Raw genomic sequence first — 115,343 nt, forward strand, 5'->3', positions numbered from 1 at the left:
AAATGGAACCTCCGATGAGATCAGCTTTTGTTCGAACGCAGCCATTCCCTGTGCCCGAAATGCAAAATGTTCCAGTGAGGACGGATCGCGCGACAAAGGTTGGGTGTCCACGACCAGGTGAATGACCGGCGTGTCATTCAAATACAGCCACACGCCGGGCACCGGAAAATCGGGACGATAGCCCTGTTTTAGACCCAGGACGCTTTCATACCAACCGATCATTTTCTCTGGATCAGGCGTGCAGAGGTTCACGTGGTCAAGCGCTGTCAGCATCAAAGCCTCCTGTTTATTGCGTTAAAAGTGACCGTTAATTTATTTATTGTACGTATGTATAAAAAATGCAAGTGTTTTAAAGAGAGCGAGTCGAAATCCAAATTGGGAGGCTTCGGATACATGTCACAAACATTTTCAATCGAATGCCTGATCCCTTGTGAAAACCATCTGGGAGAAGGTCCTTTATGGGACGGCGAGACGGGTGTGCTTTATTGGGTGGACAGCACGGGTCCGCGCGTTGGCAAGGACGCGATTTGGCGGTTCGATCCCAAATCCGGCGAGGTGACATCTTGGCCGCTGCCCAAAGATGTCGGTGCCATGGCATTGCGTGAAAACGATGGGGCGGTTCTGGCCTTGTCGGACGGGTTCTACGCTTTTGATTTTGTGACGGGAGCGATCGACCTGATCGCCAGTGTCGATGACGATCCAACACGCGCCCGTCTGAATGATGGCAAATGCGACCGGATGGGCCGTTTCCTGGCGGGTGGCATGGACGACAAGGAAGAACTGGGCATTTGCGGGCTGTGGCGTCTGGACCCAGACCTTAGCCTGCACAAAGTCGAAGACGGCATCATTTGCTCAAACGGCCCCTGCTGGAGTCCGGATGATACGACATTCTATTTCGCAGATACGTTCAAGAACGAAATCTGGGCCTATGACTACGATATAGAGACAGGAACCCCCAGCAACAAACGCATCTTTGCCTCAACCGATGACGACGCAGGTTTCGCAGATGGGTCCACCGTTGATGCCGAAGGCTACCTGTGGAATGCGCAAGTCATCTCGGGGGATCTGATCCGCTATGCGCCGGATGGCAGCGTGGATCGCAAAATTTCCATGCCGGTGCGCAACATCACTTCTGTGATGTTTGGCGGACCAGACCTGATGGATATTTACATCACATCGATGGCGCGGGTCAGCCACCCTGCGACGCACGATGGTTTTGCAAAACAAACCAAGCCGCAGTTTGGCGCAGGAAGCCTTTTCCGCATTCGCGGGCTCGGGATCAAGGGTGTGCCGGAGCCGCGATTTGCCGGTTAACCAAGAAGGGGAGAAAGAGTGAAACCATCCGCATTTGAATATGAGTGTCCCACCGATCTAAAGGCCGTTCTGGCGTTCCTGGGGGACGGAACGGATACACGCATTCTGGCAGGTGGGCAGAGTCTGGTTCCGATGATGAATTACAGACTGGCCACACCAGAGCGTCTGATTGATATCAATCGTTTGCCCGACCTCGACTATATCCGTGAGGAAGACGGCGAAGTCGTGATCGGCGCGCTGGCACGTCACGGGGATATCAAAGCGTCACGCCTGATACTCAAGCATCTGCCCATCATGACCGAAGCCTATGCGTGGATCGCACACGCGGCTGTTCGCAATCGTGGGACGCTTTGCGGTAACCTGTGTCATGCGGATCCGGCCTCGGAAATGCCCGCGCTGATGCAAGTGTTGGGGGCGACCATGGTTGTGTCCAAAGCCTCTGGCGCGCGACACGTCAACGCGCGGGATTTCTTTCTGGGGACATATGAGACGGTGTTGGACGCGGATGAAATGCTGACAGAAATACGCATTCCCATACCCCAACCGGGCACAGGCTGGGGGTTTGAAGAGGTCGCTATGCGCAAGGGTGATTACGCTTGGGCCTCGGTTGCAGCAACCTTGCGCATTGTCGACGGGCGCATCACTGCGCCATGTATTGCCGTCGCCGGGTTGGGCGATCACGCCTACCGGCTTGAAGCGCAGGAAACCGCTTTGGAAGGTGAGATGCCCGACGCGGACGTCTTTGAGGCCGCCGCCAAAGCCGCCGCAGAGGCTGCCGATCCACCTGATGCAGAACATATCAGCGCCGAATACCGTCGTGATCTTTTGCGGGCCTTGCTGCCACGCGTTTTGAGCGCCGCAACACAGCGGGCAGGCCTATAGATGGAGGGGAAGATGACCAAAAAAACGATCAACCTCACAGTGAACGGACGCATGCGCGCGGCTTTCGTCGCTCCGCGCATGCTGCTGTCTGATTTCATCCGCCATGAACTGGAACTGCCCGGCACGCATGTGGGCTGCGAACATGGTGTCTGCGGGTCGTGCAACGTCATCGTCGATGGCAAGGCCGTGCGTTCCTGCCTCATGTTTGCTGTGCAAGCCGATGGATCAGAGATTACCACCGTCGAGGGTTACAGCACTGAGGGCGGATTGCACCCCATTCAGCAGGCCTTTTGGGAAGAGCACGGGTTGCAATGTGGGTTCTGTACGCCGGGCATGCTGGCCGCGGCCAAGGAACTGTTGGAGGCCAATCCCGATCCAAGCGACGAAGATATTCGCGAGGCGATTTCGGGCAATCTGTGCCGCTGCACGGGCTATGAATTCATCATCAACGCCATCCGTTCTGCCGCCAAGGCGATGCGGGATGCAGATATCAAAAACACGCTTCAGCCCGTCTGAAGCACCAACGGAGAGATCTTCATGGCATCGCATCTTGATACAAACGTAATTCCACCCAGCCGCCAACGCGAAGCACCGCGCGCGGGCCTGACATGGATCGGTCAAAGCATCAAACGGGTTGAAGACCCACGCATCTTGACGGGCAACGGCGGCTATATCGACGATTTCAAAATGCCCGGCATGGCCCATGCCGCGATGGTGTCCAGCCCGCATGCCCATGCACGCATCATCAGTATCGACACCTCCAAGGCCAAAGCGCTGCCCGGTGTGATCGGGGTTTACACCGGTGCGGACTTGGCCAGCGTGGTTGACCCTTGCCCCAGCTTTGCCTCGCCGCCGGTTCCGCAACACGCAATGGCGATAGGCAAGGTGCGCCATGTGGGCGAAGTGGTTGCCGCCGTCGTCGCGGATGATCGATACATCGCCGAAGATGCAGCGGAGTTGATTGAAGTCGAGTGGGAGATCCTGCCAGCAAATGTCGATCTGGAAGCCTCGGCGGCGGCAACCGGTGATGCTCATTTGCATCCTGACGACCGCGAAACCAATGTCGCTTTGGATGAAAGCTTTAGCTTTGGCCCGGTGGAAGAAGATTTTGCCGCCGCAGATCATATCATCAAGCGCCGTCTACGCTGGCATCGCTCGTCCGCTCAGGCGATTGAAACCAGTGGTGTCGTCGCGCATTACGACGAATTCAAAGGTGGCTATACGATCCACTGCAACTCGAACTTCTATAACTTCATCCCCTTTGTGATTGGTGGCTCGCTGCGCGTTTCGCCGGGTGAGTTGCGCATCGTGCCTGCCCTCACAGGGGGCAGCTTTGGGTCCAAGGTATTCTCGCACAAGATCATCATCCTGACGGGTGGTCTGTCGCGCCTTGCAGGTGTGCCGGTGAAATACATCGAGGACCGGCTGGAGCATTTTACGAACTCGGACAGCCACGGGTCGGACCGACTGTATGATGCCGAACTTGCGGTAGACAAGGACGGCACGTTCAAATCGCTGCGCTTTACCGTGCTTGATGACTATGGCGCTTACCTGCAATTCGGCGTCGGCACCCATGGCAATGCTATGGCACAGGTGACCGGGCCCTACACAATCGGCAGCTTTGGCATGCGCGTCGTGGCGGTGCTGACCAACAAATGTCAGCAGGGCCCTTATCGTGGGTTTGGCTCCGAGGTGACCAACTGGGTGATGGAACGCATGGTAGATGCCACCGCAGACGAGTTGGGTCGCGACCCGGTTGAGCTGCGCGAACAGAACATGATCCAGCCCGATGCGTTTCCCTACATGATCCCAACGGGCAACATCTATGACAGCGGCAACTTCCAGAAAGTACTGTCTGAGGCCAAGGAGATGTTTGATTTCGACGGCTGGCGCGCAAAGGCCAAGGCGATGCGTGCAGAGGGTCGATGTGTGGGCGTTGGTCTTGCCACCTGTATGGAGCGCAGCGTCTACGGTCCGACCGAGTGGTGGTCCCTGAACAACAAAGCCACGCCCGGCTTTACCCTGACCTCCACGCCCGAAGGCATCACAGCGCGGTTTGATCCATCGGGCAAGCTGTTCATTACGCTGAATTCTCCGATGGTCGGCAATTCGCCGGAAACCGTTGTGACGCAGATTCTTGCAGAGCGTCTGACTGTCGCCCCTGAGGACATCGTGTTCAACTACTCTGACAGCCAATCGGGCTTTAACGGAGTAGGACCGCAAGGCAGTCGCTTTACCGCCATGATCGCGGGCGCATGTGTCAGTGCGTCGATCAAGCTCGAAGAACGGCTCAAACGGTTTGGGGCGCATATGCTGCAACGCCGACCCGAAGACCTAGAGCTGCGGGATGGCATGGTGGCAGTGAAAGGCTTGAAAGATCAGGAGAAGAGTTTTGCCGAAATTGCCCTGACCTCCAGCTTTTTCCGCCTTAGCTTTCCCGATGGTGAGGAATTTGACAGTGGTCTGGAAACCACCGCTGTCTATGACCACCCGCTGTCCACCGATCCGGATGAAGACCGAAAGCACCTTGGCATTTTCTATCCCATCGTTGGGCATATCTGTCACATCGTGGCCGTCGAAGTGGACCCCGGCACTGGCAAGGTTGAGCTGCTGGACTATGCGGCGGTCCATGACAATGGCACCATCGTCAACCCGCGCACGCTGGCAGGGCAGGTCTGGGGCGGCACGGCGAATGGCATCGGCACGACGCTTAGCGAGCAATTCCACTACAATTCGGATGGTCAGTTTACCAACCCGAACTTTGCAGAATTTGCCATGCCAACCGCCAATGAAATGCCGCGCAACTTCAAGCTGGGGCACGTGGAAACCCCTTCCCCTTATACCGAATACGGCATCAAGGGAGGCGGCGAAGGCGGACGCTTGGGCGCGCCATCTGCCCTGACCAGTGCGATCGAGGATGCACTTCAGAATTACGGCGTTAGAATTGCGGCGTTGCCTGTCACACCGCCCGTTCTGCGTGGGTTGATCCGAGATGCAGAACAGGTTGCGGCCGAGTAGGAGAACGCCCATGGCAAAGCGTCGGCCCGTCATAATAACCTGCGCGATCACAGGAGCAATCCACACTCCGTCGATGTCGCCGCACCTGCCGGTGACATCTGAGGCGATTGTCAGTTCGGCAGTTGAGGCATCGCAGGCGGGGGCCGCGATACTGCACCTGCACGCGCGTGACGATGAGACGGGCAAACCTGATCAGAGCGTAGAAGGGTTTGAACGCATCGTTCCCGCTATTGCCCGGCAGACAAACGCGGTGCTCAACCTGACAACGGGCGGCAGCCCCTATATGGATGTTGAGGAACGTGTCAGACCTGCGGCGCATTTTGCGCCACAGCTTGCCTCGCTCAATATGGGATCGATGAACATGGGGCTGTTCCCGATGCTCAAACGCCACGAGGACATCACCGGATGGGAAAGGGACCATCTGGAAGGATCGCGCGATCTGGTTTTTCGAAACAGCTATAAAAATATAACCTACGTGCTTGAGACATGCCGCGAAAATGGCACGCGGTTCGAGTTTGAGTGCTATGACACGGCCCACCTCTACAACCTTGCGCATTTTGCTGATCAAGGCGCGATTGAACCGCCGTTCTTTGTCCAGACAGTGTTCGGTTTGTTGGGTGGCATTGGGGCGCATCCTGATGACATCTCTCACATGCGCCGCACGGCAGTGCGCTTGTTTGGCGATGATCTGGTCTGGTCGGCACTTGGTGCAGGTGCGCACCAGATGCGCGTGGCGGCAATGGTGGCGGCGTCTGGCGGGCATGTGCGCGTGGGATTGGAAGATTCACTTTGGTCCGCACCCGGCACTCTGGCCTGTTCAAACGCGGATCAAGTGCGCGTCGCCATATCGATTATCGAGGGTGCGGGCGCGCGCGCAGCCACACCTGATGAAGCCAGAGAGATATTAGTGCTACGCCCGCTTAAGGAGCAGACATGAACAACGACATTTCCCATGCCAGCCTGATGCTAGAGACGGCCATCGGGCAGAGCGTCGATGACGGACCGCGCAAACCGGGGCGCCCCAAAGGAGGGCGGTCGGAACAGACACGCGAACGTATCCTTGATGCCGCTGAACACCTATTTGCCGATCGCGGCTACGATGGCACGTCGATCCGCGATGTTGCGGCAAAAGCCGGATTGCAATTGCACTCTATCGGGTACCACTTTGGTCCCAAGGAATCGCTGTTTGATACGGTTGTCGGGCGTCGGGCCGAGATCATGACCCGATTGCGCAGCGATGCACTGAATGCGTCGCGCCAAAAGGCTGGCGCGCAAACTATTCCGGTGTGCGACCTCATCCGCAGCTATGTTGGCCCGTTTATCAAATCGGCCAGTCACGGTAACGAGGGATGGCGCAACTATGCAGCTCTGATGGGACGATTGGCCAATTCATCATTGGGCACCGAAATCATTGCAAAACACTACGACGAAACGGCGCGCGACTATATTGCCGAACTCAAACGGTCCTTGTCCGGCGCAGATCCCGAAGACGTCGTTGAAGGATTTTCGGCGATGGTCGCGGCGATGCTGGGAATATGTGCAGCTACGGGCCGTCCAGAACGGCTTTCAGGACGTGCCGCTCCGCGCACGCCAGAAAGCAGTTTCGAAACCCTCGTTCGTTTTCACACAGCCGGCTTTTTGGCGCTGGCGATGCCTTGATGTCAGGATATCCAATGAAACAAGACCTTCAGATTGGTCAGAGCCATACTCTGACATCGACCGTGGACGCCGCGCGCACGGCCAAAGCGCTGGCGGCACAGGGAGAGGCTTTGCCCGAGGTCTTTGCAACACCCTTCATGATTGCTGATCTCGAACGCGCATGTGCAGCTCTCTTGGGCCCCCTCTTGTCAGATGGCGAGGTGTCTGTCGGTGCACGCATCGAGGTCTCGCACACAGCACCTACACCCATTGGCGGGCAGATATCGGCCACAGCAACATTTACGGAGCAGGTTGGCGCGCTTTACTGGTTCGATGTCGTTGCCGCGGATGCAGCAGGACAGATTGGAAAGGGCCGGATCGCCCGGGCCATCGTTGATCGCGCAAGGTTGATGACAACAGCCGCGCGCCGCGCATGACGGACAAAGAGATGCTGCGCGCCCTGTAAAAAAAGGCGCTTTGGCTGGCTTGTTGGATTGTCCATCATGCGACCCACTTGCGCGAACCGGATGAGGTTACGGTCGACGGATATCAGGCGTTGTCTGCCTCGATGGTGTCAATAATGACAGCGCTATAATTTTCAGTACTGCGGTCTGACGGCCGGATCGCGGTCAAGCACCATGGGGGCGCACGAGGTGCGGGACGTGCTGAACCCTCGGGTCAGTCCCGACAAAGAGCAGCAGGTCCACCGGATGATCATGACTGGCGCGCTCGCCTAAATCGGGTTGCTGGCTCTTCCTTTCGGTCCGGCCATCGCTCCGATAATCTATTTCTGCACCGTGGCATCCATGATTGTTGCCTAAATCGCGGGGCGGTTTCTGCCCATAGACTTCTTGCAACGCGCTCTTTCGACATTGTGAATGTACCGCGCCGCTGATCTCGTCGCCCATGCCGCTTCCTTGTCGGGCGACGACCCTCTGGCGATGTTGCTGGATGGAAAATAGTGTCAAAACCCAAAAGCCCATCGGTCTTGTTTAGCAGAAGGTCTTGGGGATATGTCCGTCAATCCCGAACCGATAGAACAGGTTTCCCTGCGCTTCCAGCCGGACAGCCATCGCCTGATCCCCCCCCCCATAATTTTTGGCGACTGGATCACTGTTTTCGGCCCCGATCAAGGGTAGCGTTCTTCACCTCAATCGAGGGTTTCAGGTCGCGACCGATGGGGCTTAGCAGTGGGAGAATTACGTTGCCTTCTTTGTAGAATTGCGTTCTGAATGGTTAACGTAGGTTGCACTGCTTGGCATACTTTGGTGCTGGTTCCTTCGAACACAGACGATCACGTGCAAATAATCTAAAAATAAGTCAACGATTTGAGAGGTTGCGCCCAATGCCCAGTAAATCTGACGATGTCATTGCGTATCTTGCGGGTGGAGCTGGGCCATGGCCTGCCAACGGGTCACCAGCTAGCCTGTATAGGGCTTTGGAGCAGGCCTCAGCGGCTGGCGAGACAGCCGATACGGACGGTGATGGGTTTGCGCTTCAGATCAATCTTGTCGATACGGCCACAGGCGATGTTCTGGGACAGCTATCGGATTTTGGAACGATAGGTCGCGGTGCATTTGAGGAGCACGGCTTTGAACTGCAAGTCCAGGCAGTGGGTCCGCGCGCGGCTTTTGCGGAGAACATTCAGGTTCGTGTCGCGCAGTTAGTGGCGAATGGGGAACCGGCCGAAACACGCCAATTTGAAATTGGGGATACGATCCCGTTTTCGACTTTTCAGGACGGAAGTGCTCTCGATGAAAGCGTCTACCGGATTAGCGCTGAAGGGGCGGCGCGCGGTGGGAGAGAGGCGTGGTCAGAAGAGGTTCACTTTAGTGTCGTTGCGGATCTTGCACCTTATCTCGAAGGGGATGCCGAACCTGCCGCGCGCGACGTCGTCAATCAGTTGGCAACTTTGCGCAATGACGAAATCGCGGATTACGGTCCCGCAGACGCCCGACCAGAGACGCTGGACCTTGATGGTGATGGCGTCGCGATGGAAATCCGTGTGCGCGACGCACGCACCGGTGAGCAGGTCACGGCCGTCAGCGATTTTTCCGTCATAGACGTCAGCATGTTTCAAAGTGGGCGATTTATACTTGAAGTGGCAGAAGCCGGGCGCGCGGGAAGCGAGGTCGAGTTTGACCGCTTTGTCTTTGAACGGATCAACAAGAACGAGGTTATTACAGAGACCGAATTTAAAATTTTTCGACACCGCAACGAAGTGAATATGACTTACTTCGAAGATGATGGAGCCCTTGACGAGGGGCTTTACCGGATCCGGTTTGAAGGGTTGGCGGACAACGAAATCATCGGCCGTGAAGTCGTTACCTTTGCGGTGGTCGGAGATCTGGCAGAGCACGTTCCCGAAGACGGTCCACAAAGTGAGCTGATCGCGAATTTGCAGGTGCTGCGCGATGAGGCCGTGCGTGGGGCTGACGACGATGGCGGAAAGGGTGGCCACCCCCATGACAGCACTGATTTTGTCATTGAGAATAACAACGCGTTTCTGATGGCGATGGGCGAAGGAAGCCGTATCGAAATCCACGCGGCCGATGCGGCAAAAGACAGCTGGAGCAACCTTGCGCGCACCGCCGAGGCCGGATCGAAACGCCTGACGGTGGAAGAGCAGACCGGTTGGGAAATCGGCGATCAGATCGCGATCACATCATCCGATTATGAATATGAGCAAGACGAGACGTTTACCATTACGGATGTCTCGCTCGATGGTCTGACCTTCACACTCGATAACCCCTTGGCGTATATGCACTACGGCGAGACGGAGACCGAAGACAACGGCCTCAACGGCGCGGATTTCCGGGAATGGGTGATCGACGAACGCGCGCAGGTCGCACTGCTCAGCCGCAACGTCAAAATCCAAGGCGACGAGGATGCGCACATAGACGGCTATGGGGGTCACAGCATGGTCATGCGCGGCGCTGAGATGCATATCTCCGGCGCTGAATTCGCCAACATGGGGCAGGAAGGGATACTCGGGAAGTACCCCCTTCACTGGCATCTGCTGGGGGAAACGGGCGCCGGACAATACATCGCGAACAGCTCGATCCATCATTCCTTCAACAAGGGCCTCACGGTGCACGGCACCAGCCACACTGTGGTATCTGACAACGTCGTCTTCGACACGATTGGTCACGGGTATTTTCTGGAGGACGGTTCGGAAACCGGCAACCTTTTCCAAGGCAACATCGCGTTTGGCCAGCATATGGCCTCCGAGGACGACGCGATAATCCAGTCGGATATTCTGAACGTGTCCAGCTTTTGGATCACGAACCCGAACAATGATTTCGTCGGGAACGTTGCGGGTGGCAGTGCAGACGGCGGTTTTTGGTATGCTGTGGGCAGTGAGTTCACGGGCGCCTCGACGGGCAATGCGTTGTTCGACGACCTCACCAAACCGAATGTTTCTGAAGCCGGGTTGTTTGTAGATAACAACGCCCACTCAAGTTTCTCTGCCCTGTTTCGAACGAAGAACCCGGATCAGGAATTCTATGGCTGGCACAACAGCACTTATGAACTTGAGATTGATGGCTTCAACGCTTTTCGCAATTTCAATTGGACCGCGGATTTGGGCAAGGACGAGGGCTATACCCAGTTTTTCAACTCGACGTTCGGTGCAGCGATCGAGGGGCTGAACTTTCAGGAAAACACGTCGATCCATGGGTCGCTGTCCTATGCAACCAGTGGCAACATTGGGAACCCAAACAGCGCTGCTGAAATCGCAGCAGGCCGGTCCTTTGCCGATGATGATGCGAAACCGAGCGATGGGCTTCTGGGGCTTGCGTTTTATTCGGGCACTTTCCACCTGACCGATAGCCATTTTGCGAATTTCGATGGCGACGCGCACATCGCACTCAGTTCCAGCCGAGGGACCGGCATTACAAACTATGTCAATGGGATCACGACAGACGAGGGCTTTGTTGCGGCCGAGGACATCGACTTTCCGGTCACCAGAGGGTTTCGGTTTTCGCGCGGGATCTACGATGAAGACGGGAGCCTTTCCGGGATTGAGGGCGCTTGGCTCACCGATGGCGCCTTAGCCTCAAATGCAAGTGCCAAGTCCTATATCCATCCCGACTTTGACGCGCACGTTATTACGGATGCCCGGCTGGCCATCTTGGCCGAGGCAGGGTCGGTGGGCAATGACGGTCCCGCCAGTATCATACGCTTTGAGGCGGTTGATGGTCCTCGCACAGACGGTGATGCGGGGAATGGCACCCGCAACCAGATTGCGGTGATGGGTGATGGCAACGACTACGTCTATGTCTATGATTTCGGTGACCGCGCACTTGAGGACAATCAGAACAAAATTTCTTTCGATGCGGGAATTGCGGGCGAATACGTTTTTATCGAAAGTCCGAACGCAAGCGAAAACCATGCTGTGCAAGGCGCGATCCGCGTTGGTTCTATGGATCAGCTGAAGGTGTCGCCGGTCAAAGCGTACTATTACGAAGACGGGCGTATCTTCACCAAACTTCACATCGGAGATGGTACACGGTCAGACGATGCCCCGAACCGACTTAACTATGTCGTGCGTGACGTGCCCGACGATATCACGCGCGTGCCCGATGTCCCTTATACGCCTTTGAAATACAGCGCCGCAGAGTTGCTAAGTTTCTTGCCCGACACGACACGGCCTGAGTTGAGTGATGTGCAGGATCGCACAGCCCATGATCTTGAGGGGATGGACCTTGCGACCTCGGATACCGTCGACATCCGCGCCAGCGATGCACGCTGGTCAGATGAAAATACGTGGAGCGATGGCGTTCCGGATACGGATAGCATCATAATTATTGGAGAAGGTGAACGATTGATCCTTGATCAGGATGTTATCGTCAAGGCGATCCTCATTCAGGGTGGTGAACTGATTGTCGAAGACCTGCAGGATCTGTCGCTGTCGGCCGATTGGATACTTGTCAATGATGGCGGGCTGTTTCAGGTCGGAACAGAGGAGCATCCGCACGTCCACGCCTTTGATCTCACGCTTGAGGGGGATGACCCGACCAATGATATTGATGTCGGCGCGCTGCTGCGCGGGGAGGTCGCGGAAGTTGTATTTTTGGCTGACGAAGTTCTTGCGGGCACCGATGCGTCCGAGACCATCAACGGTGGTCCGAATGATGATGTGATCAATGCGCTTGGCGGCGATGATCGAGGCAACGGTGGCGACGGTGACGACACGATCCTGGCGGGTTGGGGCGATGATCGTTTTTGGGGGGGCGTGGGCGATGACCGCCTTTTTGGCAATACTGGCAATGATTTTCTGTCGGGCCAAGACGGTGCGGACTGGATTTCAGGCGGTAGGGGCAATGACGAGGTGCTCGGCGGTGTCGGAGACGACCGCCTTTTTGGCAACTCTGGCAATGATTTTCTGTCGGGCCAAGCTGGCGGGGACTGGATTTCCGGTGGTCAGGGCAATGACCAGATGCGCGGTGGTGCCGGGAACGACCAGCTTATTGGCGGCGAGGGCGACGATAAGATTGAGGCCGGGAACGGGCACGACATACTGCGGGGCGGTATCGGTAATGACCGACTTTACGGAGGCCTCGGCGATGACAGGCTTTATGGCAGTGACGGAGATGACGTTCTGCAGGGCGGCCTTGGATTGGACTATCTGAACGGTGGCGCTGGAGAGGACACCTTTGTTTTCGCGTCCGCGACGTCTTCTATCGTGGGTGCTGTAGATGTGATCGACGGAATAGACGGTGTTGGCGTGGACGGGGGCGATCTGATCGACCTGCGGGAGATCGATGCGGATGGAAGGGCGTCAGGCGACCAATTCTTCGCGTTTCTTGGCGTGCAAACTTACGAGTATGGCATGGCTTTTGGCACCAGCGGGCTCTGGGTGATGGATTTTGGCGATCAAACCCGCCTGTTCGGAAATATCGAAGGTCCTGGCTCGGAGGGTAATGACAATCTGGTGTTTTCCCTTCGCATAAATGATGGCGCGTCGGTGGATGCGGCTGATTACACTGTCGATGACTTCATTTTGTAAGACTTACGCGGGGATTGCGGTGCTGTACCGCTATGCGCCATCTCGGGATGCCGCCGAATGGAAATGGGCATCTGTGGGTGCTGTTGTGGGATGCCTGATGTGGATCGTGGCCTCCGCCGGATTTGCGTTTTATGTAAGCAACTTCGGGTCATACAACGAGAGTTTTGGCACTCTGGCAGGCGTGATTGTTTTGCTCATGTGGTTCTGGATTTCGGCGTTCATCATTTTACTGGGCGCGGAACTGAACGCAGAACTTGAGGCCCAGACGCGGGTCGATACGACGCAGGGACACGACGAACCGATGGGCGAGCGGGACGCAGAGAAGGCGGATAAGTTGGGCGAGGCTGTGGGTACATGAACACTGGAAATTGCGCATGCTGAACGCCCTCTTTTGGATTGTAGCCCTTGTCGTGCTTCTCACAACCGCGCTGCCCTTTACCAATAGTGTGACGTGGTGGGTGCGCATGTGGGAATTTCCGCGTGTGCACATAGCATGTGTAGCGCTTGCTGTGATGATTGGCTGCTTGCCCTTCGCGGTGTCCTATAAGGTACCCATGCTCGCCATAATGGGCGTCGTCTTGGTCTATCAAGCGGCGCAGATTTTCCCCTACACCGCCCTTGCCAAAACCGAGGTTGATCTGGTCACCGCACCCGCCTCAGTACGCCCGGTTTCGATGCTGTCGGTAAATGTGCTGATGGAGAATGAGCGGTACGATGACCTTAGGGTCATCTTGGATCGTGAGGATCCGGATGTGCTGCTGTTGATGGAAACAGATCAGGCTTGGGCTGACGCGCTCAACGGTCGTCTGGATCGCTACACGACAGTCAAATCCCACATTGCGGATGATCACTATGGTATGATTTTCGCGACACGACTTGATCCGGTCAGTGTCGAGTTCCTTTGGCCCGATGCCGACGACACACCGGCCCTCAAAGCGGTGCTGCGTGCGCCGGATGGCACGGCGTTCAACTTTATCGGCTTGCATCCGCGCCCACCCGTACCGGGGAATACCACTGCGGTCAGGGACAAGCAGATCAAGAACGCGGCGCTGATGACCTCCTCATCTGACCGGCCCACTGTTTGTATGGGCGATTTCAACGATGTGGCATGGTCATGGACGACCAAGCGGTTCAAACGCTACGGCGGTTTTGTCGAGCCGCGCGTGGGGCGCGGGATGTACGCGAGCTTTCATGCTGAACACCCATTGATCCGCCTGCCCATTGATCAAGTCTTTTTGACTGAGGACGTCAATCTGGTGTCCTTTAATCGGCTGGAAGGCTTTGGTTCTGACCATTTCCCAATGGCGGTCACCGTCTATTTTGACGAGATCGAAGGGTCCGGGAATGACGGATGAAAGCGACACTTCAAGAAACGGTGATGCCGTGCCTGCTGCAGCATCGAAACGGTTGGAACTCGCGGCGATTGGCATATTCTGCATATTGCTTTTGCAGACTTTGGTGTGGGCCAGTGACTTTCTGATACCCGTTACGGCCGCGTTCCTGGGCTATTTCGTACTGAACAGGCCCCGTCGCTGGCTCGCGAAAGCTGGCGTTGCGCCCGCGGTTTCAGCAGGATTGTTTACGGCGATTCTGGCGGCATTTATCGTGGTGCTGCTTGTACAGCTCAGTGCGCCTGCCGCGCAGTTTATCGAAGACCTTCCGTCGCTGATGGAGCAGATCAAGGAGAAGCTATCGGCTTCGGGCGGAACGCTGGAAGCGATAAATGATGCAACCGTCGCAGCAGAGGAAATCATCGCGGATCAGGGGGCGGAAACAGTCGCGGTCGAGGTGGTTTCGAATACGGGCGTTGCTGCAACGATTTTCAGCATGGCGCCGGGCTTTCTCAGCCGCATCCTTTTCGCGCTGATCCTGCTCTTCTTTCTTGTGGCGTCCGGCGACATGTTCCTGAGCAAAGCCGTGCAGAGTTTTGAGCGTTTCAGCGACAAACGGCGGGCTGTCGAGGTACTTCATGCGATTGAAGACAGGCTGGGTTACTATCTGGGCGGTATAACGATCATCAATGCAGGTCTTGGTATTGCAGTTGCGATCGCGATGAGCCTTTGGAACCTACCAGGTGCGGTGTTGCTTGGGTTCATGGCGTTCGGGCTCAACTTTGTACCCTTTCTGGGCGGTCTTGCCGGTGCGACCATTGCTGCAGCTATTGCATTTGTCAGCCTTGAGGGGACATGGGCGGCCGCGGGCGTGTTCGGAACGTATATTCTGCTGACCTCCATCGAAGGTCAGTTCATCACGCCCGTCGTGATTTCGCGCCGGATGCGCCTGAACACAACTGTCGTGTTTCTGTCGGTGGCATTCTTTGCGTGGATCTGGTCCGTCATGGGGATGGTCGTGGCGCTGCCGATCCTGATTGTCCTAAAGATAGCCTGCGACGAAACCCAATCCTTGCAGACCTTGGCGCGGTTTTTGGGAGATGTAGATAATGGCAACATTCGCAAAAAGGCCGATACTACTGAAGAGTAGGCAGGCAAAAGGGCGTTTCACCTGCCTTTCTCAAACTTAGACGAGACCGCGCACCAAGCGGACAACATATATCAGCACACACGCGCCCGCTGCGGCGACAATCAATTGTCCAATCCAGCCGCCGAGTGTCGTGCCGATGATGGCAAACAGCAGCGTCTCATCCGGTGTCGTGAAGATCACAGCTATTCCCTGGACGTTTTCCTTTCCGTAATCGCAAGCGGGTCTGGTGGGACCAATGCGAGGGTATTTACGGCTAGCGTCAGAGATTTCTTCGATTTGGTGATGCACAATAGCTTGCTTAAGTCGCGCGAGCAGCACCTTGCCGTGATCGAGGTTCAGTCCCAAATCCCTTTGATACTGGCCGGGCGGACTAAGCCGTTGAAGTTCTTGCGTTCGCTTCTCTCCCGTCTTAGCCGTCGCTCCCACGATAATCCGAACGTCCATGTCAGCCCCTAGCGATCAAAAAAATCCTCTAGTTTAGACGAACACCCTCAGGTTTTGCCCACTCCGCTCCTAATCCGCAGACTCTGACTAATGGAGGTACAGTGACATGTACCGATGCACTCAGTCGGACAGTTCACGCACTGATGCATAGAAATGTACATAGGGATCATCACGGGACAGGATTTGCAGATCCGTAATGAAAGGGCGCAAAATGGCCAGATCCTCACTCCGGCATAGGCCTTCCAGTGCAGAGGATGTCGTGCCGCTGCGGAACACGGACGGAAGATCGTGTACATCTCTGATCTGCACGAAGACTTGACCGCTGGACCCGTAGTAAGAGATGTTTCCGGGCGAAAACCGTTCTTTCTTGTGCCAGTTGCAGACGAACATACGGCGTTCTGTGTCCAGTGTTTTGGCCACTGACGAAAGAACCTCGATCTGTTTCGCAACATAGCTCTCGCGCATCAGTTCCAGCTCCGAGGGCGGTTTGGTTGGACCGCCACTGAACAGGGACACCAGCAGGATGGTCAGTATCCTCGCCTGCATCGACCAGGAAAAGGCGAGGATCGCGCCGGCCAGCATGACGGCGGTCATCGTCGTGAAAAGCAGCGTGTAGCGATGGGAGATGAACCCATCCGAAAAAGAGATGCCAACCGCATAGAAGAGCATAACCAATGGGATCGGCAGCAGGTCGTACCTGCGCAGGCGATACGGCAGCCAGAAGGCGGCAATGAGGCCGAACAGGCGCACAGCCCCCTCTGCGCCAAACATGTGGCTCAGCACTTCGCGAAGGTCGCGGACCTGTCCACTGGCACTGGAGGGGGCAAGCCGCCCCACGATCTCGCGGCCGACAGCCTGTTGCAGGGCCGTGCTGCCGTGCTGGATGAATTGCAAAAGATTCCATGAAGATACAAGAACAAGCGCCAGCGCGAGGCTCGCCAGAAAGTGCCTGTTACTGATGAATGTCCGAAACCGGTGCCCGTGCCAACGACCAGTCAGGCCCAGTGACACGAGGTAGATCGTAGCAAACCCGAAAGCGATGGGCGCTTTTTGTAACGCCCCGAGCCCGATGGAGAGGGCAACCGCGTACCACCAAAGCGGCGCGCGCAATGCAAGGTGGATCGTCGCAAATGTCATCGTGAGAAAGAACAACGATCCCACGTCCAGAAGCGCCATCGTCGCGGCCCCCCAGAACCGGTCGGAGCTCGCAACGAAAAGCACCGTCACCGGGACTGTCCATGGCACCTTTGGAAAGAGGGCAAAGGCAAACAGACCGGCGCCGATCAGCGTGAGCCCGCCGAACATGAAGGAAGGCGCCCGCAGGGCAATCGTCAGATCGACACCCTGCTCGATCAGCCAACCGCTCATCCAGTATTGCAACGGCGGCTTGTTGAAGTTGACCTCATGCGCTGTGTAAGTGTTCCACCAGTCATTCTGGGCTGCAAAGGACGTCGACCGGTCCAGCGTCAGGAATTCATCGTAGTGGCTGATGGCCCCAAGTCCCAGCATGGAGACATGAAAGCCCATGACCCAGATGATCAGAAAGAACGTGGCGATCAGGGGCAGGCGATACGGGTTGGAAGGCATTGCGACATCACTCACGGCTGGCACTCCCGATCAGAAAATCCGCAGGCGCCGGTGTTCAAGAGCCGTCACCGGTGCTGGCAGACAGCGCCGCGGCTTTGCGATGACTGCGGATCAGGAACAGGTTCCTTATATAGATAAACATGCCCAGCGACTGGCCCATGATAAACACAGGATCACCCCGGTAGATCGCGTAGCTGAGCAGGATCATCGCGCCGCCCATCGAAAAATACCAGAAAGCAACCGGAATGACCGATTGCTTGGCGCGTTCAGACACGATCCATTGCACGAGAAACCGCATCATGAACAGAAACTGCCCACCAAAACCGATCATGATCCAGATGGCTTCCGCGCGGGAGTCCACCCCCAGAAAGGTGCTGATCGTTTGCAGTATCATGACGTTTCATCCTCCGGTCGGACGGTTTTGGCGCGTTTGATCAGCCAGGCGACACCAAGCAGATCCCATACGCCCACAGCGGCGCGCCCGATATTGGTGTATTTCGACTGACCGGACTGTCTTGGGGCGTGGCTGACATCCACATGAACGATCCTCCATCCCTGCGCCTTGAACAGCGCGGGAAGGTAGCGGTGCATGTGATTGAAATAGGGCAGCGCCAGAAAGGTCTCCCGCCTGAACCCCTTCATGCCACATCCGGCGTCGCGCGTTCCGTCCTTGAGCATCCAACCGCGCAGTGTATTCGCAAACCGTGACGCGAGTTTTTTTGCCTGTGTATCCTGACGCCCGACGCGCTGACCTGCAACAAGGCCGATTTTCTGACCGGGATCGTCCAGCAGGGGCCTCCAAAGCAAAGGCAGATCAGAGGGTGGGTTTTGACCGTCCCCGTCAAGCGTGACACAAACGGCGGCCCGGGCGGCGGTGACGCCCGAATGAACGGCCGCGCTTTGTCCGCCGGCAACCGTGTGACGCAGGATGCGCAATTGTGTCGCTGTCTGTCGGGCATGGACAAGGCGGGCGAGGGTCTGGTCCGTTGACCCATCGTCCACCACCACGATTTCAAAGGCATCAAGTGACTGCGCGGCAGAACAAATTTCGTGGATAAGCTTGGCCGCGGCACCCTCTTCGTTGTGCATGGGAACGACAATCGACACCTGCGGCATCAGGTCGGAAACGCCCTGTAATTTTTCACTGACCATGGCTTTTTGAGGACCTTTTTTCTGGAGCTTCTGACACTGATAACCTTATAAAGTCAATCAAGGGCGTTACGTAAAAACCGGTATTGGTCGGTCTTGGCGATCAAAGTGCCCCTTCGGTTCAAAAGGCGGCATGCGGGTTCTGTCGCAAACCTTTTGAGGATTGAGCAAGGCCATTCAGTTGACACACTTTTCCTGCGAGCGCCTTGAATGGTTGAAAAGCGGAGTCTCCTCAACCGGCAAGTTCGCTTTTTCGGATCATTAGGGTGGTTTCAATCCCGGCCTCCGGCTGGTCCGGCAAAGTGGCTGTAGCGGGTTCCTAAAGAGCCAGCGCAACAAAGGAAACACCGTCGAGGTTTGGCAGGACCAACTTGCCCTCCGCGCCAAGCGGCGCCATTCAGACAAATGATTGGGTCGCATCCCATACCAACCCGGCAGCAGCTCATGCTGCCTGATTGCTTCAGTCTTCAATCAGATCAAAGTCATCGTCGTCGGCCGTCGGTTTTTTTCGCGCCCTCGCTTTTCCGGGCGCTTTCGCAACAGTGCTGTCTTTCAACGCTCGCTCAACGAGCCACTCCATGGGGTGGTCGGGAAACCCATCGCCAAAGTGGCGGATGAGCTTTCTATAACGCAGTCCAAGAGCGGATAGTTTGCACAACTGCTCGCCCGTGGCCATGTTCGTAACGATCAAGCCACCGCCCTTGGGCGACAAAGTGATCAAGTGTTTTTCTAACTCGCCGATAAGCTGCTCCCACGTTGTGGTGCTGGAAACGGCGTCTTTCAGGATTGCTTGAAGGTCATCGAGGCTCGGGCTTTTGGCGGCTTCATGTCCGGTAACTTTGACCTTGCGAACCTTTTCTGCGCGATCTCCTGCGCTTACTGGCCCTGAAGTTTCCACCGGCTGAGTGCCTTGTTCGGTGGTAAGTTCACGAGATGTGATATCTGGTGTTCTTTGTCCTCCCTGGGGCTGAAATATCAACTCCGGCAACACCGTTTCCCATGTATCGCGCCTGATGTGTTGACGGTAACTCTCTTGATTGTCTGTCTTGCGCCAAGTGATAATCGCTCCGACATGACCGGAAACGAAGGCATGATGCTCGGGGGGCTGCCATGCTTTCGCCATGTGACCAAGGAGCCGGTTGTTTTTATCCACGAGCATCCAGTAGGGGGCACGATATTCGAGGGATAGCGGATCACCAACTTTGGCTTGGTTTATGGCGCTGAAGATTGCATGACCATCGTGTTTTCGCCCGGCAAATGACAGGTCAACGACGTCCAGTTTCGGCATCTGGTAGACTTTGGATATTGGCGTACTGCGGGGCAAATCAGGAACCAAGCGTCTGTGCAGCACGGAGTTAAGACCCCGCTTGAGAAGCGCGTGTTCTCCGCTTGTCAGGACTGTCAGGCTTTGCTGTGCACGGGTCATCGCAACGTAAAAAAGGCGGCGCGGCGCTTCGCGATCTTCATTGCGTGATGCGCGATCCCAGCCCCCGTTGAGAATTGAAACATGATCGAATTCGAGGCCCTTTGCGCGGTGGGCGGTCAGCAATAGTAAGCCGCGCTGTTCTCCCAAAGTGTCTTTTGACCAGTCGGCGACCCATTCGATAATGTCCGGAGCAGGCATGGCCTTGGTTCCCAAATCCCGTGCCAGTTCAGCGATGCCCTCCGCCAATAGGTCGACCCATTTATTGCGATCCTGTTCGTTGAGAATACCTAGGATGTCCTGAACGCCAAGAAGCGCGCCGCGCTTGTTTCGCAATCCGGCGATCAGGGTCTGGGTTTCCCTGAGCCGCCAGATATTCGGCAGATCCTCATTGGCCATTTCCACGTTGAGGCCCTTCGTTTCTGCATAGGTTCGCACCGGCCCCAGACGTTTCCAGTCGCGAGAGATAATCGCCGTGCGGGCCCAGTTCCAATTCGGATCAAGATGAGAGAGCCGGATCATTTCGTCCACTGCGGCGATTGCCTGATGCGTGTCACCGCCCGGAACATCCAACAATTGCACCCTGCCTTGGGCCACCGGATCCGCGTCTGCGAGCCTGCCGCCAGGTACACCCAGGCTGCGCGCTTCGTTGATCCGGATCTCGTGGTCGACCTTCATGCGGTCCGGTGCTTTGGATATGACCGCGTTTGCCGCCTCAATGATATTGGCAGTCGAGCGGTAGTTTTCGATCAGGAAGGCCGGTCTGGCTTTGTAATCCTCCTCAAACCTGCGGATGAAGTCGATGGAGGCCCCGTTGAAGGCATAGATGTTCTGGTCATCATCGCCGACCGCAAAAAGGCTCAGCTTTAAATCTGCGTCTTCAAGCGAGCGCCCCGCTACGGCTGAGATCAGCGCATATTCTTCCGGCCCGATGTCCTGATATTCGTCGACCAGAATCCATCGATACCCCTCGATCAGGCTGTCGCGCTGCGCCTCCGCCTCGGATCTGGACAGCCCGTCGCCGTTCAATTGGCCGACGGCTTCTGTGATGATGTTGTCAAAGTCGGTCGTATCTGCGTCGATTCCACTGAAACTTGCGCCGACCAGACGCATGGCAAGGGAATGGCACGTGGAAATTGTAACACCTGCCGCGTCGTCTCCAACCAGCGCGCGCAGTCTGACACGTATCTCGGCTGCAGCGTGCCGGTTATAGGCCAGCACCAGTATGCCGCGCGAGTCCTCACGCTTCATCCGCAGCAGATAGGCGATGCGGTGCACCAGCACCCTTGTCTTGCCAGAGCCCGGTCCCGCCAGCACCAACACGTTCGTGCGGTCCCGGTCATCGGTTACGATATCCTGCTGAACCTTGTTTTTCAGGTCCTCAACAATTGTTTTCCACGATCTGCTCGTCGTCTGCCTTTTTATTTCGCGCCCCATACCGGGCATCCAGCGTTTCATGAACTGCTCTTTGTTCAATAGGAAATAATCCTCTGACAAACGTGTGGCATCCACCATGCTTTTCAGGCCGGTTTCCGCATAGGTCGCCATCACATGGGTTTGCAGCGTCTGCTCGTCATAATGCTCTTCCAGGGGTAGAAAATCGGCCTGCGTGAATTGCCCGCCCTTTGGGTTGAGGAACACGGTCATGGCGGGGCGAAACACGGTGAGGCCCTTGCCAAGGGTCACCACACCCTGTTCGTGTAACCACAAAAGCGATCGCTCCATCAGCTTGGTCATGTCACGGACGCCGCTGGTTTTCAGAAATGCATCCTGCGTGAGTTCGGCCAACAGATTTCCGATTGTCGTTTCGACCTGAAGGTCCTTGCCGCGCGCGCCTTTGTCCAACCGCCCGGTCAGGTGATTGAGGAGGAGACTGGCAGCGGCCCATCGAAGTTCTGCTGTTTGGGTGATGATTTTCCAGGAACGTTCCACCGTAAGCCGAAGCGTATTACGGCTGACCTTGCGCAGCCGGATATTCCCTTTCCCACCGTCCTGTCCTTTTCCATCACGTGAAATGCCGCGCAACAATTTATCCACGACGTTCGGACGCACTGTCGAATGGCCGTTGTCGCGCAGATTCTGGCAGGTCTCAGCCAAGTTCAGGGGGTAGGGTGTTTTATCGTCCGCCTCCGGTGCCATTTCTTGCATCAGGGTAATCAGGTCGCGTTCAAGCGTGCTGGCTTCGGACAATCGTGCGGAGGACGGATTGGAAACGCCCACATGTACGAAGGCCGTCATCGCAACATCGTTGCTGGCTATCCCAAGCGTTTCGAGGTCGGCCATGGCTTTGGGCAAGGCGCCTGAAGACAAGCCGCTGAGACCGCACAGCACGTCGGTCGAGACGCCCTCATCCCGCGGGGCTGCCATGAGATGTTTTATAATCCCCAAAAGCTGATTGCGACGGGCCATGGTGATGTCGGCATCCGCAAGCCGTTTCTTGGCTTCTTCGAAAGTCCGGACCCTCAAGGACGAGGGCAAGATCCGCACGCGGTTCTCTTCACGCGAAACCAGCGTGGCTTCTTCGAGCCATGACACGGCCGTTTTGACGCGGGTGTCATCTGTTGTGCTGTCGCGCTCGAACTCCCGATCCTTTTCGGATCGTACGATCTCGCCTGCTGTGGCGACGATCTTGCCGGTCTTGTTGGTTTTCTCGTCGATGCGCCGGAGCGCTTTGAGAATGGCGCCTATTTCGTGCCGGGCGAGACGTGAGCTTGCGGTCAACCTGAACTGTCGTTCCACATCATCTGCGGCAAACAGCAAAACACAGCTGGCATCGGCCCTGTCACGACCGGCGCGTCCGGCCTCCTGCAGGTAGTTTTCCAAGGATCCGGGAATGTCGGCATGCACCACAAGCCTGATGTCGGGTTTGTCGATCCCCATGCCAAAGGCATTGGTCGCGGCGATGACCCTGAGATCACCAACCCGGAACCTCTCCTGAACGGCCTGTTTGTCATCCGGACTCAGACCGGCATGAAAATGTGCGGCATCCATGCCCTGCGATTTCAGGAAATCAGCAACCCGTTCGGTTTCCTTGCGCGATGCGCAATAGACCACGGCACCGGAGCGGCCTTCCGAGGGGATGCCCTCCTCGATGACGGTCAGGACATCGGATAGTTTGCTGCTCTTCGTCGTTGGCCTGACTTCAAATGTCAGGTTCGTGCGGGAAACGCCGCCGTCCAGCGGCAATAATTCGACCCCGGCGCGAGATTGAAAATGCGCCATGATATCCGCAACCACTTCGGGCTTTGCGGTCGCGGTCAGGCAGATGATGGGCGCTGGCGGTTGATCGCCGGAATGCTCTTTGATGAACCGCCCGAGATAGCGGTAATCAGGCCTGAAGTCGTGCCCCCATTTTGAGACGCAATGCGCTTCGTCAATGGCCCACAGACCGACTTCACGTTGGTTCAGTGCTGATCGGATCGACGTACTTCTCAGTTGCTCGGGCGAAATGATGAGGATGCCCGCATCGCCCATGCGCACCTTGTCGACAGCGTCCTGCCTTTCCGGCATCGACATCATGCCATTCACGGTCACGGAACAAGATATCCCGGCCCTTTCCATGCCCTGCACCTGATCCGCCATCAGCGCGACCAAGGGTGATATCACAACGGTAAGGGCTCCGATCTTGTCAAAGCGCGACAAGGCGGGAACCTGATAACACACCGATTTCCCTGTACCGGTCGGAAGGATGCCCAAAACGCTGGTGCCCGACATCGCTTCGTCAACAATGCGCTTCTGCAGGGGGCGTCCGTCAGGATCGACAGGTTGCGGGCGAAAGCTGTCAAACCCAAACCACTTGTTCAACGCGCGAAGGGGGTCGTTCTGTTCGGCGCACCAATCGCAGCCCGGATCCTTGCAAGAGGTATCCCGCAGGTGCCTCACGATCAGGGACGCTTCCCGGAACTGCGCGCGCACCCAGGGCGGCATCACAGAATCTCCGCCCGCCACGGTAATCCACGACAGGGCATAGGCCATCGGCCACCCAATTTGCGGGCTGGAAAGGCGTCCGATTGTTTGTTCTGTGCGGCTTTGGCACGCGCGTCCGTTCAGCATCCGGCGAATGGCGGTCAGTGCCTCACTTTCGGATGGGCAAGCTGCGTTTCTTAAGTATCGAAACACGGCGTCAAAGCCGCTTGCGCGTTCCATCCTCGTGGTCAGATAGTGATAGGCTGTGAGCGCATCCTTATCGGTGCTATTAAGCGTTAGAAACGCGTCGAGCTGATTTTCCAGAACCTTGAAAACAAGCTGGGCATCCAGTTCCGGATCGTTGACATGACCAACGGCAAGGCGGCCGTCATGATAATGCTTGACCAGACGATGGTAGGGATTGCGTGGAAAGGCGAGCGGGTTTAGCCACAGTGTATCAATGGGACTCTGCATGAGTTTTGACACGCGCGGCTTGACAGCGATCAGGTACTCCATGTCGTGATGGAGGATGTTATGACCGATCGGATGCGCGATGTCAGCGATCGCTTCTTCCAACTGATTGATGTGGTGATCCTGTACGCCTTTTCTGGCGACAAGAGCGGGGCGGTCATCATGCCAGACTGCTGCCATGGCAAAGATCTTGGCAGTTGAAGGATCAACCTCAAGGTCGATGGACAAGCATCGCGCCAGAAATTTGCTGTGTCCGTCGATCATGATGACATCTACGCCCAACCATTTGTTCCGGTTAGAGAATACTGTTCGGCGGCTCAAGACAACCTGAACCGGCGGATTTTGATGGAAATGTCACACCGCGATTGGGCACCTGCCGGTGGCTATTGTGGTTGCTTCATATCATCGCCTGCACTAACGCTGGCTGAGGTTTCTGCTTAACATCCAGACAAGGCTCGATATGTCCAAACGTGTCAATTCCACACCATTGGGAACCATTTTAAGCAAAATAACGCATAAAAAGGCCGTCGTTGGCATCATTGGGATGGGCTATGTGGGTATTCCATTGGCCGTGGCGGTTGGGCATGCCGGATATCCGGTCATCGGTTTTGACGTGCTTGATGACCGCATCAAACAGTTAAACACATGCCAAAGCCCCATCGGACATATCCCCAATTCAGCGTTGGAAGAGATCACGAAGACCGGCTTTGAGGCCACGAGCGATTTCTCTCTTACGCGCGAATGTGACGCGCTTATCATCTGCGTGCCGACGCCGCTGGACAAGAAGCGCGAGCCCGACCTGAGTTTCATCACCTCCACGATGGACACGATTGGGCCGCACCTGCGCGCAGGTCAGATACTGGCGTTGGAAAGCACCACGTGGCCCGGCACCACGGACGAAATTCTAAAGCCCTACGTCGAGCGCGCCGGCCTGACTGTGGGCACTGATTTCTTCCTTGTCTACTCGCCGGAACGCGAAGATCCGGGCAACGTCGATTTCTCTACGCATACAATTCCAAAAGTACTTGGTGGCGATACGCAGGCATGCCGTGACGTCGGTGTCGCCCTCTACAGCGCGTTTATTGCCAAGGTTGTTCCCGTCAGTTCCACGAAAGCGGCAGAGATGACCAAACTGCTGGAGAACATTCAGCGCGCTGTGAACATCGGGCTGATGAATGAGATGAAAGTTGTCGCGGATGCGATGGACCTTGATATCCACGAAGTCATTGATGCCGCTGCGACCAAACCATTCGGGTTTGTCCCGTACTATCCCGGTCCCGGCATTGGCGGGCATTGCATCCCGATTGACCCGTTTTATCTGACGTGGAAAGCGCGGGAATTTGGCCTGCATACGCGGTTTATCGAGCTTGCGGGTGAGATCAATGCATCGATGCCGTCCTATGTTGTGAACAAACTCATCCGTGCCTTATCCGAGCGTGGCAAGGCGCTGAAGGGCGCAAAGGTCATGGTTCTGGGGATCGCGTATAAACGCGATATCGAAGATGTGCGCGAAAGCCCGTCCGTGCTGATCATGGAGTTGTTGCGCGACTGGCGTGTCGACCTTTCCTATTCTGACACGCATGTACCGGTATTCCCCGTGATGCGTGAACATCAATTCGATCTGTCATCGACACTTTTGACACCCGAAACCCTTGCAGAGCAGGATGCCGTTCTGCTGCTGACGGATCACACGGGTTTCGATTATGATATGATCGCCGAACATGCGCCCTTGTTGATTGACACACGGGGCGTTTACCGCCGTCGGGGCCGGAGTTTCCCCACGGCGTAATGGCGCGCAGCAGCTATCGTCCTTAACCCAAGGCAGATTTCGGGAAGTAGAAGCTTACCACCCAATTGGGCATGTCCACGATTTCCGATATCCGCAAATCGCCCGCGACGCTGCAAAGCATGTAAGCCTCAACAGGTGCAATGCCGGAGGTCGCGCAGATCCAATCGATCATCTGTCGGACCGCATCACGCGATGACTGCATAAGGTCAGGACCGATGCCCGTCGTGATCCGGTATCCTTGCTGGTCAATGTGATTGGTGACTGGGCCGCTGGTTTCGAGCCGTGGGAAGGGGGATTGCGAGCCTTTTATCAGATCGACCTTGATCTCAACGTCCATCGGGCTTTCGATGGCGGTGCCGCAAATCTCGCCGTCGCCCTGTGCGGCGTGGGTGTCACCGAGTGACAGCAAACCACCCGCCACTTCGACCGGCAGGTAGAGCGTCGTGCCCAGACAATTGTCGCGGATGTCCAGATTGCCGCCCACGCGGCGCGGCGGCACGACGCTGTGCTGCCCTGTTTCGGCCAGCGCAAGCCCGATCGTCCCGACGAAGGGTTTCAGCGCAACCTGACCGAAGGGCGCGAATACGGCGGGTTTGGCAAGCCCCGTGTCATAGGTCCAGACATGCAGGGCAGGATCGGGAAAGTCATCGGCCAGCAGCCCAAAGCCCGGAATATTCGCCGTCCAGCCCCAGCCCGAGGCATGAAAAGCCTGAAAGGTGATCGCCACGGTATCGCCCGGTTCGGCCCCCTCCACGTAGATCGGGCCTGTCACCGGATTGACCTTGTCAAAATCCAGCGCCTTGAGATCATCCAAGGTCGATTGCGCGTGCAATTGCCCGCCGGAGGCATCTATCGTCTCAACCGCGATGGTCTCACCGGGGGCCACGCTGAGCACGGGGTCGATCGCATTGTCCCAGCCAAGGTGATGGTGGTGCTTGTGGATCGTGTGATTGCAGCTCATTTTTGGCCTCCGCTTCAGTGACGTGCTGATCGTTGTTTGTGCGTTATGGGTTGTGACCAGATTACCGCGTCCATGGCAAAAGGACAGTGTTCCGGAATGCGGGTCATGCGCTCAACCTCACCGGCCCGTGTTTTTCATAGGCCTCGAGTGGCGAAGGGTTGGCAGGCGAGGGGGTGCCGCCGAAATGGGCGATGATCCCGGCCACGGCATTGAGCGAGGTTTGCACAGCCCCCTCGACCCATGCAGGCGTCCAGCTTACGCCATCCCCAGCGAGGAAAATGCCGCGTTCGCTCGCGGGCATATTGCTCTGCACGAAATGCCCGAACATGCGGTGATTATAGCGGTAGTGACCGGGCAAGGCCCCTTTGAAAGCACCAAGGAAATTCTGATCCGCCTCCCAGCTGACAGTGATCGGATCGCCCAGAATATGGCTGCGGATATCCACATCGGGATAGATTTTCGCCAAGGCCGCGAGCGCCAGTTCCACGCGCTGCTCAACCGGCAGGGGCAGCACCTTGAGCGCGTCGGTCATCCACGCATAGCTGAGGCAGATCACCGAGGGTTTGTCCGGCCCGTTGTCAAACAGATAGGTGCCCCGCGTCATTCGGTCCGTCAGGGTCATCGACATAGTATCACGGCCCGTGACGGGGTCCTTGTCCTTCCAGAAGGGGCGATCCACCATCACGAAGGTCTTGGCCGATTGCATGTAGCGGGTCCGGTCCAGCGCCATCCACAGGCCTTGCGAAAACAGGGATTCTTCGGTGTCGATCTGCGTGCTCAGCAGATGCGACTGACAGGTGACGAGCACGGCGTCAAACCCTTCCGCACGCCCCCAGGCATCCGTGACCTCGATCTGACCAGTGTCCAGCCGCCGGATGCGTTTGGCGCCCGAGCGCGTCGCCCCGTCATTGAGCGATCGCAGCGATGTGCCGGCGGGCCAGTGGACAAGGCGGTCGGGTTTATGTTGCCAGAGCTTGCGCGGCACCTGTTCCACCCCGCCAACCATATAGCGTTGGTGATCGTCACATTCGGTGACATTGACGCGCAGGATTTCCAGCATGGAATTGGGAAAATCACTGTCCCAGCCGCCCGTGCCGAAACCGACCTGCCCGAACACCTCACGGTGGTGAAACGAAAGCTTCTTGAATGCCTCGGAGGAGGCCACGAAGTCATAAAAGGTGCGCTCGTCCCATGCGGTGACAATCGGGTTCCAGATTTCCTTGATACGCGGGATGTCGCGGTCACGTATCGCCTGCTTCAGCGCGCTGAAATTGGCCTCTTGCTCCAGTGCTGCCTCATAGGCTTGCGCGACCTCATGGAAGAGCGGTGGCAGGTCCTGCAAAGTCTGTGCGTAATAGGTCTTGCCCAGTAGGTCGATCACCGTTGATCCCGCAGCGGCGGTCAGCGGGTTGGGGAAGGGTTTGCTTTGAATGCCAAGCAGATCGACATAATGGTAAAACCCGGTGCTGGAGACGGGAAACCGCATGCCGCCCAATTCTGCGATGACGCCTTCGGCCCCTTCGAAAGGTTGCGAGCGCAGGCGCCCGCCGAACTGACCGGCTTCAAAAAGGATCGGGCGCAGGCCAAGCTTCATCAACTCATAGCCCGCGATCACCCCCGCAGCACCCGCGCCGATGATGGCGACGCGCGCGCCGTGCGCCGCGGCAGGCAAAGTGGCCAGCCCATCAGGGTGCGCGATCCAGTCGTCATAGGCAAAGGGAAAATCGGGCCCAAAGACGGTTACGGGCTTCATGTGATGTCTCCATAAAGGTCCGGGCGACGATCCTGCAGATGGGTTTGCGATTGCCGCGCACGCGTCAGGTCTGCCCGGTCGAGGGTCGCAAAGAGCATCGCTTCTGTCTTTTCTGCTCTCACATGATCCTGCCCGTCCGGCCCGGATAGACAGGACAGGCCATTATAGGTGAATTGCGCTTCGGCCCCGATGTAGTTGCAATAGGCTACATAAACGCCGTTTTCCTCGGCGCGGGCCGGGACCAGACGTGTGTTGATGGTGTCAAAGGGTTCCATATTGGCGGTAGGTGTCAGGATAACCTCGGCCCCGCGCAGCGCCAGCGATCTTATCAGTTCGGGGAATTCAACGTCATAGCAAATCGCGAGGGCGACCTTCCAGCCCGCTAAGTCAAAGACCTCTGACAGTGCCGCACCCGCGCTGAACTGTGCGCGATCCACATCCCCGAAAAGATGGGTTTTGTGATAGCGGGCGACCTCTGTGCCTGTGTTGTCGATGACCACGCAGGCGTTATGGGGCAGGGGGTGCGCGGGCAGGGTCAGGCCCACGACCAATGCGATGTCCTGCGTTGTGGCAATCGACTTGAGGCTGTCCAGCACCTGTGCGGCATGATCTGCATGTGTGGCGATGCGGTCCGGCCCGATGTTATACCCGCCCACGAACATTTCAGGCGTGATCAACACATCCGCCCCCTGTGCCGCAGCAGATGTCGCAGCCTCGCGCAGCGCCGTCAGCGCCGAGGCGATGCCTGATCTTGGATGGGTCTGCCACAGCGCGAGTTTCATCAGGTATCCTCAGTACGTGTTGGCATAGGCGGCACATTTCGCATCGGTGTCCATGTCCGCCAGATGTGCGATCTCTGCCTGTTTATGCGCGAGGTAAACCTCGGCAAATTGCGCCGGGAACCAGCCTCTCACCGTATCACTGGTGGCAAAGGCATCAAGAGCGGCCTCCAGCGTTTCGGGCAATCGCGTGAAACCGCGCGCGCCCAATTCAGCAGGCGACAGCAGCGACAGGTCTTCTTGCGTCGCGGCAGGCGCGGTCAGGCCGTCCTCGATCCCCTGACAGCCCGCATGGACCACCGCCGCCAGTGCCAGATGGGGGCAGGCGGCCGCATCCGCTGCGCGGTATTCGATGTTGAACTGCCGTGCGACAGAGGCGGGGTCCCGCGTTGTGACGGGACACACCCGCAACGACGCCTCGCGGTCGCGAAAGCCAAGATTGTTATAGGCAGCTGACCAGCGGTGCGGCGTCAGACGTTCATATGACACCACAGACGGGGCCGTGAGTGCGAGGATATTGCCCATGTATTTCAAAACACCAGCGGCGAAAGCGTCCGTCAGTTTGGACATGCCGCACGGGCCGTGTTCGTCGTGGGTCAGTGGCGCGCCCTCATCATCGCGGAAACTCATGTGTATGTGCAAACCGTTCCCTACCGAGGTGACGTCAAGGATTGGGGCAAAGGTTGCGGCCTCTCCCAGATGGGTGGCCGCAGAGCGGGTCAATTCACGCAGGATGACCGCGTGATCGGCGGATTTGATGCCGATTTCCGGGGCGATGACGACCTCAAACTGGTTGGGACCATATTCTTTCATGACACTGTCCGGCGACAGCCCCGCATGTTTCAGCGCACCCATCAGGGTTTCGAGCAACGCGCGCTGGCGCTCAAAGGCGTTGCGCCCGAAGCCTTCGTTGGGCATTCCAGCGCCCTTCAATTGAAACTCATGTTCAAAGGCGGAAAACAGGTGTGCGCCCGACAGGCGGTGCAGCCTGTTGAGGGCGTCGCGCAAGATGTGCCGGGTGCAGAAATCCCAAGGTGCGCCGTCCAGTGTAACGATATCGCCAAGCATGAAATGCTCCGCCGCGCGCTCACCAAAGGCGACCTTCACGTCGCAAGCGGGATCAGGCACCAGCAGCAGATCCCCCAAAGAGCCGAAAGGGCTGTCGGCGATACTGTCAAAACATGTAATCTGCACGTTCGTCGGCACCCAGCCCACACCACGCTTGAGCCGTTTTTCAAGCTGATCAGCGGGAAAGGCCTTGCCGCGTACCTTGCCCGCGATGTCGCAGGTGGCGGCAAAAATCAAGGGCATCGGGGTCATTCAATACTGTCCTTTGTGGTGACGCGCAGCTTGTCCCAGCTTTCGATCCGGTCCTTTGTATGCGCCCAATTGTCTTCGGCAATGCGGGTGACGATCGCCTCTGTGACGGCGAGAGCGGAGGAATAGGTGTCCCACAGGGTGCCGGATTCGATTGGCACGGGTAAAACGTCGGAGGCATGCCGCGCTACGGGCGAAATCCACTTGTCGGTCATGACCACAACACGGGCGCCCCGCTCGTTGCGCGCCAACCCGGCAAGGGATGCCAGCGCCTTTTGATAGCGGCGAAAGTCTACCACGAAAAAGATATCCCCCGCTTTCATCCGCAGCAGGTATTCCGGCCATGTTTCCGGGTCAGAGGGCAGATGATAAACACCCCGCCGCGCCTGACGCAGGTGAAAGGACAGATGGGCCGCAATTGTGTCGCTGATCCGCCCGCCAATCACATAAATACTGTGTTTGGGGTTGGCCAGCAGCGCGCAGACCCGGTTGAACTGCTCTTCGGTAATCGCGTCACCGGCGATGGCCATTTGCGCGCTGGCCTTTGTCAGAAAATCAGACAGGTAGTCGCCTTCAATATGGCGATCCCCGGCGTGCACCTCTACCGGGCTGCGGTCGCCGTCCTTCAGTTCGGCAATCAGCGCACGGTGGAATTCCTGATACCCGGTTAGGCCGATCTTGGTCATGAAACGCGAAATCGACGGGGCGGACACCTCTGAGCGTTTGGCAAGATCCTGAATGGAGGATAGTCCCGCATAAGGGTAATCCGACAGGATCGCCGCTGCGAGTTTGCGCTCACCTTTGGTGAAGGTATCGGACGCCTGTTCTATTTTATATCTGATCTGCACATAAGACATGCGATTGCTCCGGTTAGGCGTAGCGTGAGTGAAAAAATAATTTCAGTCAATGCATATCTCTTGACTTTGGAAGTTTTCATTCGTCTACTTTCCAAAGCTTGTGGGGAACGCCTTGACTCAACCAAACGCCATCGACGTGTCTGCAGCGCGAAACGCCGAGCCGGGGACAGGCCCGTTGCTGAGTGCGGACGATCCTGCGCCAATTGAATCCTGCCATGCAGATTCTGCTGTACCGCTGCTGCTGTTGTGTGAACATGCCGGTCAGGCTGTGCCGCAAGCCTTGGGTGGTTTGGGGCTGCCTGACGGGGCAATAGACGGGCACATTGGCTGGGACATCGGTGCGGAAAAGCTGGCCCGTGCGCTCGCGGACCGGCTGCGTTGCCCGCTGATCCTGCAGCGCTACAGCCGCCTTGTCATAGATTGCAATCGGCCGCCCGGGTCCGAGGGGTCCATTCCGGCGCTCAGCGATGATGTGCCTGTGCCGGGAAACATGGGACTGACGGCCCATGACCGTTATCTGCGGCAGCGAGAGATATTTGATCCGATGAACGGCGCGATCACCGCCGCTTTTGAGGCGCACCCCCGGCATACGGTGTTTTCCATCCATTCCTATACGCGCCACTTTCAGGGCGAAGACAGGCAGTGGGATGCGGGGTTTCTGACCCGGCAGGATATCAAGACCGCGCAGCGTCTGATGTCGTCGATCTCCAACGCCGCGCCCGAACTGACACTGGCCCTGAACCAACCCTATCAGATTGATGACGCCAGCGATTGGTTCATCCCCCAGCATGCCGAGGCACGCGGGGTGCAACACGCGCTGATCGAGGTGCGCAACGATCACCTGCGCGATGCCGACGGGGTGGCGCGCTGGGCCGATCTGTTGGTCCCTGCGATCCGGTCTATTCTGGAGGATACCCCATGACGCTGACCCGAAATGTGCCCTTGGTACCAGAACAATCCGCGCTGTTGTTCATAGACGTGCAGAACTTTGCGGCTCACCGCGAAGGCGGCGAATTCAAGGATCTGGATGCGGCGGAGTTCACGGCGAAATACCGGTGGTTTTTTGATGAGCTGGACGCGCGCGTGATCCCCAACATGCAAGCGATCCAGACCGCCAGTCGCGCCGCCGGGATCGAGGTGATGTATACCACGATCGAAAGCCTGACGCTGGATGGGCGCGATCGGTCGCTGGATTACAAGATCACCGGGTTCAACGTGCCCAAAGGGTCATGGGACGGCAAGGTGATCGACCAGATCGCGCCGCAAAGCGATGAAATCGTGCTGCCGAAATCCTCTTCCTCGGTCTTTGTGTCGACCCATATCGACTATGTGCTGCGCAATCTGGGCGTCAAGCAATTGGTGCTGTCCGGCCTGATCACGGATCAATGCGTGGAAAGTGCGATCCGTGACGCCTGCGATCTGGGCTATCTGGTCACACAGGTTGTGGATGCATGCCTGACCTACACGCCGGAGCGGCACGAAAATTCGCTCAGCACCATCAAAGGCTATTGTCGTCAGGTGACCACGGCGGATTTGCTGGCAGAACTGGGCGTGCTGTGATGCGCACATTCACTCAGGAGCGACAAACCCGCAGGAGGGTCGTATGCTCGAGTTGAACGGCATCGATAAATCCTTTGGTGGCGTGCATGCGGTGCGCAATGTCTCTCTGACACTCGCCGCCGGAGAGGTGCGGGGACTGATCGGGCCGAATGGCGCGGGCAAATCCACGCTCGTTAATCTGATCTCCGGTCTGCTGGTGCCAACGGCGGGTACGATCACGCTTGAGGGTCAGCCTATTACCCGTCAAAGCGCCCATGAGCGTGCGCGCAAGGGCATTGCACGCACGTTTCAGAACCTGCGCGTTTTTCCAAGCCTGAGTGTCGAGCAGAACATTGATGTGGCGCGCTATGCGGGTCGGGGTGCGCCCTTGCCCGAGGCGGCGATTGATGAATTCGGACTGCGGCGCAAGCTGACACAGCGGGCCAATGCCCTGTCCTACGGCGATCAACGACGGCTGGAAATCGTACGGGGGCTCGCGTTGCGGCCCAAGGTTCTGATGCTGGATGAACCTGCGGCGGGCATGAACGAAGAAGAGACCGAAGCCCTCGGGCGGGCGCTCACATGGGTGCAGCGTGAGGCGGAATGTGCGCTGTTCGTAATCGACCACGACCTGAAGTTCATCATGAACCTGTGCGAACGGATTACCGTGCTCGACATGGGCGCGATCATTGCCGAGGGCACCCCCGAAGAGGTCACCAAGAACCCAAAGGTTGTCACCGCCTACCTCGGAGAAGACGCAGGCACTGACGCCTGATTCCAAGAAACCAACATCAAGGAGAACGTAATGAAAAAGTCCATAATCGCCGCGCTGGCATGCACCGCATTGGTGACACCCGCCTTTGCCCAAGACACCATCAAGATTGGCCTCGGCGTGCCGATGACCGGTGACTATGCGCCCTATTCCGAATGGCAGGGGGCCCGCTGCATGGCTGAAATGATCAACGCAGATGGTGGCGTTGACGGAAAGATGATCGAGATTCTGGTGCAGGATTCCGGTGCTGACACGCAGACCGCGATCTCTCTGGCGCAGAAGTTTCTGGACGAAGGGGCGGTCATGCTGGGTACGATCCCGTTTTCCGACACGATGATCCCTGTGGCCCAGATCGCGCAGGGCTATGGCGTGTCGATCTTTCAGCCACAATCGACACAGGTCGAGATGCATGCAGGCATCGTCGATAATTTCTTTACCGGTGTCTCGCCTGATCCTTTCACCGCGACGGCGGCTGCCAACTATGCGCTGGAAAATGGCGTAAAGAACGTTGTCCTGCTGGCATCTGACGAAGGGGGCAGCTGGTCTGCCAAAACGCCGCTTTGGTTCGGCGAGGTCATCGAAGCAGGCGGCGGCAAGGTCCTGAGCACGCTGAATTTCAGCTTTGGCACATCTGACTGGTCCCCACAGATTGCGGAAATGCGCGCGCTGGGGGAAGAGGTGGATGCGGTCTATATCTCTTCGATCATGCCGGATGTCGGCGTGTTGGTGCGCCAGTTGCGCAGTGCCGGCATAGACGCTTGGGTCGTGGGCTCAGATGGGTTTGATGACCCGTCCCTTGACGCCATCGGAACCGATGATCCGTCGATCCTTGACAAGGTGTTCTTTGCCACACTCGCGCCAAGCCATGCGGACAGCGCCGTGGTGCAATTCATGTCTGATTGCAAAGAGATGGGCATCGATGTGCCGGGTCTTTTCCCGGCGACGGGCGCGGACACGGTCAAGGCGCTGGCATGGGCGGTTGAGCAATCGGGCAGCGTGGATCCTGAGACCATCGCGCAAACGATCCGCGACGCGGACAGTATTCCGGTGCTGACCGTGGACAGCATTTCGTTCAAGGAGACCAAGACATACGCGCAGCGCACCATTCCCGTTATCGGGTTTGAAGGCGGTAAAAGGGTGCTGATTTCGAACGAAATCCCTGAAAACGTACCAACCGACTGGTAAGATGGAGCGGGCGCACGGTGCCATTGCCGTGCGCCCCATGATCTCATGTTAGACATTCAAAACCTCTGCGTTTCGCATGGTCCCATCGAAGCGGTCCACGGCATTTCCCTGCAGGTTGGTGCGGGGAAGTGTGTGGTACTGCTTGGGCCCAATGGCGCGGGGAAGACTTCGACAATCTCGGCCATATGCGGCGTGGCTCAGGCCAGTGGGCGCATCATGCTGGAGGGTGCGGACCTCAGCGGTGTCAGCGTTGAAGACCGCATCCAGCGTGGCATCGCGGTATCGCCCGAAGGCCGCCGGATTTTCAGTAACCTGAGCGTGGAGGCGAACCTGCGCCTTGGTGGCGGTATCCGGACGGACAGGGCGGAGGTGCAGCGGGATATCGAGCGCTGGTTTGACACCTTTCCCATCTTGGGCGAACGCCGCAATCAACCGGGTGGCACGCTGTCGGGGGGCGAGCAACAGATGCTCGCCATCGCGCGGGCCCTGATGTCCAAGCCCAAGATCCTGCTGCTGGATGAACCCAGCCTTGGGCTCGCGCCCCGCATTGTCGCACAGGTGTTTGAACTCATCGCGCAACTGCGGGCCGACGGTATGACCATCCTGCTGGTCGAACAAAACGCGCGACAAGCGCTGAAGATTTCCGATTATGCCTATCTGTTGAACAATGGCCGCATTCAGGCCGAAGGCACCGCCGAGGTGCTGGGTGGAAGCAAAGACATGATGGCGAAACTGACGGGGCTGGTCTGAGATGGAATATGCAGCACAACAGATCATCAACGCGCTGTCTTTCGGGGCTGAATACGCGCTTTTGGCACTGGGTCTGGCGATTGTCTTTTCCGTTATGGGTCTGGTGAATTTCGCCCACGGAGAGGTCATTGCCGTGGGCGGCTACACGATGGTGGCCTTTGCAGCGCTGGTGACGGCCAATCCGCTGATCATTATCGTGGGGGCTGTGGGCGCTGCAGCGCTGACCTCGGTCGCGCTGGAACGGGTTGCGTTCCGGCCGGTCAGATACGCGGACCCCACCACGGGGCTCTTGACGGCCTTTGGCGTGTCGATCGTTCTGCAAAACCTGTTTTTGCTGTTTATCTCTCCCCGACCTATTGCAGTCACGTCGCTCTATTTTCTGGATGTGCCCGTGACCCTCTTTGGGGTGCAGATTTCCTCGCTGCAGATTTTTGAATCCATCACAACGGTCGTGGTCATCGTCGGCCTTGTCCTGTTCCTGCAACGCACCACGCTTGGTCTGGCCATGCGGGCGGCTTCGCTTGATTTCGAGATGGTGCGGCTGACCGGTATCCGCGCGAACCGCGTTTTTGCGCTGGCGTTCCTGATTTCGGGGTTGCTGGCGGGGCTGGCTTGTATCTTCATCATGGCGCGGCGCGGGTCTGTTGATCCGCATTTCGGTTTCAACCCGGTGCTGAAGGCTTTTGTGGCCTGCGTCGTTGGCGGCTTTGGCAGCTTGCCGGGTGCGGTGCTTGGCGGGTTTTTGTTGGGGGCCATCGAGGTCGGCATGCTGGTGTTGCTGCCGCAGGAATATGGGGGCCTCAAGGATGCCTTTGTCTTCGGGATCATCGCGCTGGTTCTTGTGTGGCGCCCCGATGGTATCCTCAGCCCGGCCAAGGAAAAAGGGGACAAGCTATGACCTTGACCCGAGGCCAGAAACGCGGGGTACTCGGAGCATGTATGCTGGCCGCCATCCTTATTGTGATCGGGGTGCTGGCCACGTTCTTTGCCTCCAAATACCAGCTGCGGCTGATTTATAGCGCCTATGTGAACCTGATTGTCGTCCTTGGCCTGCAGGTTTTTATGGGCAATTCGCGGCTCACAAACCTGAGCCACAGTGCGTTTATGGGCATCGGGGCCTATGCGGCAGCCATCTGCGTTACCCCCGTGGCGATGAAACAGATATCGCTGCCCGATGCCCCGTGGGGCCTGAATACTTTTGCGCTGGATCCGGTGACATCCGCGATTGTCGCGCTGCTGATCACCGGGGCCATTGCGTTTCTGGTGGGTATCTTCATCGTGCGGATGACCGGCACCGGGGCCACCATCGCGACGCTTGCCGTGCTGGTGATCGTGCATTCAATATTCCTGTACCGAACGGATATTTTCAAAGGCAATCAGGCGTTCTTTGGCATACCGCAGGTCTTTTCGCTTACGTCGATCGTGGTCCTTGCGGTGGTGGTCGTCTTTATCGTGCGCGGGTTTCGAGAAAGCCCATGGGGCGCGATGCTACGCGCCTCGGCAGATGACGAGACGGGATCAGCCGCGATGGGCGTCAATGTGGTGCGCCTGCGCCTGATCGCTTGGGTACTGTCGGGTCTGATCCTTGCGGGGGCCGGGATCGCCTATGCCTATTTCCTTGGTACGATCTCGGCGCGCCCTTTCTATTTCAATCATGTTTTTCTGACGCTCGCGATGCTGATCTTTGGGGGTATGCGGACGGTGACGGGCGCGGTTTTGGGCACATTCGCGATCTCATTCGGGTTGGAGGTCGTCCGCTGGCTGGAAACCGGCCCGGTGATCGTGGGGATCGATTTTCCCGAAGTGCTTGGCCTGTCCGGTGTGATGCTCGGCCTTGTGATCGTTCTGACTATGGCGCTGCGGCCGGTTGGCGTCATGGGCGACCGGGAAATCGAAGAGCTGGTTCTGAGGGACAAATGATACCTGATCCCGGTGTTGTTTGCGCATGCGTCAGTTCAGATGGACCATGATTGTGATCCGACGACGACGTGGCGTCCTTGGGTTTGCCGTGCCATGCGCGGTGTTTTTGGGGTGACCCCATACCCTGAGCGACTGGCTCTGTGCTCGCTCAAGCGGCGGAGTGAACCACTTTATACGCGGGGCATTGAACAATGCCTGTATCGAACAGGGAGGCAATTTCAACGTCCGGCAACCCGACCACATCCGCTAAAATTTCTTCGGTGTGCAAGCCCAGAGAGGGTGCGGGCGCGGGATCCGTCCGTGGGTGTGCAGAAAAAGCCACTGGAGAACCCGGCACCAGAAAACGACCCAGACCAGGGTTGTCGATTTCCGAAAACATCGGGTTGTCCGTCGACAGATCACTGTCATCCGCCAAGGCCGCTTCAAAGTCGCGAAACAGAGACCACGTGACGCCCTGTTCATCAAACATGATGCCGATATCATCGGACGTACGGGCTGAAAACCATGGTTTCAGAATGTCGGTAATCGCGGAACGGTGCGTGTAACGGACACCTTCATCATCCAGATCTACTCCCACACGCGCCGCAAATTTATCCATCTGTGGCTTTGTCTGCGTGACGTGCATGAGGCCATGCCATTGTCGCCGCGTCAAACCGATCACCATGATGCGCTGCCCATCAGCGCAGATGAAATCCTGACCGTAAGCACCATAGAGCGCATTGCCTGATTTTTGGCGTTTGGGTCCCCCCATCGCTGTATCGCCAATGATGCCGAGGTTGCCGAGCATCGCTGCTGCAACGTCTTTCAGTGAGAACTCCGCGTCCTGCCCTTTGCCGGTGCGCAGCCTGTGCCGCTCTGCTGCCAGCAACGTCGACACCATCAACTGTCCAGCGATGCAATCCCACGCGGGCAACGCATGGGCGACCGGCTCGGTTGTTCCTTCGGGACCCGTTATTGCCGGAAACCCGAGGGCGGGGTTCACGGTATAATCCACCGCTGGCCGCCCGTGACGGTCCCCCTTGAGCGAAACCATGATCAGATCTTCGCGGTGTTTGGACAGCGTTTCGTGATCCATCCAGCCACGCACCTTGAGGTTGGTCAGGAACATCCCCGCATCTTCACCGGGTGCCGTGATGATCTGCGTGACAAGTTCACGCCCCCGGTCTGATCGCATGTCCACCGCGATGGAGCGTTTGCCTTTGTTCATGCCCGCCCAAAAATGGCTGTTGCCGTTTGGCGCAACGGGCCAGCGTTTGGCATCCAAACCGCCCCCGATCCTGTCGAACCGGATGACATCCGCCCCCATCTGGGCCAGCGTCATACCTGCGAGAGGTACTGCGACAAATGCCGAGCCTTCAACGATACGCATGCCTTGCAAAATATTGCTCATGAAGTGTCCTCCCAAGTGATTTCCGCCTGCATGCCCTGATGGCCGTCCACAAGTCCGGTGCAGAGCGTCATGCCATCTGCCGTTTCAGTGCCGAACAAATGAATGTCGTCAAAATGGAACATCGGATGGACACTGCGAAAGCTGAATTTTCGCGGTGCGCGCTTTGCAAACTTTGTCGCCGCCTGCATCAACAGCATGGCCTGCAAGGGCCCGTGCACCACCAGACCGGGGTATTTTTCGACGTTTTGTGCATATGGCAAATCATAGTGAATGCGATGCGCGTTAAAGGTCAGGGCGGAAAATCGAAACAACAACGCTTCGTTCACCTCCACCGCTTTAATGAGGGCCGGGGTCGTCGGGGTCGGTTTTGTTCGGGGGGGCGAGAATTCAGCGGGAATATCAAGGTACACGATGTCTTGGGTTTCGCGGATGGCAAGCGTGTCCCCCTCTCGCAACTCATGTGTCACCGTCACGAAAACCATCGGCCCGGCAGCCCCGTCCTTCTGTGCAACCGCGGCAATCGTCGAGTGGCGCGAAATCTCTGCCCCGACATGGAGCGGGGCAGAGAACTCCAAGGCGCCTCCTGCCCACATCCGGCGCGGCAGTTGAATGGGGGGAAGGAAACCACCCAAGCTGGGATGCCCGTCTTTTGCCAAACCTGCCATCGGGGTATCCGGGGTGAACGCGCACCAATGGGCAAGATAGGGAATGGGCGCGCCAGTTTTGGCCGCTGTGCCACCCACTGTCGCTGATAGCTTTCTGGCAGCTTCCGAACTGAATGCGCCATGGCATTGCTCAGTGCGTCCAATCCAATTCCCAAACTCTGTATCGAGCATGCGCAACAATCTTTCAAAATGGAGTAATAGCCAGTAATTATATGTTGAAAGCTGCAAAAATCAAATGATTTTAAGGGGTTGCTGGAATACAACGGTATACAACGCCGCGACCCGCGCCGAGGGCAACGTTGTAAGTCCGTGCATGCAAACAAGTTTTGGAAAGATGCTGCAACCGCAGCCTTCGCGCGCAGAATTTGATATTCGGAGCACTCAAAGGCATCAATCACATGGGGAAAGCCCATCAATTTCCCCGCAGCTGTCTGGTCCGACCGAGGCTGTCGATTAACGTTGCGAAGAACTGCGAGCGTGCTCGAAAAACCGCAGGCCGTGATCCTCAAAAAGCTTGAATCCCAGCATATGCAAGTCCGCTATATGGACGGGCTGAACCCGAGGATGAGCTGGCGCAGGCCAATGGCGGCGCCGATCATGATGCAGGCAAAGGTAAGCGGCGCGCCGTAGGAAAGCACGGAAAACGCCGAAAGGCCCTGACCGACACTGCAACCGACGGCTATGATGGCGCCCGCCCCCATGAGCGCACCGCCGAGGATCTGACGGCGCAATTCTCTGGCATCGTCGCAGGCTTCCCATCTGAACTGGCCCTTGATCAGACTGCCGATCAACGCGCCAAGGACGACGCCGATCACCGACCCTGTGCCAAAGCTGATCGAATTGCCGGAGGATGTCATTGCATAGATCAATGTTTCACCGATGGGGGCGGAAAACGTATGGCTGATGACCCGCGTTGCGTCGTACCCATTGTTCGCAACCCACTGCGTTCCGGCCCATGCGGAGACAATGGTGAGGCCAACGACAACGCCCCAGATGATATGGCTTGCTGAGGCGCGCAACTCGCGGCTCAGCAGTGTGAGCCCCAGCATCGCGCATCCTATCGCCATCCCGACGCCATTGACGGGAAGGGCCGTCGCCCCGGCAATGATATGGGCGAATGACGGGACAGCGGTGGCGGGCTCTGTCGCCCCGAAAAGCCAGATGCGCAGGCCCGAAAACGGCCCACCGAGGGTCATGTATGCCGAGATGCCCATGACCAGCACAATGAGCAGCGAGCGCAAATCACCGCCCCCGACCCGCGCCAAAGCGCCGTAGCCGCAGTTTCCCGCCAATGCCATGCCATATCCAAACAGCAAGCCGCCAACGATACTCGCCACAGGGTTCCATGCGATAGAGAGATAAAGCGTCTGTTGCAGATCCAGCAGCCCCATCGCCGACAGGCCAAAGGTGCCGAGGACGGCCACGCCGATGGCGATGCCCCACATGCGTAGCCTCAGCGCGTTTTCGCCGTAGTGGAGGTCTTCGATTGCGCCCAACGTGCAAAACCGGCCTATGCGCGCGGCAAGTCCCAGAAAAATACCACCCACAAGCCCGATGAGAGCGACGAGGGTGGATTCTGACATCAGATCAAGCATGGTACCTATGGGGCAGGCGTTCGGACGGGCGTCTCACTTGTCCTGACAGAACAGCTCATAAACCACTTCCATGATTTGTTTGGGGCGGTCATCCGCCAGGCTGTAGTAGATTGTCTTGCCGTCACGCCGCGGGGTCACGAGGCCCTCAAGCCGCAAACGGGACAATTGCTGCGAAACGGCGGCCTGCCGCGCGGACAGCAGCGTTTCAAGCTCGGTCACCGATTTCTCACCAGACGCAAGGTGGCACAGGATCATCAAACGACCCTCATGGCTGATCGCCTTGAGAAAGTTGGATGCTTCAACGGCATTGGCTGCCATCTTGTCCAAATCTTCCGCACACATGTTCACGTCAAAAACTGGAAGGCCCATGTTCTGCCCGATGCTAGGTTTTGTATCGGCTTCAACAGCCAAGGTTTGCTTGTTCATAAGGGGGCCTGACCTTTCGTACAACGGCCCATTGCGCCGCAGCCCGGTATTTTATTCAAGTATGGCAATATTTGCGTCAACGAGCATTTGCCGCAGGAGGCCCCAGAAGAAATCTTCCCCCGGATACCCTTCGATGCGCGACACTTCTGAGCCGTCCACAATCAGCACGAACGTCGGCGTGTAATGAAGCGAGCGCGCAAAGCTGAGCCCCTCGGGTCGCGGCGCATGGATGTCCATACGCTGCAAAGGGGCGGTCTTTCCTTCGTCGGTTTTCGGATAGATGTCCGCAATTTCCTTGTTCCAGCGGGCGCACCAGATGCAGCCTTTTTCCTCGATCATCACCAACCGTGTCTGCGCCAGAACAGAATATGTACCGGCCAAAACCAGCAGGCTGGAAAAAACGAGGGCGCGCAGGAACATGTCAAATTGACCTTTGATCTACAAATAACGTAATATGAATATGTGAATAACACAAGGCTCGACCGTTGCTATGATGGATATCACCTTTCTGGGCGCTGCCCTTGCCGGTCTGCTGTCGTTTCTGTCACCCTGTATCCTGCCTATGGTGCCTTTCTATCTCAGCTATCTGGCCGGTGTGGGCATGAACCAGATTTCGGCGGACGCACAGATTGACAGTCGCACACGCAGGCGCGCCGTGCTTGCCGCCTGTTGCTTTGCCGCAGGTGTGATCACGATTTTTATGGGCCTAGGCGCGGCAGCGACACTGTTTGGGCAGGTCGTGCGCGAATATTTCGACATCCTGCGCTGGATCGCGGCGGCGATCATTATCGCGATGGGCCTGCATTTTCTGGGCGTGATCCGGATCGGCGTTCTGTACCGACAACTGCGTGCGGATACGGGCGGGGCGTCCAGTGTCAGCTATGCAGGTGCTTATGTGATCGGCCTTGCCTTTGCCTTTGGCTGGACGCCTTGTGTCGGGCCGGTCCTTGCGGCCATCCTGTTCACGGCAGCCGGTGCTGATACGGCATCGACGGGAGCTTGGCTGCTGTTCGTCTATGGTGTGGGCATGACTGCACCCTTTGTGCTGGCGGCCTTGTTTATCGGGCCCTTCATGCGCTGGATGCACCGGTTTCGCCGTCACCTTGGGCGGATTGAAAAGGCGATGGGGGTGATGCTGATCGTCTTTGGCCTGCTGATCGCGACAAACTCAATGAATTACATTGCACTGCTGATGCTGGAGGTATTTCCAAACTTTGGCGTGCTTGGATAAACGGGAGGAAACCTCATGAGAAAACTGTTCACCGCATGTGTTGCACTGGTCATGATGGCCACGGGGGTTGTGGCTGCAAATCTGGGGGATGACGGGCTGCACAAGGCGCCGTGGATGCGCGAGACGTTCAAGGACCTTTCAGAGGACCTTGCCGAAGCGAATGCCGAGGGCAAGCGCCTGATGGTCATCATCGAACAGCGTGGCTGCATTTATTGCAAAAAGATGCATGAAGAGGTCTTTCCGATTGATGAAATCGCCGGGTACATCGAGGAAAACTTCTTTGTCGTGCAGATCAACATGTTCGGTGACGTTGAGGTGACAGACTTTGATGGCGAGGCCTTGCCAGAAAAGGAAATGGTCAAAAAATGGGGTGCATTATTCACGCCCATGATTCTGTTTTTCCCGACACAGGTCGAGGACGGGGTTTCTGCGGGTAAGGCCGCCGTTGCAACAATGCCCGGTGCCTTTGGGCGCTATACGACCTTTAATATGCTGAACTGGGTCGTCGAGGAAGGCTATGACGGAGACGAAGGTTTCCAACGATATCATGCGCGCAAATTCGCAGAGCAGTCGAAATAAAGCGCAAAAACAAGCGGTTCTGACCTATCACATAATAAAATTCAATTAGTTGAATTTGTTGTTGCGTCAACGTGATCCTGTGCGCTACGGTATACAAAATGCAGCGTTTGGGAGGACGTATGAGGATTTCCGTAATTTTGGCTTCCGTCGTGGGGCTCACTGGTTCAGGTGCGCTGGCCGAGGAGGTTGCACCCACAGCTGTCAGTTTCAACGAAGGTGCGGTGGAGCAGTCATTGACCGGTGTACCCGGCGATCCTGCCAATGGCCGTCTGATTGTCGGCGACAAGGGGCAGGGCAATTGCGTGGCCTGCCATCAGGTCAGCGATCTGGCGGATGTACCGTGGCACGGTGAAATCGGGCCCATGCTGGATGGCACTGCAGATCGCTGGTCCGAAGCGGAGTTGCGCGGCATTGTCGTGAACGCCAAGATTCTGTTCGAGGACAGCATGATGCCATCGTTTTACAAGACTGAAGGGTTCATACGCCCGGGCAATGCCTACACGGGCAAGGCTGCGGATGAAACGTTTGGGCCGCTTTTGAGCGCCCAGCAGGTTGAAGATGTTGTCGCCTACCTCGCGACGCTCACAGAATAATCCAAACCCTTTCGGATGTTTTCCGAAAGAGAATGAAGGAGATCAAGTTATGGAACTGACACGACGTAATGCAATCTTGATGGGGACGGGGGCGCTCTTGATTGCCGGTGTTCCACTGCGCGTATCCTCCGCGGCCGAAGACGCAATCGCTGCGTTCACGGGCGGTGCCGAAGTGGGCGCGGGCGATATCAATCTGATCGCCCCTGAAATTGCCGAGAACGGGAATACGGTGCCAATCGAAGTCGCCTCGGAAACGGCTGCGGAAATCCTCGTGCTGGCTACGGGCAATCCGACGCCCGGCGTGGCCATCTTCAAGTTTGGACCGCTTTCGGCCTCGCGCGCTGCGTCCACCCGTATCCGTCTCGCTGGTACGCAGGATGTCGTGGCAATCGCCAAGCTTGAAGACGGGTCGTTCGTGCAAGCCTCCAGCACGGTCAAGGTAACAATCGGCGGCTGCGGCGGCTAAAGCGATCAAGGAGATTTAACATGGCGTCAGGTGTAAAACCCCGCGTGAAAGTACCAAAAACAGCGTCTGCTGGTGACAGCATCACCATCAAGACGCTGATCAGCCACAAAATGGAATCCGGCCAGCGTAAAGACAAAGAGGGCAACGTAATCCCGCGCTCAATCATCAACCGCTTCACCTGCGATTTTAACGGTGAAAACGTGGTGGACGTGAAGATGGAACCCGCGATTTCCACCAACCCCTATTTTGAGTTCGAAGCAAAGGTCCCCGAGGCCGGTGAGTTCAAATTTACATGGTACGATGATGACGGCTCTGTCTACGAAGAGACCAAATCAATCGCGATCGGCGGATAAGCGCATCATTCTTGGGAGGGATACCATGCGGAAAATAACAAGCGCTTTGCTGGCGACGTTCATGATAACACCGGGCGCATTCGCTGAACCGGTGGATGATCAGCTGGTGGTGAACGAAGATATTTCCATCGTGACGCGGACTGCGGCACCGGCGCATGTGTCGGACGCGCTGGATGAGGTCATGTCAGGGTGGCTGTTTCGCGGTACGGAAACGCGTGCCATGCAGGCGGATGACTTTGACAACCCCGGCATGATCTTTGTCGAACAGGCACTGGAGGTCTGGGCGACGGCAGATGGCACCGAAGGTAAATCCTGTGCGGCTTGTCACAATGACATCGACAGCATGGCAGGTGTCAAAGCGACATATCCAAAATGGAATGAAGCCGCGGGCGAAGTGCGCACCTTGCAGATGCAGGTGAACGATTGCCGCACCAATCGCATGGGTGCCGAGGCGTGGAAATACGACAGCGGTGATGCGATCAACATGGAAGCGGCCCTTGCGTCGGTGTCGCGTGGCATGCCTGTGAACGTTGCGATTGACGGTCCTGCGCAATCCACCTGGGAGCTTGGCAAAGAGCTCTATTACACGCGCACGGGCCAGTTGGAGCTGTCCTGCTCGAATTGCCATGAGGACAACTATGGCATGATGATCCGGGCGGATCACCTGAGCCAGGGGCAAATCAACGGCTTTCCGGTCTATCGTTTGAAAAACACCAAGCTGAACGGCTCACACTCGCGCTTCAAAGGGTGTATTCGCGATACGCGCGCTGAAACATACAGCCCCGGTAGCGCTGAGTTCGTGGCGCTGGAACTTTACGTCGCCTCACGCGGCAATGGTCTGAGCGTCGAAGGCCCCTCCGTCCGTAACTGAACGAAAAAAGCCCCGCCCGAGAGATCGGCGCGGGGTTTTCTCTCTAAACACTAATTCAATAAACCGCATATGTTCGTGCGACTGGGAGTTCCGGAATGATATCTCGCCGTGATTTTTTGCAAACCAGCATGGCAGCAACGGCGCTTTTGGGTGCCTCTGGTTTCGGGAACTGGTCCCGTCTGGCGGCGCAACAGGCGCTGACGCAAGACAAGCTGCTTGAGTTTGATACCTTCGGCAATGTGTCGTTGATCCATATCACGGACATCCATGCGCAGCTCAAACCCATCTATTTTCGCGAGCCCTCAATCAATATCGGGGTGGGTGACAACAAGGGTGCCGTGCCGCACATCACGGGTGCTGAGTTTCGCAAGCTCTATGGGATTGAGGACGGCAGCGCGTCGGCCTACGCGCTGACCTATGATGATTTCACAGCTTTGGCGCAAAGTTATGGGCGTGTGGGCGGGTTGGACCGTGTTTCAACCGTGATCAATGCGATCCGTGCGGACCGCCCTGATGCCCTGTTGCTGGACGGCGGGGACACATGGCACGGCAGCTATACCTGTTTCCAGACGCAAGGGCAGGACATGGTGAATGTGATAAATGCGTTGAAGCCGGATGCGATGACATTCCATTGGGAATTCACGCTGGGCTCTGATCGCGTGAATGAGATTGTCGAGGGGCTGCCTTTTGCGGCCCTTGGGCAGAACATCTTTGACGCGGAATGGGACGAGCCTGCGGAATTGTTCCCGCCTTTCAAGTTCTTTGAGCGCGGCGGCGTTAAGATCGCCGTGATCGGTCAGGCCTTTCCCTATATGCCGATTGCGAATCCGGGCTGGATGTTCCCTGAATATTCATTCGGCATCCGCGATGAGAACATGCAGGAGATGGTCGATCAGGTCCGCGCGCAGGGTGCTGAACTGGTGGTGTGCCTGTCGCACAATGGCTTTGACGTGGACAAGCAGATGGCGGGCAAAGTGACCGGCATCGACGTCATCCTGTCGGGCCACACCCATGATGCGCTGCCTGAACCGGTGCTTGTGGGTGACACGATCATCGTGGCCTCCGGATCGAACGGGAAATTCGTCAGCCGTGTGGATCTGGACGTTCGCGACGGGCGCATGATGGGCTTCCGCCACAAGCTGATCCCGATTTTTTCCGATGTGATCGCGCCTGATCCGGAGGTTGCGAAAGTCATTGATGCCCAGCGGGCGCCTTACATGGACAAGCTGAGCGAAGTCATTGGCCGCACGGGCGAAGATCAACTGCTCTACCGGCGCGGTAATTTCAACGGGACGTGGGATGATCTGATCTGCGATGCGCTGATTTCCGAGCGGGAGGCAGACATCGCGCTCAGCCCCGGCGTGCGCTGGGGGCCGTCGATCCTCCCGGGTCAGGACATCACGCGCGAAGACATCTGGAATGTCACTTCGATGAGCTATGGTGCTGCGTATCGTACCGAAATGACAGGAGAATTCCTGCATGTGGTTTTTGAGGATGTGGCCGACAACCTGTTCAACCCGGACCCCTATTACCAGCAGGGTGGGGATATGGTGCGGGTTGGCGGCCTTGGCTACCGCATTGATGTGACAAAGCCGCAGGGCAGCCGGATCACGGAAATGACCCTGCTCAAAACGGGTGAGGCGATTGATCCTGCCAGAACCTATCAGGTTGCGGGCTGGGCTTCGGTCAATGAAGGCACCGAGGGGCCTGCGATCTGGGATGTGGTTGAGGCGCATATCGCCAAACAGGGGGTCATCTCCCTTGATCCCAACAACAGTGTGCAAGTGGTCGGCGCATGAGCGGACCCAAACGACAGGAGACATCAGGCATGGCAGAGCATGACAATAAACCAGACGGCACCTCGCGGCGTGCGTTCTTGCGCGGTGCCGCTGCCGCCGGTGCAGGAGCGCTGGGTGCAACGGCGGCGCGCAGCCAAACACCCGACCCTCTGATCACCGATGTGCAGGAATGGGCGCAGGGCTTTGGCGATGGCGTCGATGAAACCCCCTATGGTCTGCCCATCGCGCATGAAGGCGACGTGATCCGCCGCAATGTCGAATGGCTGACGGCGGATACGGTCAGTTCGATCAACTTCACGCCCATTCACGCATTGGATGGCACGATTACGCCGCAAGGCTGCGCGTTCGAGCGTCACCATTCTGGCGCGATTGATCTGAAGAAAGAAGATTACCGCCTGATGATCAACGGCCTGGTCGATACCCCGCTGGTGTTCACCTACGGCGATCTTGAACGGTTCCCGCGTGAAAACCACGTCTATTTCTGTGAATGTGCGGCGAATACCGGCATGGAATGGGCCGGTGCGCAGTTGAACGGCGCGCAATTCACCCATGGTATGATCCACAATATGGAATACACCGGCGTACCCCTGCGTACCTTGCTGGAGGAAGCCGGGCTCGATACGGCGGGTGATCTCAAGGACAAATGGGTCTTTGTGGAAGGGGCGGATGCCTCGTCCAATGGCCGCTCGATCCCCATGGAAAAGGCGCTGGATGATTGTCTGATCGCGTTCAAGGCCAATGGCGAAGCGCTGCGCAAGGAACATGGATACCCTGTGCGCCTCGTCGTTCCCGGATGGGAAGGCAATATGTGGGTGAAATGGATCCGCCGCATCGAAGTGATGGACGGCCCCGTCGAAAGCCGCGAAGAGACGTCGAAATATACCGACACCCTTGCGGATGGCACCAGCCGCAAGTGGACATGGGCGATGGATGCGAAGTCTGTCGTGACCAGCCCAAGCCCGCAATCCCCCATCACTCATGGCAAGGGACCGCTGGTGATCAGTGGCCTCGCGTGGTCGGGCAAAGGTGCGATCACCCGTGTGGATGTGTCCAAGGATGGCGGCATGAGTTGGCAAACCGCGCGGCTTGCCAAACCGGGCGAGAAAATGGCCCTGACGCGGTTTTACCTCGATACGGATTGGGACGGGTCAGAACTGCTGCTGCAGAGCCGGGCCATGGACGAAACAGGATATGTTCAGCCCACCAAGGCGCAGCTGCGCGAAGTGCGCGGATTGAATTCGATTTACCACAACAACTGCATCCAGACATGGCTGGTACGCGCGAACGGAGAGACTGAAAATGTCGAAGTTTCTTAAATCAACCTTGGCCCTGACCGCGCTGTCCCTGATGGCCGCGCCTGCGATGGCGGACAAGCTTGGCCTTGGCCGGGCGGCGCTGCCCGAGGAAATCGCCGCGTGGGATGGGGATGTGCGCCCTGATGGCACAGGGCTGCCAGTGGGTTCAGGGGACGCGATCATCGGTGAGGAAATATTTGCCACCCAATGTGCGGCCTGTCATGGCGATTTTGCCGAAGGGATTGGCAACTGGCCGAAACTGGCCGGGGGTATGGACACGCTTTACCATGACGACCCGCTCAAGACGGTCGGGTCCTATTGGCCGTATCTGTCGACGGCTTTTGATTACATCAAACGCTCGATGCCCTATGGCAACGCAGGGACACTGAGTGATGATGAGACATATGCGATCCTTGCCTATATTCTTTATTCCAATGATCTGATTGACGATGACTTTGTACTGTCCAATGAGACATTTCTGGACGTGGAAATGCCGAATGCGGATGGGTTCATCGTCGATGATCGGGCCGAAACGGAATATGCGCAGTGGCGCGGTGAACCCTGTATGGAGAACTGCAAACCCGAACCCGTGAGCGTCACGATGCGCGCCATGGTTCTTGATGTCACACCGCAGGAAGAGGCGCAGGCCCCTGCCGAGGAAACGAACGTCGCTGAGACTGCGGCGCAGGCTGAACCCGAGGTCGTCGCGGCGTCATTTGACGCAGCCCTTGCCGAAGAGGGCGAGAAGGTGTTTCGCAAGTGCAAATCCTGTCATCAGGTGGGGGAGGATGCGAAAAATCGTGTCGGTCCGATCCTGAACGGAATTGTCGGCAAACCTGCCGGCGCGGTCGAGGGCTTCAGGTATTCCAAACCCATGACCGCCGCCGCTGAGGAAGGATTGGTCTGGAGCGAAGCCGAACTGATTGCCTTTCTCGCCAAGCCAAAAGACTACATGAAGGGCACCAAGATGGCCTTCGCCGGGCTGAGGAAAGAAGACGATCTCTTGGCGGTTGTCGAATACCTCAAATCCTTCAAGGAATAAGGCGATGCACGTGTTCCTTTCGTCTTTGGCCGGTCTTGCCCTTGCTTTGGCAGCGGGGGGCGCGGTGGCCAGTGGTTTGGGCGACGCGGACAAGGGCCGGGAGGTGTTCCGTCAATGCGCATCCTGCCACAAGGTGGGGGAGGGCGCCGAAAATGGCATCGGCCCCCAGTTGAACGGGGTGTTTGGCCGCACGGCAGGGCGTGTGGAGGGGGTGAAATACTCCAAAAACATGATCCGCATGGGCAATGACGGCCTGATCTGGACGGCGCAAACCCTTGATGCCTATATCGAGAACCCGCGCGCCTTGGTCTCCAAAACACGGATGAGTTTCAGGGGCATCAAAAACGAACAAGAGCGTTCCGACCTGATGGCGTATCTGCGCCGTTACTCCGATGATCCGGGCAACATTCCCGAAGCCGAGCCGACCGCGACGGGCACCGATCATGATCTGGATCCGGTGATCCTCGCCATTCAGGGGGATCCTGAATACGGCGAATACCTCGCGAGTGAGTGCAAGACCTGCCACCAGACAAGTGGCGCAAACGATGGTATTCCTGGAATTACGCAATGGCCGACGGAGGATTTCGTTGTGGCCATGCACGCCTACAAACGCAAGCTCAGACCCCATCCCGTCATGCAGATGATGGCGGGGCGGTTGTCAAATGATGAGATAGCGGCGCTGGCCGCATATTTTCAGGACCTCGAATAACGGGGCCAAACTCTGGGAGGAGAGAACGATGACACTAAAAAGACGCGCCTTTCTGGGCACGGGTGCCGCTGCAATGGGAACCCTAGCAGCGCCCACCGTTTTTGCGGCTGGCCACGGTAAACCACAGGTGGTTGTTGTCGGTGGGGGCGCAGGCGGTGCGACCGCTGCGCGCTATATCGCCAAGGACAGCAAGAGTGAGGTCGGGGTCACCTTGATCGAGCCGACACGCCAGTATTACACCTGCTTCTTCTCGAACCTCTATATCGGCGGATTCAAAGAGATGGGGCAACTCGGACATTCCTATGGTGGCCTTGCTGCCAGTGGTGTGAATGTTGTGCATGATTGGGCCACGGGCGTTGATCGCGATTCCAAGACGGTTGCGCTGGCGGGGGGCGGATCGGTTCCCTACGACAAGCTGATCCTGTCGCCCGGCATTGATTTTGTCGACGGCGCGGTTGAGGGATGGGACCTCTCTGCGCAAAATGCGATGCCGCATGCGTTCAAGGGGGGATCACAGACGGAATTGCTCAAGGCGCAACTGATGGCGATGCCGCAGGGCGGGACCTTTGCGATGGTCGCGCCGCCAAACCCCTATCGCTGCCCCCCCGGTCCTTATGAGCGGGTGTCGATGGTGGCGCATTACCTCAAGGCGAACAATCCAACGGCCAAGATCATTATTGCTGACCCGAAAGCCAAGTTCTCAAAACAGGCGCTGTTTGAGGAAGGCTGGGCGGATCACTATGATGGCATGATCGACTGGATCGGTGACGATTTTGGCGGTGGCAACGTGGCGGTTGACGCGGACGCCATGACCTTGTCGATCGACGGTGAAGTGACAAATGTGGACGTCTGCAATGTCATCCCCGCCATGAAGGCAGGTCATATTGCCGAGCTTGCCGGTGTGACAGACGGAAACTGGGCGCCCGTGAATGCGGCCGACATGTCGTCAAAGGCGGATGCGGATATCCATGTTCTGGGCGATGCCGCGCAGCAGGGGGATATGCCAAAGTCGGGCTATTCGGCCAACTCGCAGGCAAAGGTATGCGCTAATGCGGTGCGCGGTGCGCTGACGGGATCAAAAGTCTTCCCGGCCAAGTTCTCCAACACCTGCTGGTCTCTGATCGACACCAACAACGGCGTCAAAGTCGGCGCGACCTATGAGGCAACCGAGGAAAAGATCGCCAAGGTTGACGGGTTTATCTCGGCGACGGGTGAGACCGCAGAATTGCGCAAGACGACCTATGAGGAATCCGAAGGGTGGTATACCGGCATCACCGCCGACATGTTCGGAGCCTAGACTGAAACAGAGAGGGCTTTGATCACGCGCAAAGCTCTCTTTGACCATATCGATCAATTTTCACCACGGAAGGGGACGGATATGCGAACATTCTTTTGGGCGGGGCTGGCCTGCTTGGCCACTTTTGGGGCAGCACAGGCGCAGGATACCTCTGTGGTTTACCCGTTTGACGGCAGTTTTGACGATGCTGCATTCAGCGTGGAAAACGCGATCATCGGCGAAGGGCTGGTGATTGATTATGTCAGCCACACGGGCGAGATGCTCAACCGGACGGCAGGCGATGTCGGCAGTGACGTAAAGCTGTTTGAAGCGGCGGATATCTATGTGTTCTGTTCCGCCGTGGTGTCGCGCAAGATGATGGAAGCGGACCCGATGAACATCGCGCAGTGTCCCTATGGCATCTTTGTCGCCGAACGCGCAGGCGAGGTGATGGTGGGATACCGAACCTATCCCGACGGTCCCATGCAGGACGTGCAATCCCTGCTGGATGATATCGCGCGTGAGGCGGTCGGATTGGACTGAGCGTCTGGGCGCAAATCCGCGCTAGATCGCTGTGGTGTTTACGTCAGGGGAAGCGCGGAATCTTTCCGGTTGCCCCATGGTTACTTATCGGGTGCAAACGAACGGGCAGATTTGCATAACGGGCAAGGCAGTCCAAATCCTGGGCGGCGCAAGCGTCGTTGATCTGCATCAGGGCGCTTGAGACGTTGGCGGTGTTAACGGTGGCCAATGTGAGGATGCTGCGATGATTGAAGCACTGCTGGATCAATTCGGCGAGGGTGCCGTTCTTGCCGGGGCGGGCGCGTTAACGGGCCTGCTGTTTGGCGCTACGGCGCAGCATTCCCGTTTCTGCCTGCGGGCGGCGACGGTCGAGGTCTCGAACGCGTCCTTTGGGCCACGTCTGGCAATATGGCTCATCGCGTTTTGCGCGGCGGTCCTTTTCGTACAGGGCGCGATTGCACTGGACATTTTGGATGTCTCTGCCAGCCGACAGATATCTGCCACGGGCAGCATGTCGGGGGCGATCATCGGCGGGCTGTTGTTCGGGGCAGGTATGATCCTTGCGCGCGGCTGCGCGAGCCGTCTGCTGGTGCTGTCGGCCACGGGAAACCTCAGGGCGCTGATCACCGGCCTTGTCCTGACCTTAGTGGCTCAGGCGTCCTTGCGCGGTGTGCTCTCTCCATTGCGCGAAGACCTCTCCGGTCTCTGGCTGATTGAAGGGGGGCAGGGGCGCAATATCATGTCCTATTTCGGTTTGACGCCCGTGTTGTTAAGCGTGCTGGCAGGCATCGGGCTTTGTCTGGCTGTCGTGCTGGCACAGCAGCGCGCGGTCAAAGGGACCCACGCTTTCGCTGCCGCTGGCGTGGGGGCGGCTGTGGGGCTTGGCTGGATGCTGACCTATGCCGTGGCAGAGGTTTCTTTCGAGATCGTGCCGATTTCCTCCGTGACCTTTACCGGGCCTTCGGCGGATACGCTGATGGGGCTGGTGAACAGTTCGGATTTGCCGCTTGGGTTCGGGGTCGGCTTGGTGCCGGGGGTATTCATTGGCGCGGGGGCCATGGCCTTGCTGACCCGCGAGGCCGCATTGGTACGCTTCGGTGCGGACACCCCGATGGAACGTTACCTTGTGGGCGCTGTTTTCATGGGGTTCGGCAGCATGCTGGCGGGCGGTTGTGCGGTGGGGGCGGGCATGTCCGGCGGGTCGATCTTTGCATTGACCGCATGGGTTGCGCTGTTTTGCATGTGGCTGGGCGCGATGGTGACCCATGTCATCCTGACTCGGGTTCACGACCGCAGGGCAACACTGGCTTAAAGCGTCATGCGAAAAACCTGAAGCACTCCCCGCTGCCTAAAACCAAAGGTTTCAACGCGGCGGGTGATATGCGATTTTCTGGTATTTCGTCAGACGCTGTAAACCCCTATTCGAACTCCATCTGCTCAAAGACGCGACCTGCGTTCTTGGTTGCCAATTCCTCGAATGTGTCCAGATGCGCATAGGGAGACTGATCGACATAATAGGCTTCGGCAAGCCCGCCGCCTTCCTCCAGAAGCGCACCGACCTGCCCGCGTAGATACACGAGGTAATCGAGGGTATAGCGGCGCACCTGATCCATATTCGTCGGATGGCCGTGACCGGGAATGACATAAGTCGCCGCGAGGGGTTCGAATTCAGTTTCCCATGTCTCAATCCACTCTGCGGTCATTGTATCTTCAAAGATCGGCAGCATGCGTTCGTGAAAGGCCATGTCGCCAGAAATGACCATGCTTTGCTGCGGCAGCCATACGATGATATCGCCGGGGCTGTGCGCGGGACCAAGGTAGCGTGCCTCGATCTGCATGCCGCCCTTCTCAACGGTGTAATTGTCCTCAAAAGTGATCGACGGGGCGGCAAGCCGGGTTTTGTCCGCCCGTTCCTTGACCCGCGCAATGGCGGCTTGCAAAGAGGCATCGCCATTCTCCTCAAAGGCTGCGGCCGCGTCCACATGGGCCACGATATCGACGCCAAGGTCGGCCCAATACGAATTGCCCAGCATCGCGTGGCCCTGACCGTTTTCGTTGAACACCAGTTTGACGGGTTGATCCGTCACGGCTTTGATCTCGGCATGAAGGGCCTCGGCCAGCAGATATGAGGCGCCTGCGTTGATCACCACCACGCCGTCCCCGGTGACAATAAAGCTGAGGTTGTTGTTATGGCCTGCGTTTTCGTACGTGGGCGGGGCGGTCGCACCGATCGCCGAAAACACATGCGGAATGACCTCGACCGGTTTGGCATAGAGCATCGAGGCGGGGTATTGATCGGGGATGTCTTCGCTGGCCATCACCGGGCCACACAGCAAAGCGAGTGCGAGGATTGCGTGTTTCATGCTCATCCCTCGTTCACAAACGTATACCCGTCCGTGCCTTTCTCTACATGGCCCACGCCGTTGCCAGTCAGGTGAAAACCGATCACGCGGGTCTTTTCCAGTGTTAGTTGATCCATCAGCGAAACACGCGTTGCGGCTGCAGTTTCGGGGTCCTGATCAGACCCGGAATGCCACTGCGGTCGTGCAAAGGCGATATGATCGTTCCCGATGGAATCGCCGAGGATCATCACCGCCTCACTGCCGTCCCGCACCTCAAAGGCCATGTGACCCGGTGTGTGCCCAAAGGTTGCCCGCGCGGCGACACCGCCGATGATTTCATCGCCGTCGTTGAAAAAGCTGATCTGGTCTTCGATCATCTCAAGACGCCGCCTTGCACCGACGGCAAAAGAGGCGCGCGCCTCGCCGATGTCATTCACGGTATTGGGGTTCATCCAATACTCCCATTCCGCTTTGCCGATCATGTAGCTGGCATTGGCAAAAAGCGGATCGTCGAAATCATCCAACAACCCCCACAAGTGGTCGGGATGGGCATGAGTGAAAACGACATCGGTTATGTCCTCCGGGGCCACGCCGAGGGCGTCAATGGAGTTCAGAATAACGCCCGTGTTCGGGGAGAACCCGGGACCAGACCCCACGTCGAACAGGATCGTCCGGTCGCCCTGTCGCATCAATGTGACGTTGCAGGGCGGCGTCAGCGTGTCGGGCGATTGACCGTAGCGCGCGAGTATAGGCAGGAGTTCGTTTTTCGGCATCGGATCGAAAATAAAGCTGCCCGGCAATGTCAACGAGCCGTCGCTGACGACATCAAGTCTGGTGCTGCCGACCATCACTTGCGCATGGGCTCTTGTTGCTTGCAGGCCAAGCATCCCGGTCGCCGTCATTCCCGCGCTCTGTTTCAAAAACCTTCGTCTGCCAAGCATATTCTGCCCCCACCAATTCTATTATATGAATGTGATTGATTGTAGGGTTTGAAGCAAGTCTTATTGTCTATTGCAGCCCGGGCCGTACCTATTTGCGAACCGCCCCCGTTTTATCCCTAAGAAGGTTGGTCTGGTGGCAGTTGGTAAAGCAGGGCATTGAAATCGCCTGCGTGGCTCTGGTTTTTCAGATGTGGCGATGTGCCAGTTGCTCCAGTTTTGCGGGCTCCAGCAGGTTGACGCGGCCCCGCGCTTGCGCGACCCAGCCGCGCCGCTGGAACTCCTGCAACTGTCTCGAGACGACTTCGCGGGCTGTGCCCAGTTCGACCGAGAGTTTCTGGTGCGTGGTCGTGACCACGCCTTCAGTATTGGCGAGTTTGACCAGCCTGTCGGCCAGACGCACATCCATCTTTTGGAACGCGACCTCCTCAATCATCAGAAACAGATCGGTGATGCGTTTTGAAAACGCCGCGAAAACAAAATCGCGAAACGACTTGGACTGAGAGACCAGATCGTCGAACAAATCCCGCGGTATGGCCGCGGCGCGCACCGGCGTCTCCGCAATACCTGCGGCGGCATAATCATCATAGGCCAGCAGGCAAGCCGTGGTCAGCACACAGCTTTGCCCGGCTTCAATCCGGTAGAGCACAATTTCGTGGCCGGACTCCGAAACCTGCTGCACGCGCACGGTGCCATCCAGCAAAAACAGCATGTTTTCAGGTGACTTATCCGGACCGAATAGTGTCGCGCCCTTTGGCGCTTGCACGATCTTGCTGCGCGTCATGATGAGTTTCTTGATTGCAGGCTCAAGCCGCGACAAGCCGGGAAACCGTTCGATCCAATCCTGTAATTCGGTCATGGTGCAGCCTTTTCAACGTCAGGAAATTCCAGTGGTGCAATCCGATCCATCAACTGGCTCCGTTTTGCGAAAACATCGGCAATCGTCAGATCATCCAGCACTACCACCCCCCACCGCTTTCAGATAGTCCGCCTTGCCCGGTTCTCGCACGACTTTCATAATCTACGGGCGCGATACAAAGTGGATTTTACCACATTCTCAACGGGCACCAAGCCCGAAGGTTTGATCGCAGCCAACTGAGGCGCGCGCGGCACATGCTTGGAGTAACGGGTCAATTTCATTGTGCGTCCTGATGTTGCGGCCAAAAGGTATATCGAGACTAAGTATCTGGTAAGCGCAAGATTTACGTCACCTGCATCATACCCCTGATCTGGGCGTAGAATGTGCGATGAGCCGGAAAAAAGGGAGTACTGACCCATATTTTTGTGCAGACCTAATCGCTTGCGCTACGTTCTTTAGTTAGGGGTCGTGTATTGCCGGGACAACCAGCTGCACAAACCATCGAGGCCCGGAAACAAAACCCGTTCGGACACATTGGATTGATCCAGCTTGTCTCTGATCTCCCACTTGAGTTCAGCGGGGATGATGATCTTGGCAGTGAGTTCGGGGTGACGCAAAAGCCAATCGGTCATCGGCTGGCAGCGCCCGATCTGGACCGAGAAGCAGGCAAACTGGTTCACAATACGCGCGCTCAGCGAGGGCGGTTCGAAAAACAATATCTCCGCCTTTGAGTCGATGGAACTTGCCCGGAGTTGATCAAGGCCCGGCAATTTTGACGAAAGCATTTCATCCGTAAAAACATGTGCGCCCTGTTCCGCCAGAATGTCGCGCAGCGGTTGGGGAAGCAGTTCATGAGTGCGGTCAAAATCAACTTTCCAGATGGCACCATCCACATCCATGTTGGACTGCTCGCAACAGGCGAAATGCATCGCGACCAAGGGGGAATACGTCCAGTCCAAAAGGCGGGTCGGCAAGCCGTGATGCTGCGCAAGGGCCATCCAGTGCCAGAAGTTACTGGGCGCGAAACTATCGGGAATGCTGTCGACCTGCCGTGTGCTCGAATCTGCATATTTGCGAAAATTCCGCAGCAGGTGTTTTTCCAGCTCATTGGACCGCTCGCCCAGACGCGCCAAACCGGAGGCCAGTTCGAAATCCGCGCGCCCATGCCCACGGAACACATGTTTGGACCGGTGCCTTTTGATCTTTTCGTTCCAGGAATCTTCGAACAGCATATCCTGAAGTTCGCTCCAAGAACGTATTGTTGTCACCGGTCTGGTTTCAGACATTTTTTCCTGCTCGCTCCCGCTTTTTTCGCCGTTCTGAGATCCGAAGTCTCGTCGGCAAAGGGCATCTTGCCAAGAGGGATCGCCGATTTTTGGTGTTTTGGCGTCCCTAAAATGTCCTTGACTCAATCCAGCACCTGATGTCTCGTTTGTATACCAACAAAAAAGCGATAACCAACGGGAGAACGACATTGCCTAGATTATTTCAATTTGTCGCAGCCGCCGCGATCTCCGGCGTTGCATTTACTGCATCCGTACCGGCCTATGCCGGAAACAATATCACCCTTTGTGGTGGCAGTCCGGGTGGATTGTGGTCTCTTCTGGGTGCTGGCATCGACGCCGCCGTGCGAAAGGTCGATCCGGAGTCGAACGTGACCTATCAAACATCCAGCGGTGGCTTTGCCAATATTGTGCAAGTCAACCAAGGCAAATGTGATCTGGCCATTGTTCATGTCGGCGAGGTGGCTATCGCCGCGCGCGGGGAAGCCCCTTTCAGTGAGCCGACAGGCGGTGTTGCTGCTGTTGCGCTTCTTTACAACTGGGCACCGATGCAATGGGTCACAGACAAGTCCTTTGCCCAAGAGAACGGCATCGAAACCATCGGTGATCTGGCGGCGATGGACGGTGAATACAATCTGGTCGTAAACCGTCGGGGCATCCTGCCGTCGATCCTCGCGGAAAAATCGCTTGAGGCCTCCGGCATGACCTTTGAGGCCATCGAAGGCAAAGGCGGCAGTGTTCAGTTTCAGGGCTCCAGCACCGCCTCTGAGATCATGCAGAACGGTCGCGCTGACACGTGGGTCAACGCAACCTTCGTCGGTAGCGGAAGCATCAATTCCATCGCGTCAAAGCGTGACCTGACGTTGTTGTCCGTCTCGGATGATGTGATCGCCGCCATGCAGGACGCCTATGGCTCAACGGCTGTGACGATCCCGGCAGGTGCCTATGAATGGCTTGATCGCGACATCAAGACCTTTGGTGCACAGGCGGCACTGATCGCCGCAGAAGGGGCCGATCCGGAAATCGTCGGTCTGGTTGCCAAGGCGATCTATGAAAACGTTGGCGAAATTCAGGGTGTGCACAAAGCCATGGGTGCCTTCAACGCAGACCTTGGGGCGTCGATCACGCTGATCGATTACCACCCTGCGGCGGCGGCTGCGATCAAGGCTGCTGGCAGCTAAACCACGCGATCATACCGGCGCGGGCTTTGTGTCTGCGCCGGTCTTCGTACGTGCGTTGCTAAGACGATCGAAAGGCACCCAATGTCGGCACCTGGAATACTCGGACTTCTCTTCTCCACGGGATCCCGCCGCAGCATCAAGGGGCGTTTATACTGGCCGATCCGCCTTTACACCGCGTTTTTTTCTGTCTGGGTGATGTGGGCGGCAACGCTGTCGCGGATTGACGCGCTGTCCCTGACGGTCATTTTCCTGTGCCTGATATATGTACCCGCTTTCCTGCTCATCGGCGCCACGGACAGATCGGGGACAAAGGCCACGCTGCCGGACTGGATACTGTCCTTGGCTGCTGCGGCCTGTGCGTGCTATTTCATCATCAAAATCCCTGAAACAGCTTCCCGGATCAGCCTGTTTGAAGAGCTGAGCACCGATCAGTTCATCATGGCCTCCATCCTGATCCTGCTGACGCTTGAGATCACCCGGCGCACTGTCGGTCTGTTTTTGATGTGCATCGTTCTGACCTTCATCATCTACAATCTCTATGGGCATCTGATCAGCGGTCCGCTGGGGCATGGGTACATCTCGCTCAACCACTTTGTGGACATCAACATCTACACCACCGACGGTTTGTTCGGCGTGCCGGTGCGCGTGGCGGCCACATATGCGTTCCTGTTCGTCATGTTCGGCACGTTTCTGGAGAGAGCCAAGGGGGGCGAGTTTTTCTTTAACCTCGCGGCGACGATTTCGGGCCGTTCCGTGGGTGGGCCTGCAAAGATCGCCGTGGTCTCATCGGCTTTGTTCGGCACCATGTCAGGCAGCCCCACATCCGACGTTGTAGCCACCGGGTCGATCACGATTCCGATGATGAAAAAGCTGGGATATGACCGCAGTCTGGCTGCGGGTGTTGAGGTCGCTTCGTCGACGGGCGGCAGCCTCTTGCCGCCGGTCATGGGCTCTGCGGCCTTTATCATGGCTGAGTTGATCGGGGTTGGATATGGCGAGATTGTCATCGCGGCTATTTTGCCCGCGCTACTGTATTATGTTGGTATCTCCATTCAAGTGCATCTGCGCTCCGTCGCGCTGAACCTTGCGCCGCTCGATGCGTCCGAGGTGCCCACGCTGGGCGAAACGATGCGTCAGGGCTGGCAGTTTCTCCTGCCGATTGTGGGTTTGATCATTCTGCTGGTGATGGGCTATTCACCGACAATGGTCGCTGTTTTCAGCGCGATTGCGGTCTGGGTCGTTTCGCAATTCAACCGGCGCACACGGCTGGGGCTTAAGGCGACGATCGAAGCCCTGTCAGATACCGCCATTCGCATGATTGGCGTCACCGGCGCCTGTGCCGCCGCAGGGCTGGTCATCGGTGGCATTACCATGACCGGGCTGGCGTCAAAGTTTTCCTTCATCGCTTTTGCGGCTGCGGGTGACAACATCATGATCATCCTGATGCTCAGCGCGGTTGTGACCATCGTTCTTGGTCTGGGCATGCCCACGCCCAGTGCCTATGTGTTGGCGGCTGTTCTGATCGGCCCCACTTTGGTGAACGACTTTGGCTTTCAGGAATTGAACGCGCATCTGTTCCTGCTTTACTTTGCGGTGATGTCTGCGATGACGCCACCGGTTGCGGTGGCGGCCTATGCGGCGGCGGCCATATCCGGGGCCAATCCGCTCAAGATTGCGGTGGTTGCGATGCGCTTGTCCATCGTTGCCTTTGTCGTGCCCTTCATGTTCGTGACGAACCCTTTGGTGCTGCAACCTTTTTCCAGCGTCGAGGCGATACTGGTCAGCGCCGGTGTGGCCTTCGCCTGTGTGCTGGTCGCCTTCGCGTCAGAAGCAAAGTGGCATGACCGTTGGTCAATGCCCACGCGTGTCGGAATGCTCGTCAGCGCCGCGTTGCTGGCGGTTCCGGACACAAACGTCAAAATCATCGGCTGCGTCAGCGGTCTGATGCTGCTCACCTTCGCCATCAAGAAGTTCAAAGACCAATACGGACGCCTCGTTACCTCGTGAAACAAACAACCCGTTATCTGGCCGTCAAAAGAAAGGCATGAAATATGCTCCTAGACCTGCGAAAAATGAACCAACTCATCGACCTTTGGCTGGACGAGGACGTCAACTACTATGACCTGACCGCAAAGATCATGGTGGACGATGAGGCGGTGGCCAAATTCGGGATGAACGCGCGTGAACCGATTACCCTTTCGGGGTTGAAACTGGCGGAAATGGTGTTTCGCAAAATGGACCCTGATTGCACGTTTGAGACTTCCCGAAAGGATGGTGAGCGCGTCGAAACAGGCGAGACATTTGCCGTGATCACCGGGAATGCGCAGGCGTTGCTGACGGCGGAGCGGGTTGCGCTGAACCTCGTCCAACGGATGTGTGGCATTGCCGGTCTGACGGCGCAATATGTCAAGGAGATCGAAGGCACGGGCGCGATTTTGCTGGACTCGCGCAAGACAACGCCCGGTCTACGCATGATCGAGAAGTATGCGGTGGTCTGTGGGGGCGGGCGCAGTCACCGGCTGGGACTGGATAATGGCATCATGCTGAAAGACAACCACATCGCCGTCGCAGGCAGCATTGCCGCAGCCGTCCAGCGCGCCAAGGCCAAAGCCCCGATGCTCACCAAGATCGAGGTTGAGGCGGACCGGTTGGATCAGGTGCATGAAGCGCTTGATGCAGGGGTGGATGTCATCATGCTGGACAACATGAGCAACGAGGACATGCGCAAAGCCGTTGAAATCGTGGATAAACGCATTCCGCTGGAATGTTCGGGCGGTGTGCGGCTCGATACGATCCGCGCGAAGGCCGAAACCGGCGTTGATTTTGTATCGGTGGGCCGCATCACGCAATCGGCGACCTGTGTTGATATCGGCCTCGACGACGTCTGATCTGGACCAAGAAAGGGTTAATCGTGCCGGGTACGCTGTTTCTCATTGTCGGTCCAAGTGGCGTTGGCAAAGATACCTTGCTGGAGGGCGCGCGCGATCGTTTGGCAAACAGCCAGTGGTTTTCCTTCCCGCAGCGGGTGGTCACGCGGGCGGCTGATGCGGGCGGGGAGGATTACATTCCCGTAACCCCGTCCGAGTTCAAACAGCAACTGGCCGCCGGGGCGTTCTGGCATCACTGGCACGCGCATGGCCTGTCCTACGGCATCCCCATGCAGGTCGCGCGCGATCTGGAAAACGGCGTCAACGTCGTGCTGAATGCGTCACGCAATGAGATTGGCGCGTTTCGCGACAAAGTGGTGAATGTCGTGACCATTGGTATTTCTGCGCCGCCCGGCATCGTTGAACAGCGCCTCTATGAGCGCGGGCGCGAGAGCGAAGAAGAAGTAAAGCGGCGTCTGGCGCGCCTTGTGGAGCAAGCCCCCCTGGCAGGCTGCGCGTTGGAAATCGTGAATGAGGGAACCATCGAGGAAGGCATTGCCGGGCTTGTCGATCTGATCGCCGGGGCCTGCGATTTGCGCGCAGAAATCGCCCGCTTTCCGGTCACCATCGGGTCAAAACAGGTTTGTCTGATCCACAAGGGCAATCAGATCGCCAGCCGCGTGCTGGCCGGTTCGTCGCGGGTCACCCTGTCTTTGCGGGGCAAATCCGTCTCTGCGGAACTGGGCGAAACGTGGAGCGATGAAATCGTGTCGCAAGACCTCTGTGCTTTGTCCGAGGGGGCAATGGCGGCGCTGGACGCGGTGGAGGGCGATGTCGTTTCAATCGAGCGGTCGCCAACGCCCAAAAGCCGGTCCATTTTGCAAAAGAAAGTGCGCGGCGGTGAGTTGTCTCACGCCGAGATGGAAGCCTTCATCCACGATCTGGTCAACGGACGGTTCAGCACCTCGGAAATCGCAGGTTTTCTTGTCGCGGCCTCGAACAACCTGACGATGGACGAAGTGATCTCGCTGACGCAGGTACGTGCCGCCTTCGCGCATCGCCATGATTGGGGCAAGACGATCGTCGTCGACAAACACTCCATGGGCGGGGTTCCGGGCAATCGCATCACACCCATCATCATTCCCATTCTGGCGGCCTTTGGCCTGACCGTGCCCAAGACATCATCGCGGGCGATCACATCTGCGGCAGGGACGGCGGATATGATGGAAGTGCTTTCGCGCGTTGATTTGTCCCCAGACGAAATGAAGTCGGTCGTGGAACAGACAAATGGCTGCATCGCATGGAACGGCAACCTGACCCATTCCCCGGTGGATGACGTCATGAATGCGATAAACCGGCCGCTGGGGTTGCAATCCACATTGCTGGATGTGTCGTCGATCATGTCCAAAAAGCTTGCGGCAGGGTCCACCCATGTGCTGATCGACATGCCGGTGGGTCCAAAAGCCAAGACGCGCACCCAAGGCGAAGCGGGCGCGTTGAAAGACCTGTTTGAATCGGTGGGGCAGGGCATCGGGCTGAACACAAAGGTGCAGATATCAGATGGCACCAAGCCCATCGGGCGTGGCGTCGGGCCTGTGCTCGAAGCCTTGGATGTCTTGAGTGTCTTGCGTGGAGAGGCAGGGGCGCCGACCGATTTGCTCGATAAATCCATCGGCTATGCGGCGACGATACTTGAATGGTCCGGGGCTGTGTCTCAGGGGCAAGGGGCGCAGGTGGCCCGCGATCTGGTGTCCAGCGGAAAGGCCGTCGAGAAACTGTTTGAGATCAGGAATGCGCAGGGGCGCCAACACGACCCGCTTCAGCCCGGGCAATTCACCCAAGATATATGCGCTGACAGTTCAGGCCGCCTTGAGGCCATCGACATACAAGCCATTTCGGAAATCGCGCGATTGTCAGGTGCACCCAAGGACAAAGCCGCCGGTGTGGTTTTGTCTGTTCAGGTCGGGGATGAGATCGTGGAAAAACAGCCGCTGCTCAGAGTCCATTCCTCCAGTCTGCGCGGGATAGAAGAGGCAGTCTGTGCCGCTCAGGCGCAGAGCGCTTTCAAAATCCTGTAGGTAAAACGCGCGGGCTGTATGACGGTCAGGCGGCGAAACAGCCCAAAGAGATCAAACCCACCTGACCCCAAACCCGCGCATAGGCAAAAGAGGCCGGATCGGTGTTGGTCAGCGCCGTCAGGCCGATGGCACAACTTCGGGCAAGGTTGTTGCGGGCGGTGTGTTGCGGCTGCGGTTGGATCGCACGATACCGTCAATGATCGTCATCCCGACGCCAGGCAGGTTGCCCAGTTGCACGGATTCGAGCATGTTCTTGCCCGGCGCATGCTGCGCCTGATCCATGAGCACGAAATCGGCGCTGTAGCCAACCTCCAGCAGGCCGACGTCCAGGTCGCGCTGGCGGGCCGTATTACCATTGGCAAAGCAAAACGCGGTCGCGGCATCGACATTTCCGAGGCTCGACAGCATGGCGACCATGCGCAAAATTCCCAGCGGTTGTACGCCTGATCCAGCAGGACCATCGGTGCCGAGGATGACCTGATCCAGTTTGCTGAGTTCGCGCGCTGTATTGAGCGTCAGAAGTGCGGCGCGTTCGTTGCCGTTATGCACAATTTCAAGCGCTTGTTTGCAGCTTTCGCACAGGCAGATGATCTGATCGCGGCATCAAGCGGAAATCGAGAGGTGCACAATTGTCCTATGCAATGCCCTTAACGCTCCCCGAGGCGCTTGCCCTGCTGCGTGATGGTTCACCGCGTATCATCGCGGGATGCACGGATTTCTTTCCCGCGCAAGCGCCGGGTGCGCGCACGGAGAGCATTCTCGACATCACGGCGATCTCGGACTGTCGGGGCATTAGCGAAATAGCAGACGGCTGGCGGATCGGTGCTGCGGCCTCTTGGACAGATGTTGTGCGCGCGCCGCTGCCCCCCGCTTTTGATGCGCTGAAGCTGGCCGCACGCGAGGTTGGGTCGATACAGATACAAAACCGGGGCACTGTCGTGGGCAACATATGCAATGCCTCACCCGCCGCAGATGGTGTGCCGCCGCTGCTGGCGCTGAATGCACAGGTCGAGATTGCATCCTGCGACGCCACCCGCACCGTGCCGCTCAACGCCTTTATTCAGGGGGTGCGCAAGGTTGATCTGGCGGCGGATGAGATGGTCGTTGCCGTGATCGTCCCCAAGGTTTCCGCCAGCGCGCAGAGCGCATTTCTGAAACTCGGCAGTCGGAAACATCTGGTGATTTCCATCGCGATGGTTGCAGCCGTCGTAGAGGTGCAAAACGGTATGCTGTCGGATGTGCGCGTCGCCGTTGGCAGCTGTTCTGCCGTGGCGCAGCGTCTGCCGGGCCTTGAGGCGCGGCTGATCGGGTGCGCTGTCGGTGATGTTCCCACGCTGGATTTCGCGGCACAAGACAGCCTCGCACCGCTTACGCCGATTTCTGACGTGCGCGGATCAGCGGAATACAGAATGGATGTGGCGGCCGAACTGTGTCGGCGCGCCGTGGTTCAGGCCTGTGAGGGAGTATCGTAGATGGATGGGCAAATCCCTGAGGCAGGTGTTGCGTTTACGTTGAATGGCGAAACCGTCAACGTGTCGCCAACCACTGGCGAGCGGCTGTCAGAGACGCTGCGCGAACGTCTGGGCGCGCGCGATGTCAAGATTGGCTGCAACGCAGGCGACTGCGGGGCCTGTTCGGTTTTGCTGGATGGTGAAACCGTCTGCGCCTGTCTGATGACGACGCAGCAGGCGCGTGGTCGCGAGATCGAAACCGTGTCGCGTCTGGTGGCAGATGACCCGCTGGCAAAGCGTCTGGCGGAGAGCTTTCAGGATCATGGTGCGGCCCAATGCGGCATCTGCACACCGGGCATGATGGTGTCAGCGGTGGCGCTGTTGCGGCGTGACAGCGCGCCGAGCGAAGAGGATATTCAGGATGCGCTGGCCGGTGTGCTGTGCCGCTGCACCGGGTATCGCAAGATCATTGACGCAGTCGCGAACCTGCCCGGTAACCTTGTTGCCGATGGTGGGGCGGGGGCGGCGATCCGCCGTGTAGACGGAGCCGACAAGCTGTCTGGTGCCGAACGGTTCGGCGATGATGTGGCGCCGTCCGGCACGCTTGAAATCCGCGTCGTGCGGTCGCCTTTTGCCCATGCGGGGTTCTCGTTCGGGGATATTGACGCTTGGGTCGCGGCGCAAAATGGCGTCGAGGCCGTGCTGACCGCCGACGATGTTCCCGGCACGAACTGCCATGGTGTGATCCCGGCCTTTGCGGATCAGCCCGTTTTTGCCGAAAATACCGTGCGGTTCCGGGGCGAAGCGGTGGCGGCGGTGGTCGGCACACCCGAGGCGATTGCCCAATTCCGTGCTGAAGATTTCCCGATCACATGGAGCGAACGCGATTCCCTTATGACGGTAAGCAACGCGCGTGCCGAAGGCGCACCATCCTTGCACGAAGATCGAGAAGGTAACCTGATGTGCGAGGGGTTGGTTGCCTGCGGTGATGCGCAAGCGGCGCTGGCGGCTGCTGATGTGGTGGTCGAAGGTGCCTTTGACAGCGGTTTCGTCGAACACGCCTACATCGAACCCGAGGCCGGTTTCGCCGAAGTGGTCGACGGGCGCGTGGAAATTCACGTCTGCACACAGGCCCCGGTGATGAATCTTGAGGCGCTTGAGATCATTCTGGGTATGGACCGCGATCGCATCCGGATCGTGCCGACGGGGGTGGGCGGTGGCTTTGGCTCCAAACTTGATCTGTCGGTGCAGCCCTACCTCGCGCTCGCCGCCCTCAAGACCGGGCGTCCCGTGCGGCTGACCTACAGCCGGACGGAGTCGATGCAATCATCCACCAAACGGCACCCATCGGAAATCAAACTCAAGATCGGCGCTACGAAGGACGGCAAGATCAGCGGCTTTGATTTCTTCGGGGCGTTCAACACCGGGGCCTATGCGTCCTGGGGGCCAACCGTGGCAAACCGCGTGCCGGTCCATGCATCGGGTCCTTACCGCGTCGCTGATTATCGCGCGATCTCAAACGGGGTGCACACCCATTGCCCGCCCGCCGGGGCCTTTCGTGGCTTTGGTGTCCCGCAATCCGCCATCGCGCAGGAAAGTCTGTTTGAGGAGCTGGCCGCGAAACTGGGCATGGACGCGCTGGACTTCCGGCTTTTGAACGTCCTGCAAGACGGCGTGCCCACGGTCTGCGGGCAGGTGTTCGAACAAGGGGTCGGTGCCAAGGCCTGCCTTGAAGCGCTGCGTGATGACTGGACAGCGGAACGCGCCAAGGCCGAGGCGTTCAACCGTGATAATGACAACCCAAGGAAACGTGGGGTCGGGATCGCGGCGGGCTGGTATGGCTGTGGCAACACCAGTCTCCCGAACCCGTCGATCATCAAGGCGGGGGTACGCGCTGACGGCACGATTGTGCTGCATCAGGGGGCGGTGGATATCGGGCAGGGCTCCAACACGGTCGTCTCTCAGATCTTTGCCACCGCACTGGGCGCGCGCGTCAGCGACGTGACCCGCGTGGGGGGAGATACGGATATCACACCGGATGCGGGCAAGACATCCGCGTCGCGCCAGACCTTCGTGTCGGGCAATGCCGCGCGTCTGTGTGGCGAAGCGCTGCGCGCTCTGATCCTGCGTCATGCCAATGCGTCCGAAGATGCTGAACTGCGGTTTGTTGACGGCGCGATTGCCGTGTTGGAAGAGGGTCGGGAACATCGCATCGACACCTCTGCCATGCACGCGGACGCCGAAGGCTACGTGTTCTGTGCGACGGAAAGCTATGATCCGCCCACCAAGCCGATGGATTCCAATGGTCAGGGTGCGCCATACGCGCAATTCGGTTATGCCGCGCAATTGGCCGTGGTCGAAGTCGACACCGCGCTTGGCACCGTCAAGCCGATCCGGTTTGTGGCGGCCCATGATGTCGGCCATGCAATCAACCCGATGCTGGTCGAAGGCCAGATACAGGGCGGCATCGCGCAAGGGCTCGGCATGGCGTTGATGGAGGAATATATTCCGGGACGGACGGAAAACCTGCATGATTATCTTATTCCCACCATCGGGGATATCCCGCCGATTACCTCGATCATCCTTGAGGTGCCCGATGCGCATGGGCCGTACGGCGCCAAGGGTCTGGGCGAACATGTCCTGATCCCGACCGCCCCTGCCTTGCTGAATGCGATCACCCATGCCACCGGCGTGCGGGTGGCTTCGGTTCCCGTCACACCTGCAAAACTGCGCAAGGCCATTCGGAGCAAGACCAATGGATAAACCCGCCCGCGTCAAACCTGAGAAAATCCGCTGCGATGCCTGCCCGGTGCTGTGCTATATCGCGGATGGGAAAACCGGCGCATGTGATCGCTATGCCAATTCGGGTGGTGAGCTGATCCGGCTGGACCCGCTGACCATTATCGAAGGGGCGCGCGAGAAGGGCGTGCAATCGGTGCCCTTTCTGAATGGGGGCGATGGGCAGGATTGGGACGGGGATCTGGTGCAGGCCAACCGCCCCTTTATCACCGCCGTCGGGGCCGGCACGACCTATCCCGATTACAAACCCGCGCCCTTTATCGTCAGCCAGACGGTCGATGATGCGGATATGGTGACCGTCGTGACCGAAGGGATTTTCAGCTACTGCGGCGTGAAGGTTAAGATCGACACGGACCGTTTCCTTGGCCACGAGCGCGAGATCGTGCGCTGTCAGGGGGAACCCGTGGGCCATGTCATGACCAGCGAATATGGCTCAAAGATGTTGTCGCTGGGCGGCGTGGAACACCTGACGGGTGGCACCAAGAAAGAGGGTCGTGTGACCTGTGATGCGTTGCTCAAGCTGTGCAATTGCGAAGCGGTTGAACTGACCATCGACAACGGTGTGACCATCGTGGTTCAGGCGGGCAAGCCGCCGATTGTAAACGGGGTGCCGGAAAAGCTGATGCGCGTAGGCTGCGGCTCTGCTGCCATCGGGATGTTCGCCTCGCAATGGGTGGACCATGTGGACGAAGTGGTCGTGGTCGATGACCATATCACCGGTGTCCTGTCCGAACATCAGGCGGGCAAGATGCTGGACGTGCCCCCCACGGGTATCAAGATCAATGGCCGTCGCTCGACACCGGGGCGCTATTTTCAGGTGGCAGAGCCCGGCACCGGCTGGGGTGGTACCGATGTGGATGACCCCCTGACGATCCTCAAGCCGTGGAATGCCGATGTGGCTTGGCAAGGGCTGCGCCTGCTGATGGTCTCGACCACCGGTGAACAATACGCCTATTTCGAGCTTGATGCCGATCTGCAACCGCAACCGCAGCCCTTGCCGGATGCATTGCAAGTCTCGGTCGAACGCATTGCTGAGAACTGCGAACCATCGGTTTGCTCGGTTCTGTTCATGGGGGGAGCCGGCGGATCACTGCGCGCCGGGGTGACGGAAAACCCCGTCAAGCTGACCAATTCTGTCAAGGATTCACTGACCCATGTGTCGTGCGGTGGGGCGAACGCCTATGTCTGGCCCGGCGGCGGAATCACGGTCATGGCAGATGTGCTCGAAATGCCGTCGAACTCCTTTGGCTATGTGCCGACCCCGGCTCTGGTTGCCCCGATTGAATTCACGATGCGCCTGTCAGATTATGCAGCGCTTGGCGGGCATGTCGAAGCCGTGCGCCCGATTGATGAGGTGCTCACACCCAATGTCCGGCGGGTCGATCAGATTGACCCGGACGCCAACCCGACCGCGCGGCATAATTACCGCTGGCGTCCGGAGCAATGAGGCCATGAGCAAACCGGTCGCGGCACTGCTGGAGGGGGGGCGCAGGCTGCATTTGCAGCACGGGCCGATTGATCTGATTATCGGTGCTGACCCTGTGGGCGCGGGGACACGTCAGCGGGCCTTCAAGGCGGCCAGGGAGCGGTTTGACACGATCCTTGAGGGTTTGTGCAGGGAGTTGCCGCAGCATCGCACCCAATTGACGCCCGATACGCCGCTGCCGCAGGATGTGACCGCGCAGCGCATGTACCGTGCGGCGCGTCCCTTTTGCGGCACGACGTTTGTGACCCCGATGAGCGCTGTGGCCGGATCGGTCGCGGACGAGGTTCTGGCCGCCATGGTCGCGGCCTGTCCGCTGGAACGGGCCTATGTGAACAATGGCGGGGACATCGCGGTGCACCTTGCCCCGGGGGCGACCTTCTCGGTGGCCATGGCAGGGCTTGAGGGGGGTGATCTTGGACGCTTGCGCTTTGGCGCTGAGGCGGGCATCGGCGGTATTGCCACCAGTGGGGCGGGGGGGCGTAGCCTCTCGCGGGGCATTGCGGATAGTGTCAGCGTTCTTGCCCGCAGTGCTGCGCAGGCCGATGTGGCGGCAACCCTGATTGCGAACGCCGTTGATCTGCCCGACCATCCGGCAATCCGGCGCAGGCCCGCCCATGACGTTCAGCCCGACAGTGACCTTGGCGCGCGGGCTGTTGTAACCGCTGTTGGTGCCTTGTCTGTCATGGATCGCGCACGCGCGCTTGCAGCCGGGCGCGCGGTGGCGGATGACATGCAGCGCGCAGGGCATATTCTTGGCGCGGCCCTGTTTTTGCAGGGCGAAACAACACAAACCGGTGACATGTTCATCCGGACTGAAATCAAGATGGAGATCGAACATGCCTGAGCTTGAAACCCGCAAACGTGCCCTCATCGTTGAGGAAATCTATCACGAAGGCGGTCCGGTGGCTGATACCCCCTTGCTGCGCGGTGCTGCGCTGGCGGTGATCACCAATCCTTTTGCCGGACGGTTTGAACCTGAAATTCAGGGGTTTATGGACGTGCTGCGCCCTCTCGGGCTGGATATGGCGCAAAAGCTGGCGGTGGCGCTTGGCGGTGCTGATCAGATCGAAGGGTACGGTAAGGCCTCGCTTGTGGGATCGGCGGGCGAGCTTGAACACGGCGCGCTCTGGCATGCGCCGGGTGGCTATGCGATGCGCGAAGTCATCGGGGGCACCAAGGCGATCGTGCCGTCAGCCAAGAAAGTCGGGGGCACGGGCGCGCGGATCGACGTGCCGATCACCCATATCAACGCCTCCTATGTGCGCAGTCATTTTGACTCCATGGAGGTCGGGTTGAACGATGCGCCCCGTGCGGGCGAAATGCTGTTGGCTCTGGTCATGACCACAGGTCCGCGTGTCCATTCGCGCTCCGGCGGTCTCGAAGCGGCGGATATCAAGGGAGAGGATGGCCTGAAATGAGTGCGAAAATCCGGAAAATCGCGACGTTTACCGAAGAAACCCACATCGAAGGCGGGCGTGACATTACCCCCCCGACCCGCAAAGCCGTGGCCGTGGCCGTGATCGAGAACCCGTTCGCGGGTCAATACGTTGAGGATTTGACACCCCTGATGGATATCGGTGCTGATCTTGGTGGGCTATTGGGCGCGCGCGCGGTGGCGGCTTTGGGCGTAACTCCCGACAGGATCGAAAGCTACGGCAAGGCCGCGATGGTGGGCGAGAATGGCGAGTTGGAGCATGCCGCCGCAATCCTGCATCCCAAGTTGGGTGCGCCGCTGCGCCAAGCCGTGGAAAAGGGCGCGGCTTTGGTGCCATCGTCGAAAAAACGCGGTGGCTTGGGGCAGGACCTTGACGTGCCGCTGGGCCATAAGGATGCGGCCTATGTGAGGTCCCATTTCGACGGGGTCGAAGTCCGCCTGAATGACGCACCACGCCCGAATGAAATCCTTGTTGCGGTGGCCGTGACAGACAGCGGGCGACCTTTGCCACGTGTCGGTGGGCTGACCCACGACGCGGCGGAAGGCAAAGACGGTCTGCGCTAAGCAACCATTCGGCACATCCAACACGCGATGATGCCGAAAGAAGGATACGATGACGTATGCGCCGCCGTTGGAACATTGTGGTGTAAGGCGCGTATCAGTCTTTTTTTATAAAATCTGAACAAATCCTGTGCCCGAAGAGTGGGCGCGGGGCTTAATCCAATGCGATTTGGTATCAAACGGTGGGTGCTCTGCCGACGCGGCAAATACATATTGACAGCCACAGTGGGCCGAATTATTGTTTGTATACAAATGATATTTGAAGCTTTTGTACCCGTACCCACCTGAACGTGGCTTTGGCAGGGCAGGGGCTTAACCGGACCGAACAACGCAAAGATTGGCGTTTCTTTCATAACCATATCGCACCTCATGAACCGTGCGCTGAACAGAGAGGATCGAGGCAGATCATGAACGAATTCACTCCGATTGTGCAGGGCAGCGCTGCCTCCTTCGCGATACCGGCAGGCGTTTTTGCCCAGACCGTCACCGCCGTCGAACATTTCACAGACCGCCTGTTCAAGTTCCGTATCACCCGGCCCGCGAGTTTTCGCTTCCGTTCCGGTGAATTTGTGATGATCGGGCTGCCCAACGCGGAAAAGCCGGTGTATCGCGCCTATTCAATTGCCAGCCCGTCCTGGGACGAGGAAATTGAGTTCTATTCGATCAAAGTGCCGGGCGGGCCGCTGACCGGCCATCTGCAAAAGATCAAAGCCGGCGATACGGTCCTGATGCGCAAAAAGCCCACGGGCACGCTGGTGAATGATGCGTTACTGCCGGGTAAGCGGCTCTATATGTTCTCCACCGGCACCGGGATCGCGCCTTTTGCATCGCTGATCCGTGATCCCGATACTTACAACAAATTCGATGAGGTCATCCTGACCCATACTTGCCGCGAGGTGAATGAGCTGAAATACGGTCAGCAGCTGGTTGCCGAATGCCTTGAGGACCCGCTGGTCGGAGAGTCCGCAACCGGACGCCTGCGCCACTACACCAGCGTCACGCGCGAAGCCTACCCGTTCACGGGGCGGATCACGGATCTGATGGCGTCGGGCAAGCTGTTCGAGGATCTGGGGGTTGCGCCCATCTCGCCCGAGACCGACCGCGGCATGATCTGCGGATCAATGGCGATGCTGAACGACACGAAGGCAACGCTTGAAGGTTTCGGTCTCGTTGAAGGGGCGAATAACAAGCCCGCAACCTTTGTGGTGGAACGCGCCTTCGTCGACTGATCGCAGGGTGGCGCTGCTATCTCATGCGCACTCCCTGAATGCTCGGGTAAACATGGTGAAATCTCGCGCGTTTGGTCAAAACGCGGACCCTTGCGCGTTGTTTTGCACCGAAAAAACTTGACCTGCACGTCTGTGCTGCGAATGTATGTATGCAAATGAGATGTTCAGGATGGCCTCCGGCCGAATTCGACGGTGGCCTAAGGACACGGATTTGAATAGTTTCAGGCCATGCAGAATGTATGGCTGTCAGGGAGATCACAAAATGTCGAAATTCACTACGTTCGCGGCTGTTGCATTTGCGGTGCTGGCGCTGCCATTCTCCGCATCGGCGCAGGACCGCGAGTTCCGTCTTGGTCTTATCACGCCGCCGGTTCATGTCTGGAATCAGGAGGTCGCAGCGCTCAGCGACACGCTGTCCGAGATGTCGGATGGCAGGTTTAGGGTCGTGGCATTCCCTTCAGGTCAGTTGGGCAGTGAAACGACGATGCTGCAACAATTGCAGACCGGCGCACTTGATATGGCGTGGCTGACATCGGCCGAGATTACCAACCGCGTGCCCGCCATGGGCGCTCTGCATGCGCCGTTTCTGGTCGATAACATCGGCGATGCCGCCAAAGTGCTGCGTTCGGATGTGGCCCGCGAAATCCTTGGCGAACTGCCTCGGGCGACCGGAACGGTCGGGGTCTGCTATGCCATGACGGGCATGCGCCAGCTTTTGACCCAGAACCCGGTTGCAAGTGCGGCTGAACTGGACGGCTTGCGTTTCCGCATTACACCCGCCCCGCCGATCCGCACGTTCTTTGAGATGTTTGGCGCGGCCCCCGCACCCATGCCGCTGACACAGGTTTATGACGCTCTGGCCAACGGGCAGATCGACGCGATCGACATGGATCACGAGTCGATCATCAACTTTGGCTACTACGACCATGCGACATATATGATGGAGACAAACCACCACCTGTTCGGGATGGTGGCGCTGGTTTCTGGTCGCGTCTGGGCTGGCCTTTCGCCCGAAGATCAAATGATCCTGCGCGACGCGATCCAGATCCACTGTGACCGCACCATCGACCGTTTTGTCGAAGGTGAAGACGCCAAGCTGGAGCAGCTGCGCCAAGTTGAGGGCCTGAGCATCACCGAGAATGTGGGCCCTGAGTTTTTTGGCGACATCGTTGCGCGCTGGGACGCGGAATGGGCCGAGCAGACGCCCTATGTCCAGCGTATGCGTGATCTGGTCGCTGATTTCTGATCCAACTCATTTTAGCACACGGCAGTCATCGCGGCTGCCCTGTGCCCATTGAAAAGACGAGAGACGCGCGTTCATGCTCAGTCGATCCATCAGCAGACTGTCTGCGGTTATCGCCAGTATCGAGAAGGTGTTGCTCATGCTGCTGGTGCTCATGATTTTCATTTTCGTGCTGATGAATGTCATTCTGCGTGTCTTTGGCATCACCATCGCATGGGCGGATGAAGTCGCGGTCTATTCGATGATCGTCAGCGGGTTTCTGGGCGCATCGCTTATGCTGCGTGCGCGTATCGACCCGGCTGTGCTTCTGGTCTACGAGTTAACCTCTGCGCGGGTTATCCGGGCGTTGCGAACCGCAGTGTCCTTTGCCACCGTGCTCTTTGGCGTGTTGCTATGTTATTTTTGCTGGCTCTGGTTTGATCCGCTGGCCCTTGCCGCTGCCGGTTTCGACATTCCGACCTTTGAAGGGGCCACGTTCAATTTCACCTATACGGACACGACCCCGGTCATGGGCGTGCCGCTGTTTTACATCTATCTGATCATGCCATGGTTCGCCCTTGCGATCACCATCCATGCGATCACGAACCTTGCCGAAGACATGGGGTTTGTCGCGCGCCCCAAAGGTCTGTTGTCTGACCTGCAGGCCGGGGAGTAATCCGTGACCGGAGCCGCTTTTTTCGTCCTACTGGTCATCGGCGTGCCCATCGGCATCGTGTTGTCGCTTGCGGCGGTCGTATTCATCCTATGGACCGGCAACGGCCTCCTTTTGAACAGCTACGGTTTGCAAATGTTCAGCGCGTTGAACAACTTTGGCCTCTTGGCGATCCCGTTGTTCATTCTGATCGGCGAGTTGATGAACGGGGCGGGTATTACCCAACGGCTGGTCCGGCTGGCCGCGACCTTTATTGGCGCGGTCCGGGGCGGGCTGGCCTATATCAACCTGATTGCCAATATGATGGTGGCCTCGATCCTCGGGTCGGCCACGGCGCAGATCGCGATGATGTCGCAGGTCATGGTGCCGGAAATGGAAAAGGAAGGCTACAAACGCGAATTTGCCACCGCCGTCACCGCCTTTGGAGGTTTGCTGGGGCCGATCATCCCGCCGTCCATCGTCTTCGTGGTCTATGCGGTGCTCGCGCAGGTTGCGGTGCGCGATATGTTGGTCGCGGGCATCCTTCCGGGTCTGATCCTGACGGCCCTGTTCATTGGCACGATTGCCTTTCTGGGCATCTGGCACAGCTATCCGAGGGGGCAAAAGGTCACCTGGCCCGACCGGTGGGTGGCAGTGCGTAAGGCGTTGCCGATGCTGTCGATCCCCGCGGTGATCATCGGCACCATTCTGGGCGGTTTCGGCTCGCCCACCGAGGCGGCAGCACTTGGCGCGCTTTGTGCAGCGCTGCTGGGTTTCATCACCCGGACGCTCAAGCTGTCGGACCTGCCCAAGATCTTGCTGCGCACGGGTATCAATTCGGCGCTGGTGCTGTTTCTGGTGGCGGCGGCAGGCGTGTTTTCATGGGTGCTGGTGTTCGGGCAGGTGCCACAGGCGGCAGCGGCGTGGATACAAACCGTGGCCACGTCGCCTGCGGGCTTCATGTTGCTGGTGCTGGTCATGCTGCTGCTGGTCGGTACGGTGATCGACGGGATACCCGGGCTGATCATGGTGGTGCCCATCCTGCTGCCCATCGCGACCGAAGTCTACGGCATCCATCCGGTGCATTTCGGGGTCGTGGTGTCGATCAACCTGATACTGGGGCTTTTGTCGCCTCCGGTTGGCATCGGTCTTTACGTGGCCGCCTCCGTGGCGCGGGTCAGTCCGCTGAAGGTCTTCCGCGTGGCGGTGCCCTTCTTCATCGTGACCTGCTGCGTCCTGGTCCTGTTGGCGCTGGTACCGTCAATCAGCCTGTTTTTTCTTGAACTCTAGGGCCTTTGGTGCCCACCACGCGGGCTCTGTGTTGAGCGGCGCGTGGTGGTTTTTCAGGTCAAGGGCGTGCTTCAGACGATGAAGTCACCCAAGGTGTAATCTGCCGCCGAGGTGCCCGCACCGTCGTTGATCTGGACGGCGAACTCGATCGTGGCGTCGTTGTCGATGTTCCCGAACAGCAGTGTCGGCCCGCCTGCGTTCTCGACCCAAAGCGCGCCTGCACCAAAGGACAGGGCCGATGCGGTCGTCTGCAGCCCGAGGAAGGTAAAGGCCTGATTTCCCCCGACTGTGGTGTCCGCGTCGATGGCGGAGACGTCGATGATGTCGCCATTGGCCACGCCGATGCCATCGATGCCGACAATCGTGTCTCTGCTGGCAAGGTTGGAATCCGCCACACTGGAGAACACAAACGTGTCGCCCAAGGCCCCGCCGATCAGGATGTCCGCGCCCGTGCCGCCAACCAGCGTGTCGCGCCCGTTGTTGCCCTCAAGCCGGTCATCCCCGATGCCGCCATTGAGGAAGTCAAAGCCATCACCGCCGAACAACCGGTCATTGCCTGACTGGCCAAAGAGTTCATCATCCTGCTGGTTGCCCTGCAGGAAGTCATCGCCAGAACCGCCCAACAGAGTGTCCTCATTGGCGCCACCAAACAGCGTATCGTTGCCCGTTCCGCCATTCAGCAAATCATCGCCGCCGCCGCCGCGCAACTCATCCGCCCCGCTGTCGCCCTGCAGTATGTCGTTACCGATCTGACCTACAAGGATGTCATTGCCATCCCCGCCCTGAATGGAGTCGTCCCCGGCGCTGCCGTCCATCAGGTCATTGCCATCGCCACCGCGCAGGACGTCGTTGCCATCGCCGCCAAAGGCTTCGTCGTCGCCTTCGTCGCCGTCGATAATATCGACCCCAGTGCCACCGCGGAACACGTCGTTGCCGAGGCCACCCTCCATCATGTCATTGCCGTCGTTGCCGATCAGCAGATCGTCACCGTCGCCCCCTTCCATGTCGTCATTGCCAGTGCCGCCATACATGATGTCGTTGCCATCGCCGCCGTCGATCTCGTCATTGCCGTCACCGCCGTTCAGGATGTCGCTGCCAAGGCCACCGATCAATTCGTCATTGCCCCCAAGGCCGAGAATCCGGTCATTTCCGGCCCCGCCATCCATCTCATTGGCGCCTGACGTGCCAAACAAATCATCATTGCCACTGCCAGAAATGATATTCTCGAAGTTGGTAAAGACCTCGCCCGCGAAATTCGTCAGCCCGGTCGCAAGATTGACGACATAGGAGCCGTTGAACAAAGTCGTGTTCAGCGTATCAACCCCGGTGCCCCCATCAAGGGTTTCCGGCAAGCCAAGCCCGGCAAAGATCAGGTCATCCCCCGCCTCGCCAAAGATCGTATCGGTCCCCGAAGACGTCGCGGTATCGTTGCCATCGCCAAGGAAAATCGTGTCGGACCCAGAGCTTGCCTCTACCGTGTCGTTGCCCGCACCAGTGTTGATCGTGTCATTGCCCGCCCCGGCATTCACCGTGTCATTGCCACTGCCGGTGGTAATGACATTTGCACCGACTGTCCCGGTGATCGTGGTATTGCCGTTGCCGGTGACGACGTTCTCGAAGTTGACAAAGGATTCGGGCGCAAAGTTGGTCACGCCTGTGACGAGGTTGATTTCATAGGTGCCGTTGAACAGCGTGGTGTTCAGCGTATCGATGCCGGTACCGCCGTCGAGCGTTTCAAAGGCGGTATTGCTGGCAAAGATGATGTCATTGCCGCCGCCACCAAAATATTCGCCACCGCCGGACGAGGCATTGATGATGTCATCTCCACCCTGGCCGAATACGGTTTTTGAACCTACACCTGCAAGCACGGTCGAGCCACCAATCCCGGTTGTGATCACGTCTGAATCCAGCACATGCGCGCGTTGGCCGTCAAAATCGTCGGGGTCGATCACCGATGGGCGCGGATCCCAGACAGAGGCAAAAATTTCGCCGCCCTGCGCCAGCCAGCTAAACAGGATGCGACCGTCACCCGTGGTGCCGATATCGATCTGCGTGGTGCCTGTGTTTTCAACCGTGAAGGTGGTGCCGTCCGTGGTCCCGTCAGCTTCGTATCGGCGGGCGAACAGGTTGCCGGTTGTATCGTCGTCCCACGCTACAACGAAACCGCCATCGGAAAGGCCGACCACGACTGGCTCGTTTTGAATGTTCGTCCCGGAGGCGACAGCAAGGGGCCCAACTTGAAGAGTGCCTGTGTTGTCGAAGGTACGGACCAGAACATCGCTGTTCAACGTGTAAACAGCGACAAAGCCGCCGCCTTCAAGCGCTGCGATGTCCACTTCGTCACCTTCACTTGCAAGCGCGCGGGCAGGGCCTACGTCAGCGCCCGTCTGGTCGCGGATGACAAATTCAAGACTGGTCGTACCGTTGTCATCTTCGAGGTATGCCGTAACAAAGTTGCCGTTGCTCAGAACTGTCACGTCACCGAGACGGTCAAAATCAATGCTGTTTTGCGCCGATCCGAATTCAGCTGAGAGCACGTTCGCTTCGTCGATGATCCGTGCGTTGATATTGGTGTTTGTGCCGACATCATCGTCGTAGGCGACATAGATGTCATCGTTGGATGCAATCAGGTTGGCTGCAATTTGCGGGTTGCGCAGGAAGTCTGCTGCGACGTTTTCATTATCGATCTGAAACGACGTGCCCGTGCCGGTCTGACGGTCGCCATCGAATTCGAAACGTTCGTAGTAGACGGTGGTCTGGTTCACGTTGCTGATCGAATCGTCGATGTAGGTCATCGCGAAGCCATCATGGGTGGCTGTCAGGTCGAAATCCAGTTCATCATCGAAATTCCGGTCCGAGTTCAGCTGGAACGAATCGCGCACCACATTTCCCTCGGCGTCAAAAATCTTGGCAACGATATCCGTGCCTCGCACTGTCGCCACAGCCCCCGCGGGGGCATCCTGCCCTGCCGCGTTTTCCTGCCACGCAACGACGAAGTGTCCGTTATTTAATCCGATGATTTTCGGTTCTGATTGGCTGCCAGTCGCGGCGGTGCCAGTGTTCACCTGAAATGCATTGAGCCATACTGTGGGAGTTGCCATGGTGTTAATCCTTTTTTAACCAATACTAAATGACAACATTGTGAGCGTATTGTGGCGATTCGGTCAACAATCCAAATGTCTTAGGGCGAGCCACTGGAAAAGGTCGAGATGGCTGTGGTCTGATACGGGTGCCTGTGAACATAAATCCGGCTGCCCTTGTGGATGGTATCGGATGTGCGCGCGCTATTATTCTGGGATGCCATGTTGCGGGACCGGGGTCGGCCAGTGACAACTCTTATCTGTCCTGTCCTGCGGTGTTTCACGCCTACGCCGCCTGAGATATTCCGGATTGTGAATTTACGCTGAAAGTGCCGTATCTTGACTTAAGTCAAGGTGTGCCGCACCGCAGTGTCGGAGTGTCGTTCGGGGAGCCGTCGACATGCCAATAGCCCGTGCCTTGATCGTGATCTGTGCACTTTTTCTTTTAAGTGTAACTGGTGCTGTGCGCACAGCATCCGCCGAGACGCTTGCCAGTTTCCTGCCCGATCTTGCGGCCACCGACTTTGCGGCTAATGCCGATGGTTTTGGCGCGATTGATCCTGATACCAAAGTGGCCCCGATTCTACGCGGTGGCGAGACGTTGGGATATGTTTTCCTCACCTCGGATTTTGTCGGCACGACGGGGTATTCGGGCAAGCCAATCCACGTGGTTGCCGCAATCGACCAGGATGCCAACGTCATGGCGGCGCATCTGGTCAAACACTCCGAACCGATTGTCCTGATCGGCATCCCGGATCGTAAGGTAAAGGCCGTGACCGAAGGGTATCGCGGGCTCGACCTCAAGGCCGAAGTGCAAGCCGGTGGCGCGGGGCATGACCTCGATATCATCTCGGGGGCGACCGTCACGATCATGGTGATCGATGACAGCATCGTGCGCGCCGGGATCAAGGTTGCGCGCATGCTGTCGCTGGGCGGTTTGTCGGTAGAGGTCGCGTTGCCCAAGCGTGAAATCGACCGCAGCAGTACGGCGACTGCCGATTGGATGACGCTGACTGGTGATGGCTCTGTGCGCACGCTGGCGCTGGATGTGGGGCAGGTGAACCGCGCGTTTGAACAGGGCGGCGACGAAAAGGCCGCAGCCCGCCCGGAACCCGGCGCGCCCGAAGATACCTTCATTGAAATGACCGCCGCATTGGTCAGCATCCCCGAAATCGGGCGCAGCCTGCTGGGCGAGGCCGAATATGCCAACCTGACCGACTGGCTGGAAGAGGGCGAAGAGGCGATCCTCGTCACCGGGCGCGGCAAATATTCGTTCAAAGGATCGGGCTATGTGCGGGGCGGAATTTTCGACCGCATTCAGCTTATTCAGGGCGACCGCGCGCTGCGCTTTTTTGATCGCGGTCACAAGCGGCTGGGACGGTTGGACCCTGCGGATGCGCCTGCCTTCACCGAACTTGATATCTTTAAAATCCCCGTCGATGCCGAGTTTGATCCGGCCGAGCCATGGCGGTTGCAACTGCTGGTGCAACGCGCGACCGGTGCCGTGACCAAAGCCTTTGTGACCGTCGATCTGGGCTATCAACTGCCTGAGCGCTTCATCAAACAGGCCCCGGTCGTCCATCCGGCGGTCGAGGATGAAGCGGCGGCCAAAACCGCCCTGTGGCAACGCGTCTGGCGCGACAAACAGGTCGAGATCGCCGTCCTGATCGCGATGCTTCTCACCCTGTCGGCGATCTTCTTCTTTCAAAAGCAGTTCACCAGAAACGCGCGGGTGTTCTATTGGGTCCGCATCGGTTTTCTGACGATGACGCTGGTGTTTTTGGGCTGGATGACGAACGCGCAACTGTCGGTCGTGAACCTGCTGGCGCTTGGCGGGGCTCTGCGGTCTGGCTTTAGCTGGGATGCGTTCCTGCTCGATCCGCTGGTGTTCATCCAGTGGTTCGCGATCGCAGCGGCGCTGTTGTTCTGGGGCCGGGGGGCCTATTGCGGCTGGCTCTGCCCCTTTGGCGCGCTGCAGGAGCTTTCGAACAAGATTGCGCGGGCGGTCAAGGTCCCGCAGTTTGAGCTGCCTTGGGGGCTGCATGAACGCTTGTGGCCGATCAAGTACATGATCTTTCTGGGGCTGTTCGCGGTCTCGCTGACCTCTTTGCCACGCGCCGAAGCGCTGGCCGAGGTCGAGCCGTTCAAGACCGCAATCATCCTGAAATTCGCGCGTGAATGGCCCTTCGTGGTCTTTGCGCTAAGCATGCTTTTGATCGGGTTATTCGTCGAACGGTTCTACTGCCGTTATGTCTGCCCCTTGGGGGCAGCACTCGCGATCCCGGCGCGGATGCGCATGTTTGACTGGCTCAAACGCTATCGCGAATGCGGCAACCCCTGCCATACCTGCGCCAATGAATGTCCTGTGCAGGCGATCCATCCGACGGGCGAAATCAACCCCAACGAATGCGTCAACTGCCTGCACTGTCAGGTGCTGTACCAGTCGGACACAAAATGCCCGGTCATCATCAAACAACTTAAACGCCGCGCCAAAGCAAGCGCCGGCACGGAAGCGCTGGATGCGTTTTCCACAAAACCACCGGTCTTGGAAAAGACCTGAAATAAAGGAGATGGACTATGTCTGAAGAAGAACGCAAAGCGCAAATGCGCCTGAACCGGCGTCAACTCATGGGAGCAACCGCAGGGGGCGCTGCATTTGCAGCCGCCGGCGGTGCCGGGCTGTTGGGCAGTGCGGGCAAGGCGAACGCGGCAGAGGGCGCATTCAATCTCGCCCCCGGAGAGCTGGACGAATACTACGGTTTCTGGTCATCGGGCCAATCGGGTGAAATCCGAATTCTCGGCTTTCCGTCCATGCGCGAACTGATGCGGATTCCGGTGTTCAACCGCTGCTCGGCCACCGGATGGGGCCAGACCAACGAGAGCCTTCAGGTGCTAACCGAAGGGCTGCTGCCCGAGACCAAGGAAATGCTCGCCACGCGGGGTATGAAAACCTATGACAACGGCGACTTGCACCACCCGCATATGAGCTTCACCGATGGCACCTATGACGGGCGCTATATCTTTGCCAATGACAAGGCCAACACGCGGGTCGCGCGCATACGCTGTGACATCATGAAATGCGACAAGATCATCGAGATCCCGAACGCGCAGGACATCCACGGCATGCGCCCTCAGAAATACCCGCGCACGGGCTATATCTTTGCCAATGGCGAACACGAAGTGCCGCTGGTCAATGACGGGCAAATACTGGATGAGCCGGACCAGTATGTGAACATCTTCACCGCGATTGATGGCGATGAGATGAAAGTCGCGTGGCAGGTGATCGTGAGCGGCAACCTTGATAACTGCGATGCGGATTATCAGGGCAAATATGCCTTTGCGACCTCGTATAACTCGGAAATGGGCATGAACCTTGCCGAGATGACCGCCAATGAAACGGATCACTGCGTCGTCTTTAACATCGCGGCGATTGAAGCCGCGGTTGAAGCGGGCGAAGGCCAGATACTGAACGGCGTGCGGGTGCTCGACGGGCGCAAAACGGCCAATTCGCAGCTGACGCGCTATATCCCCATCCCCAACAGCCCGCATGGCTGTAACGCGGCCCCCGACAAACAGCACATCGTCATCAACGGCAAGCTGTCCCCGACCGTGTCCGTCATTGACGTGACGCTGGTGGATGCGGTGTTTGAGGGCGCGGACCCACGGTCCTGCATCGTCGCGGAGCCTGAATTGGGCCTTGGCCCGCTACACACCGCGTTTGACGGCAAGGGCAACTGTTTCACCACGCTCTTCCTCGACAGTCAGGTGGCCAAGTGGAACATGGAAAAGGCGATTGCGGCCTACAACGGTGAAGACGTCGATCCGATCGTCTCCAAGGTCGATGTGCATTACCAGCCGGGGCATAACTCCACCTCCATGGGCGAAACGGCAGAGGCCGACGGCAAATGGCTGATTTCGATGAACAAGTTTTCGAAAGACAGGTTCCTCAATACCGGGCCGCTCAAGCCCGAAAACGAGCAGCTCATCGATATCTCCAGCGACGAGATGAAGGTGGTGCATGACGGGCCGACCTTTGCCGAACCGCATGACAGTATCATCGTGCATGCCTCCAAGGTGAACCCTGTCAACATCTACAGCCGCGATGATCCGGGCTGGGAAGTGGCGCGCCAGCAGGCGGCAGCCGATGGTGTCGATCTTGAGGACGGGCATCCCGAACCGATCCGGGATGGTAATAAAGTGCGGGTTTATATGTATTCCATCGCGCCGGAATTCAGCCTTGAGAAATTCACCGTGCAGCAGGGGGATGAGGTGACCGTCTATGTCACCAACCTTGATGACATCGATGATGTGACCCACGGCTTCTGCCTGTCCAACCACGGTATCGCCATGGAAGTGGGGCCGCAGCAGACTGCGTCCATCACCTTCACTGCGGATCGACCCGGTGTGCATTGGTTCTACTGCAACTGGTTCTGCCACGCGCTACATATGGAGATGCGCGGCCGCATGTTCGTAGAGCCGCGGGCGACCTGATCCATGCGGTTGCTCAAGGCGTTCCTGTTCCTTCTGATGATACTGGCAGGCCCTGTGTTTGCCAGCGGGACGCCTTTGCAGCCACTGGTTGATGCCACAGCACCGGGCGCGGTGCTGTGGCTTGCGCCGGGCCAATACACTGGCCCGGTGCACCTTTCGCGCCCTATGACCCTGATGGGCGTGCCGGGCGTGCATCTGGACGGGGGCGGGCAGGGTACGGTCCTCACGGTCGATGCTGAGGGCGTGCGGGTCGAGGGCCTGCGTCTCACCGGGTCCGGTGACAGTCACGAGACCAAGGATGCAGGCATTACCCTGACCAAAGCCGCCATCGGCGCGGTGATTGAGGGCAACCTTTTGCAGGGTAACCTTTATGGTATCGATGTGCACGGCGCGCGCGATGCGGTGATTTCGGGCAATGTCATCGAGGGCCGTCAGGGCCACCGGATGAACCAGCGTGGCAATGGCATCTACGTCTGGAACGCGCCCGGCACGGTGGTCGAGGGCAACGATGTCCGCTGGGGCCGGGACGGGATTTTCGTCAATACCTCCAAACGCAATGTGTTCCGGGGCAACCGCTTTCGCGATCTGCGCTTTGCGGTGCATTACATGTATGCCAATGACAGCGAGGTCAGCGGTAACCTGTCGATGGGCAACCATCTGGGCTTTGCGGTGATGTATTCGAAAAAAGTGCGTGTGCTGGATAATGTCTCCATCGGGGATCAGGATCACGGGGTGATGCTGAACTTCACCAACCGTTCCGTGGTGCGGGGCAATTACGTGCAGGACGGGGCCAAGAAGTGCCTCTTTGTCTATAACGCGCATAAGAACGAAATTGTGGACAATCGGTTTGAGCGGTGCGGCATCGGCATCCATTTTACCGCCGGGTCTGAACGTAATGACGTCACGGGCAATGCCTTTGTCGGCAACCGCACGCAGGTCAAATATGTCTCGACCAAGTGGCTGGACTGGGCGGTGGAGGGGCGGGGCAACTACTGGTCTGATTTCGTCGCGACTGATCTGGATGGCAACGGGATCGCTGATGGCACCTACCGGCCCAACGACAGCATTGACCAGATGCTCTGGCAGCAGCCCGCCGCACGCTTGTTGTTGGGATCACCCGCGGTGCAGCTTGTGCAATGGGCGCAATCGGCCTTTCCCGCGTTAACGCCGGGCGGTGTCATGGACAGCGCCCCGCTGATGCGCCCGGTTGAGATCGCCGTGCCGGATTGGGGGAAATCCTATGGCGGATAATATCGTGCTGGAAGTCAGCAGATTAACGCGCCGCTTCAAGGGCGCGGATGGTGTGTCTGACGTGTCGCTGAGCGTCAGGGCGGGCGAGCGGGTCGCACTGCTTGGCCACAACGGCGCGGGCAAATCGACGTTGATGAAGGGTATCTTGGGGCTGCTGCCCATCGACAGCGGCACGGCCCTGATCGCAGGGCATGAGGTCGGCAGTACCGCCGCGCGTGCCGCCGTCGCCTATCTGCCCGAAGCGGTATCGTTTCACCCGGCCCTGACGGGGCGCGAACAGCTTCGGCTCTTTGCTAAACTCGCCCGCGTGGATCGCCGTGACGCCGACAACCTGCTTGAACGGGTCGGGCTGGAGCACGCCGCCGAACGCCGTATCGGCACCTATTCCAAGGGCATGCGGCAACGGCTGGGCATGGCGCAGGTGTTTCTGGGCAAACCAGCGCTGGCCTTGCTGGACGAGCCGACGAGCGGGCTTGACCCCATCGCGCGCCATGACCTCTATTCGCTGATCGACGCGCTGGCCGCGCAGGGCACCGGCGTGATGATCGCCAGCCACGCGCTGACGGAAATCGAGGCGCGCACCGACCGCATCGCCATTCTGCGGGGCGGGCAGTTGGTTGCGGATGCGCCGCTGCAAGAGCTGTTCGCGCGGGCTAATATGCCGATCCGGTTCCGGCTGTCCGCGCGGGCCGATGCCACCGTGTTGTTTGACCGGTTTGGCGGGCATCGCATCAATGGCGCGCGCGTGGAATTCGACGTCACCCCGGATCAAAAGATGGCCCGTTTGGCCGATGTCACGGCCATGGGCGCGCAGGTCGCGGATGTTGAGATTATCCCGCCCTCGCTCGAGGACCTCTACCGATACTATTCAAAACCTGCGGAGGCTTCATGAGCGCTCTTCTCGCCATCGCCGCCACCGAATTCCGCATTCTGCGCCGCAATCGCTGGCTGGTCATTGCCACGGCACTGCTGTCGGTTTTTGCACTGGCGTTGACGATATCCGGCGCGACCACGTCCGGGGCATTGGGTGTTGATTTGCTGACCGTCTCCGTGGCCTCGATGACCACACTGGCGGTTTACCTGGTTCCGCTGGTCGCTCTGTTGATGTCGTTCGAGGCCATCGCGGGGGATGCGGAACGCGGGTCGTTGGCTTTGGTTCTGACCTATCCGGTGTCGCGTGGCGTGTTGCTGGCGGGTAAATTCCTTGCGCATCTTTTGGGCCTCGCCATCGCGGTCGGGATTGGTTTTGGCCTTGCCGGGGCGCTGGCCTTTGCGCTGGGGGGCGCGGGTGTGTCCAGTGGATTGGCGCTGCTGCGGCTGATGCTGGGGGCGGTCCTGTTGGGGGCGGCCTTCATTGCGCTTGGCTATGTCGTATCGGGGTTCAGCCGGTCTGTTGCCGCCGCCGCCGGGGGGGCGGGGTTCATCTGGCTGGTCCTCGTGGTGCTTTATGATCTGGTGCTGCTCGCGCTTGTGGTCTGGGATGATGGCGGGCTGTTCAGCCGTCAGGTGTTTCCGTGGCTGCTGGCGGCAAACCCGGCGGATGCCTTGCGCCTGTTCAGTGTCACGGCATCTGCCGATCAAGCGCTGGTGACGGGCATGGGGGCTGCGGTTGCGGCCCTGCCGCAGGGCGCGGCTTTGGTGTCTTTGTTGCTGTGGCCGCTGCTGGGTCTGGCGCTGGCGCGCCTCGTGTTTGGACGGAGGGTTCCATGAATAAACTGTTGCTTTTGTCTGTGCTGCTCCTGATTGCTTGCAAAGAAGAGCTGGCCGAGGCGCCGGATCCCATGCCGCTGACCGCCGAGAATGTGGCGCATTACTGCATGATGAACATCTCCGAACACCCTGGCCCCAAGGCGCAGATATTCCTGAGCGGTGTGCCAGATCCGATCTTTTTTGCGCAGGTGCGCGATGCCTTCACCTATCTCGCCAGTGCGGAGCAGGAAGGCTATGTCGCCGCCGTCTATGTCAATGACATGTCCACGGTGTCCTGGGACACGCCGGGCGCGGAAAACTGGATGTTGGCGCAAAACGCGCATTACGTCGTGGGGTCGGACAAACCCGGAGGTATGGGCGCGCCCGAACTTGTGCCCTTTTCAGACCCCGCCCGCGCTTTGGCCTTTGCCAGCCGCTATGGTGGAGCGATCTACGAAAAACATCAGGTGCCCGATCAGGCCTTTCTGGCCCCGGTTGAGCTGACTTTCGGGCAGGAGGAAAACGGATGACACAGCACGGATTTTCACGACGCAGGTTTCTGAATTTTGCAGCGGCGCTGCCGCTCGTCGGGCTGTCCACAGGCGCAATGGCGGCGGCTCCGGTAGCGCGCTGGCAGGGGGTGGCGCTTGGTGCCTCCTCGCAGATCGTCTTGTCAGGGGTGAGCGACGCCGAAGCCGCCCCCCTGTTCGCGCAGGTGCGTGATGAAATCGCACGGCTTGAGGGTATCTTCAGCCTTTACCAAAACCACTCGGCCCTGTCTCAATTGAACGCAACTGGCCGTTTGGATCGACCGGCCCCGGAACTGCTTGAAGTCTTGAGTATGTCGCATAGCGTCTGGGAGGCGTCTTTTGGTGCCTTTGATCCTGCCGTCCAGCCGCTGTGGATTGCGCGCGCAGCTGGCCAGAGCCTTGCGACACCCCGCGGTGATTTTGGCGATCTGACGTTTTCAACGGATGCCGTCGTGCTGCGACCGGGCATGGCGCTGACGTTCAACGGGATCGCGCAAGGCTATATAACGGACCGCGTTGCAGGTCTGTTGCGCCGTGCCGGTCTTGTCGATTTGATCGTGGATGCGGGGGAACAGCGCGCAATGGGCAGCCGTCCGGACGCAGGCGCATGGCGGGTCGGCATTTCGAACCCTGCAGGTACCGTGCTGAAGGAAGTTCACCTGCGCGACCGGGCTCTTGCGACATCCTCCCCACGCGGGACGGTGTTGGCGGGCGAGCAGGGTCACATCATCGATGCGCGCAGTGGGGTGTCTTCGCAGCGATGGAATACGATCAGTGTGTTTCACGAGAGCGCAGCCCTCGCGGACGCGTTATCAACCGCCGCCAGTTGCCTCTCTGTGGCGGAAACCGAGGCGATGTTCGCCCACTTCCCTGAGGCGGAACTCGCTCTGCGCGTTTAGGGTGGTCAATTACTGCTTGCGGATCAAAGCCCGGAGGACGAGCCTGTCTTTGATCATGGCGGTTTGACCACGTGTTCGCACACCGTGCTCTCTCAGTTCCAGAAACGTCCGCGACAGCTGCTGCGGACTTGTCCCGATTTTCGCAGCGATCAGGGATTTGCTGAACGGTAGGGTGAATTCCTGTCCGTCTTTGACATGATCAGACTGTTCGAGCAGAAATTTTACCAACCGCTCCCGGATCGTACGGGATTTGAGCCATTCGACGTCATCCACGAGCCCGTGCAATTTCTTGAACAAAGTGGCCAGTGAATGCGTCAGAACAGAGCGGTTATCTTGCATCAAATCGAGCAGCATCGCCCCATTTACGGCAAGCGCGCGCAGATCGGTCATGGCTTGACAGGACGCTGGATACGCTCTGCCGAGCAGCGCAGGAGCTTCAGCCAGGCAATCCCCTTTGTGAAACGCCTCGACGAGCGTGTGTGACCCATCGACCTCATCGCGGGTAATCTGCGCCCAGCCGTTCAGAATCAGAAAGAGATTTTCCGCACGTTCCCCCTGTTCGAACAGATATTCTGAGCGCTTCAATTCGATGACGCCACCGGGCGCGACAACACTGGACAGATTCACATCGGTCATTGTGGAAAACAGTAAAGAACCTCTGAGCGCTTCACGGTCAAGGTCGTTCAGAAGTGCTATGTTCATAGGGGAGGTTCCTCAGGTGTCCGGTCTGATTTTATCTTACACTTTTGCGCAAGACCGTAAACGCAGCACACCGAAATTCTGTCAGTTTTCTTTTACACTTTCACCCTGCATTTGAGATTTCTCAAAGACACTGCTGCGTTAACGATTAGATTACTATGCACGGTCGGTTTTCTACTCTCAGGGGAATCGCCAGACGATGCGTCGCTAGCCACCTCGCCTTGGAAGCAACAGAAAGAAATGAAATGAGAACCATGTTTGAGATAGCGGGGCGCGCCCCGATCTTTAGGCACGTGCCACCTGCGGATTTAGAGCGTTTACTGCAAAGATCCTCCGTGCGCCAACTCGACCGTGGCGCCTCGGTGTATCTGCAAGGCGAAGAGGCGCATAGCCTGTACGTGGTTCTCGAAGGGTGGGTGAAAACCTATCGGATGACCCCCTGCGGCAACGAGGCCGTGGTCGGCATTTTCACCAAATCCAGCAGTTTCGGAGAGGAAGCGGCGCTGGGGAACCAGAGTTTTGTCGCGGGGGCTGAAGCCGTGTCTGCGGGGATCGTTTTGCAGATCGATGCACAGGTTCTGACGCAGGCCCTGTCAGGGGATATGGTGCTGTGTCAGTCGGTTCTGGCTGGTGCGATGGAAAGCAACCGCTGTCTGGTGGAACATGTCGAACAACTGAAATCTCATACGGGCGGGCAGCGCATCGCTGATTTCCTGATTTCGCTTTGTGGGGATAAAACCGGCAACTGCACCGTGATCCTGCCCTATGACAAAGTGCTGATCGCCGCCTGGCTCGGCATGAAACCGGAATCCCTGTCCCGCGCCTTTCGGCGTCTCAAGGCATATGGCGTGACGATCCAGAAAGATCATGCCATTATCGAGTCAGTCGAACGGCTGGCCCATTATGCAGATGAGGACCCGGCCGAATCCTGGAGTGCGAAACATGACTGCAAAGCTGAACGCTGTATTGGAAGCAATTGATGCGGCTAATCGCGCCGATCCGGTGCAGGAACCTGATGACGCAGGCGTAGATCAACCCGAGGCTTATCTTTACGGGCTGCGCATGACGTCTGAGCTGGACCGTTTGTTTGGCGATCAGGCCAGCGATGTGTTGCGCATCGCCGCACGCGGTCAGCATATCGAACGCTGGATGCTCAAACGGGCGGAGTATCCCGAGGGCCGTGCCGGATATCTGCAGTGGCGGCGTGATCAGGGCAAAGCGCATGGCGCGCGTCTGGCCGGATTTATGCAAGACGCAGGCTACGACGCGAACTCCTGCGCGCGGGTCGGTGTGTTGCTGCGCAAAGAGGGCATCAAACGCGACGCCGAAGTGCAGCAGCTTGAAGATGTGATCTGCTTTACCTTCCTCAAGTGGTATTTTGCGCCCTTCGCGGCCAAACACCCCGACGAAAAGGTATTGGACATCGTTGCGAAAACCGCACGCAAGATGTCACAGGAGGCACGCGTGCGTGTGTTGTCAGAGTTTGATCTGCCAGATTCTCTGGCGGATGCGGTCAAGGCTGCGGCCTAGAGCGTCTGACGAAATACCTGAAACACCAAGTGTCACGTAACGCCTTAGGCTGCCAGAAACAGGACCAGCAGCAACGCGACAAAGCTGAACAGCCCGAACAGGATGCCCCCTGACCACCCTTGCACCCCGCGCAGTTCCAGATAATCCAGCAGTACCAGCCGGGCCTTGAGCCATGCGCTCAGCAGGATGAGACCACCGGCAATTTTGGGCGGTAGGGCGCTGAAATGCAGCGCTGTGCCCAAGGCGGTGAGGGCTGCAAGTGCGAGCCATGCACGGATCAGAGTGCTGCGCGTCATAGCAGGTAGATGACCGGAAAAAGCAGCACCCAAACCAGATCGACCATATGCCAGAATGCAACGCCGGTCTGGATGACGCGGGGGTGCGCGCTCCAACCGACCAGTGCCAGAATGACGATACCCGCGATGACATGGGCTGCGTGAAAGCCGGTAAGCAGGTAGTAAAACGTGTAGAACCCATGCGTTTCAAACGTGATCCCGGCGGCAGATTTCGCGGCATATTCGATCCCCTTGAGCCATAGAAAACTGAGGCCGAGCAGGCCCGCCGCCAAAAGCCAAAGGCGCGCGGCGCGTGTCGTCGTGGCGATACAGGCAAGGGCTGCGAACAGGCCCGAAGTGATCAGGATGATCGTATTCGCTCCAGCCAGTTCAATCATTAAACTATTCTGAGCGCTGGCAAATCCCACCGGGTCGGTCAGGCGCACACCCATGAAGGCCGCAAGCCCCGCACCGAAGACCGCGAGTTCGGAAAAGATCAGTACCCACATCATGACCTCGCCCGGCAGGCCCTTTACTTGCGTGCTCACCCACCATCCCCGACGAGTTGGCGGTAAAGCGCGGGCAGGGTGGTGATCAGATGTTCGGGTTGCGCGATGACCGCATAACCGCCCGGCCCGAAAAGCCGGGGAAACCAGCTTTGCCCTTTTGGATCGACCGTGATGCCAAAGACGGACTGGCCCCGCATCCGCGCCTCACGCACGGCCATGCGGGTGTCTTCGATGCCGTGGCGCCCTTCGTAGTGGTCGATGTCGTTGGGTTTGCCGTCCGTCAGCACCAGCAACAGCTTGGCCGATTGCGGTGTGGTTTGCAGGTCCGCCGATACATGCCGGATCGCGGCCCCCAGACGGGTGTAAAACCCGGGGCGCAGGCTGGCCAGCTTGCATTCGACCTCGCGGCTCATCGGTTCGGAAAAATCCTTGCACCGCTCCACATAGACGCGGTTGCGGCGCAATGACGAAAACGCGTGGATCGCCAGCGGATCACCACAGGCATGCAAACCCCAGGCCAGCGCGGTCAGCGCCTCGCGTTCGATGTCGATCACAGCACGGCCGGTCACAGCACTTTCGGTGCTGCGCGAGGTGTCGATCAGGATGGATACCGCCAGATTGCGCGAAGAGGGCCGCGTCTGACACCAGAGCCGATCATGGGCCGACCCGGTCGCAGCAATGTCGGCGCGCGCGCGGATCACGGCGGACAAATCCAGCGTGTCCCCATCGGGCTGCGCTTTCAACGTGACGGGACGCGGGCGAAAGGTTTCGAACTGACGGCGCACGTTGCGGATGCGGCGTTTGGCGGCGGCATCCTGCGGGGCAGGGGCATCGGCGGGTTCGGTTTCCGAGGCAAAGACCCGGCAGTGATCGGGCAGGTAGCTGTGGCTTTGCACATCCCATTCGTCATAGGTGTGTTTGCCTGAGATCGCCTCGCGGTTCACATCAGACGGGGCCAGATCGAGGTTCAGCTTGAATTTGCTGGCAGGCGCTTTGGAGATATCGGTGAGAGAGAGTTCCTCAAGGTCATCCATGGCCTTTTTCGCCGCCTCCAGATCATCGTCGTCGGTGCGGCGGTTCAGGTTCAGGAAATCGGCAAAACTCAGGATCGCTTCGAATTTATGCAGGATCAGGCTGTCGCGCCGCTCGGTCTGATCGGCGGCTTTGCGTTTGCCCTTTTTGGTCGTTTCCAGCGTTTCCTCGGTGCCTGTTTCGGCGTCTTCGGGGATGTCATCGATGGTCTGAAAAGCACTGGGACCACCGGGCATCAGTCGGGGCCATAGCGGCACGGGGCGCAAGGAGCGATATTTGCGCGGGGCGGCCCCCGGTGGCGCTTCGGGGGCGTCGCCCTCACCCAGAACATAGCGCGCCAGCATTTCCGCACTGGCCTCGGCACGGGGCAGGGCGGTGCGGGGGCGGGCGGCCAGATGTGCGTCCTTCAGAGCCACGAACAGTGTCTTGAAACCGGGGTATTGCGTCAGCGCGCGCAGGGCCATTTCCTGTCCTGCATGCAGATAGGCCAGATCAGCGGCCAGCGGATCATCCGGGGTCGCAGGGATGGCGCGCACACCGGCAGCGCACACCGCCAACCACGTATAAAGGCCGCGGTTCAATGCGCTATCAGCAAACAGATCGAGGGTAATCGGCAGGCGCAGGATACCGCCGTCAAAGCTGGCCTGCGGCGCGTGTTCGACCGAGGTGCCCAGCTTTCGCCGCCAGCTCAGCCGGTGATGGCTGGCCGAGTCCATGACGGGGCGGATTTCGACGGATGGATCACCGCCCAAGCCCCGAAACAGCACGGACAGGCGGGCGGTTTCATCCTCCAGATGCACAGCCGCCTGCGGGTGCGTGGGTTCGGGCGCGTCGAAATGGCTGGCCCAGCGGTGCCAGATCTTGCCGATGGTTTCTTCCGGCTCCCAAGGTTCCAACGCGTTCGACATAGGTTAGCCAAAGACCGCTGTGACGATGTCGTTCAGGCCTTGCTGCACGTCCTCGTCATCGGACAGCGGTTCGATCATCGCCGCGTGGATGGCCTGTTCGAGCGGCATCCCCTTGGCGATCAGCGTTGCGGTGTAGATCACCAGCCGGGTTGAAACACCTTCCTCGATATCCTGCCCCTTGAGCGCGCGAAACTTGCCCGCAAGACGCACGAGGTTCTGGCAACGACCGCTCTCCAGCCCGCTTTCCTGCGCGACAATCGCAACCTCCTGATCCATCGGGGGGAAATCGAAAGTGGCTGACAAGAACCGCTGCCGGGTCGAGGGTTTGAGCGTTTTGAGGATATTCTGATAGCCGGGGTTATAAGAGGCCACCAGCATGAAGCCTGGCGCGGCCTCCAACGTTTCACCAGTGCGGTCAATCGGCAGGATGCGCCGGTCATCGGTCAGCGGATGCAGCACGACGGTGACGTCCTTGCGGGCCTCGACGACCTCATCGAGATAACAGATCGCCCCTTCGCGCACGGCACGGGTCAGCGGGCCATCGGCCCAGACGGTATCGCCGCCCTTGAGCAGGTAGCGCCCGATCAGATCGGCCGCAGATAGATCGTCATGACAGGCCACGGTATAAAGCGGGCGACCAAGGCGGGCAGCCATATGGCTGACAAAGCGGGTCTTCCCGCACCCTGTCGGCCCCTTGAGCAAAAGCGGCATATTGGTTTCATAGGCCGCCTCAAAAAGCTCACATTCGGAGCCTTGTGGCATGTAAAAGGGGGCGTCAGCCGCCCCCTTGTCAAGTGTGGGAGATTGCATGTTCATTCCGCAGCCACCGATTGTTTGCCGCTGGGCGAGATGATCTCCTTGCGGGGGACCGCCACGGCGTAGATGAACAGCAGCGCCCCAAGCACAACGGCGATGCCGGAGCCGAACCGCATCCAGTAGAAGATGGTGATCGCATCCTGAACATCCATGAAATAGTCGCCCTGCACGCGCTGTGCATGGGTTTGGACCGTGCCTGCGAAGGTCAGCACGAAGGTCATGAAGGTCATACCACCGGCCATCAGCCAGAAGGACGCCATGTTCAGCACCTGATTGTAGGGATCACGCTTGCGCAGGATCGGGAAGGCATAGCTGAAGATCGCGAGGTTCAGCGATACATAGGCCCCAAAGAAGGCAAGGTGACCATGCGCTGCGGTGATCTGCGTGCCGTGGGTATAGTAGTTGATCCCGTGCAGCGTATGCAGAAAGCCCCAGACACCGGCCCCGAAGAACGCCAGCGTGGCGCAGCCCAGCGACCACAGGAGAGCGGCCTTGTTGGGGTGATCCTTGCGGCCCTTCCAGACCATGACAAAGGCAAAGGCCATCATGCCAAAGAAAGGAACGACTTCGAGGGCTGAGAAAACGGACCCGATCCACTGCCAGTAGCCCGGTGTCCCGATCCAGAAATAGTGGTGACCGGTGCCGAGAATGCCCGAGAACAGCGCGGTGGCGACGATCAGATAGAGCCATTTTTCGATGATCTCACGGTCAACACCCGTCAGTTTGAGCATCAGGAATGCCAGTACGGAGGCCATGATCAACTCCCACGTGCCCTCGACCCACAGGTGAACGACGTACCACCAGTACATTTTGTCCAGCGCGAGGTTCGACGGGTTGTAGAAAGCAAAGAGGAACAGCAGCGTCAGCCCCCACAGACCCAGCAGCAGCACGTTGGTGATTGCTGTCTTGCGGCCCTGCAACACGGTCATGGTGATGTTGTACATGAAGATCAGCGCGGCCACGACGATGCCCATTTTGACCCAGACGGGTTGTTCAAGGAACTCGCGCCCCTCTTTCCCCAACAGCCAGTTGCCCTCAAAGAGGTTGAACAGATAGGTCACAACAACGCCGAGCGTGCCCAGCACCATGATCGCCAGCTGGATATAGGCCAGCAGGGGCGAGTGTATTTCACGCTCTGACTCCTCGGGGATGACAAAGTATGCCGCCCCCATGAAACCCAGCAGCAGCCAGACGATCAGGGAGTTTGTGTGCAGCATGCGCACGATATTGAAGGGCAGGATTTCGGACAGAAAGTTGGGGCTGACATAGATCCAGCCCAGCAGCAGACCCCCCGAAACCTGAATGGCAAACAGCCCGAGCGCTACGGCAAAGTAGACAAGGGCAATGGATTGAGATTGGTACTTCATGGTGTTTCCTTATCCAGCGTCGTTCGGTGGCCAGTCCTGATTGCGGATCGTGTTGGTCCACAGCAGGAAGTCGCTCAACGCGCGGTACTCTTCGTCGTTCAGGCCAAAGTTTGGCATCTGACGGCGCCCCTCGATGCCGGTGGGCATGGCGTCCATCCACCCCTTGAGGGTCTCGAACGCGGCCTCGGGGTCATCTTCGACGCCCCAGCGTGTCATCACGTTGCCCAGCTCAGGCGCAAAGTACGCCCCTTCGCCAAGGATGGTGTGACAGTTCACACAGCCGTGGATTTCCCACAGGTGTTTGCCGTGCTCGACCCCTTCGGTCAGCGTGGCTGCATCCGTGGAGGTGGTCACGATATATCTGTGTGAATGGACCGAAAGTCCGACAAAGATGAGTATGAAAAATAATGACCCGCCATAGAATATGTTACGGGCCATGGAAGTCGTGAGAACGTCACGCATCCTTTGCTCCTTTTGATAGCAGGCCTATGAAAACACGATGGTTAAGGCGGCGCGTTGCCGCCTTAACAAAAGTCAAGCTGGGCTCAGTTGAAGGTCGCGAGATAGGCGATGACGTCCGCGATATCGTCGTCTTTCCGCAGACCCGCAAAGCTCATCTTGGTCTTGGGCATGTATTCCTTCGGTTTCTTGAGGAAAGCCGCCATTTCCTCTTCGGTCCACACCAGACCGTCACCGGCCATCGTCATTAGCGCATCCGAATATTTGAAATCAGGATTAGCCCCCGCAGCGGCCCCAATGATGCCGTTCAGCGTGGGGCCCACCTTGTTTTTGGCGTCTTCGCCTACGGCGTGACAGGCTTTGCATTTGCGAAAGACCTTTTCGCCGCTCGCCGGGTCGCCGGAAGCGAAGGCAGGGGCCGCGAGGGTCAGGGCCAGCAGGCTGATTGTGAGTTTCTGGAACATGTATTTGTCCTTTCAGATCAGGATTATGCCGCGCGATTGCGACGTTTGAGAACCGTACAGGTGTGCGGCTCGTGAAAGATCATCTGACAGCGAAGACAGAGGATGCATTCGTTTGGATTGATGCGCCCGAGCGGGTCGATGGCGCCCACGGTGCATTGTTGTTCACACAGGCGACATTCGCGTCCGCATTGGGGACGCCGGCGCAGCCAGTCAAAGATTTTCAGCTTGGCCGGGATCGCAAGCGCAGCCCCCAGCGGGCAGAGGTAGCGGCAATAGGCCCTCTCAACGAAAAGCCCCACGAACAGGATCGCACCGACAAACAGCAGGAAGGGCCAGCTGCGCACGAACCGAAGGGAAATCGCGGTCTTGAACGGCTCCGCCTCGGCGAGGATCAACGCGTCTTTCATCGAATAAAACGACAGGCCGAGGATCGCCAGAAACAGCGTGTATTTGATGATCCACAGCCGTTCATGCACGGCATGCGGCACGGCGATCTGTTTGATGCCGAGACGGCGCGCGGCTTGGTTTGACAACTCCTGCAGCGCTCCAAATGGGCACAGCCAGCCGCAAAAAACACCCCGGCCCCAGAACAGCAAACCAAGGGCCGTGAACCCCCAGAGCACAAAGATCAGCGGTTCGATCAGGAAGACTTCCCACTTGAACCCGTTCAGCAGCGAATGGACAAAGGCGACCACCTGCACCACGGACAGCTGCGCGCCGAGGACCAGCCCTAGCCATACGAATGTGACAGACAGAAAACCCATCCGCGTCCACAACCAGAGGCGCGGGCGTTTCACAAAGGCGTCTTGGAAAAACAGGATCGTAAAGAGCGTGCCAAGCATCACCGCAAGCCCGATCAGGGGCCCTTGCTTTTGCTGCCATGCCGCTTGCCATGCAGGCGGTGGGACTGGCATGGCGGCGGCGGGAGTCACGAAGGCTGCATCCAGTTCAAACGGCACCGAGATGGAGAAAACCACATCGCCACGGGTGGCCGAAATGGTCACGGTGAAAGGTTCGGCGAGGTTGATCTGGTCACGTGGAATGGCAAAGAGGCTGGCCTCTTTCATCTCTGGCGCGTCGTCCGGTTCGAACTGGTTCAGGCGCTGGTAGCCTGATGACAGCGGCGTGAATTGCCGCCCGTCCTGTTCGAGCATGACCCGGTCGAAAACCCCGGACCTGCGCCACGCGGTGCCGCGGTGCGAGTGCAGACCCCGGCTGGCGATCAGCAGGGCGTCATGATCTGCGGGCAGAGCGGCAATGGCGCGGCGAAACCCCTGCGCGCCCAACAGGTTCTGCCCGATCGTTGCCGGGTCCAGCACGCTGATCCACGTCTCAAGGAATATGCCGTCCTTGTCGGGGATCGGCGGATTTGCATCGGGCAAGGCGGCGCGCGCATCGCGCAGGCTCACGCTTTGGGTGGCGAAAGCGCCCATCTGGGTCAAACTGGCCCAGTTCGCAGGTTCAAAAGACACACGGTCAATGCCCCCGCGATCCGAATGGGCCAGCAACCGCGCGGTGTGCAGAATCGAATCGCGAATCACTCCCGTGGACACAGTCGCGCGACTGATGATGTCGGGCGCGTCGCCCTCAAGGCCCTGCGCGCCCATGCGCAAGCCCGCGAATTCGTCCACATAATCGGCAATGTCCTGATCCGATATACCCAGCGTCAGGATAGGTTCCGCATGTTCAATCAAACGCGCCCCGGTGATGGCACCTGCACCGTCCACAGCGACCAGAATATCCAGCGGTTTGCCTGAATAACCGGTGGATTTCAGTACTTCCCAAGTGGATGCGATGTGCCCCATCACGCGGCGGTCGCCCGCGTCCAGAACTTGCCAGTGGGGCAGAGGCGCTTCTTGTCTTTGCACCAGCACCTGCGCTGTGTCCGCCCCCACCAATGCGCGCGCCATTTCCGCGTCGGGAGCCGTCTCGCCCCACGCGGAACATACGCTCAGAAAGAGCGCGAAGATCGCGAACATCAAAGGTCTTGCCATGGCTCTTTCCACCTTGAAAACAAGACTGACAATGATCGGCGCGCCGCGTCTTGATCAAAGTCAAGGCGGCCCCCCGCCTGTATCCGCCAGCCTTGAGCATATCGAATTTACTGCAATTGGAGCCGATATATGTCCCTATCCATTCTCACACGTTCTGTTGCTGTCAGCGCGCTGTTGTCGCTGTCCGCCACATTGGCGCTCGCACAGGATAAGCCTGCGGATCACGGCGATGATGCGTCCGCTGCCTACCAGCCGTCCCTGACAACACTGGGTCAGATTCAGGTGGAAATTCCTGGCCGCAAACCCGGTGATCCGGTGATGACGCCCAGCGAATATCAGGATTCGAACACAATTTATTTCCAGCGGTGTGCGGGCTGCCACGGGGTTCTGCGCAAAGGCGCGACGGGCAAGGCGCTGACCACAGACATCACGCGTCCGAACGGGTTCGAATACCTGCGCGATTTCATCACCTATGGCTCGCCTGCGGGCATGCCCAACTGGGGCACCTCTGGCGACATGACCGAAGAGCAGGTCGATGCCATGGCGCGTTATCTGCTGCTGGAACCGGCCGTACCGCCAGAATGGGGCATGGCCGAGATGCGCGACAGCTGGAATGTCATCGTAGCCCCCGAAGACCGGCCCACTGAAAAGATGAACGACATCGACATCGACAACCTGTTCTCGGTCACGCTGCGGGATGCGGGTGAGATCGCCCTGATTGACGGCGCGAGCTACGAGATCAAGACGATCATCGAAACCGGCTATGCGGTTCACATCAGCCGGATTTCCGCATCAGGTCGCTATCTTTTCGTGATCGGTCGGGACGCCAAGGTCGTGATGATCGATCTGTGGATGGAAACACCCGGCCCCGTGGCCGAGATCAAAGTCGGATCAGAGGCGCGGTCGGTCGAGACCTCGAAATTCAAGGGCTATGAGGACAAATACGCCATCGCCGGTGCCTACTGGCCGCCACAGTTCGTCATCATGGACGGTGACACGCTGGAGCCACTGCGCATCAAGTCCACGCGCGGCATGACCTATGACGAGCAGGATTTCCACCCCGAACCCCGCGTCGCGGCGATCCTTGGATCACACTATAAGCCCGAGTTCCTTGTGAACGTGAAAGAAACCGGCAAGATCATGATGGTGGATTATTCCGACATGGACGCGCTGAAAATCACCGAGATCAACGCGGAACGCTTCCTGCATGATGGCGGTCTGGACAGCACGCAGCGTTACTTCCTGACGGCGGCGAACGCCCGTGGCAAGATCGTCGTGATCGACACCAAGGAAAGCAAGAAGGTCGCCGTAATCGAGACCGAAGGCGAGACACCGCACCCCGGTCGTGGCGCCAATATCAACCACCCGACCTATGGACCCGTTTGGGCCACCTCGCACCTTGGGGATGACACGGTTGCATTGATCGGGACGGACCCAGAAGGCAACCCGGATCACGCCTGGAAAATGGTACAGCAGCTTTATGCATTGGGTGGCGGGTCGCTGTTCGTGAAATCGCACCCCACGTCAAATCACCTCTATGTGGATGCGACGCTGAACCCGGATGCGGAAACGTCCGGCTCGGTTGCGGTCTTCAAGATCGACGAGTTGGGTCAGGAAGAGCCGGAGTACACCGTTCTGCCGCTGGTTGAATGGGCCGGTATTGCCGAAGGCCAGCCGCGTGTTGTGCAGGGCGAATTCAATCAGGCGGGCAATGAGATCTGGTTCTCGATCTGGAACGCCGCTGATCTGGAATCGGCCATTGTTGTGGTCGACGACAAGACCCTCGAAATGAAGCACGTAATCAAGGACGAACGTCTGGTCACACCGACCGGCAAGTTCAACGTCTTCAACACCCGCGCGGATGTCTACTGACACCGTCTGCGCAAACCGGGCGCGGCAGGCCTCTCCCTCCTGCCGCGCCTTTTCCGACACTGCCGTCCTGATGTGTAACTAAACTGGTAAGGATCTGAAATGCTGAAGAAAATGAACCAAGGTCAGGTCTTTTTGGTCGGTGCAGGGCCGGGCGATCCTGACCTGCTGACTGTGCGTGCTTTGCGGATGATGCAATCGGCAGATGTGGTGGTCCATGACCGGCTGGTGTCGCGCGATATCATGGCGCTTGTGCCTGCGGGTGTGCGTCGGATTGACGTAGGCAAGAAGCCTGACCACCATCCGGTGCCTCAGGACGAAATCAATGCCCTGCTGGTGCGACTGGCCGAAGAAGGATCAACCGTCGCCCGCCTCAAAGGGGGCGATCCGATGATTTTCGGACGCGGTTCCGAAGAGGCTGCTGTTCTGCGCGCCGCCGGCATCAAGGTGAGTTACGCTCCCGGTATCACAGCCGCCCAAGGCGTGTCTGCATCGACGGGCGTGCCGCTGACGCATCGCGGGTTGGCCACGGGTGTGCGGTATGTCACCGGTCATTGTCAGGCCAATCGTCCGCTTGACCTCGACTGGGACGGGTTGGCGGATGCGGATACAACGCTGGTCGTCTATATGGGTCACGCCAATATGCAACAGATCGCGGCTGGTCTGATCGAACGCGGGCTGCCTGCGGAACATCCGGTTCTGGTGGTCGCAAATGGCACGCGGCCCAATGAAACCCGTCTCGTGACGCAACTGGGGGCCTTGCAGATCAAACGTGCCAATATTCCCGTGCCCGGTCCGGTTCTGTTTATCGTGGGCCGCGTCGTCACCCTGATCGACAGTGAGGACAGCACGGCGGCGGACACACTTCTTCAGGCCCCTGAACTTCAGCGGGTGTTGCATGGCTAGGGCGGTCGCATTGCTGGCGATATTTGTGCTTGCCGCGCCCTCTGTCGGTGCCGAAGCGCTGCCGCAAGCCGAACAAGACCGCCTTGCGCATTTCGTGCAACAGGATTGCGGGTCATGCCATGGTCTCAAGATGACAGGAGGCCTCGGCAGTGCGATTACACCTGAGGCACTTGAGGGTCACACGGTCGATGGTCTGACGTCGATCATTCTGGATGGTATTCCGGGGACGGCCATGCCGCCGTGGCGTCCGCTCTTAACCGAAATCGAGGCACAATGGATTGCCGAATACCTGCTGGAGGTCAGCCCGTGATGCGCCTGATGAGTTTCCTGACCCTCTTGTTGTCCCTTGCCCTGCCCGCCACAGCCGAGGTGGAGGTCCACGCCACGGGCGATATGGGTGTCGTGATTGAACGCACAACCGGTTCTGTGCTGATCGTGGATCAATCCGATATGGATGTGCTCGCCCGGGTCGAAGGGTTTGGCGATCTGTCCCATGCCAGTGCAGTATTCTCACCGGATGCGCGCTTCGCCTATATCTTTGGCCGTGACGGCGGGCTGACCAAGCTTGATCTGGTCACACAATCCATCGCAGGCCGGGTCATGCAGGCGGGCAATTCCATCGGCGGTGCCATTTCCGACGATGGGCGTCTCGTGGCGGTCTCCAACTACGAACCGGGCGGTGTGCGGGTGTTTGATGCGCAAACACTTGATCTGGTGGCGGATTTCCCGACTGCGTCGAAAACCATTGGCCTTGTGGATGCCCCCGGCGGACGGTTCGTCTTTTCAATGTGGGACACGGGCGAGACGTGGATTGTCGACATGTCGGATGCCACGCCTGACGTTACTAAAGTCTCCGGCATGGGCGCAAATCCCTATGATGCGCTGATCACCGGCGACGGGCGTCGCTACATTGTGGGGCTGTTTGGCGAGGACGGGATGAGCACGCTTGACCTGTGGTCCGATGCGCCGGTGGCACAGCGTATTCTGCCCGGTTATGGCCGTGGCGAAGAACCGTTGCCGGTCTATAAAATGCCCCACCTTGAGGGCTGGGCGCTGGCGGGGGACCGTTTTGCCCTGCCTGCGGTCGGACGCCACGAGCTGCTTTGGCTGGATGCACAGAAACTGACAGAACTGGGGCGCACGAAAACCCATGGCCAGCCTGTTTTCGCCGTGGCGCGCCCCGACGGGCGGCACGTCTGGGTAAATTACGCCCACCCTCACAATGACACGATCCAGGTGATCGAGGCCGCATCGGGCGAAGTTCTGCACACCCTAAAACCCGGCCCCGCCGTATTACACATGGAATTCACCGCACGCGGTCATCAGGTCTGGGTGTCGGTGCGCGATGCCAACCGTATCGACATCTACGACACGCAAACGTTTGAAAAAATTGGCGAGGTCCCGGCAGAAACACCATCGGGCATCTTTTTCACTGCAAGGGCCCATCGCATTGGGCTTTGAGAGGACACACATGACGCTGGATGCGCTCGACTGGAGGCTGATGAACGACTGGCAACGTGCCTTGCCACTTGTGTCGCGCCCCTTTCAGGAGATCGCGCGCCACCTTGATACCACCGAGGCACGCATCATCGAACGCTTGAAAAAGCTGCTGGAAACCGGCGCGATCAGCCGTATCGGCGCCACCTGCCGACCTAATACCTTGGCGGCGAGCACGCTTGCCGCAGTTGCAGCCCCCGACGATCAGATCGAAGAAATCGCCGCCGTGATCAATGCGCAGGAAGGGGTCAACCATTCCTATGAGCGTGAAAACAAATGGAACATCTGGTTTGTAGCGACCGGGCCCACGCGCGCTTTTGTCGATGATATCCTGCGGCGCATCACCGAACAGACGGGCCTGCGGGTGCTCGATCTGCGGCTTGAGCGGCCTTTCAACGTGGATCTCGGATTTGCGCTGGATGGCTCGAACGCGCTGCCGCAACCGCGCGCGGTCGACACGGACATCAAGATCGAAGCAAGCGACCGCGCGATCATGCAGGCCCTGTCCGAAGGGATGATGCCCACCGCCTGCCCGTTTGCCGACCTCGCCGCGCGGCTGGGTCAGACCGAGGCTGAGGTGCTGGAGCGGGTCCGCGTGCTGGCGCAATCGGGGATCTTGTCGCGTATTGGTCTGATCGTGCGCCACCGGGCCCTTGGATGGCGGGCCAATGCGATGTGCGTCTTCAAGGTGCCGCCGGACGAGATAGAGGCCTGCGGGCGTGCGCTGACCGCCGTGCAGGGGGTGACGCTGTGTTACGAGCGGCGCGCCGTGCCGGGGGTCTGGCCCTATACGCTTTACTGCATGATCCATGGGCGCAGCCGGTCCGAAACGCTGGATGTTCTGAGCCAGGCCCGAGTGGCCGCTCGTCTGGTGCCCTATGAATACCGCATTCTGTTCAGCACCCGCTGTTTTCGCCAGCAGGGCGCGCTGATCGTTGCGCCATCCGACAAGACCACAGGAGAAACACATGCAGATTGACGACACCGACCGGCAGATCATCAACGCGCTGCAAACCGGGTTTCCGATTGCGCCACGCCCCTTTGCGCTGGCCGCTGAGCGTCTTGGACTGGCCGAGGACGATCTGATCGCGCGGCTGGCCCGCATGAAGGACGCAGGCATCATCACGCGTTTCGGCCCGTTTCTGGATGCAGCAGCCATGGGTGGTGCCTTTTGCCTTTGTGCCATGGAAATCCCGCCCGCGCAGTTCGAGGCGATGACCCAAACCGTCAACAGTTTCGATGAAGTGGCGCATAATTATGCGCGCGATCACCGTCTGAACATGTGGTTTGTGCTGGCCACTGAGACCCCCGAGGGGATCACCGAGACCGCCGCGCGCATTGAGGCCTCGACCGGCCTGCCGGTGTTTCAGTTTCCCAAACTCAAGGAGTTCTTCGTGGGCTTCCGGGTGGCGGCATGAGCATCTCACCCCAAGACCGCGCCCTGATCAAAGCCTGTCAGGCAGGTCTGCCGCTGGTGCCGGAACCCTACGCGCAGATCGCCGATCAGCTGGACATGGCGCAGGTGGATGTGATGAACCGCCTTGAGGCGCTGTTGGGGCAGGGTGTCATCCGCCGTGTGGGCATCGCGCCCAATCACTATAAACTCGGCATGGCCGCGAACGGCATGACCGTCTGGGACATCGACGATGCCGAGGCCGAAGAGTTGGGCGCACTGATCGGCGCGATGGAGGACGTGACCCATTGCTATCTGCGTCCGCGCAAAAGACCCGTCTGGCCTTACAACCTTTTTGCCATGCTGCACGGATCCACCCGCGACGAGGTCGAGGAAAAACGCCAGCATATTCTGCAGCTGCTGGGCCCTGCGGTGCGTGCGCATGATGTGCTTTATTCAACGCAAATCCTCAAGAAAACCGGTCTGCGACTGGCCAGTAAAGGAGCCACCTGATGTTTCGACTGACCCAATATATGGAACAGCTGATCACCCCCACACCGCCGCGCACAAGGCGTGGCCCGGTGCGGCCTGTGGTGATCTGGAACCTGACGCGGCGCTGCAATCTGAAATGTCGTCACTGCTATACGACCTCGTCGGACAATATCTTCCCCGGTGAATTATCCACGAAACAGGCGCTGGGTGTGATTGACGACTTGGCGGAATTCAAGATCCCTGCGTTGATCCTGTCGGGCGGTGAGCCGCTGTCGCGTGGTGACATCTACGAGCTTGCTCAGTACGCCCGCAAAAAAGTCCGCTATCTGGCGTTGTCGACCAATGGCACGCGCATCGACGCCGAGGCGGTGGAAAAGATCGCCGACATCGGGTTCAACTATGTGGGCATCAGCATCGATGGCGTGGGGGCCACAAACGACTGGTTCCGTGGTCAGGAAGGCGCTTTTGATGAGGCGCTCGCCGGCGCGCAGCTGTGTAAGGAAAAGGGCATCAAGGTCGGCCTGCGCTTCACCCCCACCGAGGATAACGCTGAACAGCTGCCCGCGATCCTTGATCTCTGTGAGGCTGAGGGCATTGATAAATTCTACATGTCGCATCTGGTCTATGCCGGGCGCGGCAACAAGAACCGGGGCGAAGATGCAGGGCATGCGCGCGCGCGATCCTGCGTTGATCTGCTGCTTGATCGCGCGTGGAGCGCGCTGCAAAAAGGCCGTCATTTCGAGGTTGTCACCGGCAACAATGATGCCGACGCCGTGCGCTTTCTGAACTGGGCCAGCGACCGCTTTGCCCCCGAGCAGATCGACCATCTGACCGCGCATCTGCAAGCCTGGGGCGGGAATTCCTCTGGCGTCGGCGTGGCCAATATCGACCCCACGGGCAAGGTGCATCCTGATACCTATTGGTCCGATTATACCGTGGGCAATGTGAAATCCGACACGTTCTCGAACCTCTGGACTGGTTCTGACGAGATGCTGGCCTTGCTGCGTATGCGCCCCCGTCCCTTGAAAGGGCGCTGTGGGGCCTGCGCGCATCAATCGGTTTGTGGTGGCAACACCCGCATCCGCGCGCTGCAACTGACGGGTGACCCGTGGGAGGAAGATCCCGCCTGCTATCTGTCAGACGCCGAGATCGGGTTGAACGGGGCCGAGGCCCCACGCATTGAACTTCGCAAATTCACCGGGAGGCGACATGATCCGGCGCATAATTTCACTTAGTCTGCTGGCGCTCACACCGCTGAGCCTACAGGCAGAGCCCGCTGTACTTTATGCCACCCATTGCGCGGTCTGCCACGGCGATGACCGTCTGGGCAGCCTTGGCCCCGCACTGATCCCCGAAAGCCTGCGCCGTCTGAAAGGCGACAAGCTGGAAGCGGTGATCGCAAAGGGGCGCATCAGCACGCAGATGCCCGGCTTTGACGCACAGATCAGTGCCGAGGATATCACTGAACTGGCCGCCTATCTGCACACACCCCTGCCAGAAATGCCCGTCTGGGACGCAGACCGCATTGCCGAAACGCTTGAGGTGAACCCCGTTTACGTCGCACCCGACGCGCCGCAACATGATGCCGATCCGCTCAATATCTTCGTGGTGGTGGAAACCGGTGATCATCACATCAGCGTGCTGGATGGCGACACATTTGACGTGCTCGCCCGGCTACCCACACCGCTGGCCGTGCATGGCGGGCCGAAATTCACCCCCGACGGGCGGTTCACCTTTGTGATGTCGCGCGACGGCTGGGTGCAAAAGATCGACCTGTGGTCCATGCAGGAGGTCGCGCGTCTGCGCGCGGGCGTCAACAGCCGCAACATCGCCATGTCCAAGGATGGCAAATACCTTGCCGTGGCCAATTACCTGCCGCACAGCCTGACCATTCTGTCCACGGCGGATATGTCGGTAGAGCGCATCTTTGATGTGGTGGGCAAAGACGGTGAAAGCTCGCGCGTGTCCGCCGTCTATCAGGCCCCGCAACGCGACAGTTTCATCCTTGCACTGAAAGATATTCCCGAGATATGGGAGGTTTCGACCGATCCCAATGCGGACCCTGTGTACGAAGGTTTCGTGCACAGCCGCGAAAAGGGCATGGTCGAGGCGATCGCTTCGTCCGAGGGGCTTTTTGCGCGCCGCCGCATCGAAGTGACCGAACCGCTGGATGATTTCTTTTTCACGCCGGATTACCGGTTTCTGATCGGGGCGGCGCGGGAAAGCGACCGGGGCGTTGTGGTGAACCTCAACGTGGGCCGCGAGACGCATGAATTGCCGCTCTCGGGTCTGCCGCATCTGGGGTCGGGCATCTCGTGGGAATATCAGGGGCGGCGCGTCATGGCGACACCGCACCTGCGCGAGGCAAAACTGTCGGTGATCGATATCCAGAACTGGGAAATCCTGACGCAGATCGACACCGACGGGCCGGGGTTTTTCATGCGCAGCCATGAAAATTCACCCTACGTCTGGGCCGATGTGTTTTTCGGCCCCAACCGTGACGTAATGCATGTGATCGACAAGCAGACGCTGGAGATCGTCAAGACCCTGCGCCCCGTGCCCGGCAAGACGCTGGCCCATGTCGAGTTTGATCGTGAAGGTCGTCACGCGCTTGTCAGCCTGTGGGAAGACGACGGGGCGATCTTGATCTACGACGCGCAGACGCTTGAAGAAGTCAAACGGCTACCAATGAGCAAACCATCAGGGAAATACAATGTTTTCAATAAGATCACCTTTTCTGATGGCACCAGTCATTGATCGGCCCATCCTTGTGGTCACACATGGTTCGCCCTCTGAACCCGCACCACAGGAAGAGGCCGTGCAGGCGTTGGCGGCGCGGCTGAACCAGCTGATGCCCGACACCATGGTACGCGGCGCGACCCTTGCGTCAGAGGGTGCGCTGGATCAGGCTGTGCGGGGCCTTGATCGGCCGATCGTCTGCCCTTGGTTCATGTCCGATGGTTGGTTTGTCAAAACCTATCTGCCCAAACGCCTGAAAGCGGCGGGTCTTTCCGATTGGGAGGCGACGGCGCCCATGGGGCTGATGCCGGGGGTGGCGCGGCTGATGTGTGATCGCATACGCCTGCGTATTGCGACGCTGGAGTGGCAGATGGCGCAAACCACTGTCATTCTTGCCGCGCACGGCTCACCCTCCAGCAGCAGGCCGCGCGAGGCGACCGAAGCCGCAGCAAAGGCGCTGGGAGCGCAGGGCGGGTTCAAGGCGGTTCGTCCCTGTTACGTGGACGAGCCCCCCGCGATCCGCGATGTGGTGTCTGCGGTTCAGGGTCACGCAATTGTGGTGCCATTTTTTGCCGTGCGTGCGGGTCATGTCACAGGTGATCTGCCCGAAGAACTTGAGGCCGCGCAGTTTGCCGGGCCGGTTCTCGACCCTGTTGGAACATGGCCAGAGACGCCCGCGCTGGCGCTGGCCGCGATCACCGCATTGTTTGGTGCACAATGCGTATGAGCGATGATCGCCCCTGGCCTGTGTGGAAACTGGCGCTGTTGATGTATCCGTTTGCGGCCGGTGCGGTGGCGATCAACCTCTTCATGCTCAGCCTGATGGCACCGGTTGTGGGGTTGGACACGCTGAACCCGCTGACGGCGTTGAAGCTGTCCGTCGTTCTGGGTGTTCCGGCCGCATGGGCTGCAGGCCGCTGGGCGCGCCATTTAATGGATGAGGCAGACGAGGGCACTTGACCAAGGTCAAGGCCATGGGCGCGCGCGCCCGGTTTGATAGGTAAAACCCCGGGGGAGAGACCTGCATGAACTACGACGCCTTTTTCGCTGATAAACTGGACCAACTGCGCGCCGAAGGGAACTACCGCGTTTTTGCGGAGCTGGAACGGAACGCCACCGATGCGCCCCACGCCACGATGCATGGGGCCGACAAAGCGCGGCCCGTGACGGTCTGGTGTTCCAACGATTATCTGGGGATGGGCAAATCGGCATTCGTGCGTCAGGCGGTGGCGGATGCTGCACTGCAGGACGGGGCCGGTGCCGGGGGCACGCGCAATATCTCGGGCACGGCCACACAGCACGTCGCGCTTGAGGCCGAATTGGCGGATTTGCATGGCAAGGAAGCCGCACTGCTTTTTACCTCGGGCTATGTGTCCAACTGGGCCAGCCTCAGCACGTTGGGTGCGCTTCTGCCCGGGTGCACCATTCTTTCGGATGAAATGAACCATGCCAGCATGATCGAAGGTATCCGCCACAGCCGCGCGGACAAGGTTATCTGGAAACACAACGACCCCGAAGACCTCAATCGCAAGCTCGAGGCGCTGCCGAAAGGAGGCGCGCGCCTGATTGCTTTTGAATCGGTTTATTCCATGGATGGTGACATCGCGCCCATCGCGGAAATCCTCGATGTGGCCGAGGCGCATGGGGCCATGACCTATCTCGATGAGGTGCACGCGGTTGGGCTTTATGGCCCGCAAGGCGGCGGCATTGCCGAAAGAGAGGGGCTGGCGCACCGCGTGTCCCTGATCGAGGGCACATTGGGCAAGGCCTTTGGCGTCATGGGCGGCTATATCGCGGGATCAGCCGTGATGTGCGATTTCGTGCGCTCTTTTGCCAGCGGGTTCATCTTTACCACAGCCTTGCCGCCGGCATTGGCCGCGGGTGCGCTGACGTCCATCCGGCATCTGCGCCGCAGTGATCTGGAACGCCGCCGTCAACAGGCCAATGTCGCCAAGCTGCGCACGCGCCTTGATGCGATGCGCCTGCCCCATCTGGACAACCCCAGCCACATCGTACCGGTGATGGTTGGTGATCCGTTCAAAGCCAAATTCCTCAGCGACACCCTGCTGGAACAACACGGCATCTACGTGCAGCCGATCAATTACCCAACGGTGCCAAAAGGCACGGAACGGCTGCGGATCACGCCGTCGCCATTGCACACTGACGCAGATATCGACCGGCTTGTCGGCGCGCTGTCCGATCTTTGGTCGCAATGCGCGTTGAACCGGGCGGTTGCCTGACGTCGCTTAGGGTACTCAGCCATTTCATCGATGCGCTGAGCCGCCATCATAGTGCATCTGCCAAACGCCGGTGCACTATGGTGTTTTGATTGGATTCGCGTTCGTCGCTGGGGTTGTGGCGCAAAGCGCGATCAACGTAGCGGCGCGCACCAAAAACGCCGGATCAGCATAAAACCCACGGTCCTTTAAGAATTTTTAAAAAATCGAGCGGATTATAGTGGGGTGATGTCCGGAGGCGCATTTTTCCCTTTCCAATGCGGCGATCTAGATTGATAAGCTCGGCTTGGTTCGGTGCATAGGCGTGGATAAGATGAAACTGTCAGAAGTTGAGACCTTGGTGACAGTTGTCATACCGGCATATAATGCCGAAGCAACAATCGGCACCACCCTGAACAGCGCGCGCGGACAGTCTTATCAAAACCTTGAAATCATCGTTGTGGTGGATGGCGCCACGGATGGCACCGAGGCCATCGCACGTCATCATGCGCAGCAGGATGATCGGGTCTCAATTGTTGTCACAGCGAACTGTGGATTATGCCCGGCGCGCAATACCGGGGCGCGGGCTGGTTCAGGTGCGTTCATAGCCCCTCTGGATGCGGATGATATCTGGCACTGCGACAAGATCCAAAAGCAGCTTGATGTGTTTGCGGCGGGCGGCGAGGACATGGGCATGGTCTACACGCTTTTCCGACGGATTGATCAATGGGATTACCTGATCCGCGATGGTGCTGTAACCTGCTGGTCTGGTGATGTTTTCTGTGCCTCATTGCTGTATAATTGCGTGGGAAACGGCAGTTCGATCATGGTCAGACGCCGCGCTTTCGAGCAGGTTGGCGGCTATTCGATGGAATTGAACAGGGTAGGGTGCGAAGATTATCTGCTTCAAATCCTTGTCTCGCATGATTGGATCGTTGGCGTCGTTCCCGAATACATGACGGGCTATCGATACGATCACGAGTCGATGTCCAGAAACCACGTGCGCATGGCGTTGGCGCGGCTGAAAATGCTGGATATCGTTTCTCAGCGGCATCCTGACGTACCTGAAAATGTCATGCATCTGGCGCAGTCTCAGGCGAGGGCTGAACTGGCGATTGCAAGCGCGAGAGCTGGAAATATAGCCAAGGCTGTGTCCGAAATTTCAGGGGCATTGCGCATTAACGCCTCCTCCACCATGGCCTATTCCATCTATCGCCTGCGAGATTTTGCCTACCGTTTTATTCGCACATCCGGGGCAAATGTCAGACGCAATAAGCCGCCCAAGTTCGAAGATATGGATCCCAAAACTCATTATGGTATATCCTATCATCCGCTCAGGTCCCGGACCATGCGGCGTCTTCTGCGTCAAACGACCCTTCCGACCAAGCAATGTTGATGGCATTGTCAGGCAGGGGAAAGACATACCGACGCGATTGCGTAAAACGTGCCTTGCGCCTTGTTATCCCGGTGGCCGCTCAGTCCGCTGAACGAAGGTGCGCGCCAGGCTCATTGACCGTTCGTCAAGTCCTATGAGCCTGCGTCGGGCGATACGCGACAGGATCCTGAGCCGTCCTGCCGTTCTGGCCGCCCATGCGGTCACTCTCTTGGTCTTGTCGCGGCTGTTGACCCCGGCTGAATTCGGATTGTTCGCCCTTGCCGCTGTCGCCCACCAGATGGCGGTTTCCCTCGCCGATCTTGGCATAAAGACCCAATTACTGAACAGCCCGTCGCTGGACCCGCATCGCCACGGTGAGGCTTTCGGCTTGGCGCTGGCCTCTGCCTGTCTGGTCGGGGCGGGTTTTCTGGGAATTGTGCTGCTGCTGCCCGATGCGCTGGTGCCGCCGTCATTGAACCTGACGCTGTGGATATTCGCAGCTTCGGTGTTGCTTGGGCCGCTCGAATTGCTGTTCAACATCCCTTTGATGCAGAGCATGCGGTTCGGGCTGATTTCCGTGGTCAACGTTTTTGGTGCATGGATCCGCTGCGGCGTTTCAATCGTTGCCGCGCTCTATGGGGCTGGTCCGGCTGCACTTGCGGCGGGACTGCTGGCGGAACAGATCGTTTCGTTTATCATGTTTGCCATTGCAAGACGTAAAGAGACGGTACCTGCACCGCGCATGACAGGGTGGCGTAGTCTGATAGAAGACGGTGCGCGCCTGAGCGGAAATCAGGTGATCCGCCACCTGAGCGAGCTGGGCATCATGGGGGCGATTTCCGGCTTTCTCGGCGTTGCGACACTCGGGATCTACAACCGGGCTGATCAGGTTGTGAAGCTCTTCGACAAGATATTTCTCAACAGCATGAGCCCCGTGATCCACCCGGCTTTTGTTCAGGCGATCAAGAACAAGCATCACCCTGCAACGATTTATCTCAAGAAAGTGGAGCTTCTGACCGCGTTGATCTGGCCAGCCTTCGCAATGATCGCAATCCTTGCGGACCCGCTGTGTCGCATCGTTCTTGGCCCCGGGTGGGATGCGGCACCCGTTATCGTTCAGCTCTTGGCCCTGATCGGTATCGCGCGGCCCTTTACGCAGATGAATCAGGCACTGTTTATTGCTTTAGGTGAATTGCGTCTCAGCACGCGCCTTGACGTTCAACATCATATCACGCGTGTGGCGTTGGCCAGTGGTGGTGCATTGATCTCCCTTGAAGCGGTGTGCGTCGCCCTCGCGATTTCATATGTCATCGACGCCATGCGCCAGACCCGTGCATTTGCACGCTCCACCGGCTATGAAAAAAGGCAGCTTTTGAGCGTGGTTCTGAACGCTATGCTGCTGACGGGTTGCACGGCCGGACCTGCGGCGATGGCGTTGTACTTTGTCGCGACCGGGAATGCTATTGTGCAATTGCTCGTGGCTGCGACGGCGGGTGCCGCGGGTTTTATTCTATGCGTTTGCGTGATGCGCAATGTGCTGTTCGACGAAGCGCAAAAGGTTCTGAAACGTATCCTGTAAGCGCTCGGGACGAAGGGACAGGACCACGATGGATCACCTTCGGAAACGCTTGCGCAGTTTGCTCACCCATTGCCATATCGCAGATGGCAGAACCGCCTTGGCGATGGCGAATGCTGCGCTGCTGCCTAGTGTGGCGGGCAATGCGAGACGCGGCGAATAGAAAAGCGCGCTGATCCAATATCTGAATGCCAGCCACACATCGCCCTGCCGGGCTGCAAGCAATGACCAGTATGCGCGCACCAGACCAAAATGCCGTCGGCGCGCAAACACACCGATTTCGCGCAACAATGGTTGGTGATTGCCGAGAAATTGCTCGTGACCTTTCTGCATGCGTCGCACGTTCGATGTGATTTGTGCCGACCTGATGCGATAGTCCACGAGCGCCTGTGGACATTGAACGAGTGTGGATTTGCGCTCCCACAGAATACGCAGCCAGCAATCCACATCATTGTTTGATTTCAGGGCCGTATCAAAACCACCGCCAGCCGCAAAAGCCTCTCGACGGACAAGCACGCCGGTTGCGCTTTCGGCGGGCGTTGCAATGAGCATCTCACCTGCATCGAAGAACTTTGCCTCACTCTGCTGAGTATGCGTGCGATGGACCGGCTCCCCCAGATAGTTGACCTCGCGCCCGTCCTCGTCGATCCGCCGGTAAAGGGGGCATGCGATATCACTTTCGGGAAACGCATCCAGAGCGCCCACGAGCTGAGCCAAGGTCTGGGGCGACCAACGATCATCCGCGTCAATGAAGCCCACAAGCTCGCCTCTTGCCTCAGCGACACCGCGGTTGCGTGCCGAGGAGGCACCCCCGTTCGGTTGCCTCAAAATTCTGAGTTGCTGGGGCTCCAGAGAACACCTGTCTTGCCGCGCCGCAAGAATTTCGGCTGTGCCGTCGGTGGATGCGTCATCGACAATGATGAGTTCGAAGGAGGCATAAGACTGGGCAACAATTGATCCGATTGCTTCGTCAATGAAGCCCTCAACATTATGCGCCGGCATTATGATGGAAACGCGCGGTACTTGTTCCAAATCTCAACGCTCCGCTAAAACTCAAGGCGACCCCCATCCGCTATCATCGTGATGACCGAGCCTCAAGCTGCGAAGGGACCTGCCGGGGTGGAAGATGGGTGAAACGGCAACGTTTGATCGACGTCGTGGCCGCTGGCGGCGAAATCGTCAGGCGTGGGTTTGGGCCCGCTGTCCAGACCGCCAGAGCCTGTGTGATGTTACGCCGATGCGTCCGCGTCACTCTTCGCCTTCATTTCCGCAGCAGGCAGAGGCGCAAGACCCCGCACCATATCCGCGGCCTTTTCGCCGATCATGATCGTGGGGGCATTGGTGTTTGACGCATTGATCCGGGGCATAATGGACGCGTCGCAGACCCGCAGGCCACTTATCCCGATCACGCGCAACTCCGGGTCGACAACGGCATCAGGCCCTTGTCCCATCCGACATGTGCCGACGGGGTGGTGGTCAGTTTTCGCGATCTTGATGGCATAGCGCAGCAGGTCCTCCTTGGTTGCGCATGGCCCCGGCAAGACCTCGGTTGCAACGTATTTTGACAAGGCGGGTTGCGCCATGATCTCGCGGGCGATCTCAAGACCCTTTAACGATATCTCCCGATCATAGGGGTCACCCCAGAAATTGGGATCAATCAGAGGCGGCACATTGGGGTCAGATGACGCCAGCCGCACAGACCCACGCGACCTTGGCCGCACCAGCGCGCTGTTGAGCGTGACACCTGCGCCATTTATCTTGACGATCCCTTTCTCAATGCCCGACCCCTGACCCAGATGGAATTGAAGATCGGGGTAAGGGGCGTCTGGATCTGCATACCAAAAGCCCCCCGTTTCAAAGAGAGATGCCGTAGCAGGCCCGGTTTTCGTGAGATAATACCGCAAACCCGCCAACAGAGTGCGATCAATGCGGTCGGTTCCGTCGTAGGTATGCCGCCCGGTGCATTGCGATATCGTGCAGAGGTCAAGGTGATCCTGCAGGTTTGACCCAACACCGGGCAAATCAAGCGTCACATCAATGCCCACGCTGCGCAGATGATCAGCAGGGCCAATGCCCGAATGCATCAACAGGCGCGGTGAGCCGATGGCGCCGGATGTAACGATCACTTCGCGGTCCGCACGGATCAGGACATCAGCACCGTTTTCACGCAGGATCACCCCGACCGCTTTGGCGCTTTCAAGCTTGATGCGCGAGACTTCAACGCCTGTACGCAGGGTCAGGTTGGCGCGCGCTTGGGCGGGTTTCAGGAAAGCCCGTGCACAAGACGAACGTCTGGCGTCACGCTGGGTCAGTTGATAAAACCCACACCCTTCCTGACGTACCCCGTTGAAATCAGGATTATACGGAAGACCCCACGCCTGCGCCGCTTCTATGAACGCCGTGCAGATCGGTAGGGCACCGCGCGGCATCGACACGCCAAGCGGCCCATCCTCGCCGTGATACAAGTCGGAAAAGGCCTCATTACCCTCAGAGCGTTTGAAGTACGGCAGAACCTCGCGATAGCTCCATCCATCGCAGTTGTGGTTTTGTGCCCAATTGTCGTAGTCGTGCGGGTTGCCGCGCGCATATATCTGCGCGTTTATCGAAGAGCCGCCGCCGATGACCTTGGCCTGCGTGTACCAGAGCGATCGCCCGTTCAGCCCTTTCTGGGGCACGGTGGACCAGCCCCAGGATGCAATGCCTTTTGTCATCTTGGCAAAGCCCGCGGGGATGTGAAACAGCGGATTACGATCAAGCCCTCCCGCTTCCAAAAGCAAGACTGACGTGTTTTCATCCTCGCTCAACCGCGCCGCCATGACACAACCCGAAGACCCACCGCCCACAATGATATAGTCGT

General features: G+C 58.5%; 102 protein-coding genes and 1 pseudogene (2 of these 103 cut by a window edge). 69 read left to right on the top strand and 34 right to left on the bottom strand.

What is annotated here, in order from left to right; translation table 11 throughout:
* Positions 1-273, bottom strand: partial view of a VOC family protein gene (locus tag K5Q35_RS08170; RefSeq protein WP_220799186.1) — the 5' portion only. The gene continues 96 nt to the left of window position 1, outside the view; only the first 273 of its 369 coding nucleotides appear in the window; it begins with the start codon at positions 271-273; its stop codon lies beyond the left edge, outside the window.
* Between the two features lie 120 nt (positions 274-393).
* Between K5Q35_RS08170 and K5Q35_RS08175 the strand changes: the two genes are divergently transcribed.
* Genes K5Q35_RS08175 through K5Q35_RS08205 form a run of 7 tightly spaced genes read left to right on the top strand, consistent with a single transcriptional unit; the run spans position 394 to position 7,289 of the window.
* Complete coding sequence (locus tag K5Q35_RS08175; RefSeq protein WP_220799187.1) at positions 394-1,314, top strand: SMP-30/gluconolactonase/LRE family protein; 921 nt, start codon at positions 394-396, stop codon at positions 1,312-1,314.
* 18 nt (positions 1,315-1,332) lie between these two features.
* Entirely contained in the window at positions 1,333-2,196 is an 864-nt protein-coding gene (locus tag K5Q35_RS08180; protein ID WP_220799188.1) for a xanthine dehydrogenase family protein subunit M, read from the top strand.
* Between the two features lie 12 nt (positions 2,197-2,208).
* The gene (locus tag K5Q35_RS08185; protein ID WP_220799189.1) at positions 2,209-2,712 is read left to right on the top strand and encodes a (2Fe-2S)-binding protein; all 504 of its coding nucleotides are present in this window, start codon (positions 2,209-2,211) and stop codon (positions 2,710-2,712) included.
* A 21-nt stretch (positions 2,713-2,733) separates the two neighbouring features.
* Positions 2,734-5,214 (top strand): xanthine dehydrogenase family protein molybdopterin-binding subunit, encoded by a 2,481-nt coding sequence (locus K5Q35_RS08190; RefSeq protein WP_220799190.1) that lies wholly within the window; start codon positions 2,734-2,736, stop codon positions 5,212-5,214.
* Between the two features lie 10 nt (positions 5,215-5,224).
* Positions 5,225-6,151 (top strand): 3-keto-5-aminohexanoate cleavage protein, encoded by a 927-nt coding sequence (locus K5Q35_RS08195; protein ID WP_220799191.1) that lies wholly within the window; start codon positions 5,225-5,227, stop codon positions 6,149-6,151.
* Positions 6,148-6,873: a TetR/AcrR family transcriptional regulator gene (locus K5Q35_RS08200; RefSeq protein ID WP_220799192.1), complete on the top strand. Its 726-nt coding sequence runs from the start codon at positions 6,148-6,150 to the stop codon at positions 6,871-6,873. Before K5Q35_RS08195 ends, K5Q35_RS08200 begins: the two co-directional genes overlap by 4 nt.
* A 14-nt stretch (positions 6,874-6,887) precedes the next feature.
* A complete protein-coding gene (locus K5Q35_RS08205) occupies positions 6,888-7,289 on the top strand; it encodes a thioesterase family protein (RefSeq protein WP_220799193.1) in 402 nt (133 codons plus the stop codon).
* A 192-nt stretch (positions 7,290-7,481) separates the two neighbouring features.
* Here K5Q35_RS08205 and K5Q35_RS08210 read toward each other — a convergent pair whose 3' ends face one another.
* Positions 7,482-7,760, bottom strand: a complete 279-nt coding sequence (locus tag K5Q35_RS08210; RefSeq protein WP_220799194.1) for a hypothetical protein — start codon at positions 7,758-7,760, stop codon at positions 7,482-7,484.
* A 437-nt stretch (positions 7,761-8,197) separates the two neighbouring features.
* Here K5Q35_RS08210 and K5Q35_RS08215 point away from each other — a divergent pair, with 437 nt between their 5' ends.
* From K5Q35_RS08215 to K5Q35_RS08230, 4 genes are read left to right on the top strand one after another with little or no spacing between them, the layout of a single operon-like run.
* Positions 8,198-12,862, top strand: a complete 4,665-nt coding sequence (locus K5Q35_RS08215) for a G8 domain-containing protein (protein ID WP_220799195.1) — start codon at positions 8,198-8,200, stop codon at positions 12,860-12,862.
* Positions 12,825-13,220 (top strand): YihY/virulence factor BrkB family protein, encoded by a 396-nt coding sequence (locus K5Q35_RS08220; protein WP_259650496.1) that lies wholly within the window; start codon positions 12,825-12,827, stop codon positions 13,218-13,220. Before K5Q35_RS08215 ends, K5Q35_RS08220 begins: the two co-directional genes overlap by 38 nt.
* A 16-nt stretch (positions 13,221-13,236) precedes the next feature.
* Positions 13,237-14,217 carry an endonuclease/exonuclease/phosphatase family protein gene (locus tag K5Q35_RS08225; protein ID WP_220799196.1) on the top strand — a complete coding sequence of 327 codons (981 nt, stop codon included), beginning with the start codon at positions 13,237-13,239 and terminating at the stop codon, positions 14,215-14,217.
* Positions 14,207-15,343, top strand: coding sequence for an AI-2E family transporter (locus K5Q35_RS08230; RefSeq protein ID WP_220799197.1), 1,137 nt, complete (start codon positions 14,207-14,209; stop codon positions 15,341-15,343). Before K5Q35_RS08225 ends, K5Q35_RS08230 begins: the two co-directional genes overlap by 11 nt.
* Before the next feature lie 36 nt (positions 15,344-15,379).
* Here K5Q35_RS08230 and K5Q35_RS08235 read toward each other — a convergent pair whose 3' ends face one another.
* From K5Q35_RS08235 to K5Q35_RS08255, 5 genes are all read right to left on the bottom strand, one after another.
* Positions 15,380-15,787 (bottom strand): GlsB/YeaQ/YmgE family stress response membrane protein, encoded by a 408-nt coding sequence (locus K5Q35_RS08235; RefSeq protein ID WP_013963081.1) that lies wholly within the window; start codon positions 15,785-15,787, stop codon positions 15,380-15,382.
* A 120-nt stretch (positions 15,788-15,907) separates the two neighbouring features.
* On the bottom strand, positions 15,908-17,389 hold the full coding sequence (locus tag K5Q35_RS08240; RefSeq protein ID WP_220799198.1) for a glycosyltransferase family 39 protein: 1,482 nt from the start codon (positions 17,387-17,389) through the stop codon (positions 15,908-15,910).
* 40 nt (positions 17,390-17,429) lie between these two features.
* Positions 17,430-17,768, bottom strand: coding sequence for a lipid-A-disaccharide synthase N-terminal domain-containing protein (locus K5Q35_RS08245; protein ID WP_220799199.1), 339 nt, complete (start codon positions 17,766-17,768; stop codon positions 17,430-17,432).
* A complete protein-coding gene (locus K5Q35_RS08250; protein ID WP_259650497.1) occupies positions 17,765-18,526 on the bottom strand; it encodes a glycosyltransferase family 2 protein in 762 nt (253 codons plus the stop codon). The genes K5Q35_RS08245 and K5Q35_RS08250 overlap by 4 nt, the downstream gene beginning before the upstream one ends.
* A 457-nt stretch (positions 18,527-18,983) precedes the next feature.
* Complete coding sequence (locus K5Q35_RS08255; protein WP_220799200.1) at positions 18,984-24,587, bottom strand: RecQ family ATP-dependent DNA helicase; 5,604 nt, start codon at positions 24,585-24,587, stop codon at positions 18,984-18,986.
* A gap of 196 nt (positions 24,588-24,783) precedes the next feature.
* Here K5Q35_RS08255 and K5Q35_RS08260 point away from each other — a divergent pair, with 196 nt between their 5' ends.
* Positions 24,784-26,112 carry a nucleotide sugar dehydrogenase gene (locus tag K5Q35_RS08260; protein ID WP_220799201.1) on the top strand — a complete coding sequence of 443 codons (1,329 nt, stop codon included), beginning with the start codon at positions 24,784-24,786 and terminating at the stop codon, positions 26,110-26,112.
* A 22-nt stretch (positions 26,113-26,134) separates the two neighbouring features.
* Here K5Q35_RS08260 and K5Q35_RS08265 read toward each other — a convergent pair whose 3' ends face one another.
* From K5Q35_RS08265 to K5Q35_RS08285, 5 genes are all read right to left on the bottom strand, one after another.
* Positions 26,135-27,073: an acetamidase/formamidase family protein gene (locus K5Q35_RS08265; RefSeq protein ID WP_220799202.1), complete on the bottom strand. Its 939-nt coding sequence runs from the start codon at positions 27,071-27,073 to the stop codon at positions 26,135-26,137.
* Between the two features lie 103 nt (positions 27,074-27,176).
* The gene (locus K5Q35_RS08270; RefSeq protein ID WP_220799203.1) at positions 27,177-28,826 is read right to left on the bottom strand and encodes an NAD(P)/FAD-dependent oxidoreductase; all 1,650 of its coding nucleotides are present in this window, start codon (positions 28,824-28,826) and stop codon (positions 27,177-27,179) included.
* A complete protein-coding gene (locus K5Q35_RS08275) occupies positions 28,823-29,608 on the bottom strand; it encodes a carbon-nitrogen hydrolase family protein (protein ID WP_220799204.1) in 786 nt (261 codons plus the stop codon). The genes K5Q35_RS08270 and K5Q35_RS08275 overlap by 4 nt, the downstream gene beginning before the upstream one ends.
* 9 nt (positions 29,609-29,617) lie before the next feature.
* Positions 29,618-30,925 (bottom strand): glutamine synthetase family protein, encoded by a 1,308-nt coding sequence (locus K5Q35_RS08280; protein WP_220799205.1) that lies wholly within the window; start codon positions 30,923-30,925, stop codon positions 29,618-29,620.
* Entirely contained in the window at positions 30,922-31,779 is an 858-nt protein-coding gene (locus K5Q35_RS08285; RefSeq protein ID WP_220799206.1) for a MurR/RpiR family transcriptional regulator, read from the bottom strand. Before K5Q35_RS08285 ends, K5Q35_RS08280 begins: the two co-directional genes overlap by 4 nt.
* A 112-nt stretch (positions 31,780-31,891) precedes the next feature.
* On the opposite strand from K5Q35_RS08285, the gene K5Q35_RS08290 reads away from it, so the two are divergent.
* Genes K5Q35_RS08290 through K5Q35_RS08320 form a run of 7 tightly spaced genes read left to right on the top strand, consistent with a single transcriptional unit; the run spans position 31,892 to position 37,945 of the window.
* Complete coding sequence (locus K5Q35_RS08290; RefSeq protein ID WP_220799207.1) at positions 31,892-32,701, top strand: N-formylglutamate amidohydrolase; 810 nt, start codon at positions 31,892-31,894, stop codon at positions 32,699-32,701.
* Positions 32,698-33,339 (top strand): isochorismatase family cysteine hydrolase, encoded by a 642-nt coding sequence (locus K5Q35_RS08295; RefSeq protein WP_220799208.1) that lies wholly within the window; start codon positions 32,698-32,700, stop codon positions 33,337-33,339. Before K5Q35_RS08290 ends, K5Q35_RS08295 begins: the two co-directional genes overlap by 4 nt.
* Before the next feature lie 43 nt (positions 33,340-33,382).
* Positions 33,383-34,093 (top strand): ABC transporter ATP-binding protein, encoded by a 711-nt coding sequence (locus K5Q35_RS08300; protein ID WP_013963067.1) that lies wholly within the window; start codon positions 33,383-33,385, stop codon positions 34,091-34,093.
* Between the two features lie 30 nt (positions 34,094-34,123).
* A complete protein-coding gene (locus tag K5Q35_RS08305) occupies positions 34,124-35,275 on the top strand; it encodes an ABC transporter substrate-binding protein (RefSeq protein WP_013963066.1) in 1,152 nt (383 codons plus the stop codon).
* A gap of 45 nt (positions 35,276-35,320) precedes the next feature.
* Entirely contained in the window at positions 35,321-36,025 is a 705-nt protein-coding gene (locus K5Q35_RS08310) for an ABC transporter ATP-binding protein (RefSeq protein ID WP_013963065.1), read from the top strand.
* Position 36,026: 1 nt separating this feature from the next.
* Positions 36,027-36,923 carry a branched-chain amino acid ABC transporter permease gene (locus K5Q35_RS08315; protein ID WP_220799209.1) on the top strand — a complete coding sequence of 299 codons (897 nt, stop codon included), beginning with the start codon at positions 36,027-36,029 and terminating at the stop codon, positions 36,921-36,923.
* Positions 36,920-37,945 carry a branched-chain amino acid ABC transporter permease gene (locus K5Q35_RS08320; protein ID WP_220799210.1) on the top strand — a complete coding sequence of 342 codons (1,026 nt, stop codon included), beginning with the start codon at positions 36,920-36,922 and terminating at the stop codon, positions 37,943-37,945. Before K5Q35_RS08315 ends, K5Q35_RS08320 begins: the two co-directional genes overlap by 4 nt.
* A gap of 148 nt (positions 37,946-38,093) precedes the next feature.
* Here the strand turns inward: K5Q35_RS08320 and K5Q35_RS08325 are convergent, their stop codons facing one another.
* The 5 genes from K5Q35_RS08325 to K5Q35_RS08345 all read right to left on the bottom strand — a co-directional run bounded on the left by K5Q35_RS08325 (position 38,094) and on the right by K5Q35_RS08345 (position 42,441).
* On the bottom strand, positions 38,094-39,335 hold the full coding sequence (locus K5Q35_RS08325) for a CoA transferase (protein WP_220799211.1): 1,242 nt from the start codon (positions 39,333-39,335) through the stop codon (positions 38,094-38,096).
* The gene (locus tag K5Q35_RS08330; RefSeq protein WP_220799212.1) at positions 39,332-40,171 is read right to left on the bottom strand and encodes a MaoC family dehydratase N-terminal domain-containing protein; all 840 of its coding nucleotides are present in this window, start codon (positions 40,169-40,171) and stop codon (positions 39,332-39,334) included. Before K5Q35_RS08330 ends, K5Q35_RS08325 begins: the two co-directional genes overlap by 4 nt.
* A 368-nt stretch (positions 40,172-40,539) precedes the next feature.
* Positions 40,540-41,595, bottom strand: a complete 1,056-nt coding sequence (locus K5Q35_RS08335; protein ID WP_220799213.1) for a YeeE/YedE family protein — start codon at positions 41,593-41,595, stop codon at positions 40,540-40,542.
* A 33-nt stretch (positions 41,596-41,628) separates the two neighbouring features.
* A complete protein-coding gene (locus K5Q35_RS08340) occupies positions 41,629-41,964 on the bottom strand; it encodes a helix-turn-helix transcriptional regulator (RefSeq protein WP_044025691.1) in 336 nt (111 codons plus the stop codon).
* A 108-nt stretch (positions 41,965-42,072) separates the two neighbouring features.
* Positions 42,073-42,441 carry a hypothetical protein gene (locus K5Q35_RS08345; protein ID WP_220799214.1) on the bottom strand — a complete coding sequence of 123 codons (369 nt, stop codon included), beginning with the start codon at positions 42,439-42,441 and terminating at the stop codon, positions 42,073-42,075.
* Positions 42,442-42,511: 70 nt separating this feature from the next.
* Here K5Q35_RS08345 and K5Q35_RS08350 point away from each other — a divergent pair, with 70 nt between their 5' ends.
* The 13 genes from K5Q35_RS08350 (at position 42,512) to K5Q35_RS08410 (ending at position 54,069) form a co-directional block, all read left to right on the top strand.
* Entirely contained in the window at positions 42,512-43,252 is a 741-nt protein-coding gene (locus K5Q35_RS08350) for a cytochrome c biogenesis CcdA family protein (RefSeq protein ID WP_220799215.1), read from the top strand.
* Between the two features lie 15 nt (positions 43,253-43,267).
* A complete protein-coding gene (locus K5Q35_RS08355; RefSeq protein ID WP_220799216.1) occupies positions 43,268-43,831 on the top strand; it encodes a thioredoxin family protein in 564 nt (187 codons plus the stop codon).
* A gap of 119 nt (positions 43,832-43,950) precedes the next feature.
* Entirely contained in the window at positions 43,951-44,424 is a 474-nt protein-coding gene (soxX, locus tag K5Q35_RS08360) for a sulfur oxidation c-type cytochrome SoxX (RefSeq protein ID WP_013963054.1), read from the top strand.
* Between the two features lie 49 nt (positions 44,425-44,473).
* Positions 44,474-44,890 carry a thiosulfate oxidation carrier protein SoxY gene (soxY, locus tag K5Q35_RS08365; protein WP_013963053.1) on the top strand — a complete coding sequence of 139 codons (417 nt, stop codon included), beginning with the start codon at positions 44,474-44,476 and terminating at the stop codon, positions 44,888-44,890.
* Between the two features lie 20 nt (positions 44,891-44,910).
* Positions 44,911-45,243 carry a thiosulfate oxidation carrier complex protein SoxZ gene (gene soxZ / locus K5Q35_RS08370; RefSeq protein WP_220799217.1) on the top strand — a complete coding sequence of 111 codons (333 nt, stop codon included), beginning with the start codon at positions 44,911-44,913 and terminating at the stop codon, positions 45,241-45,243.
* A 25-nt stretch (positions 45,244-45,268) separates the two neighbouring features.
* Positions 45,269-46,114 carry a sulfur oxidation c-type cytochrome SoxA gene (gene soxA / locus K5Q35_RS08375; protein ID WP_220799218.1) on the top strand — a complete coding sequence of 282 codons (846 nt, stop codon included), beginning with the start codon at positions 45,269-45,271 and terminating at the stop codon, positions 46,112-46,114.
* Between the two features lie 95 nt (positions 46,115-46,209).
* Complete coding sequence (gene soxB, locus K5Q35_RS08380) at positions 46,210-47,913, top strand: thiosulfohydrolase SoxB (RefSeq protein WP_220799219.1); 1,704 nt, start codon at positions 46,210-46,212, stop codon at positions 47,911-47,913.
* A 29-nt stretch (positions 47,914-47,942) separates the two neighbouring features.
* Positions 47,943-49,229 (top strand): sulfite dehydrogenase, encoded by a 1,287-nt coding sequence (soxC, locus tag K5Q35_RS08385; protein ID WP_220799447.1) that lies wholly within the window; start codon positions 47,943-47,945, stop codon positions 49,227-49,229.
* Positions 49,213-50,250 (top strand): c-type cytochrome, encoded by a 1,038-nt coding sequence (locus K5Q35_RS08390; protein WP_220799220.1) that lies wholly within the window; start codon positions 49,213-49,215, stop codon positions 50,248-50,250. Before soxC ends, K5Q35_RS08390 begins: the two co-directional genes overlap by 17 nt.
* A 4-nt stretch (positions 50,251-50,254) precedes the next feature.
* Positions 50,255-50,959 carry a c-type cytochrome gene (locus K5Q35_RS08395; protein ID WP_220799221.1) on the top strand — a complete coding sequence of 235 codons (705 nt, stop codon included), beginning with the start codon at positions 50,255-50,257 and terminating at the stop codon, positions 50,957-50,959.
* A gap of 28 nt (positions 50,960-50,987) precedes the next feature.
* Positions 50,988-52,256 carry an NAD(P)/FAD-dependent oxidoreductase gene (locus tag K5Q35_RS08400; protein ID WP_220799222.1) on the top strand — a complete coding sequence of 423 codons (1,269 nt, stop codon included), beginning with the start codon at positions 50,988-50,990 and terminating at the stop codon, positions 52,254-52,256.
* A gap of 81 nt (positions 52,257-52,337) precedes the next feature.
* Positions 52,338-52,778: a DUF302 domain-containing protein gene (locus tag K5Q35_RS08405; protein WP_013963045.1), complete on the top strand. Its 441-nt coding sequence runs from the start codon at positions 52,338-52,340 to the stop codon at positions 52,776-52,778.
* A gap of 223 nt (positions 52,779-53,001) precedes the next feature.
* Entirely contained in the window at positions 53,002-54,069 is a 1,068-nt protein-coding gene (locus tag K5Q35_RS08410; protein WP_220799223.1) for a YeeE/YedE family protein, read from the top strand.
* 106 nt (positions 54,070-54,175) lie between these two features.
* On the opposite strand, the gene K5Q35_RS08415 is transcribed toward K5Q35_RS08410, so the two are convergent.
* The 4 genes from K5Q35_RS08415 to K5Q35_RS08430 form a co-directional block, all read right to left on the bottom strand.
* A complete protein-coding gene (locus K5Q35_RS08415) occupies positions 54,176-55,120 on the bottom strand; it encodes an MBL fold metallo-hydrolase (RefSeq protein WP_220799224.1) in 945 nt (314 codons plus the stop codon).
* Positions 55,121-55,122: 2 nt separating this feature from the next.
* Positions 55,123-56,001 carry an MBL fold metallo-hydrolase gene (locus K5Q35_RS08420; RefSeq protein WP_259650498.1) on the bottom strand — a complete coding sequence of 293 codons (879 nt, stop codon included), beginning with the start codon at positions 55,999-56,001 and terminating at the stop codon, positions 55,123-55,125.
* 223 nt (positions 56,002-56,224) lie between these two features.
* Positions 56,225-56,896 carry a Crp/Fnr family transcriptional regulator gene (locus tag K5Q35_RS08425; protein ID WP_013963041.1) on the bottom strand — a complete coding sequence of 224 codons (672 nt, stop codon included), beginning with the start codon at positions 56,894-56,896 and terminating at the stop codon, positions 56,225-56,227.
* A 455-nt stretch (positions 56,897-57,351) separates the two neighbouring features.
* Entirely contained in the window at positions 57,352-58,182 is an 831-nt protein-coding gene (locus tag K5Q35_RS08430; protein WP_220799226.1) for an FRG domain-containing protein, read from the bottom strand.
* A 188-nt stretch (positions 58,183-58,370) separates the two neighbouring features.
* On the opposite strand from K5Q35_RS08430, the gene K5Q35_RS08435 reads away from it, so the two are divergent.
* The 4 genes from K5Q35_RS08435 (at position 58,371) to phnN (ending at position 64,305) form a co-directional block, all read left to right on the top strand.
* The gene (locus K5Q35_RS08435) at positions 58,371-59,360 is read left to right on the top strand and encodes a TAXI family TRAP transporter solute-binding subunit (RefSeq protein WP_220799227.1); all 990 of its coding nucleotides are present in this window, start codon (positions 58,371-58,373) and stop codon (positions 59,358-59,360) included.
* Between the two features lie 81 nt (positions 59,361-59,441).
* Positions 59,442-61,367, top strand: a complete 1,926-nt coding sequence (locus tag K5Q35_RS08440) for a TRAP transporter fused permease subunit (RefSeq protein ID WP_220799228.1) — start codon at positions 59,442-59,444, stop codon at positions 61,365-61,367.
* A gap of 44 nt (positions 61,368-61,411) precedes the next feature.
* Positions 61,412-62,248: a carboxylating nicotinate-nucleotide diphosphorylase gene (gene nadC, locus K5Q35_RS08445; RefSeq protein WP_220799229.1), complete on the top strand. Its 837-nt coding sequence runs from the start codon at positions 61,412-61,414 to the stop codon at positions 62,246-62,248.
* A gap of 23 nt (positions 62,249-62,271) precedes the next feature.
* A complete protein-coding gene (gene phnN, locus K5Q35_RS08450; RefSeq protein ID WP_220799230.1) occupies positions 62,272-64,305 on the top strand; it encodes a phosphonate metabolism protein/1,5-bisphosphokinase (PRPP-forming) PhnN in 2,034 nt (677 codons plus the stop codon).
* A 117-nt stretch (positions 64,306-64,422) separates the two neighbouring features.
* Here phnN and K5Q35_RS08455 read toward each other — a convergent pair.
* Positions 64,423-64,902, bottom strand: a pseudogene (locus tag K5Q35_RS08455) (amidohydrolase family protein); the annotation flags it as partial.
* Positions 64,903-64,934: 32 nt separating this feature from the next.
* On the opposite strand from K5Q35_RS08455, the gene K5Q35_RS08460 reads away from it, so the two are divergent.
* The 10 genes from K5Q35_RS08460 to K5Q35_RS08505 all read left to right on the top strand — a co-directional run bounded on the left by K5Q35_RS08460 (position 64,935) and on the right by K5Q35_RS08505 (position 76,430).
* Positions 64,935-65,777 carry a xanthine dehydrogenase family protein subunit M gene (locus K5Q35_RS08460; protein ID WP_220799231.1) on the top strand — a complete coding sequence of 281 codons (843 nt, stop codon included), beginning with the start codon at positions 64,935-64,937 and terminating at the stop codon, positions 65,775-65,777.
* Positions 65,778-68,519: a molybdopterin cofactor-binding domain-containing protein gene (locus K5Q35_RS08465; protein ID WP_220799232.1), complete on the top strand. Its 2,742-nt coding sequence runs from the start codon at positions 65,778-65,780 to the stop codon at positions 68,517-68,519.
* On the top strand, positions 68,512-70,002 hold the full coding sequence (locus tag K5Q35_RS08470; protein WP_220799233.1) for a 6-hydroxynicotinate reductase: 1,491 nt from the start codon (positions 68,512-68,514) through the stop codon (positions 70,000-70,002). Before K5Q35_RS08465 ends, K5Q35_RS08470 begins: the two co-directional genes overlap by 8 nt.
* Positions 70,003-70,006: 4 nt before the next feature.
* Positions 70,007-70,885 carry a UPF0280 family protein gene (locus K5Q35_RS08475; RefSeq protein WP_220799234.1) on the top strand — a complete coding sequence of 293 codons (879 nt, stop codon included), beginning with the start codon at positions 70,007-70,009 and terminating at the stop codon, positions 70,883-70,885.
* Positions 70,878-71,459: an amino acid synthesis family protein gene (locus K5Q35_RS08480; RefSeq protein ID WP_013963029.1), complete on the top strand. Its 582-nt coding sequence runs from the start codon at positions 70,878-70,880 to the stop codon at positions 71,457-71,459. The genes K5Q35_RS08475 and K5Q35_RS08480 overlap by 8 nt, the downstream gene beginning before the upstream one ends.
* A complete protein-coding gene (locus tag K5Q35_RS08485; RefSeq protein WP_220799235.1) occupies positions 71,456-72,040 on the top strand; it encodes an amino acid synthesis family protein in 585 nt (194 codons plus the stop codon). The genes K5Q35_RS08480 and K5Q35_RS08485 overlap by 4 nt, the downstream gene beginning before the upstream one ends.
* Before the next feature lie 404 nt (positions 72,041-72,444).
* Positions 72,445-73,266: a ferredoxin--NADP reductase gene (locus tag K5Q35_RS08490; protein ID WP_220799236.1), complete on the top strand. Its 822-nt coding sequence runs from the start codon at positions 72,445-72,447 to the stop codon at positions 73,264-73,266.
* A gap of 262 nt (positions 73,267-73,528) precedes the next feature.
* Positions 73,529-74,512, top strand: coding sequence for a TRAP transporter substrate-binding protein (locus K5Q35_RS08495; RefSeq protein ID WP_220799237.1), 984 nt, complete (start codon positions 73,529-73,531; stop codon positions 74,510-74,512).
* Between the two features lie 73 nt (positions 74,513-74,585).
* Positions 74,586-75,164 carry a TRAP transporter small permease gene (locus K5Q35_RS08500; protein ID WP_013963025.1) on the top strand — a complete coding sequence of 193 codons (579 nt, stop codon included), beginning with the start codon at positions 74,586-74,588 and terminating at the stop codon, positions 75,162-75,164.
* A 3-nt stretch (positions 75,165-75,167) separates the two neighbouring features.
* On the top strand, positions 75,168-76,430 hold the full coding sequence (locus tag K5Q35_RS08505; protein WP_220799238.1) for a TRAP transporter large permease: 1,263 nt from the start codon (positions 75,168-75,170) through the stop codon (positions 76,428-76,430).
* Between the two features lie 71 nt (positions 76,431-76,501).
* On the opposite strand, the gene K5Q35_RS08510 is transcribed toward K5Q35_RS08505, so the two are convergent.
* Positions 76,502-79,531, bottom strand: a complete 3,030-nt coding sequence (locus K5Q35_RS08510) for a calcium-binding protein (protein ID WP_220799239.1) — start codon at positions 79,529-79,531, stop codon at positions 76,502-76,504.
* Between the two features lie 379 nt (positions 79,532-79,910).
* Between K5Q35_RS08510 and K5Q35_RS08515 the strand changes: the two genes are divergently transcribed.
* Genes K5Q35_RS08515 through K5Q35_RS08545 form a run of 7 tightly spaced genes read left to right on the top strand, consistent with a single transcriptional unit; the run spans position 79,911 to position 88,370 of the window.
* Positions 79,911-82,070, top strand: coding sequence for a NosR/NirI family protein (locus K5Q35_RS08515; protein WP_220799240.1), 2,160 nt, complete (start codon positions 79,911-79,913; stop codon positions 82,068-82,070).
* Between the two features lie 17 nt (positions 82,071-82,087).
* A complete protein-coding gene (gene nosZ / locus K5Q35_RS08520) occupies positions 82,088-84,001 on the top strand; it encodes a TAT-dependent nitrous-oxide reductase (protein WP_220799241.1) in 1,914 nt (637 codons plus the stop codon).
* A 3-nt stretch (positions 84,002-84,004) separates the two neighbouring features.
* Entirely contained in the window at positions 84,005-85,252 is a 1,248-nt protein-coding gene (locus K5Q35_RS08525) for a nitrous oxide reductase family maturation protein NosD (protein WP_220799242.1), read from the top strand.
* On the top strand, positions 85,242-86,144 hold the full coding sequence (locus tag K5Q35_RS08530; protein WP_220799243.1) for an ABC transporter ATP-binding protein: 903 nt from the start codon (positions 85,242-85,244) through the stop codon (positions 86,142-86,144). The genes K5Q35_RS08525 and K5Q35_RS08530 overlap by 11 nt, the downstream gene beginning before the upstream one ends.
* A complete protein-coding gene (locus K5Q35_RS08535) occupies positions 86,141-86,962 on the top strand; it encodes an ABC transporter permease (RefSeq protein WP_220799244.1) in 822 nt (273 codons plus the stop codon). Before K5Q35_RS08530 ends, K5Q35_RS08535 begins: the two co-directional genes overlap by 4 nt.
* On the top strand, positions 86,959-87,471 hold the full coding sequence (locus tag K5Q35_RS08540) for a nitrous oxide reductase accessory protein NosL (protein ID WP_220799245.1): 513 nt from the start codon (positions 86,959-86,961) through the stop codon (positions 87,469-87,471). Before K5Q35_RS08535 ends, K5Q35_RS08540 begins: the two co-directional genes overlap by 4 nt.
* Positions 87,468-88,370 carry an FAD:protein FMN transferase gene (locus tag K5Q35_RS08545; protein WP_220799246.1) on the top strand — a complete coding sequence of 301 codons (903 nt, stop codon included), beginning with the start codon at positions 87,468-87,470 and terminating at the stop codon, positions 88,368-88,370. Before K5Q35_RS08540 ends, K5Q35_RS08545 begins: the two co-directional genes overlap by 4 nt.
* 9 nt (positions 88,371-88,379) lie before the next feature.
* On the opposite strand, the gene K5Q35_RS08550 is transcribed toward K5Q35_RS08545, so the two are convergent.
* Entirely contained in the window at positions 88,380-89,072 is a 693-nt protein-coding gene (locus K5Q35_RS08550; protein ID WP_220799247.1) for a Crp/Fnr family transcriptional regulator, read from the bottom strand.
* Positions 89,073-89,314: 242 nt separating this feature from the next.
* On the opposite strand from K5Q35_RS08550, the gene K5Q35_RS08555 reads away from it, so the two are divergent.
* Together K5Q35_RS08555 and K5Q35_RS08560 are read left to right on the top strand one after the other, a co-directional pair.
* A complete protein-coding gene (locus K5Q35_RS08555) occupies positions 89,315-90,049 on the top strand; it encodes a Crp/Fnr family transcriptional regulator (protein WP_259650499.1) in 735 nt (244 codons plus the stop codon).
* Positions 90,012-90,599: a DUF4202 domain-containing protein gene (locus K5Q35_RS08560; RefSeq protein ID WP_013963013.1), complete on the top strand. Its 588-nt coding sequence runs from the start codon at positions 90,012-90,014 to the stop codon at positions 90,597-90,599. Before K5Q35_RS08555 ends, K5Q35_RS08560 begins: the two co-directional genes overlap by 38 nt.
* Before the next feature lie 44 nt (positions 90,600-90,643).
* Here K5Q35_RS08560 and K5Q35_RS08565 read toward each other — a convergent pair whose 3' ends face one another.
* From K5Q35_RS08565 to K5Q35_RS08600, 8 genes are all read right to left on the bottom strand, one after another.
* The gene (locus tag K5Q35_RS08565) at positions 90,644-90,895 is read right to left on the bottom strand and encodes a cytochrome C oxidase subunit IV family protein (protein WP_220799249.1); all 252 of its coding nucleotides are present in this window, start codon (positions 90,893-90,895) and stop codon (positions 90,644-90,646) included.
* On the bottom strand, positions 90,892-91,383 hold the full coding sequence (locus K5Q35_RS08570) for a cytochrome c oxidase subunit 3 (protein ID WP_220799448.1): 492 nt from the start codon (positions 91,381-91,383) through the stop codon (positions 90,892-90,894). Before K5Q35_RS08570 ends, K5Q35_RS08565 begins: the two co-directional genes overlap by 4 nt.
* 35 nt (positions 91,384-91,418) lie before the next feature.
* On the bottom strand, positions 91,419-93,323 hold the full coding sequence (locus K5Q35_RS08575) for a nitric oxide reductase activation protein NorD (RefSeq protein WP_220799250.1): 1,905 nt from the start codon (positions 93,321-93,323) through the stop codon (positions 91,419-91,421).
* 3 nt (positions 93,324-93,326) lie between these two features.
* Complete coding sequence (locus K5Q35_RS08580) at positions 93,327-94,139, bottom strand: CbbQ/NirQ/NorQ/GpvN family protein (protein WP_220799251.1); 813 nt, start codon at positions 94,137-94,139, stop codon at positions 93,327-93,329.
* Positions 94,136-95,506 (bottom strand): cbb3-type cytochrome c oxidase subunit I, encoded by a 1,371-nt coding sequence (locus K5Q35_RS08585; protein ID WP_220799252.1) that lies wholly within the window; start codon positions 95,504-95,506, stop codon positions 94,136-94,138. Before K5Q35_RS08585 ends, K5Q35_RS08580 begins: the two co-directional genes overlap by 4 nt.
* 9 nt (positions 95,507-95,515) lie before the next feature.
* Entirely contained in the window at positions 95,516-95,968 is a 453-nt protein-coding gene (locus tag K5Q35_RS08590; protein ID WP_220799253.1) for a cytochrome c, read from the bottom strand.
* A gap of 83 nt (positions 95,969-96,051) precedes the next feature.
* Positions 96,052-96,429, bottom strand: coding sequence for a cytochrome c family protein (locus K5Q35_RS08595; protein ID WP_220799254.1), 378 nt, complete (start codon positions 96,427-96,429; stop codon positions 96,052-96,054).
* A gap of 23 nt (positions 96,430-96,452) precedes the next feature.
* A complete protein-coding gene (locus tag K5Q35_RS08600) occupies positions 96,453-98,423 on the bottom strand; it encodes a NosR/NirI family protein (RefSeq protein ID WP_220799255.1) in 1,971 nt (656 codons plus the stop codon).
* A gap of 129 nt (positions 98,424-98,552) precedes the next feature.
* Here K5Q35_RS08600 and K5Q35_RS08605 point away from each other — a divergent pair, with 129 nt between their 5' ends.
* The 14 genes from K5Q35_RS08605 (at position 98,553) to K5Q35_RS08670 (ending at position 112,489) form a co-directional block, all read left to right on the top strand.
* Positions 98,553-100,295 carry a nitrite reductase gene (locus K5Q35_RS08605; RefSeq protein ID WP_220799256.1) on the top strand — a complete coding sequence of 581 codons (1,743 nt, stop codon included), beginning with the start codon at positions 98,553-98,555 and terminating at the stop codon, positions 100,293-100,295.
* 99 nt (positions 100,296-100,394) lie between these two features.
* On the top strand, positions 100,395-101,198 hold the full coding sequence (gene cobA / locus K5Q35_RS08610) for a uroporphyrinogen-III C-methyltransferase (protein ID WP_013963003.1): 804 nt from the start codon (positions 100,395-100,397) through the stop codon (positions 101,196-101,198).
* A complete protein-coding gene (locus tag K5Q35_RS08615; RefSeq protein WP_220799257.1) occupies positions 101,191-101,508 on the top strand; it encodes a cytochrome c in 318 nt (105 codons plus the stop codon). Before cobA ends, K5Q35_RS08615 begins: the two co-directional genes overlap by 8 nt.
* Positions 101,508-102,659: a cytochrome D1 domain-containing protein gene (locus K5Q35_RS08620; protein WP_220799449.1), complete on the top strand. Its 1,152-nt coding sequence runs from the start codon at positions 101,508-101,510 to the stop codon at positions 102,657-102,659. The genes K5Q35_RS08615 and K5Q35_RS08620 overlap by 1 nt, the downstream gene beginning before the upstream one ends.
* A 10-nt stretch (positions 102,660-102,669) precedes the next feature.
* A complete protein-coding gene (locus K5Q35_RS08625; protein WP_220799258.1) occupies positions 102,670-103,674 on the top strand; it encodes an AsnC family transcriptional regulator in 1,005 nt (334 codons plus the stop codon).
* Positions 103,664-104,113 (top strand): Lrp/AsnC family transcriptional regulator, encoded by a 450-nt coding sequence (locus tag K5Q35_RS08630; RefSeq protein WP_220799259.1) that lies wholly within the window; start codon positions 103,664-103,666, stop codon positions 104,111-104,113. The genes K5Q35_RS08625 and K5Q35_RS08630 overlap by 11 nt, the downstream gene beginning before the upstream one ends.
* Complete coding sequence (locus K5Q35_RS08635) at positions 104,110-104,601, top strand: Lrp/AsnC family transcriptional regulator (protein ID WP_220799260.1); 492 nt, start codon at positions 104,110-104,112, stop codon at positions 104,599-104,601. Before K5Q35_RS08630 ends, K5Q35_RS08635 begins: the two co-directional genes overlap by 4 nt.
* Positions 104,601-105,815, top strand: coding sequence for a heme d1 biosynthesis radical SAM protein NirJ (gene nirJ, locus K5Q35_RS08640; RefSeq protein ID WP_220799261.1), 1,215 nt, complete (start codon positions 104,601-104,603; stop codon positions 105,813-105,815). The genes K5Q35_RS08635 and nirJ overlap by 1 nt, the downstream gene beginning before the upstream one ends.
* Complete coding sequence (locus tag K5Q35_RS08645; protein ID WP_220799262.1) at positions 105,790-107,337, top strand: nitrite reductase; 1,548 nt, start codon at positions 105,790-105,792, stop codon at positions 107,335-107,337. Before nirJ ends, K5Q35_RS08645 begins: the two co-directional genes overlap by 26 nt.
* Positions 107,321-108,046, top strand: a complete 726-nt coding sequence (locus tag K5Q35_RS08650; protein ID WP_259650500.1) for a sirohydrochlorin chelatase — start codon at positions 107,321-107,323, stop codon at positions 108,044-108,046. The genes K5Q35_RS08645 and K5Q35_RS08650 overlap by 17 nt, the downstream gene beginning before the upstream one ends.
* Positions 108,043-108,279, top strand: a complete 237-nt coding sequence (locus tag K5Q35_RS08655; RefSeq protein ID WP_148264372.1) for a hypothetical protein — start codon at positions 108,043-108,045, stop codon at positions 108,277-108,279. Before K5Q35_RS08650 ends, K5Q35_RS08655 begins: the two co-directional genes overlap by 4 nt.
* A gap of 65 nt (positions 108,280-108,344) precedes the next feature.
* A complete protein-coding gene (gene hemA / locus K5Q35_RS08660; protein WP_220799264.1) occupies positions 108,345-109,559 on the top strand; it encodes a 5-aminolevulinate synthase in 1,215 nt (404 codons plus the stop codon).
* A 310-nt stretch (positions 109,560-109,869) separates the two neighbouring features.
* Entirely contained in the window at positions 109,870-110,931 is a 1,062-nt protein-coding gene (locus tag K5Q35_RS08665) for a glycosyltransferase family A protein (protein ID WP_013962992.1), read from the top strand.
* 133 nt (positions 110,932-111,064) lie between these two features.
* On the top strand, positions 111,065-112,489 hold the full coding sequence (locus tag K5Q35_RS08670) for an oligosaccharide flippase family protein (protein ID WP_220799265.1): 1,425 nt from the start codon (positions 111,065-111,067) through the stop codon (positions 112,487-112,489).
* 33 nt (positions 112,490-112,522) lie between these two features.
* Here K5Q35_RS08670 and K5Q35_RS08675 read toward each other — a convergent pair whose 3' ends face one another.
* Both K5Q35_RS08675 and K5Q35_RS08680 read right to left on the bottom strand, forming a co-directional pair.
* The gene (locus tag K5Q35_RS08675) at positions 112,523-113,518 is read right to left on the bottom strand and encodes a glycosyltransferase family 2 protein (protein WP_220799266.1); all 996 of its coding nucleotides are present in this window, start codon (positions 113,516-113,518) and stop codon (positions 112,523-112,525) included.
* A gap of 197 nt (positions 113,519-113,715) precedes the next feature.
* Positions 113,716-115,343, bottom strand: partial view of a GMC family oxidoreductase gene (locus K5Q35_RS08680; protein ID WP_220799267.1) — the 3' portion only. It continues 13 nt past the right edge of the window; only the last 1,628 of its 1,641 coding nucleotides appear in the window; its start codon lies off the right edge, out of view; its stop codon occupies positions 113,716-113,718.

This window comes from Roseobacter sp. OBYS 0001, from assembly GCF_019654895.1.
GTDB classification, from domain to species: domain Bacteria; phylum Pseudomonadota; class Alphaproteobacteria; order Rhodobacterales; family Rhodobacteraceae; genus Roseobacter; species Roseobacter litoralis.

Coding starts and splice junctions, on each gene's coding strand:
- soxC (WP_220799447.1), top strand. CDS start 47,943: ATGGCAGAGCATGACAATAAACCAGACGGCACCTCGCGGCGTGCGTTC.
- K5Q35_RS08600 (WP_220799255.1), bottom strand. CDS start 98,423: ATGGCAAGACCTTTGATGTTCGCGATCTTCGCGCTCTTTCTGAGCGTA.
- K5Q35_RS08315 (WP_220799209.1), top strand. CDS start 36,027: ATGGAATATGCAGCACAACAGATCATCAACGCGCTGTCTTTCGGGGCT.
- K5Q35_RS08545 (WP_220799246.1), top strand. CDS start 87,468: ATGACACAGCACGGATTTTCACGACGCAGGTTTCTGAATTTTGCAGCG.
- K5Q35_RS08230 (WP_220799197.1), top strand. CDS start 14,207: ATGACGGATGAAAGCGACACTTCAAGAAACGGTGATGCCGTGCCTGCT.
- K5Q35_RS08470 (WP_220799233.1), top strand. CDS start 68,512: ATGGATAAACCCGCCCGCGTCAAACCTGAGAAAATCCGCTGCGATGCC.
- K5Q35_RS08490 (WP_220799236.1), top strand. CDS start 72,445: ATGAACGAATTCACTCCGATTGTGCAGGGCAGCGCTGCCTCCTTCGCG.
- K5Q35_RS08565 (WP_220799249.1), bottom strand. CDS start 90,895: ATGACGCGCAGCACTCTGATCCGTGCATGGCTCGCACTTGCAGCCCTC.
- K5Q35_RS08255 (WP_220799200.1), bottom strand. CDS start 24,587: ATGATCGACGGACACAGCAAATTTCTGGCGCGATGCTTGTCCATCGAC.
- K5Q35_RS08420 (WP_259650498.1), bottom strand. CDS start 56,001: ATGACGGCGACCGGGATGCTTGGCCTGCAAGCAACAAGAGCCCATGCG.
- K5Q35_RS08515 (WP_220799240.1), top strand. CDS start 79,911: ATGCCAATAGCCCGTGCCTTGATCGTGATCTGTGCACTTTTTCTTTTA.
- K5Q35_RS08345 (WP_220799214.1), bottom strand. CDS start 42,441: ATGTTCCTGCGCGCCCTCGTTTTTTCCAGCCTGCTGGTTTTGGCCGGT.
- K5Q35_RS08535 (WP_220799244.1), top strand. CDS start 86,141: ATGAGCGCTCTTCTCGCCATCGCCGCCACCGAATTCCGCATTCTGCGC.
- K5Q35_RS08410 (WP_220799223.1), top strand. CDS start 53,002: ATGATTGAAGCACTGCTGGATCAATTCGGCGAGGGTGCCGTTCTTGCC.
- K5Q35_RS08265 (WP_220799202.1), bottom strand. CDS start 27,073: ATGAGCTGCAATCACACGATCCACAAGCACCACCATCACCTTGGCTGG.
- K5Q35_RS08425 (WP_013963041.1), bottom strand. CDS start 56,896: ATGACCGAATTACAGGATTGGATCGAACGGTTTCCCGGCTTGTCGCGG.
- K5Q35_RS08635 (WP_220799260.1), top strand. CDS start 104,110: ATGAGCATCTCACCCCAAGACCGCGCCCTGATCAAAGCCTGTCAGGCA.
- K5Q35_RS08190 (WP_220799190.1), top strand. CDS start 2,734: ATGGCATCGCATCTTGATACAAACGTAATTCCACCCAGCCGCCAACGC.
- K5Q35_RS08310 (WP_013963065.1), top strand. CDS start 35,321: ATGTTAGACATTCAAAACCTCTGCGTTTCGCATGGTCCCATCGAAGCG.
- K5Q35_RS08480 (WP_013963029.1), top strand. CDS start 70,878: ATGCCTGAGCTTGAAACCCGCAAACGTGCCCTCATCGTTGAGGAAATC.
- K5Q35_RS08585 (WP_220799252.1), bottom strand. CDS start 95,506: ATGAAGTACCAATCTCAATCCATTGCCCTTGTCTACTTTGCCGTAGCG.
- K5Q35_RS08215 (WP_220799195.1), top strand. CDS start 8,198: ATGCCCAGTAAATCTGACGATGTCATTGCGTATCTTGCGGGTGGAGCT.
- K5Q35_RS08355 (WP_220799216.1), top strand. CDS start 43,268: ATGAGAAAACTGTTCACCGCATGTGTTGCACTGGTCATGATGGCCACG.
- K5Q35_RS08225 (WP_220799196.1), top strand. CDS start 13,237: ATGCTGAACGCCCTCTTTTGGATTGTAGCCCTTGTCGTGCTTCTCACA.
- K5Q35_RS08530 (WP_220799243.1), top strand. CDS start 85,242: ATGGCGGATAATATCGTGCTGGAAGTCAGCAGATTAACGCGCCGCTTC.
- soxA (WP_220799218.1), top strand. CDS start 45,269: ATGCGGAAAATAACAAGCGCTTTGCTGGCGACGTTCATGATAACACCG.
- K5Q35_RS08295 (WP_220799208.1), top strand. CDS start 32,698: ATGACGCTGACCCGAAATGTGCCCTTGGTACCAGAACAATCCGCGCTG.
- soxZ (WP_220799217.1), top strand. CDS start 44,911: ATGGCGTCAGGTGTAAAACCCCGCGTGAAAGTACCAAAAACAGCGTCT.
- hemA (WP_220799264.1), top strand. CDS start 108,345: ATGAACTACGACGCCTTTTTCGCTGATAAACTGGACCAACTGCGCGCC.
- K5Q35_RS08560 (WP_013963013.1), top strand. CDS start 90,012: ATGACTGCAAAGCTGAACGCTGTATTGGAAGCAATTGATGCGGCTAAT.
- K5Q35_RS08580 (WP_220799251.1), bottom strand. CDS start 94,139: ATGAACATGCAATCTCCCACACTTGACAAGGGGGCGGCTGACGCCCCC.
- K5Q35_RS08630 (WP_220799259.1), top strand. CDS start 103,664: ATGCAGATTGACGACACCGACCGGCAGATCATCAACGCGCTGCAAACC.
- K5Q35_RS08205 (WP_220799193.1), top strand. CDS start 6,888: ATGAAACAAGACCTTCAGATTGGTCAGAGCCATACTCTGACATCGACC.
- K5Q35_RS08620 (WP_220799449.1), top strand. CDS start 101,508: ATGCGCCTGATGAGTTTCCTGACCCTCTTGTTGTCCCTTGCCCTGCCC.
- K5Q35_RS08665 (WP_013962992.1), top strand. CDS start 109,870: ATGAAACTGTCAGAAGTTGAGACCTTGGTGACAGTTGTCATACCGGCA.
- K5Q35_RS08495 (WP_220799237.1), top strand. CDS start 73,529: ATGTCGAAATTCACTACGTTCGCGGCTGTTGCATTTGCGGTGCTGGCG.
- K5Q35_RS08570 (WP_220799448.1), bottom strand. CDS start 91,383: ATGTGGGTACTGATCTTTTCCGAACTCGCGGTCTTCGGTGCGGGGCTT.
- soxY (WP_013963053.1), top strand. CDS start 44,474: ATGGAACTGACACGACGTAATGCAATCTTGATGGGGACGGGGGCGCTC.
- K5Q35_RS08400 (WP_220799222.1), top strand. CDS start 50,988: ATGACACTAAAAAGACGCGCCTTTCTGGGCACGGGTGCCGCTGCAATG.
- soxX (WP_013963054.1), top strand. CDS start 43,951: ATGAGGATTTCCGTAATTTTGGCTTCCGTCGTGGGGCTCACTGGTTCA.
- K5Q35_RS08235 (WP_013963081.1), bottom strand. CDS start 15,787: ATGGACGTTCGGATTATCGTGGGAGCGACGGCTAAGACGGGAGAGAAG.
- K5Q35_RS08525 (WP_220799242.1), top strand. CDS start 84,005: ATGCGGTTGCTCAAGGCGTTCCTGTTCCTTCTGATGATACTGGCAGGC.
- K5Q35_RS08280 (WP_220799205.1), bottom strand. CDS start 30,925: ATGACCCCGATGCCCTTGATTTTTGCCGCCACCTGCGACATCGCGGGC.
- K5Q35_RS08645 (WP_220799262.1), top strand. CDS start 105,790: ATGATCCGGCGCATAATTTCACTTAGTCTGCTGGCGCTCACACCGCTG.
- K5Q35_RS08320 (WP_220799210.1), top strand. CDS start 36,920: ATGACCTTGACCCGAGGCCAGAAACGCGGGGTACTCGGAGCATGTATG.
- K5Q35_RS08550 (WP_220799247.1), bottom strand. CDS start 89,072: ATGAACATAGCACTTCTGAACGACCTTGACCGTGAAGCGCTCAGAGGT.
- K5Q35_RS08405 (WP_013963045.1), top strand. CDS start 52,338: ATGCGAACATTCTTTTGGGCGGGGCTGGCCTGCTTGGCCACTTTTGGG.
- K5Q35_RS08210 (WP_220799194.1), bottom strand. CDS start 7,760: ATGGGCGACGAGATCAGCGGCGCGGTACATTCACAATGTCGAAAGAGC.
- K5Q35_RS08245 (WP_220799199.1), bottom strand. CDS start 17,768: ATGATACTGCAAACGATCAGCACCTTTCTGGGGGTGGACTCCCGCGCG.
- K5Q35_RS08485 (WP_220799235.1), top strand. CDS start 71,456: ATGAGTGCGAAAATCCGGAAAATCGCGACGTTTACCGAAGAAACCCAC.
- K5Q35_RS08590 (WP_220799253.1), bottom strand. CDS start 95,968: ATGCGTGACGTTCTCACGACTTCCATGGCCCGTAACATATTCTATGGC.
- K5Q35_RS08670 (WP_220799265.1), top strand. CDS start 111,065: ATGAGCCTGCGTCGGGCGATACGCGACAGGATCCTGAGCCGTCCTGCC.
- K5Q35_RS08185 (WP_220799189.1), top strand. CDS start 2,209: ATGACCAAAAAAACGATCAACCTCACAGTGAACGGACGCATGCGCGCG.
- K5Q35_RS08195 (WP_220799191.1), top strand. CDS start 5,225: ATGGCAAAGCGTCGGCCCGTCATAATAACCTGCGCGATCACAGGAGCA.
- K5Q35_RS08430 (WP_220799226.1), bottom strand. CDS start 58,182: ATGTCTGAAACCAGACCGGTGACAACAATACGTTCTTGGAGCGAACTT.
- K5Q35_RS08655 (WP_148264372.1), top strand. CDS start 108,043: ATGAGCGATGATCGCCCCTGGCCTGTGTGGAAACTGGCGCTGTTGATG.
- K5Q35_RS08615 (WP_220799257.1), top strand. CDS start 101,191: ATGGCTAGGGCGGTCGCATTGCTGGCGATATTTGTGCTTGCCGCGCCC.
- K5Q35_RS08500 (WP_013963025.1), top strand. CDS start 74,586: ATGCTCAGTCGATCCATCAGCAGACTGTCTGCGGTTATCGCCAGTATC.
- K5Q35_RS08540 (WP_220799245.1), top strand. CDS start 86,959: ATGAATAAACTGTTGCTTTTGTCTGTGCTGCTCCTGATTGCTTGCAAA.
- K5Q35_RS08440 (WP_220799228.1), top strand. CDS start 59,442: ATGTCGGCACCTGGAATACTCGGACTTCTCTTCTCCACGGGATCCCGC.
- K5Q35_RS08575 (WP_220799250.1), bottom strand. CDS start 93,323: ATGTCGAACGCGTTGGAACCTTGGGAGCCGGAAGAAACCATCGGCAAG.
- K5Q35_RS08250 (WP_259650497.1), bottom strand. CDS start 18,526: ATGGTCAGTGAAAAATTACAGGGCGTTTCCGACCTGATGCCGCAGGTG.
- K5Q35_RS08285 (WP_220799206.1), bottom strand. CDS start 31,779: ATGTCTTATGTGCAGATCAGATATAAAATAGAACAGGCGTCCGATACC.
- K5Q35_RS08325 (WP_220799211.1), bottom strand. CDS start 39,335: ATGAGCAATATTTTGCAAGGCATGCGTATCGTTGAAGGCTCGGCATTT.
- K5Q35_RS08555 (WP_259650499.1), top strand. CDS start 89,315: ATGAGAACCATGTTTGAGATAGCGGGGCGCGCCCCGATCTTTAGGCAC.
- K5Q35_RS08200 (WP_220799192.1), top strand. CDS start 6,148: ATGAACAACGACATTTCCCATGCCAGCCTGATGCTAGAGACGGCCATC.
- nirJ (WP_220799261.1), top strand. CDS start 104,601: ATGTTTCGACTGACCCAATATATGGAACAGCTGATCACCCCCACACCG.
- K5Q35_RS08390 (WP_220799220.1), top strand. CDS start 49,213: ATGTCGAAGTTTCTTAAATCAACCTTGGCCCTGACCGCGCTGTCCCTG.
- nosZ (WP_220799241.1), top strand. CDS start 82,088: ATGTCTGAAGAAGAACGCAAAGCGCAAATGCGCCTGAACCGGCGTCAA.
- K5Q35_RS08260 (WP_220799201.1), top strand. CDS start 24,784: ATGTCCAAACGTGTCAATTCCACACCATTGGGAACCATTTTAAGCAAA.
- K5Q35_RS08415 (WP_220799224.1), bottom strand. CDS start 55,120: ATGAAACACGCAATCCTCGCACTCGCTTTGCTGTGTGGCCCGGTGATG.
- K5Q35_RS08595 (WP_220799254.1), bottom strand. CDS start 96,429: ATGTTCCAGAAACTCACAATCAGCCTGCTGGCCCTGACCCTCGCGGCC.
- soxB (WP_220799219.1), top strand. CDS start 46,210: ATGATATCTCGCCGTGATTTTTTGCAAACCAGCATGGCAGCAACGGCG.
- K5Q35_RS08220 (WP_259650496.1), top strand. CDS start 12,825: ATGCGGCTGATTACACTGTCGATGACTTCATTTTGTAAGACTTACGCG.
- nadC (WP_220799229.1), top strand. CDS start 61,412: ATGCTCCTAGACCTGCGAAAAATGAACCAACTCATCGACCTTTGGCTG.
- cobA (WP_013963003.1), top strand. CDS start 100,395: ATGCTGAAGAAAATGAACCAAGGTCAGGTCTTTTTGGTCGGTGCAGGG.
- K5Q35_RS08350 (WP_220799215.1), top strand. CDS start 42,512: ATGATGGATATCACCTTTCTGGGCGCTGCCCTTGCCGGTCTGCTGTCG.
- K5Q35_RS08335 (WP_220799213.1), bottom strand. CDS start 41,595: ATGCTTGATCTGATGTCAGAATCCACCCTCGTCGCTCTCATCGGGCTT.
- K5Q35_RS08275 (WP_220799204.1), bottom strand. CDS start 29,608: ATGAAACTCGCGCTGTGGCAGACCCATCCAAGATCAGGCATCGCCTCG.
- K5Q35_RS08625 (WP_220799258.1), top strand. CDS start 102,670: ATGACGCTGGATGCGCTCGACTGGAGGCTGATGAACGACTGGCAACGT.
- K5Q35_RS08510 (WP_220799239.1), bottom strand. CDS start 79,531: ATGGCAACTCCCACAGTATGGCTCAATGCATTTCAGGTGAACACTGGC.
- K5Q35_RS08395 (WP_220799221.1), top strand. CDS start 50,255: ATGCACGTGTTCCTTTCGTCTTTGGCCGGTCTTGCCCTTGCTTTGGCA.
- K5Q35_RS08340 (WP_044025691.1), bottom strand. CDS start 41,964: ATGGGCCTTCCAGTTTTTGACGTGAACATGTGTGCGGAAGATTTGGAC.
- K5Q35_RS08175 (WP_220799187.1), top strand. CDS start 394: ATGTCACAAACATTTTCAATCGAATGCCTGATCCCTTGTGAAAACCAT.
- K5Q35_RS08605 (WP_220799256.1), top strand. CDS start 98,553: ATGTCCCTATCCATTCTCACACGTTCTGTTGCTGTCAGCGCGCTGTTG.
- K5Q35_RS08650 (WP_259650500.1), top strand. CDS start 107,321: ATGGCACCAGTCATTGATCGGCCCATCCTTGTGGTCACACATGGTTCG.
- K5Q35_RS08300 (WP_013963067.1), top strand. CDS start 33,383: ATGCTCGAGTTGAACGGCATCGATAAATCCTTTGGTGGCGTGCATGCG.
- K5Q35_RS08270 (WP_220799203.1), bottom strand. CDS start 28,826: ATGAAGCCCGTAACCGTCTTTGGGCCCGATTTTCCCTTTGCCTATGAC.
- K5Q35_RS08330 (WP_220799212.1), bottom strand. CDS start 40,171: ATGCTCGATACAGAGTTTGGGAATTGGATTGGACGCACTGAGCAATGC.
- K5Q35_RS08305 (WP_013963066.1), top strand. CDS start 34,124: ATGAAAAAGTCCATAATCGCCGCGCTGGCATGCACCGCATTGGTGACA.
- K5Q35_RS08475 (WP_220799234.1), top strand. CDS start 70,007: ATGAGCAAACCGGTCGCGGCACTGCTGGAGGGGGGGCGCAGGCTGCAT.
- K5Q35_RS08465 (WP_220799232.1), top strand. CDS start 65,778: ATGGATGGGCAAATCCCTGAGGCAGGTGTTGCGTTTACGTTGAATGGC.